107 protein-coding genes (1 of these 107 only partly in view) are annotated in these 112,641 nt (G+C 60.8%); 56 read left to right on the plus strand and 51 right to left on the minus strand.

Annotated elements, in window-relative coordinates; genetic code table 11:
• Window positions 1-230: 230 nt before the first annotated feature.
• Window positions 231-497 carry a DUF3077 domain-containing protein gene (locus tag L6D81_RS18130; RefSeq protein WP_064592784.1) on the plus strand — a complete coding sequence of 89 codons (267 nt, stop codon included), beginning with the start codon at window positions 231-233 and terminating at the stop codon, window positions 495-497.
• A gap of 58 nt (window positions 498-555) precedes the next feature.
• On the opposite strand, the gene L6D81_RS18135 is transcribed toward L6D81_RS18130, so the two are convergent.
• The 4 genes from L6D81_RS18135 to L6D81_RS18150 form a co-directional block, all read right to left on the minus strand.
• Window positions 556-1,266: an SDR family NAD(P)-dependent oxidoreductase gene (locus tag L6D81_RS18135; RefSeq protein ID WP_236181315.1), complete on the minus strand. Its 711-nt coding sequence runs from the start codon at window positions 1,264-1,266 to the stop codon at window positions 556-558.
• Between the two features lie 33 nt (window positions 1,267-1,299).
• Window positions 1,300-1,944, minus strand: coding sequence for a DsbA family oxidoreductase (locus L6D81_RS18140; protein ID WP_236181316.1), 645 nt, complete (start codon window positions 1,942-1,944; stop codon window positions 1,300-1,302).
• A complete protein-coding gene (locus L6D81_RS18145; RefSeq protein WP_007952610.1) occupies window positions 1,941-2,159 on the minus strand; it encodes a tautomerase family protein in 219 nt (72 codons plus the stop codon). The genes L6D81_RS18140 and L6D81_RS18145 overlap by 4 nt, the downstream gene beginning before the upstream one ends.
• A 348-nt stretch (window positions 2,160-2,507) precedes the next feature.
• Window positions 2,508-3,041, minus strand: coding sequence for a PBECR2 nuclease fold domain-containing protein (locus tag L6D81_RS18150; protein WP_236181317.1), 534 nt, complete (start codon window positions 3,039-3,041; stop codon window positions 2,508-2,510).
• A gap of 447 nt (window positions 3,042-3,488) precedes the next feature.
• Between L6D81_RS18150 and L6D81_RS18155 the strand changes: the two genes are divergently transcribed.
• Window positions 3,489-4,415 carry a LysR family transcriptional regulator gene (locus tag L6D81_RS18155; RefSeq protein WP_236181318.1) on the plus strand — a complete coding sequence of 309 codons (927 nt, stop codon included), beginning with the start codon at window positions 3,489-3,491 and terminating at the stop codon, window positions 4,413-4,415.
• On the opposite strand, the gene L6D81_RS18160 is transcribed toward L6D81_RS18155, so the two are convergent.
• The 9 genes from L6D81_RS18160 to L6D81_RS18200 form a co-directional block, all read right to left on the minus strand.
• Complete coding sequence (locus tag L6D81_RS18160; protein WP_007952614.1) at window positions 4,332-4,649, minus strand: AzlD domain-containing protein; 318 nt, start codon at window positions 4,647-4,649, stop codon at window positions 4,332-4,334. The two genes, L6D81_RS18155 and L6D81_RS18160, sit on opposite strands and share 84 nt — an antisense overlap.
• Window positions 4,628-5,344 (minus strand): AzlC family ABC transporter permease, encoded by a 717-nt coding sequence (locus L6D81_RS18165; RefSeq protein ID WP_085608636.1) that lies wholly within the window; start codon window positions 5,342-5,344, stop codon window positions 4,628-4,630. Before L6D81_RS18165 ends, L6D81_RS18160 begins: the two co-directional genes overlap by 22 nt.
• On the minus strand, window positions 5,341-5,718 hold the full coding sequence (locus tag L6D81_RS18170) for a GNAT family N-acetyltransferase (protein WP_007952618.1): 378 nt from the start codon (window positions 5,716-5,718) through the stop codon (window positions 5,341-5,343). Before L6D81_RS18170 ends, L6D81_RS18165 begins: the two co-directional genes overlap by 4 nt.
• Before the next feature lie 79 nt (window positions 5,719-5,797).
• The gene (locus tag L6D81_RS18175) at window positions 5,798-6,544 is read right to left on the minus strand and encodes a 2OG-Fe dioxygenase family protein (protein WP_011331995.1); all 747 of its coding nucleotides are present in this window, start codon (window positions 6,542-6,544) and stop codon (window positions 5,798-5,800) included.
• Between the two features lie 232 nt (window positions 6,545-6,776).
• Window positions 6,777-8,078 (minus strand): OprD family porin, encoded by a 1,302-nt coding sequence (locus L6D81_RS18180; RefSeq protein WP_236181319.1) that lies wholly within the window; start codon window positions 8,076-8,078, stop codon window positions 6,777-6,779.
• A 299-nt stretch (window positions 8,079-8,377) separates the two neighbouring features.
• Window positions 8,378-9,046 (minus strand): DsbA family protein, encoded by a 669-nt coding sequence (locus tag L6D81_RS18185; RefSeq protein WP_236181320.1) that lies wholly within the window; start codon window positions 9,044-9,046, stop codon window positions 8,378-8,380.
• Window positions 9,047-9,289: 243 nt separating this feature from the next.
• Window positions 9,290-9,502, minus strand: a complete 213-nt coding sequence (locus tag L6D81_RS18190) for a hypothetical protein (RefSeq protein ID WP_236181321.1) — start codon at window positions 9,500-9,502, stop codon at window positions 9,290-9,292.
• 245 nt (window positions 9,503-9,747) lie between these two features.
• Complete coding sequence (gene aguA / locus L6D81_RS18195) at window positions 9,748-10,854, minus strand: agmatine deiminase (RefSeq protein WP_236181322.1); 1,107 nt, start codon at window positions 10,852-10,854, stop codon at window positions 9,748-9,750.
• Between the two features lie 181 nt (window positions 10,855-11,035).
• On the minus strand, window positions 11,036-13,948 hold the full coding sequence (locus L6D81_RS18200; RefSeq protein WP_236181323.1) for an aminotransferase: 2,913 nt from the start codon (window positions 13,946-13,948) through the stop codon (window positions 11,036-11,038).
• Window positions 13,949-14,129: 181 nt separating this feature from the next.
• Between L6D81_RS18200 and rfbC the strand changes: the two genes are divergently transcribed.
• The 4 genes from rfbC to L6D81_RS18220 all read left to right on the plus strand — a co-directional run bounded on the left by rfbC (window position 14,130) and on the right by L6D81_RS18220 (window position 18,472).
• Window positions 14,130-14,675, plus strand: coding sequence for a dTDP-4-dehydrorhamnose 3,5-epimerase (gene rfbC, locus L6D81_RS18205; RefSeq protein ID WP_236181324.1), 546 nt, complete (start codon window positions 14,130-14,132; stop codon window positions 14,673-14,675).
• A gap of 107 nt (window positions 14,676-14,782) precedes the next feature.
• Window positions 14,783-16,591 carry a sensor histidine kinase gene (locus L6D81_RS18210; RefSeq protein WP_236181325.1) on the plus strand — a complete coding sequence of 603 codons (1,809 nt, stop codon included), beginning with the start codon at window positions 14,783-14,785 and terminating at the stop codon, window positions 16,589-16,591.
• The gene (locus L6D81_RS18215) at window positions 16,588-17,976 is read left to right on the plus strand and encodes a sigma-54-dependent transcriptional regulator (RefSeq protein WP_236181326.1); all 1,389 of its coding nucleotides are present in this window, start codon (window positions 16,588-16,590) and stop codon (window positions 17,974-17,976) included. The genes L6D81_RS18210 and L6D81_RS18215 overlap by 4 nt, the downstream gene beginning before the upstream one ends.
• A gap of 40 nt (window positions 17,977-18,016) precedes the next feature.
• Complete coding sequence (locus tag L6D81_RS18220) at window positions 18,017-18,472, plus strand: thioesterase domain-containing protein (RefSeq protein WP_236181327.1); 456 nt, start codon at window positions 18,017-18,019, stop codon at window positions 18,470-18,472.
• Window positions 18,473-18,485: 13 nt separating this feature from the next.
• Here the strand turns inward: L6D81_RS18220 and cysQ are convergent, their stop codons facing one another.
• Complete coding sequence (gene cysQ / locus L6D81_RS18225; protein WP_236181424.1) at window positions 18,486-19,319, minus strand: 3'(2'),5'-bisphosphate nucleotidase CysQ; 834 nt, start codon at window positions 19,317-19,319, stop codon at window positions 18,486-18,488.
• A 1-nt stretch (window position 19,320) separates the two neighbouring features.
• A complete protein-coding gene (nudE, locus tag L6D81_RS18230) occupies window positions 19,321-19,890 on the minus strand; it encodes an ADP compounds hydrolase NudE (RefSeq protein ID WP_236181328.1) in 570 nt (189 codons plus the stop codon).
• Window positions 19,891-19,978: 88 nt separating this feature from the next.
• Here nudE and yrfG point away from each other — a divergent pair, with 88 nt between their 5' ends.
• Window positions 19,979-20,641 carry a GMP/IMP nucleotidase gene (yrfG, locus tag L6D81_RS18235; protein ID WP_236181329.1) on the plus strand — a complete coding sequence of 221 codons (663 nt, stop codon included), beginning with the start codon at window positions 19,979-19,981 and terminating at the stop codon, window positions 20,639-20,641.
• Window positions 20,642-20,697: 56 nt separating this feature from the next.
• Here yrfG and lysM read toward each other — a convergent pair whose 3' ends face one another.
• The gene (gene lysM / locus L6D81_RS18240; RefSeq protein WP_236181330.1) at window positions 20,698-21,138 is read right to left on the minus strand and encodes a peptidoglycan-binding protein LysM; all 441 of its coding nucleotides are present in this window, start codon (window positions 21,136-21,138) and stop codon (window positions 20,698-20,700) included.
• 137 nt (window positions 21,139-21,275) lie between these two features.
• Between lysM and L6D81_RS18245 the strand changes: the two genes are divergently transcribed.
• The 4 genes from L6D81_RS18245 to L6D81_RS18260 all read left to right on the plus strand — a co-directional run bounded on the left by L6D81_RS18245 (window position 21,276) and on the right by L6D81_RS18260 (window position 26,208).
• On the plus strand, window positions 21,276-22,163 hold the full coding sequence (locus L6D81_RS18245; RefSeq protein ID WP_236181331.1) for a LysR family transcriptional regulator: 888 nt from the start codon (window positions 21,276-21,278) through the stop codon (window positions 22,161-22,163).
• Window positions 22,164-22,255: 92 nt separating this feature from the next.
• On the plus strand, window positions 22,256-23,095 hold the full coding sequence (gene fdhD / locus L6D81_RS18250) for a formate dehydrogenase accessory sulfurtransferase FdhD (protein WP_236181332.1): 840 nt from the start codon (window positions 22,256-22,258) through the stop codon (window positions 23,093-23,095).
• On the plus strand, window positions 23,092-25,440 hold the full coding sequence (locus tag L6D81_RS18255; protein WP_236181333.1) for an FdhF/YdeP family oxidoreductase: 2,349 nt from the start codon (window positions 23,092-23,094) through the stop codon (window positions 25,438-25,440). The genes fdhD and L6D81_RS18255 overlap by 4 nt, the downstream gene beginning before the upstream one ends.
• Window positions 25,441-25,728: 288 nt before the next feature.
• Window positions 25,729-26,208 (plus strand): glycine zipper domain-containing protein, encoded by a 480-nt coding sequence (locus tag L6D81_RS18260; protein WP_085698021.1) that lies wholly within the window; start codon window positions 25,729-25,731, stop codon window positions 26,206-26,208.
• A gap of 65 nt (window positions 26,209-26,273) precedes the next feature.
• On the opposite strand, the gene L6D81_RS18265 is transcribed toward L6D81_RS18260, so the two are convergent.
• From L6D81_RS18265 to L6D81_RS18275, 3 genes are all read right to left on the minus strand, one after another.
• Window positions 26,274-26,705, minus strand: coding sequence for an acyl-CoA thioesterase (locus L6D81_RS18265; RefSeq protein WP_236181334.1), 432 nt, complete (start codon window positions 26,703-26,705; stop codon window positions 26,274-26,276).
• Between the two features lie 31 nt (window positions 26,706-26,736).
• On the minus strand, window positions 26,737-27,960 hold the full coding sequence (locus L6D81_RS18270) for a 3-hydroxyacyl-CoA dehydrogenase (RefSeq protein ID WP_236181335.1): 1,224 nt from the start codon (window positions 27,958-27,960) through the stop codon (window positions 26,737-26,739).
• Between the two features lie 109 nt (window positions 27,961-28,069).
• Window positions 28,070-29,998 carry a RecQ family ATP-dependent DNA helicase gene (locus tag L6D81_RS18275; RefSeq protein WP_236181336.1) on the minus strand — a complete coding sequence of 643 codons (1,929 nt, stop codon included), beginning with the start codon at window positions 29,996-29,998 and terminating at the stop codon, window positions 28,070-28,072.
• 234 nt (window positions 29,999-30,232) lie between these two features.
• On the opposite strand from L6D81_RS18275, the gene L6D81_RS29525 reads away from it, so the two are divergent.
• Entirely contained in the window at window positions 30,233-30,367 is a 135-nt protein-coding gene (locus L6D81_RS29525; protein ID WP_276574216.1) for a hypothetical protein, read from the plus strand.
• 17 nt (window positions 30,368-30,384) lie between these two features.
• Here the strand turns inward: L6D81_RS29525 and L6D81_RS18280 are convergent, their stop codons facing one another.
• The gene (locus L6D81_RS18280) at window positions 30,385-30,888 is read right to left on the minus strand and encodes a polysaccharide deacetylase (RefSeq protein ID WP_236181337.1); all 504 of its coding nucleotides are present in this window, start codon (window positions 30,886-30,888) and stop codon (window positions 30,385-30,387) included.
• Between the two features lie 301 nt (window positions 30,889-31,189).
• Here L6D81_RS18280 and L6D81_RS18285 point away from each other — a divergent pair, with 301 nt between their 5' ends.
• The 5 genes from L6D81_RS18285 to L6D81_RS18305 all read left to right on the plus strand — a co-directional run bounded on the left by L6D81_RS18285 (window position 31,190) and on the right by L6D81_RS18305 (window position 34,218).
• Window positions 31,190-31,471, plus strand: a complete 282-nt coding sequence (locus L6D81_RS18285) for a hypothetical protein (protein WP_236181338.1) — start codon at window positions 31,190-31,192, stop codon at window positions 31,469-31,471.
• A 102-nt stretch (window positions 31,472-31,573) separates the two neighbouring features.
• A complete protein-coding gene (locus L6D81_RS18290; protein ID WP_236181425.1) occupies window positions 31,574-32,701 on the plus strand; it encodes a hypothetical protein in 1,128 nt (375 codons plus the stop codon).
• Between the two features lie 343 nt (window positions 32,702-33,044).
• On the plus strand, window positions 33,045-33,344 hold the full coding sequence (locus L6D81_RS18295; protein ID WP_007952679.1) for a hypothetical protein: 300 nt from the start codon (window positions 33,045-33,047) through the stop codon (window positions 33,342-33,344).
• A gap of 158 nt (window positions 33,345-33,502) precedes the next feature.
• A complete protein-coding gene (locus tag L6D81_RS18300) occupies window positions 33,503-33,946 on the plus strand; it encodes a hypothetical protein (RefSeq protein ID WP_236181339.1) in 444 nt (147 codons plus the stop codon).
• Complete coding sequence (locus L6D81_RS18305) at window positions 33,946-34,218, plus strand: type II toxin-antitoxin system RelE/ParE family toxin (protein ID WP_074689455.1); 273 nt, start codon at window positions 33,946-33,948, stop codon at window positions 34,216-34,218. The genes L6D81_RS18300 and L6D81_RS18305 overlap by 1 nt, the downstream gene beginning before the upstream one ends.
• 172 nt (window positions 34,219-34,390) lie before the next feature.
• Here L6D81_RS18305 and L6D81_RS18310 read toward each other — a convergent pair whose 3' ends face one another.
• Together L6D81_RS18310 and hslO are read right to left on the minus strand one after the other, a co-directional pair.
• On the minus strand, window positions 34,391-35,932 hold the full coding sequence (locus tag L6D81_RS18310) for a phosphoenolpyruvate carboxykinase (protein WP_007952682.1): 1,542 nt from the start codon (window positions 35,930-35,932) through the stop codon (window positions 34,391-34,393).
• A gap of 181 nt (window positions 35,933-36,113) precedes the next feature.
• On the minus strand, window positions 36,114-37,016 hold the full coding sequence (gene hslO, locus L6D81_RS18315) for an Hsp33 family molecular chaperone HslO (RefSeq protein WP_011331968.1): 903 nt from the start codon (window positions 37,014-37,016) through the stop codon (window positions 36,114-36,116).
• A 104-nt stretch (window positions 37,017-37,120) separates the two neighbouring features.
• Between hslO and L6D81_RS18320 the strand changes: the two genes are divergently transcribed.
• Window positions 37,121-37,921, plus strand: coding sequence for a phosphatase PAP2 family protein (locus L6D81_RS18320; RefSeq protein WP_236181340.1), 801 nt, complete (start codon window positions 37,121-37,123; stop codon window positions 37,919-37,921).
• 69 nt (window positions 37,922-37,990) lie between these two features.
• On the opposite strand, the gene L6D81_RS18325 is transcribed toward L6D81_RS18320, so the two are convergent.
• A complete protein-coding gene (locus L6D81_RS18325; RefSeq protein ID WP_236181341.1) occupies window positions 37,991-38,398 on the minus strand; it encodes an RNA-binding S4 domain-containing protein in 408 nt (135 codons plus the stop codon).
• Between the two features lie 116 nt (window positions 38,399-38,514).
• On the opposite strand from L6D81_RS18325, the gene rimA reads away from it, so the two are divergent.
• Genes rimA through rimK form a run of 3 tightly spaced genes read left to right on the plus strand, consistent with a single transcriptional unit; the run spans window position 38,515 to window position 40,692 of the window.
• Window positions 38,515-39,294: a S6 modification regulatory phosphodiesterase RimA gene (gene rimA / locus L6D81_RS18330; RefSeq protein ID WP_236181426.1), complete on the plus strand. Its 780-nt coding sequence runs from the start codon at window positions 38,515-38,517 to the stop codon at window positions 39,292-39,294.
• A 16-nt stretch (window positions 39,295-39,310) separates the two neighbouring features.
• Window positions 39,311-39,790 carry a retropepsin-like aspartic endopeptidase RimB gene (gene rimB, locus L6D81_RS18335; protein ID WP_064592732.1) on the plus strand — a complete coding sequence of 160 codons (480 nt, stop codon included), beginning with the start codon at window positions 39,311-39,313 and terminating at the stop codon, window positions 39,788-39,790.
• Complete coding sequence (rimK, locus tag L6D81_RS18340) at window positions 39,787-40,692, plus strand: 30S ribosomal protein S6--L-glutamate ligase (RefSeq protein WP_236181342.1); 906 nt, start codon at window positions 39,787-39,789, stop codon at window positions 40,690-40,692. Before rimB ends, rimK begins: the two co-directional genes overlap by 4 nt.
• 35 nt (window positions 40,693-40,727) lie before the next feature.
• On the opposite strand, the gene L6D81_RS18345 is transcribed toward rimK, so the two are convergent.
• Together L6D81_RS18345 and ompR are read right to left on the minus strand one after the other, a co-directional pair.
• Window positions 40,728-42,041: an ATP-binding protein gene (locus L6D81_RS18345; protein WP_236181343.1), complete on the minus strand. Its 1,314-nt coding sequence runs from the start codon at window positions 42,039-42,041 to the stop codon at window positions 40,728-40,730.
• A 114-nt stretch (window positions 42,042-42,155) separates the two neighbouring features.
• Window positions 42,156-42,896 carry an osmolarity response regulator transcription factor OmpR gene (gene ompR / locus L6D81_RS18350; protein ID WP_007952694.1) on the minus strand — a complete coding sequence of 247 codons (741 nt, stop codon included), beginning with the start codon at window positions 42,894-42,896 and terminating at the stop codon, window positions 42,156-42,158.
• 360 nt (window positions 42,897-43,256) lie between these two features.
• On the opposite strand from ompR, the gene L6D81_RS18355 reads away from it, so the two are divergent.
• The 9 genes from L6D81_RS18355 (at window position 43,257) to L6D81_RS18395 (ending at window position 53,585) form a co-directional block, all read left to right on the plus strand.
• Window positions 43,257-45,581 (plus strand): Tex family protein, encoded by a 2,325-nt coding sequence (locus tag L6D81_RS18355; RefSeq protein ID WP_236181344.1) that lies wholly within the window; start codon window positions 43,257-43,259, stop codon window positions 45,579-45,581.
• On the plus strand, window positions 45,581-45,964 hold the full coding sequence (locus L6D81_RS18360) for a PaaI family thioesterase (RefSeq protein WP_236181345.1): 384 nt from the start codon (window positions 45,581-45,583) through the stop codon (window positions 45,962-45,964). The genes L6D81_RS18355 and L6D81_RS18360 overlap by 1 nt, the downstream gene beginning before the upstream one ends.
• Before the next feature lie 256 nt (window positions 45,965-46,220).
• Window positions 46,221-47,804 (plus strand): glutamate--cysteine ligase, encoded by a 1,584-nt coding sequence (gene gshA / locus L6D81_RS18365; RefSeq protein WP_236181346.1) that lies wholly within the window; start codon window positions 46,221-46,223, stop codon window positions 47,802-47,804.
• A 238-nt stretch (window positions 47,805-48,042) separates the two neighbouring features.
• Window positions 48,043-49,020, plus strand: coding sequence for a taurine ABC transporter substrate-binding protein (gene tauA / locus L6D81_RS18370; RefSeq protein WP_007952702.1), 978 nt, complete (start codon window positions 48,043-48,045; stop codon window positions 49,018-49,020).
• Window positions 49,021-49,036: 16 nt separating this feature from the next.
• A complete protein-coding gene (gene tauB / locus L6D81_RS18375; RefSeq protein WP_236181347.1) occupies window positions 49,037-49,831 on the plus strand; it encodes a taurine ABC transporter ATP-binding subunit in 795 nt (264 codons plus the stop codon).
• On the plus strand, window positions 49,828-50,667 hold the full coding sequence (gene tauC, locus L6D81_RS18380) for a taurine ABC transporter permease TauC (protein WP_236181348.1): 840 nt from the start codon (window positions 49,828-49,830) through the stop codon (window positions 50,665-50,667). Before tauB ends, tauC begins: the two co-directional genes overlap by 4 nt.
• A 57-nt stretch (window positions 50,668-50,724) precedes the next feature.
• Window positions 50,725-51,567, plus strand: a complete 843-nt coding sequence (tauD, locus tag L6D81_RS18385) for a taurine dioxygenase (RefSeq protein ID WP_236181349.1) — start codon at window positions 50,725-50,727, stop codon at window positions 51,565-51,567.
• Window positions 51,568-51,701: 134 nt separating this feature from the next.
• On the plus strand, window positions 51,702-52,379 hold the full coding sequence (locus L6D81_RS18390; protein ID WP_085712703.1) for a hypothetical protein: 678 nt from the start codon (window positions 51,702-51,704) through the stop codon (window positions 52,377-52,379).
• A gap of 3 nt (window positions 52,380-52,382) precedes the next feature.
• On the plus strand, window positions 52,383-53,585 hold the full coding sequence (locus L6D81_RS18395; RefSeq protein ID WP_236181350.1) for a helix-turn-helix domain-containing protein: 1,203 nt from the start codon (window positions 52,383-52,385) through the stop codon (window positions 53,583-53,585).
• Window positions 53,586-53,659: 74 nt separating this feature from the next.
• Here L6D81_RS18395 and mgrA read toward each other — a convergent pair whose 3' ends face one another.
• Genes mgrA through L6D81_RS18410 form a run of 3 tightly spaced genes read right to left on the minus strand, consistent with a single transcriptional unit; the run spans window position 53,660 to window position 58,283 of the window.
• Complete coding sequence (gene mgrA / locus L6D81_RS18400) at window positions 53,660-54,697, minus strand: L-glyceraldehyde 3-phosphate reductase (RefSeq protein WP_236181351.1); 1,038 nt, start codon at window positions 54,695-54,697, stop codon at window positions 53,660-53,662.
• A gap of 39 nt (window positions 54,698-54,736) precedes the next feature.
• Window positions 54,737-56,056 (minus strand): LLM class flavin-dependent oxidoreductase, encoded by a 1,320-nt coding sequence (locus L6D81_RS18405; protein ID WP_236181352.1) that lies wholly within the window; start codon window positions 56,054-56,056, stop codon window positions 54,737-54,739.
• A 1-nt stretch (window position 56,057) separates the two neighbouring features.
• Window positions 56,058-58,283: a TonB-dependent receptor gene (locus L6D81_RS18410; protein WP_236181353.1), complete on the minus strand. Its 2,226-nt coding sequence runs from the start codon at window positions 58,281-58,283 to the stop codon at window positions 56,058-56,060.
• A gap of 205 nt (window positions 58,284-58,488) precedes the next feature.
• Here L6D81_RS18410 and L6D81_RS18415 point away from each other — a divergent pair, with 205 nt between their 5' ends.
• On the plus strand, window positions 58,489-59,526 hold the full coding sequence (locus L6D81_RS18415; protein ID WP_236181354.1) for a LacI family DNA-binding transcriptional regulator: 1,038 nt from the start codon (window positions 58,489-58,491) through the stop codon (window positions 59,524-59,526).
• Window positions 59,527-59,547: 21 nt separating this feature from the next.
• Here the strand turns inward: L6D81_RS18415 and L6D81_RS18420 are convergent, their stop codons facing one another.
• Complete coding sequence (locus L6D81_RS18420) at window positions 59,548-60,012, minus strand: type II toxin-antitoxin system HicB family antitoxin (RefSeq protein ID WP_373874314.1); 465 nt, start codon at window positions 60,010-60,012, stop codon at window positions 59,548-59,550.
• A complete protein-coding gene (locus L6D81_RS18425) occupies window positions 60,009-60,191 on the minus strand; it encodes a type II toxin-antitoxin system HicA family toxin (protein ID WP_236181428.1) in 183 nt (60 codons plus the stop codon). The genes L6D81_RS18420 and L6D81_RS18425 overlap by 4 nt, the downstream gene beginning before the upstream one ends.
• Before the next feature lie 265 nt (window positions 60,192-60,456).
• On the opposite strand from L6D81_RS18425, the gene L6D81_RS18430 reads away from it, so the two are divergent.
• Window positions 60,457-60,717: a hypothetical protein gene (locus tag L6D81_RS18430; RefSeq protein WP_007952727.1), complete on the plus strand. Its 261-nt coding sequence runs from the start codon at window positions 60,457-60,459 to the stop codon at window positions 60,715-60,717.
• Between the two features lie 24 nt (window positions 60,718-60,741).
• Here the strand turns inward: L6D81_RS18430 and betT are convergent, their stop codons facing one another.
• Together betT and epsC are read right to left on the minus strand one after the other, a co-directional pair.
• Window positions 60,742-62,703: a choline transporter BetT gene (gene betT / locus L6D81_RS18435; protein WP_200889778.1), complete on the minus strand. Its 1,962-nt coding sequence runs from the start codon at window positions 62,701-62,703 to the stop codon at window positions 60,742-60,744.
• A gap of 303 nt (window positions 62,704-63,006) precedes the next feature.
• Entirely contained in the window at window positions 63,007-63,933 is a 927-nt protein-coding gene (gene epsC, locus L6D81_RS18440) for a serine O-acetyltransferase EpsC (protein WP_236181355.1), read from the minus strand.
• Window positions 63,934-64,123: 190 nt separating this feature from the next.
• Between epsC and L6D81_RS18445 the strand changes: the two genes are divergently transcribed.
• From L6D81_RS18445 to L6D81_RS18500, 12 genes are all read left to right on the plus strand, one after another.
• A complete protein-coding gene (locus tag L6D81_RS18445) occupies window positions 64,124-65,128 on the plus strand; it encodes a D-cysteine desulfhydrase (RefSeq protein WP_236181356.1) in 1,005 nt (334 codons plus the stop codon).
• A 244-nt stretch (window positions 65,129-65,372) separates the two neighbouring features.
• Complete coding sequence (gene tcyJ, locus L6D81_RS18450; protein WP_236181357.1) at window positions 65,373-66,173, plus strand: cystine ABC transporter substrate-binding protein; 801 nt, start codon at window positions 65,373-65,375, stop codon at window positions 66,171-66,173.
• Entirely contained in the window at window positions 66,173-66,838 is a 666-nt protein-coding gene (gene tcyL, locus L6D81_RS18455; protein ID WP_236181358.1) for a cystine ABC transporter permease, read from the plus strand. Before tcyJ ends, tcyL begins: the two co-directional genes overlap by 1 nt.
• Window positions 66,839-66,841: 3 nt before the next feature.
• On the plus strand, window positions 66,842-67,591 hold the full coding sequence (tcyN, locus tag L6D81_RS18460) for an L-cystine ABC transporter ATP-binding protein TcyN (protein WP_236181359.1): 750 nt from the start codon (window positions 66,842-66,844) through the stop codon (window positions 67,589-67,591).
• Window positions 67,592-68,045: 454 nt separating this feature from the next.
• Window positions 68,046-68,810 (plus strand): hypothetical protein, encoded by a 765-nt coding sequence (locus L6D81_RS18465; RefSeq protein ID WP_236181360.1) that lies wholly within the window; start codon window positions 68,046-68,048, stop codon window positions 68,808-68,810.
• Window positions 68,811-69,076: 266 nt separating this feature from the next.
• A complete protein-coding gene (locus L6D81_RS18470) occupies window positions 69,077-70,318 on the plus strand; it encodes an SfnB family sulfur acquisition oxidoreductase (RefSeq protein WP_236181361.1) in 1,242 nt (413 codons plus the stop codon).
• A 38-nt stretch (window positions 70,319-70,356) separates the two neighbouring features.
• Window positions 70,357-71,550, plus strand: a complete 1,194-nt coding sequence (locus L6D81_RS18475) for an SfnB family sulfur acquisition oxidoreductase (RefSeq protein ID WP_236181362.1) — start codon at window positions 70,357-70,359, stop codon at window positions 71,548-71,550.
• Window positions 71,550-72,914, plus strand: coding sequence for an LLM class flavin-dependent oxidoreductase (locus L6D81_RS18480; protein WP_236181363.1), 1,365 nt, complete (start codon window positions 71,550-71,552; stop codon window positions 72,912-72,914). The genes L6D81_RS18475 and L6D81_RS18480 overlap by 1 nt, the downstream gene beginning before the upstream one ends.
• A gap of 13 nt (window positions 72,915-72,927) precedes the next feature.
• Entirely contained in the window at window positions 72,928-73,737 is an 810-nt protein-coding gene (locus L6D81_RS18485; protein ID WP_236181364.1) for a MetQ/NlpA family ABC transporter substrate-binding protein, read from the plus strand.
• A 2-nt stretch (window positions 73,738-73,739) separates the two neighbouring features.
• Window positions 73,740-74,864, plus strand: coding sequence for a methionine ABC transporter ATP-binding protein (locus L6D81_RS18490; RefSeq protein WP_236181365.1), 1,125 nt, complete (start codon window positions 73,740-73,742; stop codon window positions 74,862-74,864).
• Window positions 74,854-75,498, plus strand: coding sequence for a methionine ABC transporter permease (locus tag L6D81_RS18495; RefSeq protein WP_065261159.1), 645 nt, complete (start codon window positions 74,854-74,856; stop codon window positions 75,496-75,498). Before L6D81_RS18490 ends, L6D81_RS18495 begins: the two co-directional genes overlap by 11 nt.
• Window positions 75,499-75,546: 48 nt before the next feature.
• Window positions 75,547-76,173 (plus strand): class I SAM-dependent methyltransferase, encoded by a 627-nt coding sequence (locus L6D81_RS18500; protein WP_236181366.1) that lies wholly within the window; start codon window positions 75,547-75,549, stop codon window positions 76,171-76,173.
• Window positions 76,174-76,176: 3 nt separating this feature from the next.
• Here the strand turns inward: L6D81_RS18500 and L6D81_RS18505 are convergent, their stop codons facing one another.
• The 4 genes from L6D81_RS18505 to L6D81_RS18520 all read right to left on the minus strand — a co-directional run bounded on the left by L6D81_RS18505 (window position 76,177) and on the right by L6D81_RS18520 (window position 83,746).
• The gene (locus L6D81_RS18505) at window positions 76,177-78,429 is read right to left on the minus strand and encodes a glycoside hydrolase (protein ID WP_236181367.1); all 2,253 of its coding nucleotides are present in this window, start codon (window positions 78,427-78,429) and stop codon (window positions 76,177-76,179) included.
• 90 nt (window positions 78,430-78,519) lie between these two features.
• Complete coding sequence (locus L6D81_RS18510; protein WP_236181368.1) at window positions 78,520-81,585, minus strand: efflux RND transporter permease subunit; 3,066 nt, start codon at window positions 81,583-81,585, stop codon at window positions 78,520-78,522.
• Window positions 81,582-82,646, minus strand: a complete 1,065-nt coding sequence (locus tag L6D81_RS18515) for an efflux RND transporter periplasmic adaptor subunit (RefSeq protein WP_236181369.1) — start codon at window positions 82,644-82,646, stop codon at window positions 81,582-81,584. The genes L6D81_RS18510 and L6D81_RS18515 overlap by 4 nt, the downstream gene beginning before the upstream one ends.
• The gene (locus tag L6D81_RS18520) at window positions 82,643-83,746 is read right to left on the minus strand and encodes an efflux RND transporter periplasmic adaptor subunit (RefSeq protein ID WP_236181370.1); all 1,104 of its coding nucleotides are present in this window, start codon (window positions 83,744-83,746) and stop codon (window positions 82,643-82,645) included. The genes L6D81_RS18515 and L6D81_RS18520 overlap by 4 nt, the downstream gene beginning before the upstream one ends.
• Before the next feature lie 214 nt (window positions 83,747-83,960).
• Between L6D81_RS18520 and L6D81_RS18525 the strand changes: the two genes are divergently transcribed.
• Entirely contained in the window at window positions 83,961-85,121 is a 1,161-nt protein-coding gene (locus L6D81_RS18525; protein ID WP_236181371.1) for an AAA family ATPase, read from the plus strand.
• A 394-nt stretch (window positions 85,122-85,515) separates the two neighbouring features.
• Here the strand turns inward: L6D81_RS18525 and L6D81_RS18530 are convergent, their stop codons facing one another.
• From L6D81_RS18530 to L6D81_RS18555, 6 genes are all read right to left on the minus strand, one after another.
• On the minus strand, window positions 85,516-86,313 hold the full coding sequence (locus L6D81_RS18530; RefSeq protein ID WP_236181372.1) for a MetQ/NlpA family ABC transporter substrate-binding protein: 798 nt from the start codon (window positions 86,311-86,313) through the stop codon (window positions 85,516-85,518).
• Window positions 86,314-86,479: 166 nt separating this feature from the next.
• Entirely contained in the window at window positions 86,480-87,412 is a 933-nt protein-coding gene (locus L6D81_RS18535) for a sigma 54-interacting transcriptional regulator (RefSeq protein ID WP_236181373.1), read from the minus strand.
• A gap of 57 nt (window positions 87,413-87,469) precedes the next feature.
• A complete protein-coding gene (locus tag L6D81_RS18540; RefSeq protein WP_236181374.1) occupies window positions 87,470-88,051 on the minus strand; it encodes an alpha/beta hydrolase in 582 nt (193 codons plus the stop codon).
• 167 nt (window positions 88,052-88,218) lie between these two features.
• A complete protein-coding gene (locus tag L6D81_RS18545) occupies window positions 88,219-88,620 on the minus strand; it encodes an ExbD/TolR family protein (RefSeq protein WP_003220570.1) in 402 nt (133 codons plus the stop codon).
• A gap of 1 nt (window position 88,621) precedes the next feature.
• Window positions 88,622-89,347, minus strand: coding sequence for a MotA/TolQ/ExbB proton channel family protein (locus L6D81_RS18550; RefSeq protein ID WP_236181375.1), 726 nt, complete (start codon window positions 89,345-89,347; stop codon window positions 88,622-88,624).
• 45 nt (window positions 89,348-89,392) lie between these two features.
• Window positions 89,393-90,205, minus strand: coding sequence for an energy transducer TonB (locus tag L6D81_RS18555; RefSeq protein ID WP_236181376.1), 813 nt, complete (start codon window positions 90,203-90,205; stop codon window positions 89,393-89,395).
• A gap of 833 nt (window positions 90,206-91,038) precedes the next feature.
• Between L6D81_RS18555 and L6D81_RS18560 the strand changes: the two genes are divergently transcribed.
• Window positions 91,039-91,404, plus strand: a complete 366-nt coding sequence (locus L6D81_RS18560) for a hypothetical protein (protein WP_236181377.1) — start codon at window positions 91,039-91,041, stop codon at window positions 91,402-91,404.
• Between the two features lie 16 nt (window positions 91,405-91,420).
• Here the strand turns inward: L6D81_RS18560 and L6D81_RS18565 are convergent, their stop codons facing one another.
• Window positions 91,421-93,781 carry a TonB-dependent receptor gene (locus tag L6D81_RS18565; protein ID WP_236181378.1) on the minus strand — a complete coding sequence of 787 codons (2,361 nt, stop codon included), beginning with the start codon at window positions 93,779-93,781 and terminating at the stop codon, window positions 91,421-91,423.
• A 165-nt stretch (window positions 93,782-93,946) separates the two neighbouring features.
• On the opposite strand from L6D81_RS18565, the gene L6D81_RS18570 reads away from it, so the two are divergent.
• Window positions 93,947-94,891 (plus strand): LysR family transcriptional regulator, encoded by a 945-nt coding sequence (locus L6D81_RS18570; RefSeq protein WP_236181379.1) that lies wholly within the window; start codon window positions 93,947-93,949, stop codon window positions 94,889-94,891.
• A gap of 190 nt (window positions 94,892-95,081) precedes the next feature.
• Window positions 95,082-96,692, plus strand: a complete 1,611-nt coding sequence (locus L6D81_RS18575; protein WP_236181380.1) for an alkaline phosphatase family protein — start codon at window positions 95,082-95,084, stop codon at window positions 96,690-96,692.
• Window positions 96,693-96,761: 69 nt separating this feature from the next.
• Here the strand turns inward: L6D81_RS18575 and L6D81_RS18580 are convergent, their stop codons facing one another.
• The gene (locus L6D81_RS18580) at window positions 96,762-97,682 is read right to left on the minus strand and encodes a TauD/TfdA dioxygenase family protein (RefSeq protein ID WP_236181381.1); all 921 of its coding nucleotides are present in this window, start codon (window positions 97,680-97,682) and stop codon (window positions 96,762-96,764) included.
• A 180-nt stretch (window positions 97,683-97,862) separates the two neighbouring features.
• Here L6D81_RS18580 and L6D81_RS18585 point away from each other — a divergent pair, with 180 nt between their 5' ends.
• Complete coding sequence (locus L6D81_RS18585; protein WP_236181382.1) at window positions 97,863-98,783, plus strand: LysR family transcriptional regulator; 921 nt, start codon at window positions 97,863-97,865, stop codon at window positions 98,781-98,783.
• A 39-nt stretch (window positions 98,784-98,822) separates the two neighbouring features.
• Here the strand turns inward: L6D81_RS18585 and L6D81_RS18590 are convergent, their stop codons facing one another.
• Window positions 98,823-99,836, minus strand: coding sequence for an ABC transporter substrate-binding protein (locus tag L6D81_RS18590; protein WP_236181383.1), 1,014 nt, complete (start codon window positions 99,834-99,836; stop codon window positions 98,823-98,825).
• A gap of 310 nt (window positions 99,837-100,146) precedes the next feature.
• Here L6D81_RS18590 and L6D81_RS18595 point away from each other — a divergent pair, with 310 nt between their 5' ends.
• The 3 genes from L6D81_RS18595 to L6D81_RS18605 are packed head-to-tail and all read left to right on the plus strand — an operon-like array spanning window position 100,147 to window position 104,182.
• Window positions 100,147-101,745, plus strand: coding sequence for an ABC transporter permease (locus L6D81_RS18595; RefSeq protein WP_236181384.1), 1,599 nt, complete (start codon window positions 100,147-100,149; stop codon window positions 101,743-101,745).
• A complete protein-coding gene (locus L6D81_RS18600; RefSeq protein WP_236181385.1) occupies window positions 101,742-102,557 on the plus strand; it encodes an ABC transporter ATP-binding protein in 816 nt (271 codons plus the stop codon). Before L6D81_RS18595 ends, L6D81_RS18600 begins: the two co-directional genes overlap by 4 nt.
• 14 nt (window positions 102,558-102,571) lie before the next feature.
• Complete coding sequence (locus L6D81_RS18605; protein ID WP_236181386.1) at window positions 102,572-104,182, plus strand: arylsulfatase; 1,611 nt, start codon at window positions 102,572-102,574, stop codon at window positions 104,180-104,182.
• Window positions 104,183-104,235: 53 nt separating this feature from the next.
• Here L6D81_RS18605 and L6D81_RS18610 read toward each other — a convergent pair whose 3' ends face one another.
• The gene (locus L6D81_RS18610) at window positions 104,236-105,309 is read right to left on the minus strand and encodes a fatty acid desaturase (protein ID WP_236181387.1); all 1,074 of its coding nucleotides are present in this window, start codon (window positions 105,307-105,309) and stop codon (window positions 104,236-104,238) included.
• A 100-nt stretch (window positions 105,310-105,409) separates the two neighbouring features.
• Between L6D81_RS18610 and L6D81_RS18615 the strand changes: the two genes are divergently transcribed.
• Window positions 105,410-106,414 carry an AraC family transcriptional regulator gene (locus L6D81_RS18615; RefSeq protein WP_236181388.1) on the plus strand — a complete coding sequence of 335 codons (1,005 nt, stop codon included), beginning with the start codon at window positions 105,410-105,412 and terminating at the stop codon, window positions 106,412-106,414.
• A gap of 131 nt (window positions 106,415-106,545) precedes the next feature.
• On the opposite strand, the gene L6D81_RS18620 is transcribed toward L6D81_RS18615, so the two are convergent.
• Window positions 106,546-107,931, minus strand: a complete 1,386-nt coding sequence (locus L6D81_RS18620; protein WP_236181389.1) for a heavy metal sensor histidine kinase — start codon at window positions 107,929-107,931, stop codon at window positions 106,546-106,548.
• Window positions 107,921-108,601 (minus strand): heavy metal response regulator transcription factor, encoded by a 681-nt coding sequence (locus L6D81_RS18625; protein ID WP_236181390.1) that lies wholly within the window; start codon window positions 108,599-108,601, stop codon window positions 107,921-107,923. Before L6D81_RS18625 ends, L6D81_RS18620 begins: the two co-directional genes overlap by 11 nt.
• A gap of 136 nt (window positions 108,602-108,737) precedes the next feature.
• On the opposite strand from L6D81_RS18625, the gene L6D81_RS18630 reads away from it, so the two are divergent.
• Both L6D81_RS18630 and uraH read left to right on the plus strand, forming a co-directional pair.
• Window positions 108,738-109,220 (plus strand): GlcG/HbpS family heme-binding protein, encoded by a 483-nt coding sequence (locus L6D81_RS18630; protein WP_236181391.1) that lies wholly within the window; start codon window positions 108,738-108,740, stop codon window positions 109,218-109,220.
• A gap of 16 nt (window positions 109,221-109,236) precedes the next feature.
• Window positions 109,237-109,647, plus strand: a complete 411-nt coding sequence (uraH, locus tag L6D81_RS18635; RefSeq protein ID WP_236181392.1) for a hydroxyisourate hydrolase — start codon at window positions 109,237-109,239, stop codon at window positions 109,645-109,647.
• Window positions 109,648-109,708: 61 nt separating this feature from the next.
• Here the strand turns inward: uraH and L6D81_RS18640 are convergent, their stop codons facing one another.
• A complete protein-coding gene (locus tag L6D81_RS18640; RefSeq protein WP_108559033.1) occupies window positions 109,709-110,392 on the minus strand; it encodes a Crp/Fnr family transcriptional regulator in 684 nt (227 codons plus the stop codon).
• Between the two features lie 85 nt (window positions 110,393-110,477).
• On the opposite strand from L6D81_RS18640, the gene L6D81_RS18645 reads away from it, so the two are divergent.
• Window positions 110,478-111,002: an Mpo1 family 2-hydroxy fatty acid dioxygenase gene (locus L6D81_RS18645; protein WP_236181393.1), complete on the plus strand. Its 525-nt coding sequence runs from the start codon at window positions 110,478-110,480 to the stop codon at window positions 111,000-111,002.
• Window positions 111,003-111,098: 96 nt separating this feature from the next.
• Here L6D81_RS18645 and L6D81_RS18650 read toward each other — a convergent pair whose 3' ends face one another.
• Window positions 111,099-112,088 (minus strand): sulfate/molybdate ABC transporter ATP-binding protein, encoded by a 990-nt coding sequence (locus L6D81_RS18650; RefSeq protein WP_074689378.1) that lies wholly within the window; start codon window positions 112,086-112,088, stop codon window positions 111,099-111,101.
• Between the two features lie 3 nt (window positions 112,089-112,091).
• On the minus strand, window positions 112,092-112,641 hold the 3' portion of the coding sequence (gene cysW, locus L6D81_RS18655) for a sulfate ABC transporter permease subunit CysW (protein WP_236181394.1). 323 nt of this gene lie beyond the right edge of the window; the window shows 550 of its 873 coding nt (coding positions 324-873); the start codon falls outside the window, past its right edge; the stop codon is at window positions 112,092-112,094.

Raw genomic sequence — 112,641 nt, forward strand, 5'->3', positions numbered from 1 at the left:
TCTGTGAATTGCTCAAGCAGCTCTTTCGGGATTTTTGGCAGCTCTCGCAACGCGGGTTTCTTTTTGGTTGGCATACATGCACCTCTTACTCATGTTATGCCCGAACACAAAATTTCTGACACCCCCACGAAGTGGCAGCGCTCCTTTGATACAGGGAGTTTCACAAATGATTAGCATCGATCCGTCCAAAGTCTGCCCTTTCCACCAACCAGCCAACGGTAGGTGAAGCCATGACCAACCCTCACGATCTGAAAACCCTCGGCCTCACCCATTTCTCTTTTCAATCCAACCACGCACTCTTCCGCACCACCCCCGGCGTCCCGGTCGCCACCGCCCTCTCCCACGCCTCCCATCTGCTGCACATTTCCAAACTGCTCACGTCAGATACTTCTGCCGCCAACGATCCGGAACTCCACGCCTGCGCCTCGCAATATTTGCAGGAGTTGAGCAAGGCGCTGGTCGACGACGCGGTCAAAGTGCTGAGTCCAGATCCGTAAACCGTCGCCCACAAAAAAGCCCTCGCATCGCTGCAAGGGCTTTGTGTTTCCGCATCAATCAGTGCCCAGCGCTCTGCCCACCGTCCACATGCAGAATCTCGCCAGTCACAAACTTCGCGTTATCGAGATACACCACCGCCTGCGCAATGTCATCGATCTCGCCCATGTGCCCAACCGGATGCAGCGCGCCCAGTGCCGCGTGGGTTTCCTCGCCGTGCATCGGCGTCTTGATGATGCCCGGCGAGACCGCGTTCACCCGGATGCCGCGCTTGGCGTATTCGATGGCCAGGGATTTGGTGGCGGCGTTGAGGCCGCCCTTGGTCAGCGAAGCGAGGACCGAGGGCACGCCGTCGATGGCGTGGTCGACCAGGCTGGTGGTGATGTTGACCACGTGGCCCTTGCCTTGTTTTTCCATCTCGGCGATGGCCAGTTGGGTGATGTAGAAGAAGCCGTTGAGGTTGACCGACAGCACCGCCGCGTAATCTTCCGGGGTGTAGGCAGTGAACGGTTTGGCGACGAAGATGCCGGCGTTGTTGACCAGGGTGTCGATGCGGCCGAAGCGTGCAACGCCTTCGCTGATCACGCGTTGAGCGGTGGCAGGGTCGCCGATGTCGCCAGCGATGGTCAGGATCTGCGGGTCGTTCGACGGTTTGATCGAGCGCGAGGTGGCGACGATGTTGTAGCCCAATTCACGGAAGGCCTTGACCATGCCTTCGCCCAGACCTTGGGAGGCGCCAGTGATGACGACGGTTTTTTTCGAATTGCTCATGATGAAATCCTCAATCAATAAGTGGGTGTTGAATCAGGCGCTAGCCAGTTGTCTCAGCATTTGTTCGTAGTACTCGACCGATTGCGAACCGGAGACCAGGTGCTTGCCGTTCAGGATCAGCGCGGGCACCGAGTTGATCCCGTGCTGCCGGTAAAACGCCTGCAGTTGCCGCACTTCGCTGGCAAATTCGTCGTTGGCCAGCACCTTGCGGGCCCTCGCCGCATCCAGCCCCGCTTCGGTCGCCAGACGGATCAGCGTCGGGTGATCGTTGGGGTTGTCACCGTCGCGGAAGTAAGCGCGCAGCAGGATCTTTTTCAGCGCGACCTGGCGCCCTTCCTGCGCTGCCCACATCAGCAAGCGATGGGCATCGAAGGTGTTGTGAAAGTGCGTGCGTTTCTCCAGGTCGAACTCGAAACCGATGCCCTTGCCGCGTTCGATCTGCATCTTCTTGCCGGCGGCGACGTCTTCGGCGGTGCGGCCGTATTTGCGCATCAGGTGCTGCACGGCCGGTTCGCCTTCGGCGGGCATGTCCGGGTTGAGTTCGAAGGGCTTGTAGGTCAGCTCCACCGAAACCTCGCCGGCCAGATTGCCGATCGCCTGCTCCAGCGCCGTCGCCCCGAGTGCGCACCAGGGGCACACCACGTCGGAGACGAAATCGATGGTCACGGTCGGGGTCATGACTGGCCCCGTTCCGCCAGCTGTCGGCGGTATTCGGTAGTGGTGATGCCGGCGTAGCCCCAGTTATCGGTGTCGACTTCTTCGATCACGATGTGGGTCAGGTCCGGGCGTTTATTGAGGACGCGTTCCAGGGTTTCAGTGATTTCGGCGATCACCTGAGCTTTCTGCTCACGGGTAACGCCGTCGCGGGTGATGCGTACGCTGACAAATGGCATGACGACTACTCCAGTGACCTGCCCTCGGGATGATGGTCAGGTGTTGGAGCTCAATTTAGGCGTGTGCCGGGAGGGGAAAAAGTAGGGGTGGGGTACTTCATTTATAATGCGGTGTAATGAATTGATACGTCTATGTCGCTACCGCTTACCCATTGAAGTCGTAGGTTGACACATCAGATTCAGTGGCCGAGAATCGGCCCCAAGAGCGCGAAACCGACTGCCATCAGGTGGCGATAGTCGGCGTTAGGAACCCCGTTGATGACCTGAAAATCAGCGTTCGGGTGAGACCTCTTCTCCCCTGCTTGAGGGAGCACAATATCAAGCAACTTTTTCGTGAAGGGCAGCCTGTTAAGGCTGCCCTTTTTGTTTGGGCCATCGGTATCGTTGGAACAGCAGCTCTCCATGCCGATGCTTGTTCAGTCCCTTTTTGTCACAGTTCATGAAGTTCCAGAGTACGTTGCCGTGATCGATATGGATCACGACCAGCATCTGGTATTTCGTGTTGTAGACACCGATGTATGTCAGTCGGAAAGAGTCGTCATCGTAGGAAATCTTCCAGATCTCTAACGGCTTTTTAAGGGTATCTTGCGCGAAGTCCGTGAAGCGCTCTCGAGCATTCGGGCGTTTTTCCACAATGTGCAACAAGTGCTCGCGCCTCACCAGAACTGGGCAAATGGGTGTCTCAATCACTGTTGAATTGAGGCCGTCATGAAGTCCGAAGCCTTTGGCAACTTGCTCCCATGCAGCCTCCAGACTCTCGGCACCCGGACGTTCTCTGATCGCAGAAGTCAGCAACTCGGGATCAATGTCCCGAATGTCCGGTAAACCAAGATCCTTCCAGTTCTTTTGTTCAGGTAACGCCCTGCTCCCAGGCACACTCATTGACATCCTCTCGCTAGCTTCGCGGATGCCGGCATTGCCTGGATATCCAATCGCCTCGGACTGAAAATGTCCCGAAATTAACTGCCTGATATTTCAGCCACTTGTGCTGCGGTAATAAATCAGCCCGTTCTTGTCTTTCAATAGGAGGCTTCCGGCATCAACGCTGAACAGCGCGAGAGGGCTGTACGAAAATGTCCCAGCCGCTGTAGCCCCACCGCACAAAAAAAGTGCCCGACTCCTTCGAGTCGGGCACTTTTTTTGACCCCAATCACCCCCACGTCACCAAAAACCCCGATCCTGTGTCAGCCTCCAGCCATCGGCGGGGGAATCAATTCGCTACTAATTGCGCGACAACTATGCTCAGGTACAGGAATATAGCCGGCAAATGGCGCCGTTCAGGCCGTCACATACACAAAAATACCCAGCCCACTTCAGAGGGCATTACCCATGGATAGCAGAACCTTACGCAACCTCATGCGCATCGTGCAGACCGGCTCGTTGTCGGCCGCAGCCGAGCACTCGTGTCTGACTGTGCAGGCCCTGGCCGCACAGTTGAACAAGGTCGAAGAGCAGTTCGGTTTCCGCTTGTTTAGACGATCCAACAAGGGACTGACGCTGACGCCGCAAGGCACGGAGCTGACGCCCTATATGGACAGAGTGCTGATTGCCACGCGGCAGATGGAAGAGAAAGTCGAAGCCTTGAAGGTGCCGGGACAGCGCACGTTGAAAGTGGCGTTGAACACCACGCTGGCGCCGGACTTCAACCGGCGAATGATCGGACGCCTGATCGAGGTGTTTCCCGATTACCAGATGGAATTCAGCTACGCCGAGTCGATGGAAAACCTCAGCAAACTGAAGAACGAGGACTTCGATCTGGCGGTGCTGATCGGCCCGCAGCGTCCGGGCTTGCCCAGCATTGTCCTGCCGGAAGTGCAGGTGCAGGTGGTCGGCGCGCATTGCGGTCAGGAGAATGATCCGCTGACGTTGCTCGGCAACAAGTTTCAGGTGCGTCCGGCAGAAGATTGCCCGTATTCCCACAGCTTTTTGCGTTTTCTCGACGCAGGGCTGGGCAATCACGAGAACAGTCAGCGCACGATCTACTCCTGCAGCGAAACGCTGACCCTGTCGCTCATCACCCAGATGGACGCGGTCGGCATGGTCTCCCGCGAGGCCGCGCAGAAGAACGGCCTGACGATTTTCCCGGGATTCGAGGATTTCCTCGAAGTGCGCCTGGCGGTGAACAACCCGGATCTGTCCGGCCAGGCGTTGAACGACGTGGTCGATCTGCCGCTACATGAACGAACCGAGCGCAATGTACGCAGCCGTCCCAACCGCCACACTGAGAAAGAGGTTTTTGCTGAAATACGCACATAACAGCGTCGGAATCGCTGCATAGAATTCCGGGCGATCGAGCTGTATGTGCTGATCCTTGATCAACAAGGGTGTCAGGCTGATCGCAGCGACGATCGCCACCGGCAGGTATTCCAGCGCGCGGGCGACGAAGGGCGGCCAGTGCTCGGTATTGACCTGCAGCGGCAGGGCCCGTGGCAGGAAGGTCACGGCCATCATCAGCGCGACCACCAGGATCAGGAACGTTTGGTCAGGCATACACCCACTCCGCAGCCCACAAACGTGGCGATGAAAACGTTGAATGGCGAGCTGCCCACCAGGCTCAGTGCGCCCATGCAAACCACCGCGGCCAGGGCAGCAATGAGTTTGTTGCGGGTGTTACACAACGAGACCAGCACGTAGAGCATCATCGCGGTCAGCGCGTAATCGAGCTGGTATTTGATCAGGTGCGAGGCGTACTGCGCACACAAGGCTCCGAGCAATCCGCCGATCACCCAGGAGGTGTGGCAAAACAGGTTGAAGCCGATCAGATATCGGATGTTCACCGGTGCCCCGGTGCCCAGTTTGACGCTGTGGAAGGCGAACGATTCATCGGTCAGGCCGCCGGCGTAGCACCAGCGCTCCATGCGGCTCAGGCCCAGCGCCCGCAGGGCCTTCGCCATGTAGACCGACATCAGCATGTGCCGCGCATTGATCAGAAACGTGGTCAGCACGATGGTGGTCAGTGACGCACCGCTGCTGATCAGCGCCAGCGCCGCAAACTGCGAAGCGCCGGCATACACGAACAGACACATCGCCACCGGCAGCCACAGCGGCAACCCGGCATTGACCGCCATCAGCCCGAACACGAACGACACGGTGAAGTAACCAGCCACCACCGGGCTGGCTTCGGCAAAGGTGCGCGATGGCTGACGGTCGACCATCAGCGGCGCACTGCCGGATGTTTCATTCATAGATCCCTCTCAAATGTCCGCTCGCCGTGAGGTTCGCAAAAACCCTGGGCCGTCCAGAAACGCTTGCCCGCGAGGTTAGCATCGTCGACGAACAGAAACATCCGCAGCACACCGACCCGTTTCATGTCGGCCGACGCTGCTTCCACCAGCCGCTGGCCCACACCCTGACTGCGATAGCGCAGGCTGACCGCCAGATGGTTGATCGTGCCGCGACTGCCGAGCATGCCACCCAGCACCGCACCGACGATTTCGCCTTCCACATCGAAGGCGAGATAGGCCGTGGTGGTCTTCTGGATCAGCACGCCGCGCAGGCATTTGGCGTCCTGCCATTCACAGAACGACACTTCGTCGAACTGGCGGAAGAAGCGCTCCATGCGCTGCGCGTCCTTGGCCGTCGCGCGCCGCAGCACCACCGGCGTCGAGCATTCGAGGCCGTCGATTGGGGTGATCTGATTAGCGAACAATGTCGAAAGCGGTCCCGGGCCGCGAGAAGGAAATCGCCAGGATCTGCCGGTACGCCATGGCGTGGGAGTGAGTGTTGCGTGCCGGTGTCACGTAGTGACGCATGTCGCGGTCGAGGAAGTAGGTGGTGTCGAGGATTTCCTGGTAGGTGGTCGACGCCAGTTGCTGCTCGTGAATGTCGTACAGGCGGCTTTCGGCGCCCTCGACATTGTTGCGCCCCCAGAAGTGCACGCCGCTGAACGGGTAACCGTCGCAGTGAATCCCTTCCGGCGTAATTTCCAGTTGTTTGCCGGGCTTGATCTCGATGCGGATCTGATGGATCTGGCACTGCCAGATTTCATCGTGCAGCTCTTCCGGCAACACGCTTTTGTACACTTCGAAATCGGTGTCGATCAGGCTGCGCATCACCGGCGAGCTGATGACTTCGTCCGAGAAGTCCTGGAAGTGCCGCACCACGCCGCCCACATAGCTGTTGTTGGCTTTGGACTGTACGTACGCGCGATGTTCCAGTTGCTTGAGTTCGCGAGTCTTGGGGTTGTATTCAAAGTCGCTGTAACGACGGTAACGCATGCCGGCTTCGGCCTGACCGTAGTAACTGTCAGGCTCCATGTTTTCCCAACTTTTGGTCAGTCTGACGAAGTCGGCGAAATGACCGTAGAGATTGAAGTCAGCACCCTGCACATTGGCGTACTTGTCGCGCCGTAGCGATTCGCCCACTTCTCTGGTTAAAACGATCATTACCAAATTCTCCGCTGCATTGAGCGGCCTAATCTATTAGGTGGAGAATTTGCGTCCATGAGAAAGAATTTCAGGCATTTAAAGCCCTGTTTGAAACGCGATTTGAAACGGCTTGAAAGTGCATTTCAAATGACAAAAACACGGGTTTTTATGCTGTTTTCGCGAAAAACGTCAAAAAAAAACCCCGAACCAGTCGGGGTTTTTCTGACGCGTTTCGCGGGTCAATCGATCATCAGAAGATGTTGATCGGATAATCCACGAACACACGCAATTCGTTGCCGCTGACGTTGTACTCGCTGGATTTCTGCGACACACGCAGGATCGAGCTGCGCAGCTTGATGCTCAGGTCTTTGGCCGGGCCACTTTGCACGACGTACTTGAACTGGTTGAAGATCTCACGCTCAGTGCCGCCTTCGCTGGTGGACGTGGTGATGTTGTCGCCACGCACGTACGCGAAGTTGTAGCTCAGACCCGGTACGCCGAACGCCGTGAAGTCCAGACCGTAACCCAGCTGCCAGCTGCGCTCGTCTTCAGCGTTGAAGTCGGACCAGTAGGAGTTCGCCAGGTAGATGGTGTTGCCACCGTCACCCACGCGACCTTGTTCTTTCTGGTAGCCGCCATAGGCATAGCCCAGGTTGCTGTCGCCGGTGGAACGCTGGTGCGCCACGGTGAACGAGTGCGGGCCAGTGGCGAAGGTCGCTGCCAGGCTCCAGATCTTGTTGTCATCGCCGGTCACACCGTTTTCGCGGACATAGGAGTTGTCCAGCTTGGTGCGGTAACCGTTGAAGTCCAGGGTCAGGGACTGATCCTTGTCGATCGGGAACACGTAGTTGGCGTTCACGTATTGTTTCTTCAGCACGTCTTCGACGTCGGAAGCGTACAGCGCTGCCTTGAACTGTTCGGTGAACTGGTAGCTGCCGCCCAACACGTTGATCGACTTCAGACCACCGCTGTCACGACCTTCGGCGCTCTTGCGCGATTCGGCGGTGAAGCGACCGGCATTCAGCTCCAGACCTTTGATCTCTTTGGAAGTGATCAAGGTACCGGTATAGCTTTCCGGCAGCAGACGCACGTTGTCGTAGTTCAGCACCGGCAGGGCCGGCATCTGGTCGCCGTAAGTCAGGACGGTGTTGGAGATACGAAATTTGACGGCTGCACCGCCCTTCGACAGGTCATGAGCGGCTTTATCGCTCGAGCCCGGCGGATGATCGCCCTGCTTGAAAAAGTCGATACCCTGCGCGCCGGTACGACCTTCGCCACCGTCCAGACGCAGCGCGTACAGACCGAAAGCGTCCACACCGACCCCCACGGTGCCTTGGGTGAAACCGGACGAGAACGTACCGATGGCCGCCTGGCCCCACTCGGCTTTATCTGGACGACCGTCTTTGTAGTCACGATTGATGTAGGCATTGCGCAGCAGCACTTTGAGGCTGCTGTCTTCAACAAAACCCTTGGACTCGGCCTGGTCGTTAGCCATGGCCGAAGTGGCACTCAACATCCCCAGTGCGATCAAACTGATTCGCTTGTTCAACATTTTGTTTTCCTTATTACGGGTTGAAACGCGCTGTGTCGAACGGCTGAAACGGCGCTTGGTGCACTCTTTTATTCACCCCGAAACAAAAAGACCCGCTCAAGACACTGTCATGGCGGGCCTGCTCCTGATTTTGTGTCATGGCGGTTAGCCACAGGCGTTGGGCCGAATCGTAGCCGCGCCCTCAACAACGTGTCAATTTCAAGAATCGTCTTTAAATAGGCGAAAAACGTCTAAAAAAAGTAAATTTTGCGATGGCTTCGTGCACGGATTTGCCAGCAGTCAGGGATTTTGATGCGGGATTACGCGCAACCATCGAGGCCACAAACCGGCAGGGTTTCAGTGCCACGCGCAGGTGTAAACGACTCGTTCAACCATTGGGCGAAGGCTTCTGGTTTGCCGAGCCACGGCCCGATATCAACCAATGTGAATTGACCCTCCTGTTCCAGTGCGAAAGTTGGAAAACCCTGCCCACCCAGTTTTGCCAACAGGGCGCGGCTGTTCTTTATGTGTTGTTCGGTGTCGACGGACTGCAAGGCGTTCAAGAACATATCGGCGTTGTAGCCCTGCTTCACCGCGTATTCCACAAGCACACTTTCGTCGGCAATTCGGCGTCCCTCGACATAGTGCGCAGTCTGCAAACGCCCCAGCAGTTCCAGGCCACGGCCATCGATTGTTTCGGCTGCCAGCACGGCGGCAATCGGCGGTGCCGAATCAAACACCGCCGTGTGATCGCGTAACAGGCCTTCGAAATAGGCGTCACCAAAAGGCTGACCCGTGTATTCGGCAATGCGCCGGTCATGAGGCATCACGTAATTGCGCAGTTGCGGTGAAACATTCTGGCGGTTGGCACCGGTCATCATGCCGCCGGCGTGGGCGATCACCGGCAGCACTTGCTGTGCGGCGTGCACCAGCGGTTTGGCGCCATAGCACCAGCCGCACAACGGGTCGTAAATGTAGTGAAGGGTCATGGGAATGCTCCGGCTGGAAGGTGGGAAAAATGATGTCGGCACATTAGGCCCTCGGTCGTTACGGAAAAACGCCGGAATGGCTTTCAGTCTGTTTCGGCAATCGGTCAAATCGAGACCGGCTGCCGCCACTTCCAGATCAGGCAGTCAACCTGGTGGGCATTGGCACCTACCGTTTCCGATCTGCGCCCATAAAAAAAGCGCTGCCATCCCGGCAGCGCTTTTTACAATCCCTGTTTGTTCTTCTTATCCTTCCATCACATCCCAGAGTGCTTCCAGTTCGGCCTCGCTGAACAGGCCAGCGGGGTAACGCTCGATCATCATCCGGCGCGGATCAGGTTCCCTGATCTGACGCGTTCCATTGGACTTCAACCAGTGCGCGACAATCTGGAGCGACTCACTGTTGACAGGCATGGGATGCAACGTCCGCTCGCTGATTACGTTCACTTCGGCGTTCATTTCAGCGCTCTCTCCCCGTTCATGAGCGGCTACGTTATCCAAGGTTTATGACAGAACTGTTGAAGTTCTCCCCCCTCCCTAGTGCGCCATGATCGATACAAGAGCTATGCCAATGTCTGGAAACGGCCGACAGGCGGATATAAAGAAACCCGCAGTCCTGACGGGCTGCGGGTTTCTCTTCAAGCGTGGGCAATCAATGACTGCCCGGTCGATTTTTCAATCAACTCAAGCTGTTACATCCGCACTCACTCTTTGTGCGGCGCGGGTTGCTGTTGGGTAAGGCAGTGAATATTGCCGCCCCCCAGTAACAGTTCGCGCCCCGGCACCATCACCACTTCGTGTTGCGGGAACAGGTTCTGCAGGATCTCCCGGGCCGGAGCGTCCATCGGGTCGTCGAAGCTCGGCGCGATGATCCCGCCGTTGACGATCAAGAAGTTCACGTAGGAACCGGCCAGACGCACGCTCGGGTTGCGTTCCTGAGTACCGTCCACCGGGTCCACGCCCGCGCATTCTTCTTCGGTGGCAAACAGCGGCCCCGGAATCGGCATCTTGTGCACCGTGAACGGGCGGCCCTTGGCGTCGGTGCTGCTTTCCAGCACTTTCATGGCGGCCTGGCAGCGCGGGTAGTTCGGATCCTGCGGATCGTCGGTCCACGCCAGCAGCACTTCGCCCGGACGCACATAGCAGCAGAAGTTATCCACATGGCCGTCGGTTTCGTCGTTGAACAGGCCATCCGGCAGCCAGATGATCTTGTCCACCGACAGGTTTTCGCTGAGCACCGCTTCGATTTCTGCGCGGCCCAGGTGCGGGTTGCGATTGCGGTTGAGCAGGCATTCTTCGGTGGTGATCAGGGTGCCTTCGCCATCGACATGAATCGAGCCGCCTTCGAGCACAAAGCCTTCGGTGCGGTAGCGCGGACTGCGCTCGATCTCAAGGATCTTGCCGCCGACCTGGGAGTCGCGATTCCACGGCGAATACAGGCCGCCGTCGAAGCCGCCCCAGGCGTTGAAATCCCAGTTCACGCCGCGCACTTCGCCGCTGTTGTTGATCACGAACGTCGGGCCACTGTCGCGAACCCAGGCGTCATCGCTGGACATCTCGACCACGCGGATATTCGGCACGTCGAGGCGAGCGCGAGCGTTTTCGTACTGGCCGGCGGAGACCGCTACGGTTACCGGTTCGAAACGCGCGATGGCCTTCGCCACCGCCGCGTGGGCAGCCTGCGCCGGTTTGCCGCCCAGACGCCAGTTGTCCGGGCGTTCGGGCCAGATCATCCAGGTCTGGGTTTGCGGTGCCCATTCGGCCGGCATGTAGAAGCCATCGGCGCGTGGTGTGCTTTTCAATGTGGTCATGTCGATCAGGACTCCAGGGAACCGTCGAGGGTTGTTCAATGCGCCGTACAGGGTACGCACGACGGACTATGGCGACTTTATAAACGATAAATATCGACTTTAGAAGCCAAAATAAAAAAGCATTCTCAATTTAACTCGATAAATACCGATACAAATCGGCATTTATCGGTTCCATATCGCCTCAAAGCCCTTCTTCAAGCACCTTCGCCAGCATGTCGACGAAGAAATCCACGCTCTGGCGCGAAGTGACCATCGGCGGCTTGATCTTCAGGACGTTCAGGTAATCGCCGGTCGGCTGCATGAAAATCCCCAGCTCCCGCAGGCGATCGCACAACAGCGTGGTTTCCTCGGTTGCCGGTTCCAGGGTTTCCCGATTGCGGATCAGCTCGACCCCCAGATAGAAACCGGAACCGTGCACCGCACCGACCAGCGGATATTGATCGATGAGTGCCTCCAGCCGGGCCTTGAAGTGAGCGCCGACCACTTGGGCGTTTTCCCAGAGTTTTTCTTCTTCCATCACATCGAGCACCGCCATGCCGATCTGGCAGCTCACCGGACTGCCGCCGGCGGACGAGAAGAAATAGCCCTCGGCCTCCAGCGCCTCGGCGATTTCCCGGCGAGTGATCACGGCGCCCAATGGCTGGCCGTTGCCCATGCCTTTGGCCATGGTGATGATGTCCGGCACCACGCCTTGCTCTTCGAACCCCCAGAAGAAATGGCCCATGCGTCCGTAACCGACCTGCACCTCATCGGCGATGCACACGCCGCCACGGGCGCGCACCATTTCATAGACTTTTTTCAGGTAACCCGGCGGCAGCGAAATCCCGCCCGCATTGCCGTAGACCGGCTCACAGATGAACCCCGCCAGCTGGCGTTTCTGCTCATCGAGCTTCGCCAGATGCTGTTCGACGCTGCGCACGTAATCCAGCGCCGAATCCGCGCCGCGAAATTCGCCGCGATAAGTGTTCGGCGCAGTCACCGCGTGCACCCAGTCCGGGCGACTGCTCAGGGCTTGCGGGTTATCGGCAATCGAGGTCGAGACTGCGTCCGCGCCGACTGTCCAGCCGTGATAGGCCTCCAGCACGCTGATCATGTCGCGCCCACCGCTGGCGGCCCACGCCAGGCGAATCGCCAGATCGTTGGCCTCGCTGCCGCTGTTGACCAGGAACACCCGATCCATGCCCTCCGGCGCCAGTTTCAGCAAACGTTCGGAAAACTCGGCAACGGCGGCATAGTTGAATCGCGAGTTGGTGTTGAGCAGCGACCACTGCCGGCTCGCCACCGCCGCCATGCGCGGGTGACCGTGGCCGAGCACCGCGACGTTGTTGAGCATGTCGAGGTAGGAGCGGCCCTGCATGTCGATCAAGTGATTGCGCCAGCCGCGCTCGATGCGCGGCGGGTCGACGTAATAGTGCTTCTGGGTACGGGCGAAACTGGCGTCGCGACGCGCCAGCAGGGTTGCTGCGTCCAGTTCGGGTTCGGCGTCACAGGCCAGGCCTAGCAGCGCTGCCGACGAGGGGGACAACGCCTGCCATGCCGCCGCGCGGGTCGGCGTGCAGAACAGCGGTGCTTCAAGCTGTGCGCCACGAATCAACTGCACGATCAACGGGCCGTCCACCGACCCCAACACCTGGCCTTTGACCAGCGCAGCGCCGCCGTGCAGGGAAGGTTCAACGCCCCACAGGAGCAAGCTCAGTTGCGGACCCTCGAGTCGCAGCGCGCCGTCGGCTGAAAAGTGCAGCACGCCCGCGAACGGTGCCTCCACCGTCGAACCCTGGGGGACATGCAATTCGACGTGCAGCGGGAACGTCTCTGGTTCATCGGCGCTGTCAGGCCGGGTGCGCGACAATCGGTATTGCCCGTATCGGCTGGCCGCCAGACCGTGGATAGCGGCGGCCTCGCTCAACAGGCGCTGATCGATGCCTGGCTGCTCCCAGTTGCCCGCCTCGAAGTGTGCGCTCAACACACCCAGATCGATCAACGCGAATTCGCGCCCGACCAGACCGGGCAACAACGGCGCAAAACCTTCACTGTCGATGGCCGGTAATGTCTGCCCCACCGCCGTGAGAATCGCCGCCTCCATCAATGCCAGCGGCACCGACGTGGCGACCCGGAAGATTTCCCATTCGTGGGTCAGGTTATCGCGGCTGTAGGTATTGCCCGGATCAATGCTGACCTGTTGCTCGCCACTGAGCACCAGCACCGCGGCCCGCGCCACGATCAGCGGCCACAGTGCCAGCAGTTCTTCGTGTTGCAGCGGATTGACCGCGTGATAGGCCTGCACCGCCGGCAGAATCACGAACGGATCGCCTGCGGCGTGATGCAGCAGCGCGGCGCAGGTGACCGACAGGTCGGTAATGCGCCAGGTACGCACCAGATCGCCGAAATCGATAACACCCTGCAACTGCCAGTGCCGCCGGTCGTTGCGCTGCCAGACCACGTTGTCGTCGGTGATGTCCATGTGGATCGCCTGCACCGGCAGCTTCTCCACCAGCGGCTGCAAACGAAGTCTGGCCTGTTCGGCGACCTCGGCGATCAGCGTGCGCTGGCGTTCGTCTTCGATGACCGGCAGCAGGTGCTCGATCAGGGCGCTGGCGTGACGCGCGTCCCATTGCAACGTGCGCTCGAGCCCCGGATGGTCGAACCCGGCCAGGGCCAGATCCATTTCGCCGCAGAGCCGGCCGAACCCGGCGACAACGTCGTGGCCAAGGTGATCGAGCGCCGTCAGCGGCTGGCCTTCGATGTAATCGAGCAGTCGCACGTGCACCGACTCTCCACCGACGTCCAGGGTCAGCAGGTCAGTGCCGTTACTGGCCGCGATCACCCGAGGCACCTTTACCGCGCCGTGCTCGGCCAGGTATTTCAGGCCCGCATGCTGGGCCTGCAGTTCAACCAGCGAATAGTCGCCCCGGCAGATCTTCAACACGAACCGCCCTCGCTCGCTGTCGACCCGGTAATTGAGGTCCTGCTGGCTGCCCAGGGCCTGCAACGTGCCGTTCAGTCCGTAATGCTGCGCCAGCAGATGCCGGGCCTGCTCCACCGAAACCTGAGGGCTGGGCAAACTGGCGCGATGAATCAACGTGGCGAACGACATGGAACGACCCCTGAAATTTTATTAGGCGCCTATATCGCCATTGCTTCGGGCGATAAGCAACCCCCGACCATCCGTCTCCCGGTGCCCTGCGAGGCAGGCGGATTTGCAAGCCCCTCTCGCGCACACCGGCACTTTGCGCAAGAATGTCGGGCCATTCACAACCTGCCACTGGAAAACCTCCATGAATGTAATCACCACCGACCTGCCTGGTGTCCTGATCATCGAACCCAAGGTGTTTGGTGACGAGCGCGGGTTCTTTTACGAAAGTTTCAATGCCAAGGCCTTTCAGGACGCGACCGGTCTCGACACGCAGTTTGTGCAGGACAACCATTCGCGCTCGCAGAAAGGCGTGCTGCGCGGGCTGCATTACCAGCTGGAAAACACCCAGGGCAAACTGGTCCGCGTTACGGCTGGCGAAGTCCTCGATGTCGCCGTGGATATCCGTCGCAGCTCGGCGCATTTCGGTAAATGGGTCGCCGTGCGCCTGTCTGCCGAAAACCATCGCCAATTGTGGGTACCGGAAGGTTTCGCCCACGGTTTTGTGGTACTGAGCGAATTCGCCGAATTCCTCTACAAGACCACTGACTATTACAACCCGTCGTCCGAACGCAGCATTCGCTGGGACGATCCGGATCTGGGCATCGACTGGCAGCTGGACAAAGCGCCAAAACTGTCGGCCAAGGATCAGGCAGCCGCCCTTCTGAAGGACGCCGACGTCTTTTCCTGAAAATCCTGTGTGAATCTTCAGCGCCGCTGCACACCCGGCCACGGGTGCGCAGACTGCGTCGGCAAGCCTAGGCATAATGCGCCTGTACCCACAGGCGCTCGATGCTCATGACTCCACCCCTTCCCCGCCGCCCCCGCTGGCGCAGCCTCGCCCTGCTGGCCCTGTGCCTGGCCCCGTTGCTGTGGCCGCTGGAACACCTGGCCGAGCGCTATTACCGCAGCGAACTGGCCGGACAGAACCGTCAGACCCTCGACCTCTACGTCGCCAACCTGCTGGGCACGCTGCATCGCTATGAAGTGCTGCCGCAAATCCTCGGCGACCTGCCAGCGCTGCGCGCAGTACTCGGGGCGCCGGACGACGGCGTAACCCAGGGCAACGCCAACCGCCTGTTGAAGAACATCGCCGCGCAGACCGGCGCCGAAGTCATGTACCTGATGGACACCAGCGGCCAGACGCTCGCGGCGTCGAACTGGGACAAACACGACAGCTTCGTCGGCCGCAACTTCTCATTCCGGCCGTACTTCAGCGAGGCCATGGCCGGCCGTCTCGGGCGTTTTTTCGGTCTGGGTACTACCTCTGCCAAGCGCGGCTACTTTTTCGCTGCGGCCGTACGCAGCGGCGAAAAAATCATCGGCGTGCTGGTGATCAAGGTTGATCTGGACCACACCGAAAGCCTGTGGGGCAAAACCCCGGAACAACTGCTGGTGACCGACCACAACGGCGTGGTCATCCTTACCTCGCGCCCGGAATGGCGCTTTCGCGCGACTCGCCCCCTGAGTGACGCCGAACGCGCGGCGATTACCGCGATCCAGCCCTACCCGACCCGCGAGCCACGCCCCTTGAACCTGAGCCCGACCGCATGGCTGCCGCAAACCCAGGAGATCGCGGAAACCGGCTGGAGCGTCAGCATTCTCGCCCCGCGCACCTTGATCGACCGACCGGTGCGCACGGTGGTGGCGATCGGCGGCGCCACCTTGCTGGTGGTGATGCTGTTGTTGGGCCTGATGATGCAGCGTCGTCGTCATTACCTGGAACGGATCGCCTTTGAAGCCAAGGCCCGGCGGGAACTCGAAGGCCGAGTTGCCGAGCGCACCAGCGATCTCGAAGGCCTGAACCGGCGCCTGAAGCAGGAGGTGCTCGAGCGCGAGCAGGCCCAGCAGGAGCTGGTGCGGGCCCAGGACGATCTGGTCCAGGCCGGCAAACTGTCAGCGCTGGGGACGATGTCGGCGAGTATCAGCCACGAACTCAACCAGCCGCTGGCGGCGATCCGCAGCTACGCCGAGAACGCCGAGGTGCTGCTCGACCATGAGCGCACTGAAGACGCCCGAGGCAACCTCAAGCTGATCAGCGAACTGACCGGGCGCATGGCGTCGATCATCGCCCACCTGCGCGCCTTTGCCCGCCGCGACCGCCACGCCCCGGAAAGCGTCGCTCTGCAACCGGCGCTGGACGACGCCCTGGCGTTACTGGCCAAACGTCGCCGCAGCATGGATGTCGAACTGATCCGCGACCTGCCGGCCGCCACCCTGTGGGTCGAGGCCGGGGAAACCCGTCTGCGCCAGGTGCTGGGCAACCTGCTGGCCAACGCCCTCGACGCCCTGACGGAAAAAGGCCCGCCGCGCAAATTGTGGCTGAGTGCCGAATCCACCGACGAAGGCGTCAACCTGTACATTCGCGACAATGGCCCGGGTTTCTGCATGGAAGCCCTGGGCCGCGCCAGCGAACCGTTTTACACCACCAAGACCCGCACCCAGGGTCTCGGTCTGGGGTTGGCCATCTGCGAAACCCTGATGCGCGCCTTCGGCGGTGAACTGTCGTTCGCCAACCACAAGCAAGGTGGCGCCCTGATCACCCTGCGGCTGCGCGCCGGCGCGCCCGGGGTCAGCCTGCAACCGTCCGAGGATCGAAGCGCATGACCATCGACAACCGCATTCAGGTGGTGCTGATCGACGACGATCCGCACCTGCGTCAGGCCCTCGGCCAGACCCTGGATCTGGCCGGCCTGAAAATTCTTCCGCTGTCCGAGGCCAAGGGCCTGGCCGCGCAACTGGAACGCGACTGGCCGGGCGTTGTGGTCAGCGACATCCGCATGCCCGGCATGGATGGCCTTGAACTGCTGAGCGAACTGCATGCTCAGGATCCGGAACTGCCGGTGCTGCTGATCACCGGTCACGGCGATGTACCGCTGGCCGTACAAGCCATGCGCGCGGGTGCCTACGACTTTCTGGAAAAACCGTTCGCCAGTGACGCCCTGCTCGACAGCGTGCGCCGCGCCTTGGCCCTGCGGCGCCTGGTGCTGGACAACCGCAGCCTGCGCATGGCCCTGAGTGATCGCAACGAGTTGAGCGCGCGGCTGGTCGGTCAGTCCGCACCGATGGCGCGCCTGCGCGAACAGATCGGCGCACTGGCGGCGACCAAGGCCGATGTCTTGATCCTCGGCGAAACCGGTGCTGGCAAGGAAGTCGTCGCCCGCGCCCTGCATGACCTGTCGAGTCGGCGTAACGGCCCGTTCGTGGCGATCAACGCCGGGGCGCTGGCCGAGTCGGTGGTCGAAAGCGAATTGTTCGGCCATGAGCCCGGCGCCTTCACTGGCGCGCAAAAGCGCCGGATCGGCAAGTTCGAATTTGCCAACGGCGGCACGCTGTTTCTCGATGAAATCGAGAGCATGAGCATGGATGTTCAGGTCAAGCTGCTGCGCATGCTGCAGGAGCGGGTGGTCGAACGCCTGGGCGGCAATCAGTTGATCCCCTTGGACATCCGCGTCATCGCCGCCACCAAGGAAGACCTGCGCCAGGCCGCCGATCAGGGACGCTTCCGGGCGGACCTGTATTACCGACTCAATGTCGCGCCGCTGCGTATTCCGCCACTGCGCGAACGGGGCGAAGACGCGTTGATGCTGTTCCAGCATTACGCCAATGAAGCCAGCGCCCGCCACGGCCTGCCACCGCATGAACTGCAACCGGCGCAACGGGCCTTGCTGCTGCGGCATTCATGGCCGGGCAACGTGCGGGAATTGCAGAACGCGGCAGAGCGTTTTGCCCTCGGCCTGGAACTGGCCCTGGACAACACGCAGCCCGATGGCAGCCCCGGCACCACCGTCGAGATCACGGCAGGAGGGCTCAGCGAGCAAGTGGAAAACTTCGAAAAATCCCTGATCGCCGCCGAACTGGCCCGCTCTCACAGCTCCGTGCGCAGTCTCGCCGAAGCCCTGGGCATTCCGCGCAAAACTTTGCATGACAAACTGCGCAAGCACGGGCTGAATTTCGCTGGCAGCGGCGGCCACTCGGACGAGTCCGAATGAAACACGCTCAATTCACTTTTCTGCCGCAAGAGGTCCGGGCATGAAGCACGACAGTCGTTATCTGGAATCGGTCCTTCACCACGACATTCCGCTGACCCGGGACATGGGCCTCAAGGTGCTCGACTGGCAGGAACAGCAACTGCGCCTGCACCTGCCGCTGGACGCCAACGTCAATCACAAGAGCACCATGTTCGGCGGCAGCCTGTATTGCGGCGCGGTACTGGCCGGTTGGGGCTGGCTGCATCTGCGATTGAAGGAAGAAGGCATCACCGACGGCCACATCGTGATCCAGGAGGGGCAGATCAGTTATCCACTGCCGGTGACCGGTGATGCCATTGCGATTTGCCCGTCACCGAGCGCAGCGCAGTGGAAGAAGTTTCTGACGATGTATCAGCGATACGGACGGGCGCGGCTGACGCTGCATACGCGGGTCGTCAATACCGGGAGTGATGAAGATGCGGCGACGTTCAGCGGGCAGTACGTCCTGCACCGCTGAAGACTGAGCGAGCTTAAGAGCGGGCGAGCTCCAGCAGCTTCGTCCGCCACGCGGCTTTTGCCGGCAATGCCAGGAAGAAGCCGTTCAACAACGACTCCCGGGGCGGATAACAGAACGCTTCGCCACTCAAGTCCAGCACTTCGCCGCCGGCGCCTTCCAGAACACCCTGCGCCGCCGCCGTGTCCCACTGCGAAGTCGGCGCCAGACGCGGGTAACAGTCGGCCGCACCTTCGGCCAGCAGACAGAACTTCAGCGAACTGCCGATATTGGCCAGTTGCAACTCGCCAAGGCTGGCGCTCAAACCGGCCAGCAGACGTTCCTGTTCCGGGCTCGAATGTCGACGGCTGGCGACCACGGTGAACGCGTCTCCAGGCCCCGGCACGTCACGCACCTGAATCGCCACCGGTGTGCCGCCCGTGTCGCCGCGCCAGGCACCGAGCCCCGCGCCGCCGACGTAAAAGCGCCCGTTGGTCGGCATCGACACCACACCGAACACCACCCGGCCGCTCTCGATCAGCGCGATGTTGACGGTGAATTCTTCACTGCCGCTGATGAACTCCTTGGTGCCATCCAAAGGATCGACCAGCCACCAGCGCTGCCAGCCCGCGCGCACGCTTTGCGGAATATTGGCGTCCTCTTCGGACAACACCGGAATGCTCGGATCCAGCGCCTTCAGGCCTGCCACGATCACATGGTGAGCGGCCATGTCCGCCGCCGTCACCGGCGAATCATCGGACTTGGCGGTGACGGCCACACCGGCACGCCAGAACGGCAGGATCGCCTCACCGGCCCGCAGGGCCAACTCAACGACAGGCGCCATCAACGGATGGGGAAAATTCATCGATATCTCACTCATGACTGAAAAATCCGCGCTGGGTCAGCAGATCGCGGGTCAGGTACAGCGCCGCCAGGGCGCGACCCTCACTGAAATTCGGATGCTGCGCCAACGCCGACAGCTCTCGCAGATTGACCTTGTCCACACGCATCGGCTCGGGTTCATCACCTTCGAGGCGTTCTTCGTACAGATCGGTGGCCAGCACCACCTGGATTTTCTGGCTCATATAGCCGGGCGACAAGGACAACTCGGTCAGATGCTCCAATTGTCGCGCGCCGTAACCGGCCTCTTCCTTGAGCTCGCGTTCAGCGGCGGCCAGCACATCTTCGCCGGGTTCGATCAGGCCTTTGGGCAGCGACAGTTCATATTCGTCGGTGCCGCCGCAGTATTCTTCGACCAGTACCGCGTGCTCGGCATCGAGCATCGCCACGATCATCACCGCGCCGTAGCCGGCGCCCTTGCCGACCAGTCGCTCGTAGGTGCGTTCCACGCCGTTGGAGAAACGCAGCTTCAGCGCTTCGACGCAGAACAGCCGGCTGGTGGCGACGATCTCGCGGGCAAGTACGGTGGGTTTCTGGCGCATGCAAAGCTCCTTGACGTGAACGCGCTACTATAACGCGGCTTTTCCGATTGTTTGCGTCGGATATCCTTCTACCGCTCGAGACGTTGCCATGCCTTCATTACCCTGGTCCGACATCGACACCGTTCTGCTCGACATGGACGGCACGCTGCTGGACCTGCATTTCGACAACCACTTCTGGCTGGAACACCTGCCGCAGCGCTACGCCGAACTGCATGGCGTGAGCCGGGCCATGGCAGACATGGAGTTGCAGCCGTTGTTCGAGCGCCATGCCGGTCAGTTGCAGTGGTACTGCCTGGACTTCTGGAGCGCGGAACTGAAGCTGTCGGTGCGTGAGCTGAAACTGGAAACCGCCCACCTGATCGCCTTGCGCCCGGATGCCGACACCTTTCTGGAGGCGATCAAGCGAGCCGGGAAACGGGTGGTGATGATCACCAACGCCCACCGCGATTCACTGTCGCTGAAACTGGAACGCATCGAACTGGCGCCGTACTTCGAGCGGCTGATCAGTTCCCACGATTACGGTTTTCCCAAGGAGAACCCACAATTCTGGGACGCGTTGCAGGCCGACATCGGCTTCGACCCGGCGCGCAGCCTGTTCATCGACGACACCTTGCCGATCCTGCGCAGTGCGCGGACTTTCGGCGTGGCGCATCTGTTGGCCGTGAAGGAGCCGGACAGCCGCAAAGGGCCGAAGGACACCGGGGAGTTTGTGGCGGTCGAGGATTATCGGGATTTGATTGCGGGGCTCTGATTACCGGGCTCTGAAGACTGCAGGAGCCGCCAAAGGCTGCTCCTGCAGGCGTGTTGTTACTCGGGAATACGCAGCGTCTGCCCCGGATAAATCTTGTCCGGGTGTGACAGCATTGGCTTGTTGGCCTCGAAAATCTTGTTGTACTGGTTGGCGTTGCCATACATCGCCAGGGAAATCGCGCTGAGGGTGTCGCCCTTCTTCACGACCACAAAACGCGCCGCCGCCACAACCGGCCCGGTCACGGTGATCTGGTCGTCGACACTGCCGACGCCGGCGATGTTACCCACTGCCAGAAGAATCTTCTCTTTCTCTTCCTGGCTCGCCACTTCACCGGTAACGGTCACCTTGTCCCCGTCCACGGTTGCCTGGACATTCGGGTTACCCAACCCGACCTTGCTGATGTGTTCTTTCAATTGCTCGCTGGCATTGGCGTTGCCGGGGGTCAGCAGGTCGAGCAATTTCTCACCCGCTTCTTTAACAAAGCTCAATAGACTCATGGCGCACACTCCTTGATTTGGGTTCCAGACGCCCAAGCCTAGACCACCTCGGACAAACCCGGTTCCAAGCCGACCAATGACCCTGCCGTCACTCAAGCGGTAGAATCGCCCAACCTTGCCAGCGCCCCGGAGCGAAGATGGACATCAAGCAGCTGAAATTCCTCATCGCCCTCGACGAAACCCGCCATTTCGGCCAGGCCGCCGCCCGCTGCCACATCACCCAGCCGACCCTGTCGATGCGCCTGCGCAGTCTCGAAGAGGAACTCGACCTGCCACTGGTCAACCGTGGCCAGCGCTTCGAAGGGTTTACCGCGCCGGGCGAACGGGTGCTGGCCTGGGCGCGTACGGTGCTGGCGGCTTATGACGGTTTGCAGGCCGAAGCGGCAGCCTGTCGCGGCAACCTGATCGGTACTCTGCGGCTGGGCGTGGTGCCATTGTCGAGTTTCGATGCACTGCCGCTGATGCAACGCCTGCACGCACAACACCCGAACCTGCGCTTCGAACTGTCCTCGCTGAGCTCCGAACAGGTGCTGGAGCAACTGGCGAACAACCGCATCGACATTGGCGTGTCTTACCTGGACCGCCTCGACGGCGAGCGGTTTGAATCCCTGGCGTTCAGCGAAACGCAGATGGGCCTGCTCTACGACCAGCGGTTTTTCAGCTTTGGCCAAGCGCCGCTGAGTTGGGAGTCGCTGATCGAGCTGCCCTTGGGCATGCTTAACAGCGGCATGCATTTTCGCCAGTCCATCGACCATAACTTCCACAGCCGTGGTCTGACGCCGCAGCCGTTACTGCAAACCGACGCCGTCCACCAATTGTTGCAAGCTGTGCACGGCGGCTTGTGCTGCGCGGTGATGCCACTGGATGGCGGTCTGGAAAACCTCACGGACAACCTGCGCCTGCAACCCATCGAAAACGCCCAAACCCTCGCCCGACTGGGCCTGATCATGCGTCGCGGGGCACCCCGATCAGCGCTCGCCGAGGCCTGTTTCGCGCTTTATCAAAAATCACCAACGGACGCTTGATCGACGGCATCTATCGAAGGATCGACACTAGCGATTAGACGCGACATCTTGCCGCGCCTAGTCTTAACGTTGATCAATCCGTCGGTGATGCCATGAACGCCAAGCGCCCGGCCTGCGCGGCGCCTGCTCTCGAAACGCCCGCGCCTGCTGCCAGTCAGACCTACAGTTACAGCGATCTCCCCCTCACGGAATCGGCCAGCACCGCGCTGGCCGAAGAAGTCGCGTTGGCGATTGCCTACAACGGCATCAGTCAGGCCGTGATGCTGGTGACGCCGACCGACCTTGAAGACTTCATCGTCGGCTTCAGCCTCGGCAGCGGCATCATCGAAGACACCTCGGACATCTACGACCTGCAACTGAGCGGTTCAGGCTCGGCGCAATACGCGCAAGTGACCATCGCCAACCGCGCCTTCTGGAACCTCAAGCAGCAGCGGCGACAACTGGCCGGCACCAGTGGTTGCGGGTTGTGCGGCGTGGAGGCGGTTGAACAGGCACTGCCTGATCTCAAGGTTTTGCCCGGCGCCCCCTTGCCGCCCATCGAATGGCTCGACGGTCTGCGCCAGCGCATCGGTGCGTTCCAGCCGCTGGGCCAGCATTGCGGTGCGGTGCACGCAGCGGTGTTCATGAACGCCAGCGGTGAATTGCTGCTGGGCCGCGAAGACATCGGCCGGCACAACGCCCTCGACAAGCTGATCGGTGGCCTGATCCGGCAAAAGATATCCACAGCCGACGGCCTGGCGATAGTCACCAGCCGTTGCAGCCTCGAATTGATCCAGAAAGTCCTGCGGGCCGGGATTCAGACCCTGGTCAGCCTGTCCGCGCCCACCGGTCTCGCCGTGCAATGGGCGCGACGCCACAACCTCAATCTCATCCACCTGCCGCAGAAGAATGCGCCGCGGGTGTATAGCCCAGAAATGGAGAAACACCCGTGAGCCAACATCATCAAGCCGACCAGAAACCCGTTCCGCGCTACAAGCCTTACAAGGGCCCGGCCGGTGGCTGGGGCGCCCTGATCAGCGTGGCCCAGGCCTGGCTGACCAGCGACAACGCGCTGAAAAACCTGCGCATGATGCTCAAGACCAACCAGAACGGCGGCTTCGACTGCCCGGGCTGCGCCTGGGGCGATTCGCCGGAAAGCGGCATGGTCAAGTTCTGCGAGAACGGCGCCAAGGCGGTGAATTGGGAAGCGACCAAGCGGCGAGTGGACGGCAAGTTCTTCGCCAAGCACAGCGTCACCTCGTTGCTGGAACAGAGCGACTACTGGCTCGAGTATCAGGGTCGTCTGACCGAGCCGCTGGTGTATGACGCTGAAACCGATCGCTATAAACCCATCAGTTGGGACGATGCCTACGCGCTGATCGGCAAACACCTGCAAGCGCTGTCGAGCCCGGATCAGGCCGAGTTCTACACCTCGGGCCGCGCCAGCAATGAAGCGGCGTACCTGTATCAACTGTTCGTGCGCGCCTTCGGCACCAACAACTTCCCCGACTGCTCGAACATGTGCCACGAGGCCAGCGGCGTGGCGCTGGCGCAGAGTGTCGGCGTTGGCAAAGGCACCGTGACCTTCGACGACTTCGAACACGCCGATGCGATTTTTGTCTGGGGCCAGAACCCGGGCACCAACCACCCACGCATGCTTGAACCCCTGCGCGAAGCGGTGAAACGCGGCGCCCAGGTGGTGTGCGTCAACCCGCTGAAAGAGCGCGGCCTGGAACGCTTCCAGCATCCACAGCACCCGTTGGAAATGCTCACCAACGGCGACAAACCGACCAACACCGCATACTTCCGCCCCGCGCTGGGCGGCGACATGGCGGTGCTGCGCGGCATGGCCAAGTTCCTGCTGCAATGGGAGCGCGATGCACAGAAGTCTGGCGCACCGGCGGTGTTCGATCACGACTTCCTCAATGAGCACAGCGTCGACGTGCTGGAATACCTCGGTGTCGTCGACGACACACCGTGGGAGCAGATCGTCGCGCAGTCCGGCCTGCCCCTGGTGGAAATCGAACAGGCGGCGCGCATGTACGCCAAAGGCAAGAACGTGATCATGTGCTGGGCGATGGGCATCACCCAGCATCGCCACTCGGTGCCGACCATCCAGGAAATCGCCAACCTGATGCTGCTGCGCGGCAACATCGGCAAGCCTGGCGCCGGTCTGTGCCCGGTGCGCGGCCACAGTAACGTGCAGGGCGATCGCACCATGGGCATCAACGAGCGTCCACCGGTGGCGTTCCTCGATGCCCTGGAGCGTCGCTTCCAGTTCAAGGTACCGCGCCACAACGGGCATAACGTGGTCGAAGCGATTCACGCGATGGCTGAAGGTCGCGCCAAGGTGTTCATCGGCCTGGGCGGCAACTTTGCCCAAGCCACGCCGGACAGCCCGCGCACCTTCCAGGCCCTGAGCAACTGTGACCTGACCGTGCAGATCAGCACCAAGCTCAATCGCAGCCATCTGGCCCACGGCAAGGACGCGCTGATCCTGCCGTGCCTGGGCCGTACCGACATCGACATCCAGACCGAAGGCCCGCAAGCCGTCACCGTGGAAGACTCGTTCAGCATGGTGCACGCCTCCAACGGCCAATTGCAGCCGCTGTCGAACCAGATGCGCTCGGAGCCGTCGATCATCGCCGGCATCGCCGCCGCGACCCTGGGCAGCAAACCGGTGGACTGGAACTGGCTGGTGGCCGACTACCGGCGCATCCGCGAGCTGATCGCCGACACCATTCCGGGCTTCAAGGATTTCAACGAGAAGGTCAAGAACCCGGGTGGTTTCTACCTCGGCAACAGCGCCGGTGCGCGCAAGTGGAACACCACCTCGGGCCGGGCCAACTTCAAGCCGAACATGCTGCCCAAGGACCTGATCCACGAACGCACCCGCGCCACCGGCAAATTGCCGGACCTGATCCTGCAATCGATGCGCTCTCACGATCAGTACAACACCACCATCTACGGCCTCGACGATCGTTATCGCGGAGTGAAGGGACAGCGTGACGTGCTGTTCGCCAACGAGGCGGACATCATTCGTCTGGGCTTCAAGCCGGGGCAGAAGGCTGACATCGTGTCGCTGTGGGACGATGGCCGCGAACGCCGGGTGAAAGGCTTCACGCTGCTGGCGTTCGATATTCCTGCAGGGCAGGCAGCCGCTTACTACCCCGAGGTGAACCCGTTGGTGCCGCTGGAAAGCACCGGGGACGGCAGCCATACGCCGACGTCGAAGTTCATTGCCATTCGCCTGGAAGCGGCGAGTGAAACGGGGCTGATCATGGCCAAACCGGCCTGACCCTGATCGTTCCCACGCTCTGCGTGGGGACGCAGCCTTGGACGCTCTGCGTCCGCAAATCGGACTCGATATATCTCGAACACTCTTTTCAAACGCCCACAAAAAAGGCCGCTTTGCTCACAAAGCGGCCTGTCTGAAGTAGCTAAAGACCGGCGAAAAACCGTAAAGTTCCGCCCAAAAATCAGTAACTTGCAGAAATGCATACAGGTCGTGTTATTCGTCGGATTTCGATTGTCACACCCCATCCAGAGCCTCAGGATCGCGCCGTCATCCCTTTGAGGCTCCTCTATGAAGTTCTCCTCGATTCTCTTGTTGTCCCTTGGCCTGGTCAGTGGCTTCGCTTCTGCCGGAGGCACCACCGAAGCAGGTGTGGGCGGCGCATTGGGCGGGGTTCTTGGCTCGGTCGTCGGTCAATCGTTAGGTGGCAGCACAGGTTCAACCATTGGCGCAGCCCTGGGCGGCGCGGGTGGTAGTGCGGTGGGCGCCGACAAGCGCAGCCGTGGCGAAGCAGCCATCGGCGGTGCGCTGGGCGCAGCCGGCGGCAACGTGGTCGGCCGCAGCATGGGCGGCACCACCGGCAGCCTGATCGGCGCAGCAGCCGGCGGTGGCGCGGGTGGCGCGCTGGGTAACTACATGGGCAACAAGAGCGATGACGATGATCGTCGTTACGATCGTCGCCATGATGATCGTCGCTACTACCGCGACCGTCACCCAGGTCGTGGTCATGCCTATGGCCATCGCAAGCACCACCGCTATTACCGCGACTGAGGCCAGGCCTCATCGACCGGTACACCCAGATCGCAGCTCCCCCGGGCTGCGATTTTTTTTGCCCGTCAAACCACCAGGCGTTCCAGCGCTTCGCGCAATCGGGCCGGGATCGCCACCGGCTGATTGGACGTCCGGTCGACAAACACATGCACGAAGCGCCCGGCGGCACAGGCCTCGTCTTCGTCAGCCTTGAACACCGCCAGTTCGTATTGCACCGAACTGTTACCCAGCTTGCCGACCCGCAGGCCGATCTCGATTCGATCCGGAAAAGCGATCGACGCGAAGTAGTCGCAGGACGAACTCACCACAAACCCCACCACCTCGCCGTCATGGATATCCAGTCCTGCGACCTGGATCAGGTAGGTGTTCACCGCTGTGTCGAAGAAGCTGTAGTAGGTGACGTTGTTGACGTGGCCATAGGCGTCGTTGTCGTGCCAGCGCGTGGTGATCGGCTGGAAGTGCAGGTAATCGCTGCGTTGCGGCATCGGGTTGGACATCAGTGTCGATTCCTGAAGTGATCTGCCCAGTCTAAAGGTAAAAACCCTTGCCTCGCGCCGCCAGCTCGCCGATCAATGGCGCCGGCCGCCAGTGATCGCCCTGCCGGGTCTCCAGCGCCAGCAAGCGCTTGTGAATGTCGGCCAGCCCCTGATCATCCGCCCAGGCCATCGGCCCGCCCCGTTCCGCCGGGAAGCCGTAGCCATTCAGATAGACCTGATCGATGTCATGCGCCGATTCGGCAATCCCTTCCTGCAGGATCTTCGCACCCTCGTTGACCAACGCCAGCAGGCACCGCTCAAGGATCTCCTCGGAGCCGATATCACGGCGATGAAAGCCCAGCCCTTCGCTGACGTTCAACACCAGCGCATCGACTTCTGGATCATGCTCGGCCTGACGACTGCCGGGCTCGTAGTGGTAGTAGCCGTTGCCGGACTTCTGACCGAAGCGGCCCAGTTCGCACAAGCGGTTATCCACCTGAACTTCGGGCGCGTCCTGCCCTTTGCCGGCCAGCTCTCGGGCACGCCACTCAAGATCGATACCGACCACGTCGTACATGCGAAACGGCCCCATGGCAAAACCGAAGCTCTGCAACGCCGCATCGACCTGGTGCGGGTACGCCCCTTCGAGCAACATCTTGCGCGCTTCGAGCACATACGGATGCAGCATGCGGTTGCCGATAAAACCGTGGCAGTTGCCCGACACCACACTGACCTTGCCCATGCGCTTGCCCAGCTCAAGCGCAGCCTCAAGCACAGCCGGAGAAGTTTGTGCGCCACGGACTATTTCAAGCAATTTCATGATGTGCGCCGGGCTGAAGAAATGCAGGCCCAGCACTTGAGCCGGTCGCCGTGTCGCGGCGGCAATGGCGTCGATGTCCAGCGCCGAAGTATTGCTCGCCAGCAGCGCCTCGGGCTTCAGCACGCCATCGAGCTCGCGGAAGATCTTCTGCTTGAGCTCAAGGTTTTCGTACACCGCTTCGATCACCAGATCGACATTACGGATCGCCACGTAGTCCGCCGCCGCACTCACACGGGCGATCCGGGCATCGGCCTCGGCCTGATCAATCCGCCCCTGCCGCACGTTGTGCGCATAGGTCTCGGCCACGGTGGCCAGCGCCTGCTCGAGCATCTGTGGATTGTTATCGACCCACTGCACGGGTACGCCGGCATTGGCCAGGCACATGACAATGCCGCGGCCCATGGTGCCGGCGCCGATCACGGCGGCCTGCTGAATAGCGAAGGATGTCTGGCTCATGTTGTTCTCTTGTTGGCGATCCGAAGACAGCCATCACCATAGTCAGCCACCGGGCATTTTTGAAGTTCATTACCGTGATGATCGACATTCAGCAGATGGATTCGCAATCTCAAAGATGCGTCTGAGCCCAGGCCCGAACCTCGGCGTAGGGATATTCCTCCAGCGCCGCAAATCCGGAAATGGCCCGCGCCTTGAGTTTGGTAAATAGCGGCACGCTGATTCCGCACAGGAACCGGGTCAGCCGCTCGGCCGACGGAGCACTGCCGGTCAGTTGTTGATGCCTGTGGATAAACTCCCCACACAACGCTGCAAAACTTTTATCCACAAGCGCTGGTAACTCCGGAGGTGCCGGGAGCCGGGCGACTTGCCCGTGGCACACAGAACAATGTCCGCACTGCTCGGGCGCATTGTGATCGCCAAAATAGTCGGCTAACCGGTAACCGAGACATCGCTCGGTGGCGAACAGCTCAAGCATGGCGTGAATCCGCGCCACTTCGGTTTGCTCATGACGGGTGAAATAGTCATGCAGTTCAGCGCTCAAGGCCTGGCTGTCGAAGTCGTCGCGCAGGACGTTGTAGACCTCGGTCATCTGCTTGCTTTCAAGCTCGACCCAGCCCTTTTCCTGGAAGTAGTCCAGCGCCTTCACCACCCGATTGCGTTCGGCCGAATACTGCTCGTACATCGCCTCGAAATTCACCGTGGCCCAAGTGCGCGCGCGGCTTGAGGTCTGGATGATCGCAGCGACGAAATCCCTGCGCTCGCCCTCGAAACGCTCAAGCAACGCATCCGGTTCCAACAGGTATTTGAAACGGTATTCAGCGTAGTACGCGTAGCGCGGGGCAATCAGTCCTCGCAACTCCAGCTGCACCAGCAACGTCTTCAAAGGCAACGAGCGAATGTTGCTCTGATCCGCCAGCGGCCCGAGCAGAAATTCCCACTGGCCTTCCGGCGCGGCGGCCTGCAACTCGTCCAGCACATGACGAATGCCGTCCTGTTCCGGCGTGTCGCCATACACGAAGTTCTCCAGCACGTTGAGGCTGTCGCGGTTGGCCAGTACCAGGCAGTCGGACGGTTGCCCGTCACGTCCGGCGCGGCCGATTTCCTGGCTGTAGTTTTCGATGGATTTGGGCAGGTCGAAATGCACCACGTTGCGGATGTCGCTCTTGTCGATGCCCATGCCGAAGGCAATAGTGGCGACGATGCAATTGGACAGCCCACCCATGAAGCGCTTCTGGATGGCGTCCCGTTGCTCATGGGGCAATCCGGCGTGGTAAGCCTCGGCCTGAATGCCATTGCGCTCAAGGTGTTCGGCAATCTGCTCGGCGGTTTTCTGCAGAGTGACGTAGACGATGCTCGGCTGGCCCGCACGCTCGTTCATCCACTCCACCAGCCGTCGGCGCTTGTCCTGCCCACGCACTGGTTCGACCAGCAGATTGAGGTTGGGCCGGTAGAAACCGGTGGTCACCACATCTTCTGCCGCGATGGCGAATTTCGTCTGCATGTCGGCGATGACCTTCGGCGTCGCCGTAGCGGTCAGCAACAGGGTCTGCGGGATATTGAACTGGTGCTGGTAGTCCGGCAGCTTGAGGTAGTCGGGGCGGAAATTGTGGCCCCATTCGGAGATGCAGTGCGCTTCGTCCACCACCAGCAGCGAAATCGGCACCTGCTGCAAAAAGTTGCGAAAGCGCTCGTTCTTCAGGCGCTCCACCGAAATCATCAGAATCTTCAGTTCGCCCGAACGGGCGCGGGCCATCACATCGTTGGCGTCTTCACGGCTCTGGGCCGAATCGATGCTGCCTGCGGATATCCCGTGCCGTCGCAAAAACTCGAGCTGATCCTGCATCAGCGCCAGCAGCGGTGAGACCACCAGCGTCAGATGCGGCAGCAAGAGCGCCGGAACCTGGTAACAAAGGGACTTGCCGGAGCCGGTGGGAAAGATCGCGGCTGCCGAGCGCCCGGCGAGAACAGCGCTGATCGCGGCCTCCTGACCGGGCCGAAACTGTGGATAACCGAAAACCTGTTCCAGGGTGTTGTGCATTCGCTGTCACTCCGTTGACCGCTGTCATGCCAACAGCCTAGCGGGCGATCGCAGCGGGTCGAGAAAAGGTCGGGGGGCAAATCGATACGGGATGATACAGGGTCGTCAACGACGCCAAGGGATCAAACAAATGAAACACTTTGTTCATCGCCGCGTGAATCGACCCGAGGGTAATGTGCGTCACGCCTTGAGCCAGGACGGCTCATGCGCATGGATTTTTACCAAGGAGTGAACATGTCGAACACCTTCAAACTGCCCCTCGCCCTGATCCTGGCCTCCCTGCTGCTGGGAGGCTGTACGCCCTCTCCCGACGATTTTCCGCCGATCCTGGCCAGCGTCGTGACCCTCACCGAAGCGCCCTCGACGTAACCGCCGCAAGCGCTGTGTCAGGGCCGCAATACGGCTACCCGCAGTTGCTCATCCAGTACCCGCTCATGCACATCGAGGCTCTTGCTTGCCCATTGTGCATGAGCCGGGCTGATATCGCCGGTGAAGGCTGCCGACAGTTGACGCAAGTCGGCAACGCTGCGCACCCGGGGGCAAAATGCTTGCCCGTCGCAGTGATTGCTGGCGTTGCGATAGGTGTTGAGCAAGCGATCCCACAGACCGTCGCGCACTTGCCTGATCGTCTTGAGCTGCATTTGCTGCACGCCCAGTCGTTGTGTGAGTTCCGGCTCGTCCAGGGCTTCGCTCGCCAACAGAGCCTTGCCGAAAACCAGCACCTCAGCGCGGGCAGCTGTGTCGATGTCGGCCTGAGTCGCAAGCGCGTCGGGCCAACCGGTGCGCTCCAGGTTGGCGAGCACCAACCCGTTGCCCGTGTCGGAGGCCAACGCCAGACGACAGCCACTCACCCACAGCAAAATGATCGAGGCCATTCGTAGCCACTGCATACCTAATTCCCTTTAAGTCTGTGTCGGACGCCTGGAAACGCCCTACGGATTCTGGCGCGCACCATACAGAGGTTTACTCTGAAACGCCTGATAATCACGTCGGAAAATTCGCCAATAAGGGTTTGGCTTTGAAAAACCGGAAAAACATGTAGGGCAAATGCCCATATCGTGGAAAAACCCTTACGAAATCTGTCCATTGCGGCCGTCTTGTCCCTGCGCTCAGCGCCCTTCTATAGTGGCTGGCGCGACTGAAACACTGTGTCGGCTCACCGAAGCGCTTCGTAAGGGACACACCTTGATCATGAATATGTACAAACCGCTGAATACCCGTTTTCGCCCTCTCAAGACTTGCGACAATGACCAACCGGTATTGGTTATCGACACCGAAGCAAAACCGGGCGACCTGCTCAATGCCGCCGATCAACGCCTGCGTGCCGCCAGCGATTTGCTGGAAACTCTTTACTGCTTGTGTTTCAAACAGGCCGATGTAAAAGACATCCCCAACATCGTCAATGCGCTTTATTTATTGACCCAGGACGGTTGTGATTTGCTGGACGTTGCCAGACAACGAATAAACAACTAACGCCGCCAGCCAAACTTACAAAGTTCGCAACAACCCATCGCTTCCATTACAACAAAAATCGGAACTAGCTTGTCTGCTCTTACATCAACCAAGAGCAATAACATGACGACCCTAACTATTTTCTTCTGCGGTACAGGATCGACCAAGTTTGATAATGCACACGTTAACTATTGGAATGGGGAATTGGTCTCCACACTGGCCTCTCATCACACCGGACGCGAGTTCGCCGACTGGATCGTGGTCGACGGCCCCGGCACCAGCAACCTGCAAGCCGATGAACTGTTCACCCAATCCAAGGATTACGGGCTCAGCGGAACCTTGTTCGGCAAGGGCTGGGAGGAAAACGTCCAGCACGCGGTAAACATCATCAAAGGCCAATGCGACTGGCAGCGCCAGCAACTGACCGAGGCGGAGTACAACCGCCTCAAAGCCGCCGGCATCCCGATTGAAGATGTGAAAGTCGAAGGCTCCTGGCTGTGGCGTAAATATAACTATGGCGATCGCAGCGTCACGCAACAGAAGTTGCAGGAGCAAATTATCAAAACCTTTCGCAAAGACGGCGTTATTCCAACCAAAGTCAATCTGGTGGGCTGGAGTCGTGGCGGTATCAGTTGTCACATGCTGGCCAATGCCATGTTCAACGACCGCGCACTGAAAAATATTCCAGTGAATATCTTTGCCGTTGACCCGGTGCCAGGTATCGGTAACTTTCAGGAACACCGGGTGAAACTCAACACCAACGTAAAGGAGTATGTGGGGTTCTACGCTCGGGATGAACGTTCCAAGGGTTTCAGCTGCGTCATCCCGCAAACCGCGACCGGCACCAAGACCAGCATCTTCCCCATGCCCGGCCGTCACGCCACCCTGGTCGGTAACGCCTCCGCCGACGGCAACAGTGGTCCAAAAGTGCTGGCCGAACCCGGCCTCATCGTCCGCCACTTTGCCGAGGTCTGCCTGAAACGCTGGGGCACCGTCCTCGACAAGAACCTCAACCTCACCGACGCCGACCTTCGCAACCACACCGCCGCCATCGTCAACGCGGCAGCGAAATACAAGGCCATGGAGAAGTGCTCCTACACCTGGTTCACCGAGCTGGATCAAGGCGAACGCTACGTATCGCTGGGCAGCAAAGGCGTGCCGTTCTCGACGGTGAGGGGCGGGATCTACACCCCGGCGACCGGGTTGACGACGAGTGTGCTGGATGTTGAGGGGTATCGGGCGATTCGTTGAAAATCGTGATTGATCTGTAGGAACGGCCTGCCCGAATCTGCATCCCGTTCCTACACGCGGCGGCGCCTTGTCTTCTATCGGCGCCTGTTAGCCCAAATCTATAGTTGTGAGTGTCGCTGCCCAATCAGCGATTCAGGTTTGGTCACCTGAAAAACAGAGATAACTGATACATGCCCTTGTATGCTGCCAAGCTCTTTCTGTCGGCACGCTTTATGGCGGGCTGTGTTTGGGACGCTTCGGCGTACCGGGTTATCTCTGCCGGTTTGACCAACTTGAACACAGTCCGCCTCCACCGCTTGGTCACGGTAGCAGCGGTTCATCGATGCCTACAGAGATAGAAAAAATGAAATCATGGAACGAACTCCACTCCGATCGCTACCGCCCACTCGACTCCAACCTCACCGACACCAAGCCCCTGGTCATCGACACCGAAGCCAACCCGCAAGACATCCTCGAATGCGCCGTCCAGCGCCTGCGCGCCTCCAGCGACCTGCTGCAAACCCTCTACTGCCTCTGCTTCAAACACGCCGATGTCGAAGACATCCCGCACATCACCCACGCGCTCTACCTTCTCACCAAAGACGGCTATGACCTGCTCCAGGTCGCCCAGCAGCGAATGCTCAACTGGAAAGCGCCGGCCTGACGAACTCCTCGGGCAGGCGTGTTCATGGCTAGAACTGCCTGCCTCTATCTCGAACACTGACGCTGACATTTCCGGCGCAACACTTAAGGATCAGAATTTTGCAAACTATTATTGATTGCGTACGATGGGAGCCATTGTTCAACCAAGGGCTTGCCTTCATGACCACTGAAACCATTGATCACAGCACTCTCACGCGACTGTTTGAGAACGGTTCGATCAGTAGCGCACATATCGTCGCCAAACCCGGTGGCTGGTCAATTCAGATTCAGCAAGGAAGCAAAGAATATTCACTGACCGCACAGCGCAGCGGTCAGGTGCGGCTGTTCAAGCGGTTCGAAACACTGGTGACCTACCTGCAAGGAGTGGGCATCAATCACTTCGATGTGGACGCCTCCAGTTATGACCCTCTTCAGATAAAAACCTATGCCCGCCCTGATCGCGCCGAAGCGATGAAACAAGCTCATGAAGCAGCTGCGTATGAGGAATGGGTCAAGCAACAGGTACAAATCAGCATTGATGACCCAAGACCCGGCGTCAGCGATGAAGACGCTCGCAGGATATTTGCCGCCAAGCGGGATGCCCTGCGTCAGCGAGTACGTTGATGAGGTTGGTCTGGCGCCAAGAGGCGCTGGATGACCGAGACAACATCATGGAGCGTATCGGCCAGGAAAATCCCGCTGCAGCGATTGAACTTGATGAGGCCTTCGAACTGAAAGGAGAAAGCGCTCGGCAGCACCCAGCCCTGTATCGAAAAGGTATCGCGGGAGGTACCCGCGAAATCGTCGTCACTCCAAACTACGTCATCATCTACACAGTCAAAGTTGATGTTGTGGAAGTGCTACGAGTGCTGCATACCAGACGGCAATGGCCATGATGGCTGGAGAGAAAATGCTCAGGAGTTCGCGGCTCCTTAAGTAGCATTATTCTGGCTGTTTAACGCGGATTCTGCGGGAATAATGGCAGTTGATCTGACAATGAAGTCCAACCCATCACCCACAAAAAAGCCGCCCTCAACAGGCGGCTTTTTCATTCACCAAAAACCAGTCTTACAACTTAGGCCCGGCAGCCTTGATCGCGTCGCTCACTTCGAACTTCTTGAAGTTCTCGATGAACAGACCGGCCAGTGCTTTGGCAGCTTCGTCGTACGCAGCCTTGTCAGCCCAGGTGTTGCGTGGGTTGAGCAGGTTGGTTTCGACGCCCGGTACGGCCAGTGGCACGTCCAGGTTGATGGTGTCCAGGTGCTCGGTGGCTGCACCGATCAGCGCGCCGCTCTGGATCGCTGCGATCACCGCACGGGTGGTCGGGATGTTGAAGCGTTTGCCGACGCCGTAGCCGCCGCCGGTCCAGCCAGTGTTGACTAGGTAGACCTTGGAGCCGAAGCCGCGGATGCGCTTGATCAGCAGTTCAGCGTATTCGCCGGCCGGACGCGGGAAGAACGGTGCGCCGAAGCAGGTGGAGAAGGTCGACTTGATGCCGCTGCCCGAACCCATTTCAGTCGAGCCCACCAGAGCGGTGTAGCCGGACAGGAAGTGATACGCCGCTTGCTCTTCGTTGAGGATCGACACTGGCGGCAGGACGCCGGTCAGGTCGCAGGTCAGGAAGATCACAGCGTTCGGCTCGCCGCCCAGGTTCTTCTCGGAACGCTTGGCAACGTGCTCCAGCGGGTAAGCTGCGCGGCTGTTCTGGGTCAGGCTGACATCGGCGTAGTCGGCGTGCTTGGCGTCGTCGATCACGACGTTTTCCAGCACCGCGCCGTGCTTGATGGCTTTCCAGATGACCGGCTCGTTCTTCTCGGACAGGTCAATGCACTTGGCGTAGCAGCCGCCTTCGATGTTGAAGACAACGCCTTCGCCCCAGCCGTGTTCGTCGTCACCGATCAGGTAACGGCTTTCGTCGGCGGACAGGGTGGTCTTGCCGGTGCCCGACAGACCGAAGAACAGGGTCACGTCGCCTTCTTCACCGATGTTGGCAGCGCAGTGCATTGGCAGCACGTCAGCGGCCGGCAGCAGGAAGTTCTGCACGGAGAACATGGCTTTCTTCATTTCACCGGCGTAACGCATGCCGGCGATCAGCACTTTCTTCTGGGCGAAGTTGATGATCACGCAACCGTCGGAGTTGGTGCCGTCACGCTCAGGCACGCACTCGAAGTTGGCAACGTTCAGCACTTGCCACTCTTCGCGACCGGCCGGGTTGTACTGGGCCGGGTTGATGAACAGGCAACGACCGAACAGGTTCTGCCAGGCAGTCTGGGTGGTCATCTTCACGGCCAGGTAGTGATCTTCGGCCGCGCCTACATGCACGTGGGAAACGAAATGCTCTTGCGCGTTGTTGAATGCTTCAACACGAGCCCACAGCGCGTCGAACTTGTCGGCCGGGAACTTGCGGTTGATCGGGCCCCAGGCGATGGCAGCCTGGGTGGAAGGCTCTTCAACGATGAAACGGTCGACTGGCGAACGGCCGGTGCGGTGACCGGTGCGAACAACCAGAGCGCCGGTATCGGCAAGCTCGCCTTCACCGCGGTTCAGGGCTTCTTTTACCAGATCATCAACACTCAGATCGGTGTACACGGCGTTATTGGCTTGCGTCATGAGGTTCCCCGTCGGCCAGTGGCCGAGTGTGCTCCAAACGTTTTGTAGTAGAAAGTCGTGCACTACTACCGCGAAAAAAGTGGGCCGGATTATGCCAGAAAAGCCCAAAAAGAGTAGGGCCCTCCCGTCGTAACGGCGTAATTCCGTCGTTGAGCAGTGAATTTACCTGCGCTGAACCGTTTTAGTGCCGGGTATCTGACGGCGTCTCGACGCCCGCGCCAGCGAACAATTGAGCGATATCCGCCGCGTCGAACAGGTAGCGCTGGTTGCAGAACTGGCAATCGATCTCGACTTGACCACCTTGCTCGGCCACCAGTGCCTGCGCATCTTCCAGCCCCAGGCTGACCAGTGCATTGCCCGAACGCTCGCGGGAGCAGCTGCAGTGGAAGCGCAGCTTCTGCACATCGAACAGACGGACCTGCTCTTCATGGTAGAGGCGGTGCAGAACCGTTTCGTTGTCCAGGCTCAACAGTTCATCCGCGGTCAGGGTGTTGCCCAGCGCGGTGATGTGCTGCCAGCTGGCGGCGCGTTCTTCTTCGTCTTTCAGGCGATCAGCCGGCAACTGTTGCAGCAGCAGACCACGGGCACGGCGGCCGTCGGCGCACAGCTTGAAGCGGGTGCCGACCTGCTGGGACATGACGAAATAGTTGGTGAAGCAATCGGACAGGGTTTCGCCGTCGAGGTCGACGATGCCTTGGTAACGCTGACCGGCGATCGGGTCGACGGTCAAGGCCAGGACACCGTTCGGCATCAGGTCGCCAAGGGTTGCGTCAGCCGGAATCTGCTCGGCGTGATAGCGCGCCAGGCCACGGATCTCGCGCTCGCTGGAGCATTCAATCATCAGCAGCGGGATCGGGCCTTCGGAGCGGGCCTGAAGAATCAGCAAGCCATCGAATTTCAGGGTCCCTACCAGCAACGAGGCGGCGGCCATCAGTTCGCCCAGCAATTGCGCAACCGGTTCCGGGTACGGGTGCTTGGCGAGCACTTCGGCATAGCTGCGCTCCAGCGACACCAGTTCGCCGCGCGTGTCGCTGTCATCGAAGATGAAGCGTTGGGTGTAATCGGTATCGAGGAAATCGGTCATAGGTCTGGGTATCTGAATGTGATGACAAAATGGTTACAAAGAATGAAAATCCCGCGCTTCTGGCATCCTTTTTGATGCCGATGTTCAGCCACGGGAGGCATTTTATGAACAATCCGGGTTTGTTCCAATCAAGGTGGAACCTCGGCCGGCTGGTTCTGTGCAACGTTGTGCCATTGGCACTACTGGCTTTCTGGTTATGGCCTACGGGTCAGATGCTGTGTGTGATTTTCGACGAGTGGCTGTTCCGCTCACTCAACGCACCGCTGGCCAGCAACCCCATATGGCTCCACATCTGGGCAATTGCAAGTCTGCGACCGTTCGACATCGTCGTCGGTCTGATTCTGCTGACGCTGCTGATCAAGGGCGACTGGGTGTTCAGGGCGATTGACGTGCGCCGCGCCTTTTTTGGTTTTTTCTCGATCCTGCTGCTGATGGTGGTGATCCGCGCGCTGTTTTCCAAGTTCTCCGATTACATGGGCTGGCAGCACAGCAGCCCGTCGATGGTGCTCGAAGGCGCCGTGCATATCAGCGATTACTTCCCGCATCTGGAGAAGACCTGGGAGCTGAAGGATCGCTCGAGCCAGAGCTTCCCCGGTGACCACGCTTCGGTACTGTTGATCTGGGCGCTGTTCATGGGCGTGTTCAGCCGTACGGTCGGTCAGTTTCTGGTGATCTGGGGCCTGGCACTGCTGTTCATGTTGCCGCGTCTGGTCGCCGGTGCTCATTGGGGCCAGGACGATTACATCGGCGGCATGCTGCTCGCGGTGTGGGCACTGGGCTGGGGTTACTACACGCCGTTTGCTTACCACGCGGCAAACTTCTGGCTGAAGGTCACGGCGCCGGTTTTCCGGCTGCTGGGCAACCTGCCGGTGGTTTCGCGGATGAGTGTGGTGTCCGCGCAATAATCGAACATTGCTGAACAAAAAACGCAGCCACCGGCGGGTCTTGTACCCAGGCCGGCAGGCTGCGTTTTTTTATTCACCGCTACTGTTCCCACGAAATTTAAACAGATCCCGACGCTGCTTCTTGCTCGGTTTGCCGTCGGTGGTCACCCCCAGCGCGCCTGCCTTGCGCATCGCCGCAGACGCTTCGCGCTTGGCGATGCTGGCCTCGGTCTCGGCATACAGCGTCTGTGCTTCAGGTGCGCCGCGACGCACGATCGACAGGGCCTGAACCACGACGGTCTTTTCATCGAAACCGGTACGAATCTCGAACTCATCGCCAATCCGTGGTTCTTTGCCAGGCTTGCAGCGCTCTCCCCGACAATGCACCTTGCCACTCTCGATGGCGGCTTTGGCCAAAGCGCGAGTCTTGAAAAAACGCGCGGCCCACAGCCACTTGTCGAGACGAACCTTGTCGTCCTCTTCGCTTTTTTGTGCCATATGAATTCCTCGTTCAGCCAGTAGTCGGAACTGTACTACCGATTCTGTCGGGCGCAAGAACTCGGCCCTCCAGATAAACTGTGATCTTCGCCGGTTCAACGGCATGGAGTGATCGAGTGACCAAATTTCCGTCTTCATTGACCTCGCCCACATCCGGGTGCCTGGGCTGCCAGCAAAGCGAACCGCTGGGCTTCGACTTTTCCTTCGCTTATCAGCCCATCGTGGATCTGCGTGACAAGTCGGTGTATGCCTACGAGGCACTGGTCCGTGGTGCGGCCGGTGAAGGCGCATTAACGGTGCTGGATCAGGTTACAGAAGATAACCGCTACCGTTTCGACCAGCTCTGCCGGACTCGCGCCATCGAAGGCGCAGCCGAGCTCAATATGCAGACACACTTGTCGATCAACTTCATGCCCAACGCCGTCTATCGTCCAGAGTTGTGCATTCGCAGCACCCTGGCGGCCGCGAGGAAACACAACTTTCCGATCGACCGGCTGATTTTCGAAACACTGGAAAGCGAGCACGTAGATAACTATCGCCATTTGACCAATATTCTGCGTGAATACCGCGAATTCGGCTTCAAGACGGCCATCGACGATTTCGGTGCCGGCTATTCGGGGCTCAATCTGCTGGCCGATTTCCAACCGGACCTGATCAAACTCGATATGGCGCTGATTCGCGATATCGACCATGACCGTGTTCGTCAGGCTATCGTTCGGGGGATTGTCACAATCTGTGCGGAGTTGAACGTTACAGTCATCGCCGAGGGCATCGAGAGCGCCGGTGAACGGGATTTCCTGGCGGACTGCGGAATATTTCTGATGCAGGGCTACTGGTTCGCCAAACCCGCATTCAAAGCGTTGGCCCAGGTGCCCCCTGAGGCGTGGACGCGTTAATCGTTGGTTTTTTCCATTGAAGACATTTGACCATTTGACCGTTATCGGTCTGCGCGAGTGGGTGGCGCTTCCGGATCTGGGAGTCGCCGGCCTTCGGGCAAAAATCGACACCGGCGCCAGCACCTCAAGCCTGCACGCCACCGACATCGAGCCGTTCGAACGCGACGGCGAGAAGTGGGTGCGCTTCACCGCGCACCTGGGCACCGTCGTGCAGCTGCGCCATCGACGTTGTGAAGCGCCGCTGGTCGCCCGCAAGACCATCAAGAGTTCGAATGGCCAGGCCCAGGTGCGCTACGTGATCAGCACCACCCTGGCCCTGGGTGACCGGGTCTGGCCGATCGAGTTCACCCTCGCCTGCCGCAAGTCCATGCGCTACCGCCTGTTGCTCGGTTCCAAAGCCCTGATCGACGGCCATCTGGTGGTCAATCCGGGCATCAAATATGTACAAGACAAGCCGGTGTTCCCGGTATCTACCTCCTCCACAGGTGTTGCATGAAGATCGCTGTGCTGTCGCGGAACCCGCGTCTGTATTCCACCCGCCGTCTGGTCGAAGCCGGTACCGAACGCGGGCATGAAATGGTGGTGATCGACACCTTGCGCGCCTACATGAACATTGCCAGCCACAAGCCGCAGATCCACTACCGCGGCAAACCGCTGGAGGGTTTCGACGCAGTGATCCCGCGGATCGGCGCGTCGGTGACGTTTTATGGCTGCGCGGTGTTGCGTCAGTTCGAAATGATGGGGGTGTTTCCGCTCAACGAATCGGTGGCGATCGCCCGCTCGCGGGACAAGCTGCGTTCATTGCAATTGCTGTCGCGCCGTGGCATCGGTTTGCCGGTGACCGGCTTCGCCCACTCGCCGGACGACATTCCCGATCTGATCGACATGGTCAACGGCGCGCCACTGGTGATCAAGGTGCTGGAAGGCACTCAAGGCATCGGCGTGGTGTTGTGTGAGACCGCTACCGCGGCGGAGTCAGTGATCGAGGCGTTCATGGGCCTGAAGCAGAACATCATGGTGCAGGAATACATCAAGGAAGCAGGCGGCGCCGACATCCGCTGCTTCGTGGTCGGCGACAAGGTGATCGCGGCGATGAAGCGGCAGGCCAAGCCCGGCGAGTTCCGCTCCAACCTGCACCGAGGCGGCAGCGCCAGCCTGATCAAGATCACCCCGGAAGAGCGCATGACTGCGTTGCGCGCGGCCAGGGTGATGGGGCTGACGGTAGCGGGTGTGGATATTCTGCGCTCCAACCACGGGCCGCTGGTGATGGAGGTGAACTCGTCACCGGGTCTGGAAGGGATCGAAACCACCACGGGCAAGAACGTGGCGGGGATCATCATCGAACACCTTGAGAAGAATGGCGGGCCGAACATGACCCGGACCAAAGGCAAGGGTTGAACCTTGCACCAGGCGGCCGCGAGGCCGCCTGAAATTCAAACCGCGTCTCTCGGCAGCATCAGTCCCAACGGCAACCGAACCCGCGCCTCCAGTCCGCCACCGGAGCGATTGCGCAGTTCAACATTGCCGCCGTGCATCGAAGCAATCCGCTTCACGATCGCCAGCCCCAGACCGGTGCCTTTTCCGCCCCGCGCCCGATCTCCTCGGGTGAACGGGTTGAAAATCGCCTCAAGCTCCGATGGGGCGATTCCCGCACCACGGTCCATCACGCTCAGCACCACGTAAGGCGCACTCGTGTCACCGGACACATAGGCCGCGACATCCACGCTCCCCCCGGCATGATTCAGCGCGTTGCCAATCAGGTTGTTCAGCAAACGCTTCATCGACACCCGACGCAACGGGAACGGCTGGATCGGCTCCAGGCGCAGGCGCACTTTCTCCTCGCCCTGGTTGTACGGTGCCGCGACTTCACGCACCAGATCGCTGAGATCCACTTCCTCCACCGACTCATCCCGACCATCGCGAATGAACGCGAGGAACTGGTCGAGGATTGCGTCCATGTCTTCGATGTCGCGCACCATATCGTTGGTCAGATCCGTGCGATCCCCCATCAACTCCAGCGACAGCCGCAAACGGGTCAGCGGCGTTCGCAAGTCATGCGAGACCCCCGCCAGCATCAGCTCCCGCTCGCGGCCGGCCTGCTCGACGTCTTCAGCCATCTGGTTGAAGGCACGATAAACCTCGGCCATTTCGCTGGGGGTGTCACTGATCGGCAGGCGCACGCTGCGGCCCTGGCCAAGTTGCCGGGCGGCGTAGACCAGACGTTTCAACGGCTGATTGAGCTGGCTGACGAAAATCCACGCAGACGCCGTAGACAGCAACCCGATGGCCAGGAACCAGCCGAGCACGTTCCAGATTTTCTGGCCACGCAACGGGTGTGGATACAGTGGCACTTTCAGCCAGCCGTCACCGAGGCTCGGCGCACGAACCCACAAGGCCGGCGGCGAGTGCATACGCAAACGCACTTCGGTGTCGGCACCCAACTCCGCCTGCATCTGCCGCTGGTAGATTTCACTGTAGGGCCAGTGCTGTTCACCTTCGGGCACGCCGGCACCGACTACACGGATCAAGGTCGCGGCATCGGCGATTTTCGCGCGGTTCTCTTCGTCGGCGGCCCAGTAGGCACGCAGCGTCAGGGCGACGCCATGGCTGTATTGGCGGTCGACCAGCACGTCCTCGTTCATCAACAGATAAACCAGGGTCAATGCCTTGGAAAACAATACGACGATGAGCACCAGCCACAGGGTGCGGGAGAAGAAACTTTGGGGGAACCAGACGGGGGTTTTCATGGATAACCGCTACACACTTGCAGGAGCGAGCAATGCTCGCATATTGCGGATTGCGAGTCTGCGCAGGCGGCACTTTCGACCGTTCCCCGCAGACCCGCTCCTACAAATCACCCATCACTTGGTGGAGTTGCCATCCGGCACGAACACGTAGCCGACACCCCAGACGGTCTGGATATAGCGCGGCTTGGACGGGTCAGGTTCGATCATCCGGCGCAGACGGGAAATCTGCACGTCGATGGAACGCTCCAGGGCATCCCACTCCCGGCCACGGGCCAGGTTCATCAACTTGTCGCGGGTCAGCGGCTGACGGGCATTCATCACCAGGGCCTTGAGCACCGCAAACTCACCGGTGGTGAGCATGTGCACTTCGTCGCCGCGCTTGAGTTCGCGGGTGGCCAGGGACAGCACGTAATCGCCGAACGTGACGTTTTCTTCTTCACTGCCCGGCGCGCCCGGCACTGGTGCGGCCTGACGGCGCAGTACGGCCTTGACGCGGGCCATCAGCTCGTCCGGGTTGAACGGCTTGGCCAGGTAGTCGTCGGCGCCCAGTTCCAGGCCCTTGATACGGCTCAGCTCGTCACCCTTGGCGGTGAGCATGATGATCGGAATCTGATTGTTCGCGCCACGCAGGCGGCGGCAAGCGGTCAGGCCGTCTTCGCCCGGCAGCATCAGGTCGAGGACGACCAGGTTGAACACTTCACGCGACAGCAGACGATCCATCTGCTCGGTATTCGGTACGGCGCGGGCACGGTAGCCCTTGCTGACGAAGAAGCGTTCCAGCAGGCTGCTCAGCCCCGGATCGTCGTCAACGATGAGAATTTTTTCGCCTTCAGCAGTTTGTGCAGTGCTGCTCATTGGATGCTCCTTTTAGCTCGGCGCGCATTATGGCGTAGCTGCCGTTATACGCACCGTGTGCATTGTTAGCAGATTTTTCCTTCACTGCCAGAAAACCGGGGCTTGGGCCTACAGACTGTGTCGCCCCCGAATGACAGAACGCTGGTTATAATGCGCGGCCTTTTGTGCCAGGCAACGTCTGAATCGTTACCGCAGGTGGCCGTCCTTTATTTTCCGGGTCGCCGCAGTAATTGTTCGATTTCACGGGTCAATGGGATGCCTTTTGACCCAGGCAGCGGCAAGCGTCAGGCCGCCCCACCAGACTCCGGGCCCTTGTTTACGTGCCTGCGAGCCTGCTTTTACAATTTGTCAGGTGGTTTTATGGACAGCATCAACAGCCGCATCGCCGAGGAACTCGGCGTACGCCCACAACAGGTCGAAGCGGCCGTCGCGCTACTCGATGAAGGCTCTACCGTTCCCTTCATCGCCCGTTACCGGAAAGAAGTGACCGGCAGCCTCGATGACACCCAACTGCGTCATCTGGAAGAGCGTCTGCGCTACCTGCGAGAACTCGACGAACGGCGCATCAGCATTCTTTCCAGCATTCAGGAGCAGGGCAAACTCACCCCTGAACTGGAACGCGAAATCAAACTCGCCGACACCAAGACCCGCCTCGAAGACTTGTACCTGCCGTACAAGCAGAAGCGCCGCACCAAGGGCCAGATCGCCCTGGAAGCCGGCCTCGGCGAACTGGCCGACGGCCTGTTCAACGACCCGTCGCTGACCCCGGAAACCGAAGCCGCGCGCTTCGTCAACGCCGAAAAAGGCGTGGCCGACGCCAAGGCTGCACTGGAAGGCGCCAAGTACATCCTCATGGAGCGCTTCGCCGAAGACGCCAACCTGCTGGAAAAACTGCGCACCTACCTGAAGCAGGAAGCCACTCTCAGTGCCCGCGTGATCGCCGGCAAGGAAGAGGAAGGCGCGAAATTCCGCGATTACTTCGAACACGACGAACCACTGAAAAGCATGCCGTCGCACCGCGCACTGGCGATTTTCCGCGGCCGCAACGAAGGCATTCTCAGCTCCGCGCTGAAAGTCGGCGAAGAGCTGCCGGGCACCCTGCACCCATGCGAAGGCATGATCGGCCAGCATGTCGGCATCCAGAACCAGAACCGTCCGGCCGACAAATGGCTCGGTGAAGTGGTGCGCTGGACCTGGAAGGTCAAGCTCTACACCCACCTGGAAACCGACCTGCTCGGCGAGCTGCGCGACGGCGCCGAAACCGAAGCGATCAACGTGTTTGCCCACAACCTGCACGACTTGCTGCTGGCCGCCCCGGCCGGCCCGCGCGCCACCCTGGGTCTCGACCCGGGCCTGCGTACCGGCTGCAAGGTCGCGGTGGTCGACTCCACCGGCAAACTGCTCGATCACGCGACGGTTTACCCGCACGTGCCGCACAACAAATGGGATCAGACCATCGCCATCCTGGCCGCCCTGTGCGCCAAGCACTCGGTCGATCTGATCGCCATCGGCAACGGCACCGCCAGCCGTGAAACCGACAAGTTGGCGATCGAGCTGATCAAAAAATACCCAGCGATGAAAATGACCAAGGTCATGGTCTCCGAGGCCGGTGCATCGGTGTATTCGGCATCGGAACTGGCGGCCAAGGAATTCCCGGATCTGGACGTGTCGATCCGTGGCGCGGTCTCGATTGCCCGTCGTCTGCAGGATCCACTGGCCGAACTGGTGAAGATCGATCCGAAATCCATCGGTGTCGGCCAGTACCAGCACGACGTGTCGCAGCTGAAACTGGCGCGCGGTCTGGACGCCGTGGTCGAGGACTGCGTGAACGCCGTGGGCGTGGACGTGAACACCGCCTCCGTGGCACTGCTGGCGCGGATCTCCGGCCTCAACGCGACTCTGGCGCAGAACATCGTGGCCCACCGGGACGAGCACGGCGCGTTCAAGACCCGCGCGGCACTCAAGAAAGTCGCGCGTCTGGGCGAGAAAACCTTCGAACAGGCTGCCGGCTTCCTGCGAGTGATGAACGGCGACAACCCGCTGGACTCCTCGGCCGTTCACCCGGAGGCCTATCCGTTGGTGCAGCGCATCGCCGCCGAGACCGACCGCGACATCCGCTCGCTGATCGGTGACGCCGCGTTCCTCAAGCGTCTGGATCCGAAGAAATTCACCGACGAGACCTTCGGTCTGCCAACCGTCACCGACATCCTGCAGGAATTGGAAAAGCCGGGGCGCGACCCGCGTCCGGAATTCAAGACCGCCGAGTTCCAGGAAGGCGTCGAAGACCTGAAGGACCTGCAACTGGGGATGATCCTCGAAGGCGTGGTGACCAACGTGACCGCGTTCGGTGCGTTCGTCGACATCGGCGTGCATCAGGACGGTCTGGTGCACATTTCGGCGCTGTCGGAGAAATTCATCAAGGATCCGCGCGAAGCGGTGAAGGCCGGTGACGTGGTGAAAGTGAAGGTCATGGAAGTCGACATCCCGCGCAAACGCGTCGGCCTGTCGATGCGCATGAGCGACACCCCGGGCGAGAAGATCGACGGTGCCCGTGGTTCGCGTCCGGGCTCGGCGCCACGCCAGTCCCAGGGTTCGGCTCCGCGCAAGGAAACCACCCCGGCGGCTCCGGTCAATAACGCAATGGCCTCGCTGTTCGCCAACGCCAAGCAGTTGAAGAAACGCTGATGGACATGCCGGTCGGGCTCGTCGAGAGCGCGTTTTTCAAGCTGTTGGGCTGCCGTCTGCACAGCCTGGAAACCGGGGTGGCGCAAGTCGCCCTGGCGCTGGAACCCGAACTGCGCAACCGCGGCGGCAAGCTGCACGGCGGTGCGCTGTTCAGTCTGGTGGACATTGCCATGGGGCTGGCCTGTTCCAGCACCCACGGTTTTGACCAGCAGAGCGCGACCATCGAGTGCAAGATCAACTACATCCGCGCCGTCTCTGAAGGCGAGGTGATGTGCACGGCGCGGGTGATCCACCCGGGCCGGCGCACGCTGGTGGTCGAAGCCGACGTGATGCAGGGCGACAAACTGGTCGCAAAAGCGCAAGGCACGTTCGCTGTCCTGTAGATGTTGTTCATCATTTTGAGTTAATTTCGGCGCTGTGATCGCAGCGTCGAGCTTTTCTGTGGGAGCGGGCAAGCCCGCTCCCACAGGGACCGCGTAATCTTCGCGTGCATCGGCCAGATTCAGGGAGTGAAGTTGGCGTTTCAACGGGGGCTTCAGAGCCCGAAAAACCAGGCGAAAACGCCAGTTTCAACTTCACCCTTGTAGACCGTCCTGCCCACCCCCATATTGGGGCGACTGACGCGTGAAGGAATCCAAATTGAGCGAACTTCTCAACCGCCGCCTGGCTCTGCTCGGCGAGCGCGCTAACCTCTCTCTGCTTGAGCAGTGCCTTCACGGTATCGAACGTGAATGCCTGCGCGTGACCGGCGAAGGCCGCCTGGCCCAAACGCCGCACCCGGAAAGCCTGGGAGCCGCGCTGACCAACGAACAGATCACCACCGACTATTCCGAGTCGCTGCTGGAATTCATCACGCCCGCCCTGCCAGACCCTGCCGATACCCTGGCGAGCCTGGACAGGATTCATCGCTTTGCCTACAGCAAGCTCGGCAACGAGTACCTGTGGAGTCCATCGATGCCGTGCCCTTTGCCGGCCGAGGAAGACATTCCGATCGCCTATTACGGCAGCTCCAACATCGGTCAGCTCAAGTACGTCTACCGCAAGGGCCTGGCCCTGCGTTACGGCAAGACCATGCAGTGCATCGCCGGGATTCACTACAACTTCTCCCTGCCGGAAAAGCTCTGGCCGCTGCTGAAAGAAGCCGAAGGCTTCGTCGGCACCGACCGGGATTTCCAGTCGTCGTCCTATATCGCGCTGATTCGTAACTTCCGGCGCTACAGCTGGCTGCTGATGTACCTGTTCGGTGCTTCACCGGCGCTGGATGCCGGTTTCCTGCGTGGTCGCCCGCACCAGCTGGAGCAACTGGATCCGGACACCCTGTACCTGCCCTACGCTACCAGCCTGCGCATGAGCGACCTCGGTTACCAGAGCAACGCCCAGGCCGGCCTGACCCCGTGCTACAACGACCTGACGAGCTACACCGATAGCCTGCGCAAAGCGGTGGCCACGCCGTACGCGCCGTACGTCGAAGTCGGCACGCACCAGGATGGCGAGTGGGTGCAACTGAACACCAACATCCTGCAGATCGAAAACGAGTACTACTCCAACATCCGCCCGAAACGCGTGACCTACACCGGCGAGCGGCCGATCCAGGCCTTGATGGCCCGTGGCATCCAGTACGTCGAAGTGCGCTGCCTGGACATCAACCCGTTCCTGCCGATGGGCATCGACCTCACCGAGTCGCGCTTCCTCGATGCGTTTCTGCTGTACTGCGCGCTGAACGAAAGCCCGCTGCTGACCAACATCAGCTGTGGCAACGCCACGTCGAACTTCCTCAGCGTGGTCAAGGAAGGCCGTCGTCCTGGCCTGCAATTGCAGCGTGACGGCCAACCGGTCGAGCTGAAGGCGTGGGCTGCCGAACTGCTGGAGAAAATCGCTCCGCTGGCGGCGCTGCTGGATCAAAGCCATGGCGGCGATGCCCATAGCAAGGCGCTGGATGCACAGCTGGCCAAGGTCAAGGATTCGTCCCTGACGCCTTCGGCCCAGGTGTTGGCAGCCATGGCCACGCACAAGGAAAGCTTCGCGCAGTTCTCCCTGCGCCAGAGCCAGGCCCACGCCGAGTTCTTCCGCAGCGAGCCGTTGGCGGCTGAAGAGCAAGCGAGGTTCGAAGAACTCGCGCGCTCGTCGCTGGCACAACAGGCTGAGCTGGAGCAGAACGAGGTGGGCGATTTCGACGTGTTTGTCGGGTCGTATCAGGCGAGTATTCTGGCGATCAGTAACTGACACTTCCTTCCCTGATCGTTGATCGTTCCCACGCTCTGCGTGGGAACGATCAAAAAAGCCTCAAGGGACGCGGAGCGTCACGCACTGAATCCCCACGCAGAGCGTAGGAACTATCAGGTTTTGTCAGTTAGATTTTTCCGCTCATAAGCTCATTCTAAATAGTTATTTATTTTTAGATTCTTAGATCATTTAGTCTCCTTTCACGCCGACGCTCGGTCGCCTGATATGGAGCTTTTCAATGAAACTGAATTTCCCGCTTCGCCTGCTGGCCGTGGCCTCTCTGGCTGCTGCGAGCTTCCTGGCTCAGGCCGCCGACCTCACCGTCGCCTACCAGACCACCGTTGACCCGGCGAAAGTCGCTCAGGCCGACGGCGCCTATGAAAAAGCCACCAAGGCCGACATCAACTGGCGCAAATTCGATAACGGTGCCGACATCATTGCCGCCATCGCGTCCGGTGACGTGCAGATCGGTTACCTCGGTTCCAGCCCGCTGACCGCCGCGATCACCCGCAAGGTCCCAGTGGAAACCTTCCTCATCGCCACCCAGATCGGCGCCGCCGAAGCGCTGGTCGCCCGCGACGGCTCCGGCATCAAGACCCCGCAGGATCTGGTCGGCAAGAAAATCGCCGTGCCGTTCGTGTCCACCGGTCACTACAGCCTGCTGGCCGCGCTGAAGCACTGGAACATCGACCCTTCGAAAGTCACCGTCCTCAACCTCGCCCCGCCGGCGATCATTGCCGCGTGGAAACGCGGTGACATTGACGCCACCTACGTCTGGGATCCAGCCCTGGGTGTGGCCAAGGAAAACGGCAAAGTGCTGATCACGTCTGGCGAACTGGCCAAGTTCGGCGCGCCGACCTTCGACGCCTGGATCGTGCGCAAAGACTTCGCCGAGAAGCACCCGGAAATCGTCACCGCCTTCGCCAAGGTCACCCTCGACGCCTATGCCGACTACCGCAAGGACCCGAAAGCCTGGCTGGCCAATCAAAGCAACGTCGACAAGCTGGTGAAACTGTCGGGCGCCAAGGCCAGCGACATCCCATTGCTGCTGCAGGGCAACGTCTACCCGCTGGCGGCGGATCAGGTCAGCGACCTCGGTGCACCGACCACCAAAGCCATCACCGATACCGCCGCGTTCCTCAAGGAACAAGGCAAGGTCGAAGCGGTACTGCCGGACTACGCGCCGTACGTCAGCGCCAAGTACATCACCAACTGATCGGGAGTTGACTGCGATGGCCTTGCTACAGCTGGAGCGCATCAGCGCACAGTATCCCGGCAGCCCGGAACCGGTACTGTCCGACATTTCCCTGACCCTCGGCCCGCAGCAATTGCTGGTGGCCCTCGGCCCGTCCGGCAGTGGCAAGACTTCGCTGTTGAACCTGATTGCCGGCTTCGTCGAACCGAGCGCCGGCCGCATCACCCTCGATAACGTGCCGGTCGAAGGCCCGAGCGCCGAACGCGGCGTGGTGTTCCAGGACGACGCCCTGCTGCCCTGGCAGGACGTGCTGGCCAACGTTGCCTTCGGTCTCGAACTGGCCGGTGTGGCCAAGGACAAACGCGAACAGCCCGCCCGGGAAATGCTCGCGCTGGTCGACCTTTCCGGTTTTGAACATCGTCGGATCTGGCAGCTTTCGGGCGGCCAGAAACAGCGAGTCGGCCTGGCCCGCGCCCTCGCGGCGGACCCGCGTGTGTTGCTGATGGACGAGCCCTTCGGCGCCCTCGACGCCTTTACCCGCGAGCAGATGCAGGAGCTGTTGCTGCAAGTCTGGCAACGCACCGCCAAACCGGTGTTCCTGATTACCCACGACATTGAAGAAGCGGTGTTCCTCGCCACCGACCTGATTCTGCTGGCGCCGAATCCGGGGCAGATCGTCGAGCGTCTGCACCTGGACTTCGGCCAGCGTTATGCCGCCGGTGAGTCGGCACGGGCGATCAAGTCCGACCCGCGTTTTATCGAAACCCGCGAACACGTGCTCGCCAAAGTGTTCTCGCAACGCAGCGCCGTTCAGCGGCAGGAGCGCGCATGAACAGTTACGACGTTTCCGCCACCACGGTAAAACCCGACGCTACATCGGTGGTGATTCCCGTGCGTCGCCGCCTCAGCACCCGCTGGATCAGCCTGCTGACCCTGTTCGCCTTGCTGGTGATCTGGTGGGCCGTCACGGCCACTGGCCTGATCGAGCCGCTGTTCCTGCCGCCGCCCTCCGCCGTGCTGCAAAAAGGCTGGTTGCTGGCGACCACGGGCTATATGGATTCGACGTTGTGGCAGCACTTGGGCGCGAGCCTGAGCCGCATCGGCCTGGGCCTGGGTTTTGCGATTTTGACCGCGGTGCCGGTGGGCATTGCCATCGGCGCCAATCGCATCGCCCGTGGTGTGCTCGATCCGCTGATCGAGTTCTACCGGCCGATTCCGCCACTGGCGTATCTGCCGTTGATTGTGATCTGGTGCGGCATCGGCGAGTTGTCGAAAGTGCTGCTGATCTACCTGGCGATTTTCGCCCCGATCGCGATTGCCACCGCCACCGGCGTGCGCACCGTCGACCCGGCCAAATTGCGCGCCGCACAGTCGCTGGGCGCCACTCGCGCACAACTGATCCGGCATGTGATTTTGCCGAGCGCCCTGCCGGACATTTTGACCGGAGTGCGCATTGGCCTGGGTGTCGGCTGGTCGACGCTGGTCGCCGCCGAATTGATCGCGGCCACCAGCGGCCTGGGCTTCATGGTGCAGTCGGCCGCGCAGTTCCTGGTCACCGATGTGGTGGTGCTGGGGATTCTGGTCATCGCCCTGATCGCCTTCGCCATGGAAATGGGCCTGCGCGCCCTGCAACGCAAACTGGTGCCGTGGCACGGCCAGGCCCACTGATTTTTCAGCACTGACTACCCCGAAAGTTTCGGGGCCCCGGAATTGAAGAGAACCACCATGAGCAGCCTGAACATCACCCCGTTAAGCTCGGCCCTCGGCGCACAGATCAGCGGCGTCGACATCAGCCAGCCGCTGAACCTGGAACAGCGCGACGCCATCGAGCAGGCACTGCTCAAATACCAGGTGCTGTTCTTCCGCAATCAACCGATCGAGCCGTCGCAGCAGGCGCGTTTCGCCGCCTACTTCGGCGACCTGCACATTCACCCGATCTACCCGAACGTGCCGGAACAACCGCAAGTGCTGATCCTCGACACCGCCGTCACCGACGTGCGCGACAACGCGATCTGGCACACCGACGTGACCTTCCTGCCGACCCCGGCCATGGGCGCGGTGCTCAGCGCCAAGCTGTTGCCGGAGTTCGGTGGCGATACGTTGTGGGCCAGCGGAATTGCCGCGTATGAAGCGCTGTCAGCGCCGATGAAAGCACTGCTCGAAGGACTGACCGCGACTCACGATTTCACTCGCTCGTTTCCGCTGGAGCGCTACGGCAATACCCCGGAGGCACTGGCGCAGTGGGAAGAAGCACGACGCAAGAACCCACCGCTGTCGCACCCGGTGATTCGCACGCACCCGGTGAGCGGACGCCGTTCGTTGTTCGTCAACGAAGGGTTCACGTCGAAGATCAATGAGCTCTCGGAGACCGAGAGCGAAGCGGTGTTGAAGTTCTTGTTCGCGCATGCGACACGGCCGGAGTTCACCATTCGCTGGCGCTGGCAGAAGGATGACATTGCGTTCTGGGACAACCGCGTGACGCAGCATTACGCGGTGGATGATTACCGGCCGGCGCGGCGGGTGATGCAGCGGGCTACGGTGTTGGGGGATGTGCCGTTTTTCAGGTGAAAGCCTCAACGAGAAAACTTACCCTCCTGAAATGTTCCGCTTGTCGGAGCACTGTACAAAGAAACAGCCTTCGCTTTCATAACGAATAAAAATGAAGTAAAAATCCGCTTACCGAATAGTGAGTGGTGAATCGCATGGTCACAAAAGAAGAAATCCAGGGTTTCATTCGTGCGCAGGTCGACAGGGAGTTCTTTGATGAACTAGAGGTCCTGATCCCACAAACATTTCAAAAGGCGGCCAAGGAGGTTGAAGACCTCCTGATTCACACGCCGCCGGAAGACTTGCGAGGTCATCTGCGCCATTCACTTGTTCAGGAAGCCTTAGCTGGGATGAAGCGCTGGAATCCCATCGTCAAGAGCACGGATCCCAAAGGTCATAACTACGTTCTGTTGGAATTAGGAAAACTGCGCATCACAGCCGTTGTACTGCCTTGGCAGAAAGAAATCCGAGCTGCCAAACACCGCAACGAACTCAAAACGCTGAATGAGTCACTGGCATCAATTCAAATGGATTGGATTGACGGGCTCGCGCATACGGTTACCGAACAACTGATTCATGCGCTTGTCGTAGTCCATGCACCGCCACCTCGTTCAGCAGATCAATCAGAGCCTGTTGCAATCATGATGGCGGTGCCCTATTTCAACGGGAAAGGCTTCCACATGGATTGCACGTTTGAGGAGCTGCTTCAGAGCTATTCTGATAATCAGGCAACTGATCAGAAACCGATTGAATTGGTGAAATTGCGAGATAAGATGCGCCGCGCCGAAGACGTTGAAGATCAAATTGATGATGAGAAAAATTCCAAGAGGTGAACCATGAGAACTGGAGTCGCGGGCTTTCAGTCCGAGCGTCTCAAGCAGTTACGGCTCACGTTTGGTATCACCCAAACCGCGTTGGCCGAAATGGTGGGGCGCGCCTCTGGAAACATCTCCAAGTGGGAAAACGGGGTGCAGGTTCCTGAGGCCGATGCTTTCCAACGATTATGTGAGGTCTTCGGCGTCAGTGAGAATTGGCTGCTTGAAGAAAAAATCGTAACGAGCGAGCGTACACCGTTCTTTTTTCGTTCTCAGGTAAGCGCCACAGCAAACGCCAGGGAAATAGCGGAAGTACGCTTGGAATGGCTTCAAGACGTTTCCTACAAGCTGCAAGAAAGCCTGGAGTTCGTGGCAGTCAATGTTCCTCATCTGGAAGAAAGTAACTGTTTACTGATTTCGGACGAAGAAATCGAGAGAATGGCCAGCGAATGCCGCCAAGCCTGGGGACTTGGGACTGCTCCCATCCCCAATGTCATTCAGACCCTCGAAAACGCAGGTATCATCTGCGCTCGAACCACACTGGGCCATTTGAAAATGGACGGTGTTTCAAATTGGTACGAGTTGGATCAGCGGCCTTATGTCCTCCTTGTAGCAGACAAGGCAAACGGCATACGAAACAGATTCGATGCTGCACATGAATTGGGGCATATCGTTCTACATCGTCATGTATCGAAGGAGCAGTACGAATCGAATTACGATCTGCTTGAGTCGCAGGCTCATCGATTCGCCAGCGCATTCCTGATGCCAGCAGAGAGCTTCCTGAGAGAAATTCGATGGCCTACCTTGGATACTTTGCTAGCACTGAAACCACGCTGGAAAGTCTCTGTAGCAGCGATGGTTCGCAGATGCCAGGATCTGGAAATAATCAACGAAACCACTACTACGAGACTGTGGAAGGCCAGGTCAGCAAGAGGCTGGGTCAAGGGTGAGCCGATGGACGCTGACTTCGACTTTGAAAGGCCTCAGTTGATTGCACGAGGCGTAAAAATGCTCGTGGAAAATAAAGTCCTTTCTCGATCTCAACTCAGACAGTTGCTCGGACTACCGCTACCTACACTGGAAAGCCTATGCAGTTTGGACAAGGGTTACTTCACCCTGCCAGATCAGTCACAGGTGATCGACATACAACTGAGAAAACGAACCGCAAGAGATTCCTTTTACAGCGAGGCGGCAGAAGTACTCGGGTTCCCGAGCAAAAAGTAAAACTACAAAAAATTACGGAGAAACCTTGTCCAGTGAGGTTTCTCCGTAATGACGCTTCAAGTCTTCGAAACCACCTATTCCGCCGTCGAAGGCTTCTCCCAAAGATTGATCCCGCCCTCCTGAGCAAACCGGTCAATCTCCGCCAGCTCTTCCGCACTGAAGCTCAGGTTCTTCAACGCCCCGACGTTCTCGACAATCTGCTCCGGCCGGCTCGCACCGATCAGCGCCGAAGTCACTCGAGGATCGCGCAGCGTCCACGCCAGCGCCAGTTGCGCCAGGCTTTGCCCGCGACGCGTGGCGATCTCGTTCAGTGCCCGCACATGAGCGATATTGGCCTCGGACAAATGCGAAGCCTGCAACGAACCACCGCCCGGACGATTGACCCGCGCATCCGCCGGCACGCCGTTGAGGTATTTGTCGGTCAGCAGACCTTGCGCCAGCGGGGTGAACGCAATCACGCCGGTGCCGAGTTCGTCGGTGGTGTCGAGCAGGTCCTTTTCCACCCAGCGGTTGAGCAGGTTGTACGCCGGTTGGTGAATCAGCAGCGGCACTTTCCACTCTTTGAGCAACGCGGCGATCTCGCGGGTTTTCACCCCGGAGTACGACGAGATGCCGATGTACAACGCCTTGCCCTGCTGCACCGCCGTGGCGAGGGCGCTGGCGGTTTCTTCCAGCGGGGTGTCCGGGTCGAAGCGGTGCGAATAGAAAATATCCACATAGTCCAGGCCCAGGCGTTGCAGGCTCTGGTCGAGGCTCGCCAGCACGTATTTGCGCGAGCCGCCGCCCTGGCCGTAAGGACCGGGCCACATGTCCCAGCCGGCCTTGCTGGAGATGATCAGTTCATCGCGATACTGCTTGAAGTCCTCACGCAGCAGACGGCCGAAGTTGATCTCGGCGCTGCCGTAGGGCGGGCCATAGTTGTTGGCCAGGTCGAAGTGGTTGATGCCCAGGTCGAACGCCGTGCGCAGCAACGAGCGCTGGGTGTCGATCGGCGTGCTGTCGCCGAAGTTGTGCCACAGGCCCAGAGACAGCGCCGGCAGCACCAGACCGCTGCGTCCGACGCGGCGGTAAGGGATGGAGTCATAGCGGTTTTCGGCAGCGGTGTAAGTCATCGAATCCTCTCTTGTCGGTCTTGAATCGGGTGTCGATTGCTACGCAAATCTGTTGCCGGGCCGGGCGAGGCCAAGGTTCTGGCGCAAAGTCCGGCCTTCATATTCGGTTCTGAACAGCCCGCGCCGTTGCAGTTCCGGGACCACGCCATTGGCGAAGTCTTCGAGCCCGCCGGGCAGGTGTGGCACCAGCACGTTGAAGCCGTCCGCCGCGCCCTGCTCGAACCATTCCTGCAAACGGTCGGCAATCTGCGCCGGAGTGCCGACGACGCTGTAATGTCCGCGACCGCCGGCGATTCTGCGCCCCAGTTCGGCCAGAGTCAGATGCTCGCGGCCGGCCAGTTCGGTCAGCAGTTTCTGTCGGCTTTGCTGGCCGCTGTCGGTCAGCGGTAATTCCGGCAGCGGCCCGTCCAGCGGGTACTTCGACAGATCGAAGTTGCCCAGCATACGCCCAAGCAGGGCGATGCCCACCTCGGGTTCGACCAAATGCTGAAACGTTTCACATTTTTCCTGTGCTTCGGCTTCCGTCTGCCCGACCACGACAAACACGCCGGGCATGATTTTCAGCGAATCGGCACTGCGTCCGTACTTCGGCAAGCGCCCCTTGAGGTCGGCGTAAAACGCCTGGGCGCTGGCCAGTGAAGTCTGCGCGGTGAACACCACTTCGGCGGTCTGTGCCGCCAGTTCACGCCCGGTTTCCGACGATCCGGCCTGCACGATCACCGGCTGACCCTGTGGCGAACGCGCCACATTCAGCGGGCCTTTGACCTTGAAGTGCTCGCCGACGTGATTCAGCACGTGCAGTTTTTCCGGGTCGTAATACGCGCCACTGACCTTGTCGCGAAGAAAGGCATCGTCCTGCCAACTGTCCCAGAGCCCGGTGACGACCTGATGAAACTCCCGGGCGCGGCTGTAGCGTTCGGCATGGCCGATGTGTTCGTCGCGGCCGAAATTCTGCGCTTCGGCGGCGTTGTCGGATGTCACCAGATTCCACCCCGCTCGCCCGCCGGACAGGTGATCGAGGGAAGCGAATTTACGCGCTACGTGGTACGGCTCGTTGTAACTGGTGGTCGCGGTGGCGATCAGGCCGATGTGTTCGGTGACTGCGCTCAATGCCGAGAGCAAGGTCAGCGGTTCGAAGTGATCCGAGCGGGCCATGCGACTGGCGATGTCCTGGGCCGGCGCGGCGACACTGTCAGCGACGAACAGTGTGTCGAACTTCGCCGCCTCGGCAATCTGCGCCAGGCGTTTGTAATGGGCGAAATCCAGTCCGGCGTTGGCCGGCACATCCGGATGGCGCCACGCGGCAACGTGGTGCCCGGTGGCCATGAGGAACGCGCCGAGTTTCAGCTGTCTGCTCATCTCAGAAGTCCTTGCGCAGTTGCACGCCGAAGTAGCGCTCGTCGTCGCGAGGCACAGCGCGGTAGATGTAGCTACCTCCGCTGGCGAGCAGCGGCGAATAGGACTTGTCGGTGAGGTTCTTGCCGAGCAACGCCACGCGCCAGCCGCTGGTGTAATCGGCCAGAGCCACGCTGGCATTCCAGAGGCCGTAGGCGCCCTGCTTGGTGTCGGCGTTCTGGCTGATGTCGTACTGCACTTCGCTCTGCCAGCTGTAGTCGGTGCCGAGTTCGATATCCAGGCCGTTATCCAGCGGGATTGTGTAGTCGGCCCGCACGTAGCTTTTCCAGTCCGGGCTGAACGGCAGCGGTTTGCCGTTGACGTTGCACGACGCCGCCGCGCCCGCCGGGCAGGCGAACTCATCAATACGGGCGCGGGTGTAGGCCAGCGCACCCGAGAATTTCAGTTGCTGGGTCGCCTGCAGGGCGAAATCAAGTTCCACGCCTTCGGTGCTGACGCTGCCGGCGTTGATCAGGCGCGTTACGACTTGCCCGGCGACGGTGTCGAAAAAATTCGCCTGATAGTTGTCGTAGTCGCTGTGGAAAACCGCGAGGTTGGTGGTCAGGCGATTGTTCCAGGACGAGGCTTTGATCCCCGCCTCCCAGGTGTTGGAGGTTTCCGGTTTCAGCGCTTCGGTGTCGCGCGGCTGCATGTTGAAGAACACGTTGTAGGCCGGGCCTTTGTAGCCGCGCGAGTAGGTCAGGTAGGTGGTAACGGTATCGCTCAGGTCGTACTGCAAACCGAGCCGGCCGGACCAGCCGTCCTCGTCCACCGAACCGGAACTGCGGGTGGCCGGTTGAATGCCGCTGACCGTGGTTGCAGAAGTGGAAACGCGACGGTGATCGTATTCGAGATCGTCGTGGGTATAGCGCAGGCCGGCGATGCCACGGAAGTCAGAAGTGAAATTCAGCGTGCTCTCGCCGAACACCGCGTAACTGTCGCTGGTGGTGCTGTAATCGGCGATGCCACGGTTGATGCTGGTTGTTGTAGTCAGCGTGCGCTGATAAGTCTCGTCATCCTTGCCATGCATGTAGAACAGGCCGCCGACGTATTCGAGGAACTCGCCTTTCGGCGACGCCAGACGCAGCTCCTGCGAGTACTGGTCGAAGGCCAGATCGCCCTTGTCCGCCGTGCCGGGGAACGCGGCTGTCACCGTGCCGAGGCGGTCGCCGTCCTGATACTGGGTGTTGTCCCAGCCACGCCACGCGGTGATCGAGGTCAGGGTGTAATCGCCCAGTTGCCAGTCGAGCTGGCCGGACAGGCCCTTGTTGGTGTCCTCGACGTGGGAGCGGGTGTCGGTAGTGATGTCGCGGTTGTGGCTGGTGGCACTGACCGGGCTCAACGCATTGGCGAAAGCCGGGGTCAGAGCCTTGGTCACGACGCCGTTGGGGCCGTCATCGTGGGACTGCATGTAGTCCGCGATCAGGGTGAAAGTGATGTCGTCGTTCGGAGTGAATTCCAGTTTGCCGCGCACGCCGCGATGGTTGTAGCCGTTGACCTCCTGACCGTTGTGCTGGTTGTCGACGTTGCCGTCGTACGTGCCGAACAGGGTGCTGATCGAGCCCTTGAGCGTGTCCGGAATCAGGCTGCCGCCGATGCCGAAACGGGTGCGGCTTTCGTTGCCGCTGTAGTACGACTGATCAATGTAGCCGTGGGTCGCGGCGGTCGGCGCCTTGCTGGTGATGTTCAGCACGCCGGCCGAGGCATTCTTGCCGAACAGCGTACCTTGGGGGCCGCGCAAGACTTCGACGCGCTCCAGGTCCAGCAGATCCAGAGTGGATTGGCCGGGGCGCGCATAAACCACGCCATCAATCACCGTGGCCACGGTCGGCTCGACGCCCGGCGAGGTGGAAATCGTCCCCACGCCACGTACGAACAACGAGGTGTCCTTGTTCGACGCGCCGGTGCGGAAATTCAGCGACGGCACTTGCTGCACGATGCTCGCCACGCTGTTGCGGTTATCGCGCTCCAGTTGCTCGCCGTCGATCACCGACACCGCCACCGGCACCTTTTGCAGCGACTCTTCGCGGCGGGTGGCGGTGACCGTGACGGATTTGAGGGTCGGCTCCTGATCGGTGCTGTCGGCGGCAAACGCGACGGGCAGCGGCAGCGCAGCCAGCCCGGTGAGTAGCCAGCCCGCAGCGCGGATCGATTGCGCCAGTGTGTGTGTCGCCCCAGGAATGTTGTGCATGTTTGCCCGCTCGAAAAGTTGCCCTGAACCGCTGCCGTTCTGCGACGACAGCGCCTGTCTCGGTGTCTTGGCATTCGCTCGAGCGAGTAGCAGACAACGCCCTTTGTTAGCGCTAACATCACCAGTATTGGCAAGCCCGACATAGACCGTCCAATACTGAAAAATTACTTTTATATGCGTTTTGGTTTTTAAGAAGGATCGTGCCTTGAGCGAAGAAAAGCCCCGCAAACGCCGTGGCGCCGGTCGCGTGACCCTCAACGCGGTGGCACACCAGGCCGGTGTTTCGGCGATCACCGTGTCGCGCTATTTCAACCAGCCGGAACAGGTCTCGCCCGAACGCCGCGAACGGATCGCGGCGGTAGTCGCGGAGCTGGGTTATGTGCCGAATCTGGTGGCCGGCGGGCTCGCTTCGGCGCGGGGGAAAATCGTTGGCATGGTGATCCCGAACATTTCCGGGCCGATCTTCGCCAACACCATTCAGGGCTTCAGCGACACCCTCAGCCGTCACGGTTATCAGCTGTTGCTGGCCTCGAGTTACTTCAGCACTGAACAGGAAGAAAACGCCGTGCGGGCGTTCCTCGGCTGGTCGCCGGCGGCGCTGGTGGTCACCAGCCACTTCCATAGCGCGGGCACGGAAAAGATGCTCGCCGAAGCGGATATCCCGGTGATCGAAACCTGGGATTACCAACCGGATCGCGAGCCGATGCAGATCGGTTTTTCGCACTTTGAAGTGGGGGTCAACGCCGCTCGCTATCTGCACGGCAAGGGTTATCGACGCATCGCCTTCGTGCAGAACAGCGTACCCGGCGACTTCAGCGCGCTGGAACGCCGCGACGGCTATGCGGCGACCGTCCGCGAGTTGGGCCTGGAGCCCTGGGTATTCGCACCCGACGCCGATCGCGCGCCGTTCGAGGCCGGCAAACAAGCGATGCAAGCGCTGATGAACGCCTCACCACGGCCCGACGCCATCCTCTTCGCCAACGACAACCTCGCCGCTGGCGGCCTGCTGGCCGGACAACGCGCCGGCCTCAACATCCCCGAAGACTGCGCCGTCCTCGGCTTCGGCGACTATCCGTTCGCCGAGATGCTGCTGCCGAGCCTGAGCACCATCAAGCCGCCGGCGCTGGAGATCGGCGTATTGGCGGCAACGCGGGTGCTGGAAAGCCTGGGCGTATTGCCGAGCGATGAGGTGCAGCGGTTGAATCTGCTGCAGTGCACGGTTATTGAGCGGGAAAGTACCTGACCCAAATCCTGTAAATCAGCCTTAAGCCGACAATTCGCGCAAGGCAGCAGCGGCCAAAAATCCGGAGCGGGAACTGTAGCGCTGGTCACGCCGAACCGTCTGATCGATACGCTCCAGCAACTGTTCCGGCAGCGTAGCGTTGAAGCGCACCGACTTACCGAAATAGGGTGTGATATCAAACTCGACCACACCCCAGATACCGCCGGCGTAATCCGGATTCTCGAGATGGGCATCAATGTCCTGGATCCGAGGTAACGGCGCGCCATCAGCGACCAATCCCTCATAGTGCAAGGCCAGAGCCTCCAGAGTATTGTCAAAAGCTTCGGCTACCGTAGTGCCTGCGGAGAAGCACCCCGGTACATCCGGGATAATCACTCCGTAGTCTGAGTCGGCATCCTTGTGCAAAACGACCGGGAATTTCATGTAAGTGAGTCCTTCCTCTGACATGTCCATGAACGGACTTTCGTTTCCAATCACAGGCTTCATTTCAAACCCGCCTGTTTGAAAATGCTGTTGATCGTACCCTTGGGAAGATCCGAATCCGGATGCTTGATCGTCACCCTCCCTGGCTTGCCCGGATGTTTGTATTGGTGGTGACTGCCTTTGACGGCGACCAGATAACAGCCATCCTCCTCGATCATCCTGATCATTTCCCGACTACGCATTTCCTTCGCCCTGCTCGACAGCAAGAGCTGCGTACTTTGGAAGCTGGAAGTCCTGTCCAATACACACCATACACACTTGGACAAATATTAGCCTACCAGGCAGACAAGTATTTAATAGCCAGATCGGCGGTGAGCGCGCCTGACACGCGGCCCACATAAACAGATAGATACGTGCCGAGATGTGTCGAACGACATGAGGCTGACAGCTGGCCTATGCTCAACATGAGCAAAGCCAGGACGATTCATTCACAGGCAAATCCCGACCATGCACACCGCAATCATCATCTTCTTCGGCCTGATCCTGCTGGCGCTGATGTTCTACATCGGCGAGCGCATCGGCTTCAGTCGGCAGACGCTGGCTTATGGTTTCGCAGCGTTGTGGCTGGCGTTGACGGTGATCAATGGTGCGGTTGGCGTGGTGCACGCCGGGCAGCCGCTGGGGTCGGAGATTGCGATCGGCAGTGCCGTGTATGGCGTGCCGCTGGCGGCGATGGTGTTGTTCATGGTGCTGAGCGCCGAGACCTGAAAGCGTCCCGGCGCCCTGCCCCGATCAACGCACCAGATGCAGGAACTGCATGTGCCGTTCGTACTGGTCGAGGATGTCGTTGATGATCTGCTCTTTGGTGTAGCCGACCAGATCGTAGTCCTGACTGCCCTCGCTCAGGTGCACTTCGGCGCGGTAATAGCGGCGATTGTTGAGCTGTTTGGAGCCCATGCCACCGCGGGCGAACGACGGCGTGAAATAGCCGCGCATCTGCACCTGATAGATGAACGGGTGCTGCTCACCGTGACCGATTTCCAGGCTGACGCTGTCGTGAGCCGGATCCGGTTGCGTCACGACATTCAGGCCCTTCTCGGCGAACACCGCCGTCACTTCTTCGATGGCCGGTTTCACCGTGGTGTCCATGAAGCGGTACACCTCGTCCCGCGACGGGAAGTGCACAGCCTGACTCAGACGCTGGCGCCAGCCGCCCTTACCACGTCGTGAACCGGACACCGGCGCCAGCGAATGCAGTTGCGCGATCTGCTTCTGCGACTCCAGATAGAACGCCTTGTGCAGGCCCCACATCATCAGCAGCAAGATCATCGAGAACGGCAGCGAGGTCAGCACCACCGCCGACTTCAGCGCATCGATGCTGCCGGAGAACAGCAGCGCACTGGTCACCAACGCGGTCATCGCCCCCCAGAACACCCGCAGCCATTTCGGCCCGTCTTCATCCGGATTGCCGCCCTTGGCCGACAGGGTCGAGAGCACCACGGTGCCGGAGTCGGCGGAGGTGACAAAGAACACGAAACTGATGAATACCGTCACGGCGATGACGGTCTTGCTCCACGGGTAGGTTTCCAGCAGCAGGTAGAGCGTCATCGACGGATTGTCGAGGGCCGACATGCCCAACGCCGACATACCGTGATTGAGCACCTGGTCGATGGCGCTGTTGCCGAAGATCGACATCCACGCCAGGGTGAAACCCAGCGGAATCAGCAGCACGCCGAAGACGAATTCGCGGATGGTCCGGCCACGGGAAATCCGTGCGATGAACAGGCCCACGAACGGCGACCATGCAATCCACCAGGCCCAGTAGAAGACGGTCCAGCCGCCGAGCCAATCGCTCGGTTTGTCGTAGGCGTAGAGGTCGAAACTCTTCATCGGCAACGCGCCGAGGTAGTCGCCCAGGTTCTGGATCAGGGTGTTGAGCAAATGCTGGGTGGGGCCGGCGAACAACACGAACAGCAGCAGCGCACAGGCCAGCAGCATGTTGATGTCAGACATCACCCGCACACCTTTATCCACACCCGAGACAGCGACGATGATTGCTGCCCCCATCATCAGCGTGATCAGGCCGACCTGAATCCACTGGGTGTGGGCGATGCCGAACAGGTAGTCCAGACCGGAGTTGAGATGGAGCACGCCGAAGCCCATGTCCGCACCGAGGCCGAACACCGTGGCGATGATGCCGAAGCCGTCCACCGCGTAGCCGATGGGGCCGTTGATGCGCTTGCCGATCAGCGGATACAGCGCCGAACGCAAGGCCAGTGGCAGGTTGTGCCGATAAGCGAAATACGCCAGCGCCATGCCGACGAAAGCGAACACGCCCCAGCCGTGCAGGCCCCAGTGCAGAAACAGAATCTGCATCGCCTGACGCGCCGCGTCCGCCGTGCCAGCCTCACCTTGCGGCGGCTGAAGCATGTGGGTCAGCGGTTCGGACACACAGAAGAAAAACAGCGTGATGCTGATCCCGGCGGCGAACAGCATGCCGGCCCAGGACAGGTAACTGAATTCGGGTTCGTCGTGGTCGGCACCGAGTTTGATCTTGCCGTAGCCCGACAATGCGGTGACCACCACGAAGATCAGATACAGGGTCATCGCGAGCATGTAGTACCAGCCGACCGTGTTGGCCGCCCAGTTCTGCGCTTCGAGAAGCCAGGCACCGGCCTGTTCCGGCATGGCGATGACTGTCAGGCCGAACAGCAGAATCACCGTCGCGGCGAACCAGAACACCGGCGGATTCATGCGCACCAGACCGCTGGCGGGGGTGGACGATGCACTCATGAACGGTGCACCTCAAGGGGTTGGAAAATGGCTGAAATGATCGGACTCAGCAAAGGCAAGCCTCCTGTTGTGAGCGGGCAGCGAACCGCCGGTTTAACTTGAATGAACGTTCAAGTTAAACATGGATAGCGCGCAAGGACTAATCGCAGGGCTCAGCGGTACCTTTCGTACGCTAGCTCAAGGAGAGGTATGACGCTGTGGCGAGGACGATCGTTCCCAAGTGATCGTTCCCACGCTCGGCGTGGGAATGATCAGGTGCAATCGTTACTTCTGCGTCCCGTCATCATGCTGCAGATTGGCCTGGGTCAGGTTGCACCCGGCCGGCACGCTGCGGGTCAGCCACACGTTGCCGCCGATGGTCGAGCCTTTGCCGATGGTGATCCGCCCGAGAATCGTCGCCCCGGCGTAAATCACCACATCGTCCTCGACGATCGGATGGCGTGGATGGCCCTTCTGCAACTGGCCGTCCTCGTCCGCCGGGAAGCGTTTGGCGCCGAGGGTCACCGCCTGATAAATCCTGACGCGCTCGCCGATGATCGCGGTCTCGCCGATCACCACGCCGGTCCCGTGGTCGATGAAGAAACTGCGGCCGATCTGTGCGCCCGGGTGAATATCGATGCCGGTCGCCGAGTGGGCGATTTCCGAACTGATCCGCGCCAGCAGCGGCAGGCCTGCGCGATACAAATGGTGGGCCAGACGATGGTGAATCACCGCCAGAATGCCCGGATAGCACAGCAGCACTTCATCGACGCTGCGCGCCGCCGGATCGCCGTGATACGCCGCCAGCACATCGGTGTCGAGCAGGCTGCGCAGGCCCGGCAGTGCGAGGGCGAAATCCTGGATGATCCTGATCGCCTGCGCCTCGACTTCGGTGTCGGCCTGGGCGTTGTGACGGGCGACGTAACGCAACTCGAGTCGTGCTTGGGCCAGCAACGCATTCAGTGCGACGTCGAGGGTGTGGCCGACGTAGAAATCCTCGCTCTCCTCACGCAGATCCACCGGCCCCAGCCGCATCGGAAACAGTGCGCCGCACAAGGCTTCAAGGATCTGCGCCATCGCATCGCGGGAGGGCAATTCGCGCCCGCCCTGCTCGCCGCTGGCACGGCCATTTTGTGCACGCCACTGATCCCGCGCGGCACGCAGCTGGTTGACGATGGTCTGCAATTGCCAATGGCTGGAACGCTCGCTCACGGTAAAGACTCCTCACGGGCGGCCGGACGGTCTGGCCGCGTCAACGGCGACTACTTTACGGCAACCCCACGGGCGCGAATTAAGAACCGATAGTGCTGGCTTAAGCACGTTTGGCTATAAGCGATTGGCGGTTGCCCCGGTAAATCGGCGTGCCTATAGTCCTGACATCTCCTTGCATCAGTACGGAACCATGTCCACACAACCGATCAAACAACAGCTGGATCGCTTTAACCGCCTCGACCTGCTCGGCCAACCGACCCCACTGGAAAAGCTCGAACGTCTGTCCACCTGGCTCGGCCGCGATGTCTACATCAAGCGTGATGACCTGACGCCGCTGGCCATGGGCGGCAACAAGCTGCGCAAACTCGAATACCTTGCCGCCGATGCCATCGCCCAAGGCGCGGACACCCTGATCACCGCCGGTGCACTGCAATCGAACCACGTTCGCCAGACCGCCGCGCTGGCCGCGAAACTGGGCCTGGGTTGCGTAGCGCTCCTGGAAAACCCACTGGGCACCGACGACAGCAACTACACCGGCAACGGCAATCGCCTGCTGCTGGACCTGTTCGACACCAAGGTCGAGCTGGTCGACAACCTCGACAACGCCGACGAACAACTGGCCGCCCTCGCCGTGCGCCTGCGCAGCAACGGCAAGAAGCCGTATCTGGTACCGATCGGTGGCTCCAACGCCCTCGGCGCGCTGGGTTACGTGCGCGCCGGGCTGGAGCTGGCAGAACAGATCAAGGACACCGGCCTGCAATTCTCAGCCGTGGTCCTGGCCTCAGGCAGTGCCGGTACCCACAGCGGTCTGGCGCTGGCCTTGAGTGAAGCCCTGCCACAACTGCCCGTGATCGGCGTGACGGTATCGCGCAGCGAAGAAGACCAGCGTCCGAAAGTTCAGGGCCTGGCCGAGCGCACCGCCGAGCTGCTGGGTGTGGCGTTGCCAGACAGCTTCAAGGTCGAGTTGTGGGACGAATACTTCGGCCCGCGTTACGGCGAGCCGAATGCCGGGACGCTGTCGGCAGTGAAACTGCTGGCCAGCCAGGACGCCGTGCTGCTCGATCCGGTCTACACCGGCAAGGCCATGGCCGGGCTGCTCGACGGCATCGGCCGCGGGCGTTTCGACGACGGCCCGATCATCTTCCTGCACACCGGCGGCGCCCCGGCGTTGTTTGCGTACAAGGATTTTCTCTGATGCGCTCGCTCCCACGCTCTGCGTGGGAATGCAGCCGGAATACGAAAAACGCATATTCCGCAGATGAATAACAATTGGAAAATTCATTATTTTCCATTCTAAAAGAACCACCCTATAGTCTCGCCGCAGGCGAATTTCGCGAGAGACGCATAAGCTGCTTTAAGGCAGGATAGCGCTGTCGTCCAATTCCCGGATTCGCCAACTTTCCTTAAGCGTCTTCCATAAGAAAACACAGGGGCTTGTCATGATTCTTTCCGCACTACGTCGAAATCTGCTGGTCGGTTCGCTGGGCCTGGCACTGAGCGCCGGTCTGCTGGGGCAGGCGGTTGCCGGTGAGCAACTGCAACAGATCAAGGACAAAGGCGTTATCAACGTCGGCCTGGAAGGCACTTACCCACCGTTCAGCTTCGTCGATGCCGACGGCAAGCTGTCGGGTTTCGAAGTCGAACTGTCCGAAGCCCTGGCCAAGAAGCTGGGCGTGAAGGCCAAGATTCAGCCGACCAAATGGGACGGCATCCTCGCGGCCCTGGAATCCAAGCGTCTGGATGTCGTGGTCAATCAAGTGACCATCTCCGAGGAGCGCAAGAAGAAGTATGACTTCTCCGAGCCGTACACCGTGTCCGGGATTCAGGCGCTGGTGTTGAAGGACAAGGCCGCCGCGCTGAACATCAAGACAGCCGCTGACCTGTCCGGCAAGAAAGTCGGCGTGGGCCTGGGCACCAACTACGAGCAGTGGGTTCGCGCCAACGTGCCGGGTGCCGACGTTCGCACCTACGACGATGATCCGACCAAGTTCGCCGACCTGAACAACGGCCGTACCGACGCGATCCTGATCGACCGTCTGGCGGCACTGGAATACGCCAAGAAAGCGCCGAAAACCGTCGCCGCCGGTGAACCGTTCTCCCGTCAGGAAGCCGGTATTGCCCTGCGCAAAGGCGAGCCTGAACTGCTGGCCGCCGTGAACAAGGCCCTCGACGAACTGCGCGCCGACGGCACCCTTGAGAAGCTGTCCACGAAATACTTCAACGCTGACGTCACCCAATAATGGAAGAGGCTTTCCAACTCGCTCTGGACTCCGCGCCCTTCCTGTTGAAGGGCGCGTACTACACGGTAATCCTCAGCCTCGGCGGCATGTTCTTCGGCCTGCTGCTGGGCTTTGGCCTGGCACTGATGCGCCTGTCGCGTTTCAAGTCGGTCAGTTGGCTGGCCCGCCTCTACGTGTCGTTCTTTCGCGGCACGCCGTTGCTGGTGCAACTGTTCGTGATCTATTACGGCTTGCCGCAATTGGGCATGGAACTCGACCCATTGCCGGCGGCGCTGATCGGCTTCTCGCTGAACATGGCCGCCTACGCCTGTGAAATCCTGCGTGCCGCGATCGGTTCGATCGAACGCGGCCAGTGGGAAGCCGCTGCGAGCATCGGCATGACCCGCGCGCAGACCCTGCGCCGGGCCATCCTGCCGCAGGCCATGCGCACGGCCTTGCCGCCGCTGGGCAACAGCTTCATTTCGCTGGTCAAGGACACCGCACTGGCCGCCACCATTCAGGTGCCGGAGCTGTTCCGTCAGGCGCAGCTGATTACCGCCCGGACTTTCGAAGTCTTCACCATGTATCTTGCCGCCGCGCTGATCTACTGGATTCTGGCCACGGTGCTGTCGCACTTCCAGAACAAGCTGGAAGAGCGGGTCAATCGGCACGACCAGGAGTCCTGACCCATGATTGTCGTGGAAAAACTGACAAAGCAGTTCAAGGGTCAAGTCGTGCTCAACGGCATTGATCTGGTGGTGAAGGAAGGCGAGGTCGTGGCAATCATCGGCCCCAGCGGCTCGGGCAAGACCACGTTCCTGCGCTGCCTGAACTTCCTCGAAGAACCCACCAGCGGCCGGATCAAGGTCGGCGAGATCGAGATCGATACCAGCCGCCCGCTGAACCAGCAGCAGAGCCTGGTGCGCAACCTGCGCCAGCACGTGGGTTTCGTGTTCCAGAACTTCAACCTGTTCCCCCACCGCACCGCCCTGGAAAACGTCATCGAAGGCCCGATCGTGGTCAAGAAGACGCCCCGCGATGCAGCCATTGCCCTGGGCAAGAAACTGCTGGCCAAGGTTGGCCTGGCGGGCAAGGAAGACGCCTACCCGCGGCGCCTGTCCGGCGGTCAGCAACAGCGCGTGGCGATTGCCCGGGCGCTGGCGATGGAGCCGGAAGTGATCCTGTTCGACGAGCCGACCTCGGCCCTCGATCCGGAACTGGTGGGTGAAGTGCTGGCGACCATCCGCGGCCTCGCCGAGGAGAAACGCACCATGGTGATCGTCACCCACGAAATGGCCTTCGCCCGTGACGTGGCCAACCGCGTAGTGTTTTTCGACAAGGGCGTAATCGTCGAACAAGGTGAAGCAAAAGCATTGTTTGCCAATCCAAAAGAAGAACGCACTCGACAGTTCCTGAGCAAGTTCAGAAACAACGGCTGACCTGTAAACTTTCCTGACTACAAACTTCCAAGGATGGAAGTTTTACTTACACCTTTCCCCGCCAAAACTTAATCCGCAATTGCAGACATATATATGTCCTGCAACAGACTCGACCTGATTCAAGTGCATCCACTCGAATCTTCACTGCACGATCCAAGAGCCGTCAGAGCAGGCCAAGCCCGGCAGATCCTGTGGTTAAGTTCGCCGCACCAGATAGGTAGAGTGCCTTATCGATGTAGGAGCATTCTGATAAGTCCGTAATTCATAAATTAACTAACCCCATCCATTGACATGCCTTTCGGCTAACTTTTATCTAGTCACTCATCACAACCCGCTACATCACAAAGACCCTATAACGATTGGCCGAAAGTACTGGTTTTTATTTGCCGGGCAATTCTGGCCTTTTGAACTTTCAGAAACGGATTTCGCTGCAAGGCTTCAAGGAGAGGATTTCATGACCCGCACTTCGCCTATCCCCGAACTGGCCGCGCCGAGCCTGGCGCTATCGCAAACCAACGGCATCAATCTCGCGGCAGCGGCTCATCTGCTGGTCGATGTGCCGCCCTACCCGGACATGGACACGGGTGATCTGATCGAACTGTTCTGGAACAACTGCTACGTCGCCTCCCACGTGCTGACGGAGCAGGACGTCGCCGCCGCGGTCAGCCTGCGAGTGCCGGAGAGCTTCATCGCCAGCGGCTCGTCACGCATCCACTATCGGGTCATGCGCGTGGGTCATGGACCGGCGTTGTCGGCAGCAGCACGGGTCACGGTCAAACTCGACTGCCCCGGCGGGCAGCCCCCGGCGGTGTGCGGTGACGAAAACCAGCAACTGGCCCCGGTGACCCTGCCCGACACCATTCGCCGTCAGGGCGTCAATGCAAACCAGATCAGGCGCGGCGTGCCGCTGACCATCGAGCCGTATCTGAACATGGCCGATGGTGACGCCATCACCTTGCGCTGGGGCGATGTACGGATGGATCTGGCGCGCATCACCCCGGCCGATATCGGCAAGCCGATTCAGGTCTGGGTGCCGCCGGCAATCATCACCGAGGCCGGCGAAGACCTGCGGCTGGATGTGACCTACTGCATCCTCGACCGGGTCGGCAACAACTCGCGTTGGGCGCCGCCGCGAACGCTGAAGATCGGTTGCGTGAATCCCTACCTCAAGGTGCCGCTCAAGGAAACGCTGAAGGCAGCAGAGCCGCAAAAAAAATGAGCATCGACGGCCGGTGAGGGACGACTTCCCTCGCCGCCGCACGCTTAACCAGACGGACCACGCCCCCTTCTATACATATTCCTAAAAGTTAGTTTATTTAAATTTTATACGCGCTTAGGGTATATGAACCGGACCACCGGACATTCTTTCGTTCGCCGCACTTTTGCGGCGTTTTTCATGAGATGTGAGGTAGGTAACATGGTCCGGAACACAATCACCCCAGTGCAGATCGCCAGGGCATTGCGTGCAGCCAGGGAGCGGCACTGATGTCCAGTCTGGCAGACGCAAACGTCCAGAGTGTCCTGGACATCGCCCCGTTGTTGTTGCCCGCGCAAGTGCTGCGCAACGACGCTCAAGCCATCAAGGCCGCCCACGAGCTGGCGCAAGTCGCCCGCGTGCAGGCCGCCAAACGTGACCGTCAGCGCAAGCTGCCGTGGTCGGAAATCGAACAGTTCACCCGCAGCGGCCTCGGCAGCATCGCGATTCCGCGCGAGTACGGTGGCCCGCAGGTTTCCTTCGTGACCCTGGCCGAAGTGTTCGCGATCATTTCCGCAGCCGACCCGGCATTGGGGCAGATCCCGCAGAACCAGTTCGGCATCATCAACCTGATCCTCGGCAGCGCCACCGAGCAGCAGAAAAAGCATTTGCTGCAGAGCGTACTCGAAGGCTGGCGCATCGGTAACGCCGGGCCTGAACGCGGTACCAAGGACACCCTGGAACTGAAAGCGCGCATCACCGCCGACGGCGATGACTACGTGATCAACGGCCAGAAGTTCTACTCCACCGGCGCACTGTTCGCCCACTGGGTGGCGGTCAAGGCCCTCAACGATCACGGCAAGCAAGTCCTGGCCTTCGTCCGTCGCGGCACACCGGGATTGCGCATCGTCGATGACTGGTCCGGTTTCGGCCAGCGCACCACCGCCAGCGGCACAATCCTGTTGAACAACGTGCGGGTCGATGCCGGCCTGGTGGTGGACAACTGGAAGATCAACGAAAAGCCCAACACCCAGGGCGCAGTGTCACAGCTGATTCAAGCGGCGATCGACGCCGGCATCGCCCGTGGCGCCATCGATGATGCCATCGAATTCGTCAAGACCCGCGCCCGGCCGTGGATCGACGCCAACGTCGAACGGGCCAGCGATGACCTCTACGTGATCGCCGACATCGGCAAACTGAAAATCGAACTGCACGCCGCCGAGGCGCTGCTGCGCAAGGCCGGTCAGGTGCTGGATCAGGTGCACGCCGCGCCACTGACCGCCGAGTCCGCCGCCCGCGCCTCGATTGCCGTGGCTGAAGCCAAGGTGCTGACCACCGAGATCTCGCTGCTGGCCAGCGAAAAACTCTTCGAACTGGCCGGCAGCCGCGCGACCCTCGCCGAATTCAACCTCGACCGTCACTGGCGCAACGCCCGGGTGCACACCCTGCACGACCCGGTGCGCTGGAAATACCACGCGGTTGGCGCCTGGCGCCTCAACGGCAAGTTGCCGGCTCGCCATTCCTGGATCTGACGACCCGAACACTTTTGACCAGATCTCTGGAGAAACACATGACTCTTTCCCATCCCGTCGCGGTCATCACCAACGACGAGCAAGCCCTGATCGTCGCCAGCGACCTGGCCGAAGATTTCCAGCGCGACAGCAACCTGCGCGACCGCGAACGCCGCCTGCCGCTGCCGGAGCTCGACGTGTTTTCCCGTTCCGGCCTGTGGGGCATCAGCGTGCCCAGGGAGTACGGCGGCGCCGGCGTGTCCAACGTGACCCTGGCCAAAGTCATCGCCCTGATCGCCCGGGCCGATGGCTCGCTCGGGCAGATTCCGCAGAACCATTTTTATGCCCTCGAAGTGCTTCGGGTGAACGGCAGCCACGAGCAGAAACAACGGCTGTACGCCGAAGTCCTCGCCGGCCAGCGCTTCGGCAATGCCTTGGCAGAGCTGGGCACCAGGACCGCCCACGACCGCGTCACCCGCCTCAAGCGCGACGGCAGCGGTTATCGCATCAACGGCCGCAAGTTCTATGCGACCGGCGCGATTTACGCCCAACGCATTCCAACGTCCGTGGTGGACGAAAACGGCGTGCAGCAACTGGCCTTCGTCCCCCGCGACAGCAAAGGCCTGACCGTGATCGACGACTGGAGCGGTTTCGGCCAGCGCACCACCGGCAGCGGTTCGGTGGTGTTCGAAGACGTGTCTGTCGCCGCCGAAGACGTCATTCCGTTCCAGAGCGCTTTCGAGCGCCCGACCCCGGTCGGCCCGTTGGCGCAGATCCTTCACGCCGCCATCGACACCGGCATCGCCCGCGCCGCCTACGAAGATGCGCTGCACTTCGTGCGCAGCAAGACCCGGCCATGGATCGACTCGGGCAACGACAAGGCCACCGAAGACCCACTGACCCTCAAGAGCTTCGGCCACTTGAGCATCCGCCTGCACGCCACCGAGGCCCTGCTCGAACGCGCCGGCAAATTTCTCGACGCCGCCCAGGCCGAGACCAACGCCGAGACCGTTGCAGCGGCCTCGATTGCCGTCGCCGAAGCACGGGCGATCAGTACCGAAATCTCTCTGGCCGCCGGCAGCACCCTGTTCGAACTGGCCGGCAGCCAGGCGACCCTGAGCGAGCATGGCCTCGACCGTCACTGGCGCAACGCCCGGGTACATACGCTGCACGATCCGGTGCGCTGGAAATATCACGCGGTCGGCAACTACTACCTCAACGATGAAAACCCGCCACTGCGGGGGACCATCTGATGAGCAAGAAAAAGATCCTGCTCAATGCGTTCAACATGAACTGCATCGGCCACATCAACCACGGGTTGTGGACCCATCCACGCGACACCTCGACCCGATACAAGACCCTCGAATACTGGACCGAACTGGCGCAACTGCTGGAGCGCGGGCTGTTCGACGGGCTGTTCATCGCTGACATCGTCGGCGTGTACGACATCTATCAGCACTCGGTGGACGTCACCCTGAAAGAGTCGATCCAGCTGCCGGTCAACGACCCGCTGCTGCTGGTGTCGGCAATGTCCGCGGTGACCAAAAACCTCGGCTTCGGCCTGACCGCCAACCTCACCTACGAGCCGCCGTATCTGTTCGCCCGGCGCCTGTCGACCCTCGACCACCTGAGCCGTGGGCGGGTGGGCTGGAACATCGTCACCGGTTATCTGGACAGCGCCGCCAAGGCCATGGGCCTGAGCGAACAGGTCGAGCACGACCGGCGTTACGACCAGGCCGACGAGTACCTCGAAGTGCTCTACAAACTCTGGGAAGGCAGTTGGGAAAACGGCGCGGTGCTCAACGATCCGCAGCAACGGATCTACGCGCAGCCAGACAAGGTGCACAAGGTCGAGCACAAGGGCGAGTTCTATCAGGTCGAGGGTTATCACCTGTGCGAGCCGTCGCCGCAGCGCACGCCGGTGCTGTTCCAGGCCGGCAGTTCGGAGCGTGGTTTGCTGTTTGCCGGGCGTCATGCCGAGTGCGTGTTCATCAGCGGCCAGAACAAGCCATCGACCAAGGTACAGGTGGACAAGGTCCGTGCCAGCGCCGTCGAGGCCGGGCGCAATCCCGAGGACATCAAGGTGTTCATGGGCCTGAACGTGATCGTCGGCGAGACCGAGGAAGCAGCCTGGGCCAAGCACGCCGAGTACCTGAGCTACGCCAGCGCCGAAGCGGGGGTGGCGCATTTTTCGGCGTCCACAGGGATCGATTTTTCCCGGTACGAAATCGACGAACCGATCCAGTACGTGAAGAGCAACGCGATCCAGTCCGCCACCAAGAACCTGCAGAACAACGACTGGACCCGGCGCAAGTTGCTCGACCAGCACGCCTTGGGCGGGCGCTACATCACGGTGGTTGGTTCACCGCAACAAGTGGCGGATGAATTGGAATCGTGGATCGCCGAAACCGGCCTCGACGGCTTCAACCTGACCCGCATCGTCACCCCGGAAAGCTATGTGGATTTCATCGATCTGGTGATTCCGGAACTGCAACGGCGCGGCTCGTACAAGACCGCGTACGACAGCGGCAGCCTGCGGGAAAAACTGTTTCACAGCGAAGCGCATTTGCCGCCGCAACACACCGGCGCCCACTTCCGACACACCTCCTCGCACTGACTGGAAAACCACCATGACCAACAAACGCCTGTCCCACCCAGTCAAAGCACTGGCCCTGGCCTTCGGCCTGTTCAGCTCGGCGGTTTTCGCCGCCGATGCCCCGTTGAAAATCGGCACTACCGCCGCGTTCGCGATTCCACTGGAAGCCGCCGTCGAAGAAGCCGGCAAGCAAGGCCTGAAAGTCGAACTGGTGGAGTTCACCGACTGGATCGCACCGAACGTCAGCCTCGCCGCCGGTGACATCGACGTGAACTACTTCCAGCACATCCCGTTCCTGGAAAATGCCAAGGCTGCCTCCGGTTTCGACCTGGTGCCGTTCGCGCCGGGGATCATCAACAACGTCGGCCTGTACTCGAAGACATACAAAAGCTTCGACGAGCTGCCGGAAGGCGCCAGCGTCGCCATCGCCAACGACCCGATCAACAGCGGACGCGGCCTGCAACTGCTGGCCAAGGCCGGTTTGATCACCCTGAAACCGGGGGTCGGCTACAAGGCCACCGAAGACGATATCGTCGCCAATCCGAAGAAGATCAAGATCCTCCAGGTCGAAGCCGTGCAACTGGTACGGGCCTACGATGACGCCGATCTGGTCCAGGGCTACCCGGCCTACATTCGTCTGGCGAAGACCTTCGATGCCGGCTCCGCGTTGCTGTTCGACGGCCTCGACCACAAGGAATACGTGATCCAGTTCGTGATCCAGCCGAAGAGCAAAACCGACCCGCGCCTGATCAAGTTCGTCGACATCTACCAGCATTCGCCGGCCGTTCGCGCCGCACTGGACAAGGCCCACGGCAAGCTGTACCAGGCCGGTTGGGAAAGCTGAGGATGACGGCAGCTATCCAACGGCGACTGGATCTTCCAGAGCCACCCGCGCTGGCACAGCGCACCGAACTGCATCCGGAACTGAACCGCGCTCATGTGCGCTTCGTCGGGGTCGGCAAGACCTACGACGGCAAACAAGGCCCGGTCGCCGCCCTGCAAGGCATCGACCTGGCTATCCAGCGCGGTGAAGTGTTCGGCATCATCGGCCGCAGCGGTGCCGGCAAGTCATCGCTGATCCGCACCATCAACCGTCTCGAACAACCGACCTCGGGCCGGGTGCTGATCGATCAGGTGGACATCGGCGAGTACGACGAGGATCGTCTTGTCGCCCTGCGCCGGCGGATCGGCATGATTTTTCAGCACTTCAATCTGATGTCGGCGAAAACAGTGTGGCAGAACGTCGAACTGCCACTGAAAGTCGCCGGTGTCCCGAAAGAACAACGGGAGAAAAAGGTTCGCGAACTGCTGGAACTGGTGGGCCTGCAAGCCAAGCACAAGGCGTATCCATCGCAGCTGTCCGGCGGGCAGAAACAGCGCGTCGGCATCGCCCGCGCGCTGGTGCATGACCCGGACATTCTGCTGTGTGACGAAGCCACTTCGGCGCTGGATCCGGAAACCACCCAGTCGATCCTCGGCCTGCTGCGCGAGATCAACAAACGCCTGGGCCTGACCATCGTGCTGATCACTCACGAGATGGCGGTGATCCGGGAAATCTGCGACCGCGTCGTCGTGCTCGAACATGGCCGCATCGTCGAGCAGGGCCCGGTCTGGGAAGTGTTCGGCAATCCGCAACACGAGGTCAGCCAGACGTTGCTTGCGCCGCTGCAACACGCCTTGCCCGAAGAATTGCAGAGCCGTTTGCAGGCACAGCCTTTGTCGGCGGACGCCGCCGTGGTGCTGCGCTTGCAGTTCACCGGCAGCCAACAGGACGAACCGGATCTGGCCGCGCTGTTCGCCGCGCTCGGTGGCCGGGTGAAATTGCTCCAGGGCGGTGTGGAACGGATTCAGGGCCACGCGCTAGGGCAACTGTTGCTGGCAGTGGCGGGATCAAAGCTGAACGCCGAGGAATTGCGTCAGCGTGCCAGCCAATGGGCGCAACGCACGGAGGTGCTGGGCTATGTGGTTTGATCGCTTGCTGCAAGGTTTCATCGATACGTTTCTGATGGTCGGCGTGTCGTCGCTGATCGCGTTGCTCGCCGGGATTCCGATGGCGGTGATTCTGGTCACCAGCGACAAGGGCGGGATCTATGAAGCGCCAGTTCTGAACCGCGCTCTGGGTGCGTTCGTAAACCTGTTTCGCTCGATTCCGTTCCTGATCCTGATGGTCGCGCTGATCCCGTTCACCCGGCTGATCGTCGGCACCACCTACGGCGTATGGGCCGCCGTTGTGCCGCTGACCATCGCGGCCACGCCGTTTTTTGCGCGGATCGCCGAAGTGAGCCTGCGCGAGGTGGACCACGGTTTGATCGAAGCCGCGCAAGCCATGGGTTGCCGACGCTGGCATATCGTCTGGCACGTGCTGCTGCCCGAAGCGCTGCCAGGGATTGTCGGCGGGTTCACCATTACGCTGGTGACGATGATCAACTCATCGGCGATGGCCGGAGCGATTGGCGCCGGCGGGCTGGGTGACATCGCCTATCGCTATGGTTATCAGCGTTTCGACAGTCAGATCATGCTGACCGTGATCGTGTTGCTGGTGGCGCTGGTGGCGGTGATTCAGCTGGGCGGCGATCGTCTGGCGCGTGGGTTGAACAAGCGCTGAACTGCATGGCGTATAGTCGGCAACATCCATTGCCAGCGCAGCCCGACCATGAAACAGACCCCCACCGATCTGGAACAGATCACCTCCACCACCCTCGGCCACTACAACTCAGTGGCCGAGGACTTTCGTGAAGGCACCCGCGATCACGATGTCAGCCAGAACATCGACGCCCTGCTGCGCCACATCCAGGGTGACGCGCCGTTTTCCATCCTCGATTTCGGCTGTGGGCCGGGGCGGGATTTGCAGACATTCACACGGATGGGTCACATAGCCGTCGGCCTCGACGGTGCGGAAAAATTCGCGCAGATGGCTCGGGAGGACAGTGGCTGTGAGGTGTGGTGCCAGGATTTCCTGAAGCTGGATCTGCCGGCAGAACGCTTCGACGGGATCTTCGCCAACGCGGTGCTGTTTCATGTGCCGTTGCAGGAATTGCCACGAGTCTTGAAGCAGTTGCACGGGACATTGAAACCGGGCGGCGTGCTGTTCAGCTCAAATCCGCGTGGGGACAACCGTGAAGGCTGGAACGGACCACGTTATGGCTCGTACCACGATCTGGAGGCATGGCGCGGATTGCTGACGGCGGCAGGGTTCGTGGAGCTGGAGCATTACTACCGCCCGGCAGGGCTGCCGCGGGAGCAGCAGCCGTGGCTGGCGAGTGTCTGGCGCAAAATCTGAAACTCAGGGCTTCGCCTCAACCTGAAACCGGATCGGCGCACTTGCGGGTGAACGCACCGTGAGACTCCGTCCGGGCAGCGTCTGCCCCTGTACTTCACGCGCCTGCGTATCAAAGTTGGCCAGCAATCGCGTGCCGTCTTCAAAGGATGTCTGCTGAACCAGCCGGTCCGCGCTCAACCATTTGAAACCGGTGAGCGACTGGGTCGCCAGACGTTCATGCAAAGGCCGGAAGAACGCAGCCTGACGGGCAATCTGCGGCAATCGCTGCCCAAGCGTGTCAGCACTGAGGTGATACAGCGGCGCAACGTTGTAGAGCAACTGCGCGAGTTCGTTGTCCGCCCGTACATTGGTCAGTTTGAGACTATCGAACAGCCAATGGTGGGACGTGATGACCGAACCATGGAACACCGACTGATACAACGGCAAACGGTTGGCCGGATCAAAGTGAATACGCCGCAACGACTCTTTGACCGGCACAGGTTTGAAGAAAATCTCTGGCTGCTCCGGCGGATACCACTTGCCTGCAAAGTACCTGGATTCGGGGTTCCTGGTCATTTCGACGTCACCCCAACCGATCACCGGGGTCTGCATGCCATGGGCGAACAACACGCCTTGCGCGGTCGTTGCGTTGCCATCCTCCGAACCGGCGGGCAGTTTCAGCACTTCGTTGATCCAGCGTGACGCTCCGATATTGCCTTCGGCATTCTGGGCCTGGGTCATCGTTGCTCCGGGACGATAGCTGTCGAACAGCATGCCGGTGGCATAGGCATCGAGAAACCAACTGTTGAAACCGGCGGCCTCCCGAATGGCAACGACCCGTTGCTCGAGCAGCGGTCGCACACAACGGGGATCGGTGTAATGCCCCGATTGCTGGAAGCCGCTTTTCAGCGTTCCGTCGCTCTTCACGATTGCGCACTCGAGATTTGCCCTGTCCCCCAGATGTGCGGTGGTCCAGTCAGGATTCTCGCTACGACTCAGTGCCGTCTCATAGGAATCGTAAGGCGCGATCAGATAACCCGCCGCCACGCCTGCCCTGATCGTCTCGGGGTGCCAGAGTCCGCCCTCCCAACCCTCACCCAGTCCCAACCACAAACGGGACAGCCCGGCGCTCTGTAATTGCTTGATCGTATCCAGCGACAAGGTGCTGCCCCAGCGCTCGGGTTCGATCGTCAGCGCCTCACCGAGGTCGGCTGCCACTTGAGCTCTTACATCAGCGTAACCGCTGACCAGCGCCTGCATGTCCGGCACGGCCCGGGCCTGCCAGGTCTGGCGGGCCAAGGTATTCAGGGCGTGGTTGAGACCGCGCAAAAGCACTTTTTTCTGATAGCCGTCTAACTCCCTGCCGGTGGCAAGGATCTGCAACGCCTCACGATCCATTCCCGTTTTCAGCCCACTGGCCAGTGAGCCACCACCGCGCAAGGTGTCGAGCAACGCGGGCCAACTGCGCACATCTTTGGCCCCCAGCAGGTCATTGCCCCATAGGTACAGATGACTGGCGCCCAACAGCCGCTTCGCCTCAGGTGTTTTTTCGAGTTTGCTGTTCAAGGTTTCATGGCGACCGTTATCGATCAGCCACTGCCGGTAGCGTTTGGCGCCAGCCAAGGGGTCGGCCGCCCCGAGAAACAGGGTGAATGTCATTGGCGTCGACGGATCGAGCGGGGTGAAACGATGCCGGGCGGACAATGCCAGGGCCTTGCCCTCGTCACTGAACAGCAGCCGATTGTTGTACGGATTGGTCATCAGCCAATGCAGGCTGAATCCGTCATGTTCGACACCCCAGAGCGGCAAACTCAGATCCTGAGTGGTATTGAATGCCCCCTGACTCAACAGAAAGGCCTGCCACACCGGATCGCCACGCGGCACGTAGTGCCCCTCGGCCAGAGGCCAGATCAGCGCCTTGCCCATCGCGCTGGGGGACTGACGCAGAAATTCCAGCTCTGCGGGCTCACGCGCCGTGATCGAAAAGGACAGATCACGTTGATCGAGTGTGGCGCTGAGGGTCCAGGCTCCGTCATCCCACTGCCAGTCGATGCGGTTGTTGCGTTTGCTCAACTGACTGACTTTGTGCGGGGCAATCCCCGTCGATGCCTGCACCGTCTCACGGCCCGCAGGGGTGATATGGACAGCCAGCGTTGCCGGGTCGAGTTGCACGCGCCACTGTGGGTTTTCCAATAGCGTGTCGGCCCATGACAGGGACGACAGGCATAAACCCGCGATCAGCAGCGACGCACGCAGCCAGCAGATAACAATAGACATCGGACGTCCCCTCTCCCAAAGGAGAAGGGACGTTAACTGAATACGCCGACGCTGTAAGTCAGACCCTTCGCAAATATGTAACAAGCCTGCTTAATGTGCCGATGTCGAAGCGTCCTTCTTCGGCTCGCGAATCTTGTACCAGGCCACATACAGCGCCGGCAGGAAAAGCAGCGTCAGCAGGGTCGCAATCACGATCCCGCCGATCATCGCGTAGGCCATCGGCCCCCAGAACACTTCGCGGGCGATCGGGATCATGCCCATGCTCGCCGCCGCGGCCGTCAGCAGGATCGGACGACGCCGGTGCTCGGTGGCCTCCACCACCGCATCCCACGGCGCATAACCTTTGCGCTCGAACTCGTCGATCTGGGTCACAAGGATCACCGAGTTGCGGATGATGATGCCGATCAACGCCAGAATCCCGAGGATCGCCACGAAGCCCATCGGCGTTCCGGTCGGCACCAGCGCCAGCACCACACCGATCAACCCCAACGGCGCGACACTGGCCACCAGAAACAGCTTCTGCACACTGTGCAGCTGGATCATCAGGAAGGTCGCCATCAGGAACAGCATCAGCGGCAACACCTTGGCAATCGGCCCCTGCGCCTTGCCACTTTCCTCGACCGTACCGCCGGTGGCGACCTTGTAGCCCACGGGCAGTTTTTCGGCGAAGGCATCAATGGACGGCTTGAGGATTTTCACCAGATCGGTCGGTTGAATCTCGTCCCGCACCGACGCCTTGATGGTGATGGTCGGCAGGCGGTCACGACGCCACACCAGCGGCTGCTCCAGCTCATAACGAACCGTGGCGAAGGCCAGCAGTGGAATCGACGTGCCGTTGGGTGTGACGATCTGCAGGTTCTGCAGGGTTTCCGGCGTACCGCGTTCCGAACTCACCGCGCGACCGACCACGTTGATCAGGTAGATGTCGTCGTTGACCTGGGTCAGCGGCGCGCCACTGACGATGCTGTTCATCAGGTTCGCCACGTCTTCGGAGGACAGCCCGAGCTGGCGCGCCTTGTCCTGGGCAATGTCGATACGCAGGACTTTGCCCGGCTCGTTCCAGTCGTAAATGATCTCGCCGATGTGCGGATTCTTGTCCAGTTCAGTCGCCAGGTCGATGGCGTGTTTGCGCACCTGGTCGATGTCCTTGCCGCTGATCCGGTACTGGATCGGGCGCCCCACCGGCGGGCCCATTTCCAGCGCCTGGACGTAACTGCCGATGCCGACGAAGTCCTTGTGCAGACGTTCGCGCAGGCGCTGACTCAGGGCCTCGCGGGCTTCGAAGTCTTTGCTGACGATCACCAGTTGCGCGTAGTACGGGTTCTGCAATTGTTGGTCGAGTGGCAGGTAAAAACGGATCGCACCCTGACCGATATAGGTGCTCCAGCGCACGATGTCCGCATCGCCCTTGAGCGTGGCCTCGAGTTTGTCGACGGCCTTGCGGGTTTCGTCGATCGAGGCGTTTTGCGGCAGGTTGAGGTCAACCAGGATTTCCGGCCGATCCGAGGACGGGAAGAACTGATTCTGTACAAAGCGCATGCAGAACACCGCCAGCACAAACAGCAACACCGTGATGCCGATGGTCCACCAGCGATTGCGCATGCACCACAGCAAACCGCCGTTGAACGCCCGGCCAACGCGCCCCGGTTCGGCCTCATGGGATTTCACGTTGGTGCTCAGAATATGTACGCCAATCACCGGGGCGAAGAACACTGCCACAATCCACGACACGATCATCGCCACGGCAATCACCGCAAACAGCGTGTAGGTGTACTCGCCGGCAGAACTGGCGTTGAGGCCGATGGGGACGAAACCGGCGACCGTCACCAGGGTACCGGTGAGCATCGGGAACGCGGTCGAGGTGTAGGCGAACATCGCAGCCTCCTCCTTGCTCTCGCCCATTTCCAGGCGCGTGACCATCATCTCCACGGTGATCATCGCATCGTCCACCAGCAGGCCGAGGGCAATGATCAGAGCGCCGAGGGAAATCCGCTGCATGGTGATGCCGCTGTATTCCATGAACACGAACACCATCGCCAGCACCAGCGGGATCGAACACGCCACCACCAGCCCGGCGCGCACGCCGAGGCTGATGAAGCTGACCACCAGCACGATCACCACCGCTTCGAACAAGGCACTGGTGAATCCGCCGACAGCCTCCTCCACCACCACCGCCTGATCGGACACCGTGTGCACACCCACGCCAACCGGCAGATCCGCGGTCAGCTCATCGATGCGTTTGTGCAGGGCCTTGCCGAACTCCTGGACGTTGCCGCCCTTCTGCATGGCAATCGCCAGACCGATCGCCGGCTTGCCGTCAAAGCGAAATTCCGGTGTGGCCGGGTCGACGTAACCACGAGTGATGTCGGCCACGTCGGCCAGGCGATAGAAGCGGTCGTTGAGTTTGAGATTGACCTCGGCCAGGTCTTTCTCCGAAGCGAACTGCCCCGAAGTCCGCACGGAAATCCGCTCGGGCCCCGCCTCGATGACACCGGCCGGGGTCACGGCGTTCTGCGATTGCAGGCTCTGCACCACCTGGCGCTGATCGATGCCCAGCGCCGCCAGTTTGCGGGTGGAGAAGTTCAGGTAAATCACTTCGTCCTGCTGGCCGATCATTTCGATCTTGCCCAGTCCCGGCACATTGCGGATCTCGGCCCGCGCCTGTTCCACGTAATCGCGCAACTGGCGCATGGTCAGGCCGTCGGCGGTGAAGGCGTACACCGAGCCGAACACGTCACCGAATTCGTCGTTGAATCCCGGCCCCTGAATGCCTTGGGGAAACTGCCCGCGAATATCGTCGATCTTCTTGCGCACCTGGTACCAGATTTCCGGAATGTCCTTGGCGCTGGTGGTGTCGCGCAGGTACACGTACACCGTCGATTCGCCGGGGCGCGTGTAGCTTTTTACGTAGTCGAGGGAATCGAGTTCTTCGAGTTTTTTCTCGATGCGGTCGGTGACCTGCTTGAGGGTTTCCTCCTGGGTCGCGCCTGGCCATCTGGTCTGGATTACCATGGTCTTGATGGTGAACGACGGGTCCTCCTCGCGCCCCAGATTGAAGTAGGAAAACACCCCCATGAGCAATGCGACGAACATCAGATACCAGACGAAAGACTGATGCTTGAGGGCCCATTCGGAGAGATTGAAAGAGCCTTTCATTGACTGTCCTCGTCAAGTTTCACGGATTGTCCGGGTTTGAGACTGTTGACGCCGGCGCTGACCACGCGCTCGCCGTTCTTCACGCCCCCCGCGAGCACCACGCTGCTGGCGGTGCGGCTGATCACACTGACGTCGCGCGGGTTGACGGTTTTGCTTTGGGGGTCGATGACCCAGATCCGCTGTTTGCCGTCGACCTCCTGCAACGCCGTGGCTGGCAATTCGATACGCGGCTTGATCGCCGAACTCAGGGTGACGCTGATCGCGGTGCCGAGGCGGAAGCCGTCGGGCGTGTTGGCCAGGGTCAGCCGTGCACGCCGGGTGCGCGTCGCACTTTGTGCCTGCGGTTCGATCTCGCGCAGGGTGGCCGTGGTGTTGATGCTCGGGTCGAGCTGCCCGGCCACCAGAAACACCACGTCGGACGGGATCTCATCGACCAGGGTGTCCGGCAGATCGATCACCGCTTCCTTGATGTCCGGTTGCGCCAGGGTCACCACCTGCTGGCCCGCCGTCACCACTTGCCCGGCCTCGGCGTTCCACGCGGTGACCACCGCCTTGTGGTCAGAGCGCAGCTGGGTGTAATCGAGTTGATCCTTGCTCTGGTTGACCGCCGCGCGTGCCTGATCCAGCGAGGCCTGGGTGGTCTTCAGATCCGTCATGGCAATGTCCAGTTGTGCCTGCGCCCCGACGCCGCGATCGAACAGCGCCTGCTGACGGCGGGCATTGGCCTGGGCGTTGATCAGCTGTGCCTGAACCCTGGCCAGGTCGCCCTGGGCCGAACGCAACTGGTTCTGCTGATCGGTCGGATCGAGCGTAGCGAGCAGCGTGCCCTTCTGCACCTCGGTACCGACATCGACGTTGCGGCTGGCAATCCGCCCGCCGACACGAAAACCGGTGTTGCTTTCATAGCGCGCCTGAATGCTGCCGGCGAAACGCCCGAGGTTTTCCTCGCTCAACGCTTCGACCTTGACCGACAACACCGGCCGTACCGGCTCCGCCGGCGGCTCGCTTTTCGAGCAGGCGGCCAGCACCAGGCCAATGGATAACAGCCCCAGAGGCTTCATGGCTGTGCTCCCGGTTGCAAATCCTTGTAGGTGTTTTCGGCAATTTCGACCTTCATGCCCGGATGCAGCAACTGCCCTCCCGCGACAATGACTTTTTCCCCGCCCTTGAGGCCCTCGCTGATGATGACCTTGCCGATCAGGTAGCGGCTGACGGTGACGTTGTGCAACTGCGCTTCCCCTTTTTCGTCGACCATCCACACCGCCGGATCGCTGACGTTCTTGGTCAGCGCCGACCACGGCAATTCAACCGCCGATTTGCCGGTGCCCTTGGCGGTGGCGCTCACCACCGAGCCCAGTTGCATCCCCTGCGGCAGGCTGTCGAGGCTGACCTTGACCTGCACCGTGCCGGACTGCGCGGACACCGCCGGGGTGATTTCGCGCACGGTGCCGGTGGTCTTGATGGCGGGGTTGTCGAGCAGGCTGACGACAATCGAACGCTCCGCCGGCCGCTCGGCCAGCAGGGACTCGTAAACATTGAACACGGCGTCACGGTCGCCGTCCCGGGCCAGGCTGAAAATCGGTGCCGTGGCCTGAACCACCTGGCCGACTTCGGCCTGACGCTCGGTGATGACGCCGGGCGCATCGGCGATCAGCGCGGTATAGCTCAATTGATCCTTGGCGTTGGCCAACTGCGCCTGCGCTGCACTCAAGGCACTCTGGCTGCTGCGCAATGCAGCCTGCGCGGAATCGTATTCGCTCTGGCTGGTGTAGCCCTTGGGCAACAGTTTCTGCTGGCGGACGAACGCGGCGGCGCTCTGTTTGACCCGCGCCTGCTCGGCCACTACCTGAGCCTGGGCGGAATCAACGTTGGTCTGCAAATCCTTCGGATCGAGCTTGGCCAGCACTTGTTTGGCCGAGACGCGGTCACCGACATCGACCATGCGCTGGATGATCTTGCCACCGACCCGGAACGACAGTTCGGTCTGCACGCGGGCCTGCACATCGCCGGTGAGGGTCACGGCGGCGGCGTAATTGGCGGGGTTCACCTCCTGCACGAAGACCCGGGGCAGGTATTCCTCCGGGGCCTCTTTCTCGCCACACGCACTCAATAAAGCGAACAGACTGAGCATGACCACTGTTTTCAATCCGGGACTCGCCATGCAGACTCCTTCCTGTGTACGAACGTGCAAGTGACGATACGACTGTGAGCTTAGAACAGGGTTCCGAGTCTGTGTGCGCGAATCTTATACTCCCGGCGATCGTTCCCACGCGCTGCGTGGTAACGCCGCCACGGACGCTCTGCGTCTGCCTGTGACGCGCAGCGTCACGGGATGCATTCCCACGCAGAACGTGGGAACGATCAATGAGGATTCAATGCTCAAGACCCTCGCGATGGCCAATTACCGCTCGATCAATAAATTGGTAATCCCGCTGCGGCGGCTCAACCTGATCACCGGCCCCAACGGCAGCGGCAAGTCCAACCTGTACCGGGCGCTGCGGCTGCTGGCGGAAACCGCTCAGGGCGGCGTGGTCAATGCGCTGGCCCGAGAGGGCGGGCTCGACTCGACGTTCTGGGCCGGGCCGGAAACCATCAGCCGGCGCATGCGCAACGGCGAGGTGCCGATCCAGTCCACCGTGCGCCAGGGCGTCAAACGCCTGCGCCTGGGCTTTGCCGGGGAAGATTTCAGCTATTCGATCGCCCTGGGATTGCCGGAGCCGAGCCTCTCGTACTTTTCCCTCGACCCGGAAATCAAAAAGGAATGCATCTGGGCCGGGCCGCTCTATCGTCCGGCCAGTCTGCTGGTGGATCGCGACGGGCCGATGATCCGTACCCGCGACGGACGCAGCTGGGACGTGCTGGCCCAGCACACGCCGAACTTCGACAGCCTGTTCGATCAGGTCGGCAGCCTGCGCACCTCGCCGGAGGTGTTCCAGATGCGCGAGTTCATCCGCCGCTGGCGCTTCTACGATCACTTTCGCAGCGACGCCGACGCCCCGGTGCGCCAGCCGCAACTGGGCACGCGCACGCCGGTGCTGCATCACGATGGCCGCGATCTGGCGGCGGCGTTGCAGACCATCCGCGAGATCGGCGACCCCGAGGCGTTGCAGGCGGCGATCAGCGATGCCTTTCCCGGTGCACGACTGAACATCGCGCCGCTGGCGGGCGGACGCTTCGCCATCGAGTTCTTTCAGGAAGGGTTGTTGCGGCCGTTGTCGGCAGCGGAACTGTCGGATGGCACGTTGCGCTATCTGCTGCTGGTCGCCGCGCTGCTGACGCCACGCCCGCCGTCGCTGATGGTGCTGAACGAACCGGAAACCAGCCTGCACCCGGACCTGCTGCCGGCGCTGGCGCGGCTGATCATTCGAGTGTCGGAGCAGTGTCAGGTGTGGGTGGTGTCCCATGCCCGGCGCTTGATTTCGGCGTTGCAGGAAGACCCGGAATGCAATTGCATCGTGCTGGAAAAGACCCTCGGCCAGACCGGGATCGTCGGGCAGAGGGTGCTGGATGAGCCGGCGTGGAATTGGCCTGATTAGGCACCGACTTTGGAGGCATAAGGAAAAGAATTTAAATACCGTTAAAGCATATTGATATCACGCGAAAAACTATCCTGCGGGTTTGCCCCGACAGAATAAGAAGGCTATTTTTTCCTTTCGCTGTAGGAAGGATCTTTTTTTCATAAAAGGCCTCCAAGGACGAACAGCTTTTGGCCAGACTCCCCCGGCCGAACTCATAACAAGGAAGAGAACATGGACGTAAAAGTGCCGCAGCGACCGGACCCGCAGGATTTCGTGAAATGGCTGGTGGCCTTGCGCAGGGCGCTGAAAACCAGCGCTGCCTGAGTTATCCACACGCCAGAAAAAACGCCGATGACCATCGCTGGTCATCGGCGTTTTTTTCAACCTTGAAGGGGGGTGCTGCTGCGTCGGATCAGAACGCCGGCAATACCGCGCCGTTGTACTTCTTCTCGATGAACGCTTTGACTTCAGGGCTGGTCAGGGCAGCGGCCAGTTTCTTGATGGCGTCGCTGTCCTTGTTGTCTTCACGGGCGACCAGGAAGTTCACGTAAGGCGAATCCGCACCTTCGATCACCAGGGCGTCCTTGGTCGGGTTCAACTTGGCTTCCAGCGCGTAGTTGGTGTTGATCATGTCCAGGTCGACTTCTTTCAGAACACGCGGCAGCAGGGCCGACTCCAGTTCCTTGAACTTGAAGTTGTGCGGGTTCTTGGCGATGTCTTTCGGCGTGGCCAGGGCGTTCTTCGGATCTTTCAGTTCGATCAGGCCAGCCTTCTGCAGCAGGATCAGAGCGCGACCGCTGTTGCTGCCTTCGTTCGGAATGGCGATGGTAGCGCCGTCCGGCAGTTCAGCCAGGGTCTTGTACTTGCTCGAGTAGCCACCGAACGGTTCAACGTGCACGCCTTGCACGGTCACCAGGTACTTGGCCTTGTCATCCTTGTATTTGCCGGCGTTGAAGCTGTCCAGATAAGGCTTGGTCTGGAAGTAGTTGGCATCCAGACGCTTCTCGCCCACCTGTACGTTCGGCTGAACGTAGTCGGTGAAAACCTTGATTTCCAGATCCACGCCTTCTTTGGCGAGGGTCGGCTTGATCAGCTCGAGGATCTCGGCGTGTGGCACCGGCGTCGCGGCCACCACCAGTTTCTCGCCGGCCTGGGCCAGGGAAGCCGTCAGAGCAGCCGCCAATGCGGTAAACAACAGAACCTTTTTCATGCAGTGTCCTTATCGAAAATCACGGTCGTCATCGACGACGGCATTAATACGTGTGCCAGCGATGTGCTACTGCTGGCGTGAAGCGGACAATACCGGGATTTTTTATTCCCGGACAATAACGTTTATTCAGCTTCATATTCCATTTTGTTCATGTTGAACAAAAGGGTTACAACGCCTCGCTCAGGCTCAACAGCCATTCTTTCAATGCCTTACGTTCATCGGCAGTGCCGTTGAGGCTGATGCTCGCCACCTGACGTTCGATCTGAACCAGCGGCCCAGACACCTCGGGCAGGTTCAGGTGCTCCGGCAGGATTTCGTCGCCGGTGCTCACCAGCAACGCAAAATGAATGACGTTTTCCAGCTCCCGGGTGTTGCCCGGCCAGCTGTGCTGTTCCAGCATCTGCTGCGCCGCTTCGCTGATCAAAGGCACCGGCAGATCCAGACGCTGGCTGTAGATGCCGAGGAAGTACTCGGCCAACGACAGAATGTCGCCAACCCGCGCGCGCAATGCCGGCAGTTCCAGATGGCCTTCGCTGAGATAGTGATAAAGCCGCTCGTGGAATTTCCCCGCCGCCACCGCTTGCGCCAGATCGATGCTGGTCGCGGCGACCAGACGCACGTCCACGGGGCTTGGTTGATGAGCGCCGACGCGGGTCACTTCGTGGTTTTCCAGCGCGGAAAGCAACTTGATCTGGATCGGCAGCGGCAGGTCGCCGATCTCGTCCAGGTACAAGGTGCCGCCGTTGGCCGAGCCGAACCAGCCGGCGCGACTGCTGGCCGAGCCGCTGTAACTGCCGGCGGCATAACCGAACAATTCCGCGTCGGCGTAAGTCGGGCTGATCGCCCCGCAATTGACCGAGACAAACAAGCCGCTGCGATCACTGGCGCGATGAATGTGACGGGCGAGCAATTCCTTGCCGGTGCCGGTCTCGCCGCGAATCAACACCGAAATCGAGCGCGGTGCGAGTTGGGCCATTTCTTCGCGCAACTGGCGCGAGCGCGGATCAACGAACACCAGCGCCTTGGCGCGGATGCTCAGGGGACTTTTTTCCGCATCGGGAAAGGTCAGCAACGGCTGACCGAAGGTTTCAAGACTCATGGCAGACTCCCGCCCCAAATCGCCGGGAGACGGGGGCGTTGAAAAAAATAAATTGGGTCAGGCACGGCGCCGGGCGTGGTGTTCCATGCGGTTTTGCAGGCGATACAGATAAGCGAATCCCTGCTCCCAGCGTTGATGCCCGGACTTCACGTTGATATGGCCGGCGCCGGCGAGAATCCCCGCCTCGGCGCCCCAGTTGCGCGCCAGTTCCAGCGCACGCGGCGCACTGACGGCGGCGTCGTTGTCGGAGCTGACCACCTGGCTCGGGAACGGCAGCAGATCGCTCGGGATCGGTGCGAAATTGCGCAGTGCCGGCACGCACGCCGGACGCTCGACATCCGCTGGCGCCACCAGCAGCGCCCCGCGCACCTGACGCAAATGATGCAGTGGCGCGGTGGCCGCCCAGTGCGCCACGGTGATGCAGCCCAGGCTGTGCGCGATGAGGATCACCGGCGAGCTGTCGGCGGCAATCGCCTCGGCCAGCGCCGCGACCCAGTCTTCACGACGCGGCGTCAGCCAGTCGGCCTGCTCCACCCGCACGCTGTTGGGCAGGCTGTTCTGCCAGTGGGTTTGCCAATGATCTTCTGGCGATCCTTGCCAGCCCGGCACAATCAGATAGCGGATTGATTCGTTGCGCATGGGGAGCTCTCCTGCGTCGTGTCTGTTCCTGAACGAGTATAGGGACGGTATATATATTCGTTAAGGAATAAGAAGCTATTTATTAAGACCTTAAAAGAATATTAAGCCGCAAACAAAAAAGGGGCCGCACCCTGCCAAGGAGACGGCCCCGGAAAAACCTGAAACCCTTATCGTGCAGTGATCACCGACAGCTTGGTGATGCCTGCCCGCTCAATCGAAGCCATGGCTCGCGCCACTTCGCCGTAATTCACTCCGTCGTCCGCCTGCAATTGCACGCGCACTTCCGGGTCCTTGGCCTTGGCCGATTTGAGGTTGAACTCCAGCAGATCCGGCTGGATTTCGTCCTTGTTGATAAACAGTTTCCCCGCACCGTCGATGCTCACCACCAACGGGTCTTTCTGCTCGACCGGCGCCACCGCTTCGGTCTTCGGCAGGTTGATCGGTATTGCGTTGGTCAGCAGCGGCGCGGTGACGATGAACACCACCAGCAGCACCAGCATCACGTCCACCAGCGGCGTCACGTTGATCTCGCTCAGCACCTCGTCGCTGTCTTGCGTGGAGAAGGCCATATCAGGACGCCTCCTTCACTTTTATTGCGTTGCCCTGGGCCGCTGCCTTGTGCGCGGTCGGGTGAATCAGCACGCGGAACGCGCTCTTTTGCGCCAGGCTGTAGAAGTCGTGGGCAAAGTCCTCCAGGTCCGCCGCCGTCAGTTTCAGACGACGCAAAAAGTAGTTGTAAACCAGCACCGCCGGCACCGCGACCGCGATCCCCACACCGGTGGCGACCAGCGCCGCCCCGATCGGTCCTGCGACCGTTTCCAGGCTCGCCGAGCCCGCCGCGCTGATGCCTTTGAGCGCTTCCATGATTCCCCACACCGTGCCGAACAGGCCAATGAACGGCGAGGTGCTGCCAATACTCGCGACCACCGCCAGACCGGTTTCCAGCGAACGACGCTCGCGGACGATCTGCTGGCGCAAGGCACGTTCGAGGCGATCCTGATGGTTGATCGCCTGGCTCAGGTCATTGGCCTGCGGCGCCTCGCCCACTTGTATCGCCGCATAACCGGCCTGTGCCACCCGCGCGGCCGCGCCGGGCTGGGCTTCGCTCAACTCGGCGGCGGAGTCCAGACTCGACGCCGCCCAGAAGCGCTTGTGAAATTTGCGGTCCTGCGCCTTCAGCCGGCCGAACTGCAGCGCCTTGAGCAATGCCAGCCCCCAGGTGGCGACGGAGAAGACCACCAGCAGCCAGATCACCGCGCTTTCGATGGATTCCAGTGGAGATGCCAGTAACGTCATGATGTGTTCCCTCGTGTAAACATTTCGCGCGAATTTGGTTTCGGTTTAGTGAATCTTGAAATCGATGGGTACGCTGACCCAGCCGTCCCGGGCGACATCACCCTGCTTGGCCGGCACGAAGCTCCAGCGCTTCACGGCGTCCAGCGCCGCGTCGTCGAGCTGTTGCCGGCCACTGCTTTTCTGAATCTGGATCTCGCCCGGTTTGCCGTTGGCCAACACGTGCACCCGGAGCAACACCGTGCCTTCCCAACCGCGACGCTGGGCCAGCGACGGATATTCCGGCGCCGGGTTCTTCAGGTACGCGGCGTTGGCCGAGGCCGGCGTCACCGGCGCAGGCGCCGCCGGTGCAGGTGGCGCGGGCGCAGCGACCGGGGCGGCCGGTTGTGGCGGCGCCGGTGGTTGCTCGACCGCTTTGGGCGCCGGTTTCGGTACGGGTTTGGCCACCGGTTTCGGTTTGGCAATCGGCTTCGGTTTCGGTGGCGGCTTGGTGGCCAGTTCGTCTTCCACCGGCGGCGGTGGCTCGACCACAGGTGCCGGTGGCGGCGGGACAACCACAGGCGGCGCCGGGGGTGCCGGGCGCGAAAACTCAATGGTCATCGGTGGAATTTCCGGCGGCACGATCGGCAGCGCCGGCGTCGGATGCTGGTTGATCCAGTAGATCACCGCGCCGTGCACCACCAGCGCCAGAACGCCGAGCAGAATCGTTTCGCGGCGACTCAGAATGCCCTTGGGCGCACGCTGCAAACGCAGCTGCCCCAACGGCACGCGATGGGGCCGGCCGAGATCGACCAACTCGCCGCTCGGCGCCTGGCGCCACAGCACCTCCTGTGCGCTGGCGGCGGTCTGAACATTGCCCATTGATTGACTCCCTGCGGTCTCTTTGCGTTTTTTCGCTTAGCCGATTCGCCGTTTGTTGAATCCCCCACGGCGTGATCGATGGGGCAATCATTGGGCCCGCGGCTTATCTCCGAAAGTAATCTTTCATGTTATGGATAGACGTTTATGGAATACATGAACCGGTCATTTCCGCCGGAGCCACGGCCTGCAAGGCTTTCAGCGATTCGTCGAAATCGACATGCTTTCCCGGCATAAAAAGTATTCATCCAAGGCATCGGTTGATCGATGACCCGGGATTCAGTGACCACTCATAACGAGGTGATCGTTGACGGACTTTTTAAAAGGCAAATAAAAAGGCCGATGCATGTTTAATGCCCCGGCCGTCGATTGACGCAATTTCTTATTGCTTAAGAAACTCCCCACCCAAGTTTACAACTTCACCATCGAAGTTCACGCGGGAGCCGGTAGCCCGGAGTTTCGCGTAGTTGTGATCGGGCGAAAACAGCGTCCAGATCTGATAACCGCTATTTCCGTTCTGAGCCAGCACCGCGATTGTGATCGGGTTGTCGGTGCTGTTCTGGAAGTGGTAGTTCCCCAGCGGATGTCGTCACTCACGCCACCCTGGCTGAGGGTGCCGCTAAAGCGGCCATTGGAATCATTGCCGTCGGTGATAACCAGCTTGGCGCCAGAGTTGGCATTTACATAAGTGCCGTTAAGGCGCGACAACCCATCATCGGGTAACACATATAAAACAACGCCACACCTGTCAGGTTTGACAGGTGACAGGCCTTCGCTTTTGTCTCATAAACAAAAACGATGTTCCGGGTCTATCGATCTGTTCAAGGAGATTCGCCATGAAAACCAGACGCCTGATTTGCTTTTTACTTCTAATGCTTCCGGCCTGCATGCAGGTCGCACAAGCCGATACCACGGCGCTGACCGACGACCCGCTCAACGCCGTACCTATCGAAGGGCGCGTGACTCGCTCGGGGTCACAGCTTGCCCTTTCGGTATCGGTTCATAACAAAACCGCCGCCCCGATCAATGTCTTCCAGGGCGGCACAAAAAATCTCGTTCAACCCAAAGACTCCTGGACTTCGGATTACTCGAAAGGTGTCGTAACCCTGACGACCACCGGAAAGGATTCGAAAATCTTGTTCGTAATCGCCGAAGGACGAAGCTCCAAGTGCAAAAGCGAACTTTGTCTGACAGTGCAGTGACTTCCTGCGCAAGGCCTCAGAAGTCGTAGCGACCGGTGACGCCGAGGGTGCGCGGCGTACCGAGCAGGCCTTCATAGCCGCCGTTGCCGCCGGTCCACAGAGTCGTGTAGTAGGTTTTGTCGAAGGCGTTTTTCAGCCACAGCGAGACGTCCCACTGACCCTGATTGAAATCGCCGCGCAGGCCGGTGGAGAGATTGACCACTGCGTAGCTCGGGATCTGGCCGTAGTCGGAATCCTCGACCGTGCCCACTGCTTTGGAGCGGAATGCGTAGCTGCCGGTGACATAAGGTTGCAGGCCGTTATCCAGATTCCATTCGTACTTGCCGTTGGCGTTGCCGATCCATTTCGAGGCGCCGACCACCTGATGGCCGCTGAGGTCGCACGAGGCCGGAGCACCCGGTGCCTGGCTGACTTCCGGCGGGCACGGCGCGTCCTTGTAAGAGAGATAGCTGACGTCGTTGTACGAGCCGTTGAAGTTCAGCGTCAGGCCGCGCAGCGGAATCAAGGTGCTTTCGAACTCGACCCCGCGCGAGCGCACCGAGCCGGCGTTGGTCAGGTATTGCACACGGTTGACGTCGTCGTAGGCGTTGGTCTGGTAGGCGTTGACCTGAGTCCAGAACACGTTGGCGTTGAGCTGCAAGCGACGATCCCACAGCGTGCTCTTGAAGCCGAGTTCGGCGTTGTTGGCGCGCTCGGTGCCGATCAGTAGCGAGTCAGCTCCAGCAGTTGGTGCGGAACCCACCACAAGGTTGACCCCGCCCGATTTTTCGCCGTGAGACAGCGTGGCGTAGCCGAGCAGATCATCGGTGAAGCGATAGCTGAGGTTGAGCAATCCGGACGGGCTGGAGCTGTACTGGTTCAAATCGCCGGAATCGTAGGCGCCGGTCCGGCCGCGTCGCGCGGTGGCTGCGGCACCCGTGACAGCGGCGCCACCGACCGGCGCATCACGATTGACCCAGGCGTTCTTCTCTTCGTAGGTGCCACGCACCCCGGCGGTGAAATCCAGACGCGGGGTCAGGTGCCAGGTGCCTTGGGCGAACAACGCGAAACTGTCGGTCTTGATATGGCCACGTCCGACGCTGTTGACGTTGGCCAGCGCACCCCGTGGCGTGCCGTTCCAGATGTCCGCCTGCGGGCCGTAATAGGCGAAGGATTTGTTGTCCAGATCCGAGCCGAAGTAATAAGCGCCGAGGACGTAATCGAAGAACTCGCCCTTGGGCGACGCGAGGCGAAATTCCTGGGAGTACTGCTTGTCTTCCACCGACACCCCGGCGTTGTAGGTCGCCGGCACATTGAGGCCATCGTCGTTGCGCGGGGTGAAATTCCAGAAGCGGTAGGAACTGACCGAGGTCAGGGTGAAGTCGCTCGGCAGGGTCCAGTTGGCCTCCACCGATGTGCCGCCCTGATGCACGGTGACATGCTGGTCGTTGTCCAGATTGACCTTGCGATGCGAGCCGTTGACCAGCGTCGCGCCGGCAGCGGCGGCGCGGGCCGAGTAGAGATTGACGCCATTGATGGTCGGCCCGGTGTTGTACAGCACGCGGGTGCCGGCGCTGGAATCCTCTTCGTTGTAGTCACCGATCCAGCGCAGGTTGAAATTCTCGTTGGGCTTGAACAGCAGTTGCGCCCGGAAGCCGTCGCGGGAACCGCCGTTCAGGTCATGGCCGTTGAATTCGTTCTTGATGTCGCCGTCGCTGCGGGTGCGATAGGCAGAGATGCGTCCGGCCAACTGATCGTTGAGCGGCCCGGAAAGCGTGCCCTTGGTCTGGAAGTAACCGTCCTCGCCGACCGACGTCTCGATGCTGCGCTCCGGGGTGAAACTCGGGGCGCGGGTGCCGATGTTGATCACCCCGGCGGTGGTGTTCTTGCCGAACAACGTCCCCTGCGGCCCGCGCAGGACTTCGAGTTGTTCGATGTCCATCAGGTCGAACACCGCCATCCCCGGACGGCCCAGATACACGTTGTCGATGTACAACCCGACGCTGCCTTCCAGACCGTCACTGGCCGGGTTGTTGCCCAGGCCCCGGATCGACACGCTGGACTGGCGCGCATGCATGTAGGCGACGTTGACGCTGGGCACCAGTTGCTGCAGATCCTGAATCCGGTAGACCCGTTGCGTCTCCAGAGTCTGGCCGCTGACCACACTCATTGGCGTCGGCACGTCCTGAGAACTTTCTTCGCGACGGCGGGTGGTGACGGTCACGGTTTCCAGTTGCGAAGTGGCGTTCGCGGTCTTGCCTGCCGGTGCCGGCGCGGGAGTTTCTGCCTCAGCGGCGTAGCCGTGGGTCCAACTGGCACTCCCCGCCAGCAACAGGGCCAGAGGCAGGCGTTTGAGCCGTCGTGGCGGCGGCGGTGAAGCGAGGTTCAACGGACTCATGGGACTGCTCCTGGTCAAAAAACACGCAGACATCTTCCGTGCCGCATATTCTTTTAAGTTATTTATTTATGTTTTTACAAAGATTTACTGCATAAGAGATTGCCTTTATAAGGAGTCGACCTAATGCATATCCAATGCATTTCCCGGATATTTTTTATGTGAAAAATGCATATCGACTTGCGCCAACTCAGACACTTCATCGCCCTTGCCGAACAACGCAGCTTCGTCGCCGGTGCGCAGGCGGTGAATCTGTCGCAGTCGGCGTTCAGCCGTAGCATTCAGGCGCTGGAGCACAGCGTCGGTTGCCAGTTGGTGGATCGCGGGCGCAAGGAGTTACCACCGACCAAACAGGGCCATGTGCTGCTTGAACACGCGCGGCGACTGGTCAGCGGCGCGCAACAGATGGCCAACGAGATCAGCCAGTTCAACGGGCTGGAGACGGGGGAATTACGCTTTGGTTGCGGCCCTGCGCCGGCGGCGGGATTAATCCCGCGAGCCATTGGCAGCTTCATCGGCCGATACCCGAAAGCGCGGGTGCATTACCAGGTTGATGACTGGCAGAGCCTGAGCAAAAGACTGCTGAGCGAGGAGTTCGAATTCTTCGTCGCCGACACTCGGCACTTCGAGGCGGATCCGGATTATCTGACCCACCGCTTGCGGCCACGCAAATGGCATTTCTGCTGCCGCGCCGGGCATCCGCTGGGCGCTTTCGAGCGAGTCACGGCAGAGCAACTGATGAGTTATCCACTGGCCGTGAGCATTCGCCCGCCAAACCTGCGCAAGGTCATCGTCGACCTCAGTGGCCGGCCGGATTTCGTCCCGAACGTAGAGTGCGAGAACAGCGCCAGCCTGCTCGGCGTGGTGCTGCGCTCCGATGCGATCGGCATCGTCGGCGCCTATTCGGATGCGCTGCACCAGGCCCGGGGTGAACTGGTGCGCTTGAAGGTCGAAGGGTTGGCGGATGATCTCGAGGAGCTCTACACCCGTTACGGCATTGTCAGCCGCGCCGGGTATCGGTTGTCGCCATTGGCCGAGGCGATGATCGAGCAGATCAAGGCGATTGATGCCGTGGAAGAAGAGGTGTGTTCGCTGGCGAACCTCGCCGTCTGACACACCGCCTTCGCGAGCGAGCGCGCTCCCACAGGAGTACGCGTTCCAAATGTGAGAGCGGGCTTGCTCGCGAAGGCGTCGCCACGGCCAACGATGCATTCGCTGCATATAACCCATTCCCCGAATGCACTTGCCGAACACCCTCGCCGAAAGCGAAAAACCTCGCCTGTCTTTCTGACTGGTGAACCCCATGCCCACCCCGCAAAACCCTGTGCGCAACGTGCTGTACATCATGTGCGATCAACTGCGCCGCGATTACCTGTCCTGCTACGGCCACCCGCACCTGCACACCCCGAACATCGATCGCCTGGCCGCCGCCGGCGTGCGCTTCAGCCGCGCCTACACCCAGGGCACGATCTGCGGACCGTCGCGGATGTCGGCCTACACCGGGCGTTATGTCAGCAGCCATCAGGTGGCGTGGAATGCCGTACCGCTGCCGCTGGAAGAACTGACCATCGGCGATTACCTGCGCCCTCACGGCATTCGTACCGCGCTGGTCGGCAAGACCCACGCCACGGCCAACGTGGATGCCTTGCAGCGGTTGGCGATCAACCCTGAAAGCGCCCACGCCGAAGTGCTCAATGAAGTCGGCTTCGAGCCGTACTTGCGTCACGACGGCATCTTCCCCGACGACCCGCTGTTCGATGACAAACGCGAATCCGCGCCCTACACCCACTACCTGCGCGAGCAGGGTTTCGAAGGGCGTAACCCCTGGCACGACTGGGCCAACGCGGCCGAAGGCGACAACGGCGAAATCCTCAGCGGCTGGAAAATGCGCAATGCCCATTTGCCGGCGCGAATTCCCGAGCAACATTCAGAGACTGTCTACACTACAAATCGAGCCATCGACTTCATCGGTGAGCAAGGTGAAAAACCGTGGTTTTTACACCTGTCCTACATCAAACCCCACTGGCCCTACATCGTACCGGCGCCGTACCACACTTTGTACAGTACGAAATCGATTCTCGAACCGGTACGTAATGCCTCTCCAAGCGACCACCCGGTCTATCAGGCCTTTCGCCAGCATGAGGAAAGCCTGAATTTCTCCAAAGATCCGGTACGACTGAACGTGATCCCGACGTACATGGGCCTGGTCAAACAGGTCGATGATCAGTTGGGCCGGCTGTTCGATTTCCTGCAAAGCAACGGACGCTGGGAGGACACGCTGATCGTGTTTACCAGCGATCACGGCGATTTTCTGGGCGATCACTGGCTGGGCGAGAAGGAGTTTTTGCTGGAGCAGGCGGTGGGGGTTCCATTGATCGTGCGCGACCCGCGTGCGGCGGCGGATGTCACACGGGGCACCGTGGATGAACGTCTGGCGGAAACCATCGATGGCGTGCCGACCTTTCTCGAAGCACTGGGCGTGACCGGCGCCGAGCATCGGCTTGAAGGTCGCTCGCTGATTCCGTTGCTGCACGGTGAAACTGCGGACTGGCGCCGCTATGCAATCAGTGAATACGACTACGCCTTCCAGGCCCCGGCACGTGAGCGTCTCGGCCAGCCGATCGACCGTTGCCGGATGACGATGGTGCGCAGCGAGCGCTGGAAATACCTGGCATACGACGGCTTCCGGCCGCAGCTTTTCGATCTGTTGAATGATCCGCAGGAGCTGCAGGATCTGGGCGCAGACCCGGCGTATGCGGCGGTGCGCGAAGAGCATGCGGGGTATCTGTTCGAGTGGCTGCGCGGGTTGAAGCGGCGCACGACCATCAGCCATCAGGAGATTGATGTGCGTGGGCAGCGGTTTCGTTATGGGGAGCCGGAGACCGAGAAAATCGTTCAGATTGGCGTTTGGTGATCGAGGCTGCTGTTGATCGTTCCCACGCTCTGCGAGGGAACGATCAGCGAAGCCAGCGGTGAGGCCCGATCAGACGCCGACGATTTCAGCGCCTTTGATGGTCTGACTACGCTGCCCATTCGCCCCGACCGGCACTTCCCCTCTGAGCGTCACCCGACGCACCACCCGATCCTGAGTGCCGTAGTCATCAATCGCATAATGCTGCGTCGAACGGTTATCCCAGATCGCCACATCACCGGCCTTCCAGCGCCAGCGCACGACGTTCTCCTGGCGAATCACATGGCTCTGCAACAAGCCGAACAGGTGCGCCGAATCAGCCTGGGAATAACCCTTGATGCGCTTGACGAAATGCCCCAGCAGCAAGCTCTTTTCGCCGCTGATCGGGTGTACCCGGACCACCGGGTGCTCGGTCTCGTAGACGGTCGAGGTGAAAATCTTGCGATAGCGCTCAAGCTTCTCCGCCGATACGTCCGGCTTCACGGCGGCGTAGTCGTATTCGTTGCTGTGGACGGCCACCAGTTTGTCCGCCAGTTCGCGCAGCTCGGTCGGCAGTTCGTTGTACGCCGTCGCGGTGTTCGCCCACAGCGTATCGCCACCGAACGCCGGGGCCACCACCGAACGCAGGATCGAGGCCTTCGGGTAGGCATCGACGAAGGTGACGTCGGTGTGCCAGGAGTTGGCGCGCTGCCCTTCGGCGCCGTCCAGTTCCAGCAGATAACGAGTGCCCTCGCGGGACGGCACGGTCGGGTGCGCCACCGGCTCGCCGAGCAGATGCGCAAAGGCTTCCTGACGCTGATCGTCGAGCTGGGTCTGCTCGCGAAAGAACACCACCTTGTACAGGATCAGCGCCTGTTGAATGGCTTCAACCGTCGCGGCATCCAGCTCACCGGACAGCTGCACGCCACGGATTTCGGCGCCGATACGACCGGCCACCGGATGAATGTCCAGCGCGTGGACAGCGGGTTTTACAGCGAGTGCGGCATTGCTCATGGGTAGACCCTCATCGACTGCTTGCGGTTGGACGGCAGCGAAACAACGCTCTATCTATATTCCATTTACATCTAATAGATATCTACATGCTTCGTTGACGGAATAAGAGCTTGCATTTAAAACCTCAAGCAACCTCGTCGCAAATGCCTTCGAGCTATTTTTAGGATGCCGGAAAAGCATATGGATCTTCGCCAGTTGCGCTACTTCATCGCCCTCAACGAACACCGCAGTTTTGTCCGCGCGGCCGACGCCATGGGCATCACTCAACCGGCGTTCAGCCGCAGCATTCAAGGGCTGGAGCAGGAGTTCGGCTGCGTGCTGGTGGATCGCGGCAACAAGGATCTGCGCCCCACTCCCGAGGGCCAGGTGGTGCTGCAACACGCCCTGACGCTGGTGCAGGGCGCGGCATTGCTCAGCGCCGAAGTGACGCAGATGACCAAGCTCGATGCCGGCGAACTGCACTTCGGTTGCGGCCCGGCGCCGGCGGTGAAACTGGTGCCGGACGCGGTGGCGCAATTCATCAATGCGCACCCGAAAGTGCGCACCTGCTTTCAGGTGGATAACTGGGAAAAGCTCAGCCGCGCCCTGAGCCGCGAGGAGATCGAATTCTTTATCGCCGACATTCGCCATTTCGAATCCGACCCGAATTTCCAGACCCAGCCGCTGACGCCCAAACGCGGGGTGTTTTTCTGTCGGCCGGGGCATCCGCTGCTGGCCAAGGAAAGCTTGTCGACCAACGACATGTTCGACTACCCGCTGGCGACCACGCTGATCCCGCCAGGCATTCGCAAACTGCTGGCGAATCTCAGCGGACGGATCGATTTCTCACCGACCATCGAGACCGAGCATTTTCCGGCGCTGGTGAAAGTGGTGCTGCAATCCAACGCAATCGGCGTGGGCACCGAAGAGGCGTTTGTCGAAGATATCGCCCAGGGCTCGCTGGCACCGCTGCACTGGCGCAATCTGCCGCAGAACCTGGAAAGCATGAATGCGCGGTGCGGGATTGTGAGTCGCACGGGATTCCGGCTGTCACCGGCGGCGCGGGCGATGATCGAGACGCTGGTGGCGGTGGATAAACAGCAGATCGGCGTCGCGGTTTGAGGGTCATTCCCACGCTCGGCGCGGGAATGACCGCATGACTCAGAGCTTCGCAGCCGCCAGCTCAGGCGCCACCCACTCGTTCACCTTGAACGGCTTGCGAATCAGCTTCTGCTGCGCCGCCAGATCGACCTTGCCCTGCAGGTTCTGAAGGAACAGCGGATCCAGTGTCGACGGGAATACTTCACTCAGGTTCTGATCCTTCAGATCCTGGGTGAGGATCACCGATGGATAGCTCGCCAGCCCCGACACAAGCTGCACATAGGCGTCCTTGTTGCTGTCCTGCGTCAACCACTCCACCGCCTGCTGCTGCGCCTTGAGCAGTTTCGCCACGGCTTGCGGATGCCCGTCGACAAACTTGCCGGTGCCCACCAGCACCGACTGCACACTGCCGGCGCCGCCTAGGTCTTTGGTGTTAAGCGGCAACTCGGCCAGGCCTTTGGCCTGCAACGCGGTCAGCCCGGAGCTGCCCCATGACGCATCAATCTGCTTCGCCGCCAGCGCAGCAACTGCTGCGTTGAAATCGAGGTTGATGACTTTCACATCCTTCTCGCTCAAGCCCACGCTGGCCAGCGCCGCATCGAACGACAATTGGGTAGCAGTGCCGCGGAAGATCGCCACGCGCTTGCCCTTGAGATCCTGCAACGTCTTGATCCCCGAACCCGGCACCACGCCCAGGTATTGCTTTACACCGCGGGCACTGGCGCTGAGCAGGCGCGTATCCAGTCCGTTGGATTTGCCGATGATGGCCGCCAGATCTCCGAGATAGGCCAGGTCAACCTGGCCGTTGGCGAACGCTTCGTTGATCACAGGTCCAGCGCCCTTGAAGAAACTCCACTGAATCTTGATGCCCTGATCGGCGAAGGCTTTTTCGAAGATCTGTTGATCGCGCAACACGTCCACGATGCCCCCGCCGCTGTGCTGGGTACCGGCGCTCAGATCAGGCACGGCAATCCTGATTTCCTTGAGCTCGTCGGCCTGGGCAGAAAACGCCAGCAGCCCCGCCAGCGCCGGCACGGCAAACAGACTGATGACACGTTTGAAAGGAATGTTCATGGGTACGGCTCCTGATTACGACGGGCATTGAGGAGCCGAAAGTAGGCACATTCCGCATTAGCGTTTAAATACTTAAAAAGCACATTTTTATAGCTTTTAACGCTAAGCCATAGTCCGAAGGACCTGTAGATCGATATGCATGCAGAGCATCAAAAATATTCTCCGAATGCATTGGATGCGCATGGGCTGGAGGCCTTAAATGGTCTGGCTTATCTCCCAATAGCATTGAATTGAAGTTTTATATATCTAATTTGCATACCGCACTTCCATGAAGGCAGGCCTGCCTGCAACCCGACAACGGAGGTCACCCATGGCCCGACAATCCCTGCTCAGCCTGCCGCTGCCCGCACCACCGCTGAAAGCACGGCGCTCATGGCCAAGCCTTGGCCAGCGCCTGCTGCCGTGGCTGTTGCCCCTCACCCTGTTCGCCCTGTGGTGGCTGGCGGCGCGCAATCAATGGATGAGCGAACAGATCCTGCCGGCGCCGTCACTGGTGTGGAACAGCGCGATCGAGTTGTCTCAGGGCGAGTTATGGAGTCACTTGTGGATCAGCCTGCAACGGTTGTTCTGGGGACTGCTGGCAGGCGTTACCGCCGGCGCGGTGCTCGGTGCGGCGCTGGGCTTCAGCCGTCGCCTTGAACGCTTGATCTTCCCGACCTTCGCCGGCCTGGCCCAGGTGCCGACGCTGGCGTGGATTCCGCTGTTCATGGTGTTTTTCGGCATCGGCGAAACGCTGAAACTGGTGGTGCTGATCAAGGCCATCGTGGTGCCGGTGACCCTGCACACGCTGGTCGGCGTGCGCGATGCGCAACCGAAACTGCGTGAAGCCGCCGCCGTGTTGCGCCTGCCGCCACGCCTGTTGATCCGCCGACTGGTACTGCCCGCCGCCCTGCCGGCGTTCATGGCCGGCGTGCGTCTGGCACTCGCCGCTGGCTGGACTTCATTGCTCGCGGTGGAGCTGCTGGCCTCCAGCGAAGGCATCGGTTACCTGATGGTCTGGGCGCGTCAGCTGTTCATGCTCGACATCGTCTTCGTGTGCATCGTCGTAATCGGCCTGATCGGCGTGGCGATGGATCGCGGCATCGGTCTGCTGGACAGGAAACTGGTGCACTGGCCGCACCCGGCCACGGCGGAAATTCGTCGCGGCCCGCGCTACGAAGGCTGGCAGCGCGTACAGCCGTGGCTGCTGCCACTGGCGCTGTTTGCCCTGTGGCAACTGGCGGTCGACCAGCAATGGATCGATGCCAACATTCTGGTCAGCCCGTGGGTGGTGCTTGAGGCGACGAAAAACGGATTGCTCGACGGCACGTTGATTTCGGGCATGGCCCTGAGCCTGGGCCGCACCCTCGGCGGCCTGTTGATTGGCGGCGGCCTCGGCCTCGTGCTGGGTTTGCTGCTGGGTCTGTCGCGCACCAGCGAACGCGTACTCGGCCCGACCCTCGCCGCCCTGCGCCAGATTGCGATTTTCGCCTGGGTGCCGCTGCTCACCGCCTGGTTCGGCCTGGGCGAACTGGCCAAGTGGGTGTTCGTCGCCCTCGCCGCGTTCTTTCCATTGTTTGTCGCGACTCAACGCAGCGTCGCCAACCTCTCACCACAGCTCAACGAAGCCGCGAAGGTCCTGCGGCTGAGCCTCGGCCAGCGCCTGCGTCGATTGGTGTTGCCGGGCGCTGCACCGGGGATTTTCGCCGGCCTGCGTCTGAGCCTGATCTACGCCTGGCTCGGCACCATCGGCGCCGAATATTTCATGCCGTCCAACGGCGGCATCGGCAGCCAGATGATCGGCGCCCAACAACTGCTGCGCATGGACCTGATCATGGCCGGGATGCTGCTGGTCGGCCTCACCGGCGCCCTGCTCAACCTCATTGGCCAACGCCTTGAAATCCGCGCCACCCGCTGGAGACACGCATGAACGCACCGATTGTCAGCTTCAACCATGTAGGCAAATCCTTCGACGTCGACGGCTTCGAACTGGAGGCGATTCGCGAATTCAACCTCGACATCGCCGAGGGCGAGTTTGTCGCCATCGTCGGCTCCAGCGGCTGCGGCAAATCCACCTTGCTGCGTTTGCTGGTAGGCCTCGACACGCAATTTCGCGGGCAGATCAGCGTCGATGGCAAAGCCGTCAGCGGCATCGGCGGCGAGCGTGGCATCGTGTTTCAGGAACATCGTTTGTTCCCGTGGCTGACGGTGGCCGACAACATCGGTCTGGGCCTGGTCAACGAGCCGCTGAGTGCCGCTGAAAAGCAGCAACGCACCAACGACTTCATCGAACTGGTAGGCCTGCGCGACTTCACCCGCGCCTACCCGCATCAACTCTCCGGCGGCATGGCCCAGCGCGTGGCGATTGCTCGCGGACTGGTAGCAAGCCCACGGATCCTGCTGCTCGACGAACCCTTTGGCGCCCTCGATGCCCTGACCCGCCAGCAGATGCAGGACGAACTGCTGGCGATTCGCGAACGGGCGAAAATCACCACGATTCTGGTCACCCACGATGTCGAGGAAGCGATTTTCCTCGCCGACCGCGTGGTGGTGATGGAACCGCGCCCCGGCCGGATCAAACAGGTGGTGGACATCGCCCTGCCCCATCCGCGCCAACGCAGCAGTTTCGACTTCCATCAGTTGCGCGAAGAACTGCTGCACGAACTGACCCATGACGACCATTACCAACCGAGCGCACCGGTGCAGATCCGCGATCTGCCGCTGTCGTTCATTGCCTGCTGAACAGGAGCCTGTCGATGCCGCAACGTCCCAACTTTCTGGTGATTCTGGCCGATGACCTGGGCTTCTCCGACATCGGCGCGTTCGGCGGCGAAATCGCCACGCCGAACCTCGATGCCCTGGCCAACAACGGCCTGCGCCTGACCGATTTTCACACCGCACCGACCTGCTCGCCAACCCGCTCGATGCTGCTCACCGGCACCGATCACCACATCGCCGGCATCGGCACCATGGCCGAAGCGCTGACCCCGGAGCTGATCGGCAAACCGGGTTACGAGGGTTACCTCAACGACCGCGTCGTCGCGTTGCCGGAGTTGCTGCGCGAGGCCGGTTACCAGACCTTGATGAGCGGCAAATGGCACCTGGGCCTGACCGCCGAACTGGCGCCCCACGCCCGTGGTTTCGAGCGTTCGTTCTCGCTGCTGCCTGGCGCGGCGAATCACTACGGGTTCGAACCGACCTACGATGAGCACACGCCCGGTCTGCTGAAATCCACCCCGGCGCTGTACATCGAGGACGACAGGTTCATCGCCGAGTTGCCCAAGGATTTCTATTCCTCCGACGCCTTCGGCGACAAGCTGTTGCAGTACCTCAAGGAGCGCGACCAGAGCCGGCCGTTCTTCGCTTACCTGCCGTTTTCAGCGCCGCACTGGCCGTTGCAGGCGCCCGCCGATATCGTCGAAAAATACCGTGGCCGTTATGACGCAGGGCCGGAAGTGCTGCGCCTCGAGCGTCTGGAAAAGCTTAAGTCGCTGGGGCTGATCGAGCCGGATGTCGAACCGCATCCGCTGATCCAGCTGACCGCGCAATGGGCAGCGCTGAGCGATGAGCAAAAACGCATTTCCGCCCGGGCCATGGAGGTCTACGCCGCGATGGTCGAGCGCATGGACTGGAACATCGGCCGCGTCGTCGATTACCTGCGCCAGCAGGGCCAGCTCGACAACACCTTCATCCTGTTCATGTCCGACAACGGTGCCGAAGGCGCGCTGCTGGAAGCCTTCCCGAAATTCGGTCCGGAGCTGATGACGTATCTGAGCCAGCATTACGACAACAGCCTCGACAACATCGGCCGCGCCAATTCCTATGTCTGGTACGGGCCGAACTGGGCGCAGGTGGCGACTGCGCCTTCACGCCTGTTCAAGGCTTTCACCACCGAAGGCGGGATTCGCGTTCCGGCGCTGCTGCACTATCCGCAACTGCCGCTGAAGGGGCAGATCAGCCATGGTTTCGGCACGGTGATGGACATCACGCCGACCATCCTCGATCTGGCCGGCGTGCGCCATCCGGGCAAGCAGTGGCACGGCAACCCGGTGGCGCCGTTGCGCGGTAAATCGTGGCTGGGTTTCCTGTCCGGCGAGACGGCGCAGGTGCATGACGAGCACACCGTCACCGGCTGGGAATTGTTCGGGCGCCGGGCGATTCGGCAGGGGCAGTGGAAGGCGGTGTGGATCCCGGGCCCGGTGGGGCCGGCGACCTGGCAGCTTTATGATCTGGGCAGTGATCCGGGGGAAATTCATGACCTGGCGTCGAGTCAGCCGCACAAGCTTGAAGCGCTGATCGAGCATTGGCAGCGGTATGTGGAGGAGACCGGGGTGATTCTAAGCGAGTCGCCGTTTCAGCCGGATTGAGGGTAGCTGACGCAACGCTATCGCCGGTTGGCCGGCAATAGCCTCGGATACCTTCAAGCCTGAGCCGTCTGCACTTCTTTCTGCTGGACTTCTTCCTTGCGAACAAACCGGTTCGCCCGCCCGAACGTCCCGAAATCATTGAACCTGACGCCCATCTCCCGCATCACCTTATGCGCCACCGGTACCGTCAACTGGCGAATGTAAAACGGCTCCTTCACCACAAAATGATGAATCCCGTGACTGCTGCCGAAGTTGAAGCAGAACGCCTGCAACGGCCACAGCCACCACGGGTTCAACACCTGGCACTGCTGAAGGACATTACCCGGTTCCACATCCCCGTAGTAATGCATGTTCGAACTGATGAAGTGCAGGCAAAAGGTGCGCAACACGTTCGGGCCAATGATCACCACGGCGGCGATATCGATGACCTGCATCACCGCCAGTGTGGTCGCTGACCATTCAATCGGCGAGCCCATCAGGTAGGCGATCCCGTTGGCGGCATGGAACCCGAGAAACACATACCACGCGCCCCAATGCACTAGCGCCAACGGTGCGTACACCTTCAGCGTGCGTTTGATGATGCTGAACTTGTGCGCCCAGGTCTTGGCCCGCAGCATGCGGATGAACGCCGACATCACGTTGTCCCCGACCATCAGCAACCGCGCAAAACCCCAGGGCTCGCCGTTGGTGATCGCCCGTTCTTCCATGTCGGCTTCGGTGCCGGACACCTTGTGATGATTGAGGTGCAAATGACGGCGAATCCACGGGTTGATCGTGCTCGGCCGCGCCAGCCATACCAGCCCCATCATCAGGTTGTGCGGCACGCGCTGTTTGCGGAAATACATGCTGTGGATCAGGTCGTGTTCGAGTTCGTGGGTCAGCGAAGCGAAAAACGCGTTGAGCAACAGGCACGCCCACCAGGCCATGTGCCCGGTGATATAGAGCGCCGCCGAACCGATCATCCCGGCCAGGGCAAACGCCAAAATCCCCGCGCCGAGGGCGTCCTGATGCTGGAGAATCGGGTAGCGCTCGCGCAGCTCGACGCCTTTGGCCAGCACCACTTCGCGAATATGCGCTGATCGCTGGGCAGCATTGTGTCGCTGGGGACTTGCAGAAGTACGGTCCATGCTTCCATCCTCTGGTTATTGATGTTCGCATCCTGCCCCGCGCAGGATCCGGACGCGGTAGCCGAGAACGCCAACCTGTTGACCGGAAGCGCCAATCAGCATGAAGGAACCGACTTCTCTCGCCAGCTGGACCCGTGCCCTGCGCAAGCAACTCGACGCGCTGGGGCTGGACAGCACTGCCCTGTGCCAGCAGGCCGGGCTCGATCCGCAACTGATGGACGACCCGAATGCCCGCTATCCGTTGTCCGCGACCACCCGCCTGTGGGAAATCGCGGTACAGGTGAGCGGCGATCCGGCGATCGGCTTGCGGGTGTCGCGGTTCGTCAGCCCCACGACCTTTCACGCGCTGGGCTATGCGTTAGTGGCCAGCGGCAGCCTGCGGGAAGTGTTCGAGCGGATCGTGCGTTATCACCAGGTGGTCAGCGACGCGCTGGAACTGGAGCTGACCCGCACTGAGGACCGCTACCGCTTTCGCCTGAAAATCCCCACCGCCAACCCGGCGCCCGCCTTCGAAGCCATCGACGCCTTCGCCGCGATCTACGTGCGCACCTGCCGCAATCGCCTGGGCCGCGACTACGCGCCGCTGGCGGTGTATCTACGTCGCCCGGAACCGACCGATGCGCATCAATGGCACAAGGTGTTCCGTTCGCCGGTGCATTTTTCCGCCGAAGAGGACCGCATCGAATTCGCCCTCACCGACTTCGACAGCCACCTCGACGACGCGAACCCGGAACTGGCCGAGCACAACGAAGCGGTACTCAAGCGCACTCTGGCCCAGCTCAAGCCCCTGACCTGGGAGCGCAAGGTGCGTGACGCCATCGAAGAACAACTGCCCGAAGGCGAACCCAGCGCCGAACGCATCGCCCAGGCCCTGCACCTGAGCCTGCGCAGCCTGCAACGGCATCTGGCGGACGAGGGTTGTCGCTTCGATACGTTATTGAATGAAAGCCGCGAAAACCTCGCACTGCTGCACCTGCGCGATCCGCAATGCTCGCTGAGTGAGGTCAGTTACCTGCTGGGATTTGCCGACACCAGCAGCTTCAGTCGGGCGTTCAAACGCTGGACCGGGATGACGCCGGGGCAGTTTCGGGATCAGTTGCGCTGAAGGGGCTGGAATTTGTACTGAATCGACCAGCCTCTTCGCGGGCAAGCCCGCTCCCACAAGGATTGGGGCGTACAGAAATCCGCGTCACACCTCGACTACTGTGGGAGCGGGCTTGCCCGCGAAGAAGCCATTCAGATCGCTGCAAATCCAAGCTCAAAAACCGTACCCGTTGCACCACTGCTGACCCGCACCCGCCCCCCATGTAATTGCATGATCGACTGCACGATTGCCAGTCCCAATCCGCCGGAGTCTCCCGGTTCCGCGCGGGACGGGTCGACGCGGTAGAAGCGGTCGAACAGTTTGCCCAGGTGCTCATCCGCGATGACCGGGCCGACGTTGTGGACTTGCAGCCAGCACAGGCCTGGTTCATCGCGCCGGCGCAGGCGGATGACCGAACCGGCATCGGCATGGCGCACGGCGTTGGCCAACAGGTTGCCCAAGGCGCGTTGCAGCAGTTGCTGATCCGCCAGCAACTCTCCGCTGAACGTGTTTTCGAGGCGGATTCCCCGGTCATCGGCCAGGGCTTCGAAGTAGTCGCACAACTCATCGCCGATGTCGTGCAACTTCAGCGTGCGCAGATCGAGTGCCCGTTCAGCCTGCTCTGCGCGAGCCAGGAACATCAGGTTCTCGGCCATGCGCTTGAGCCGTTCGAACTCGTCCATGTTCGACGCCAGCACCTCCTGATACTCCGCACTGCTGCGTGGATGATTCAGAGCCTGTCCGTTGCTGGCGAGCAGCGTGTGCAGGGGCGTGCGGATTTCGTGGGCGAGGTCGGCGGAAAACTGTGAGAGGCGCTGGAAGCCGTCGTCCAGCCGCCCGAGCATGCCATTCAGCGCGAGCACCGGCTCCAGCAATTCCGCTGGCGTGCCGGCGGTAGGAACCCGTTGGTCGAGGCTGCGCAGGTCGATGCCGCGCAGCGCTTCACTCAGCTTGCGCAGAGGTCGCAAACCACGGCGCAACAGCACCAGGCCCAACGTGAAGGCGAGCACGGCGCCCAGGCCGACGACCAGATACAAGCGCAGGCGATAGCTGCCGAGCATTTGTTCACGCTCGCTCAGCACTTTGCCGGCGATCACGGTCAGTGATTCACCGTTCGGGCCCTGGGCCTGACCCGACAACAGGGCCAGCTCGACACCGTCCGCCGCCTGCCAGGTCAACACATCGCGGCGTTGCGGCGGTTGATCCCGGGGGATGGCCTGCACGGGTGGCAATGCACGTTGGCGAGGGTTGATCGTGATCACATTCGAGCCGTCCGCGCGCTGCACCAGCAGCAAACTGTCGAGGTTGCCGAGCATGTTCTGGTACAGCCGTGGCCGGGCCTGCAAGGCGCCGAGGCTGTCGCTGTCGGCGAGCAACGCGCGCACCTGTTCCAGGCGACCGAGCAAGGCCATGTCGTCGCGCCAGGCGATTTCCGAGGCCAGCGAGCGATACAGGAACACGCCAATCACGCTGAGCACCAACGCGCAGACGGCGGCGAACGCCAGGGCCAGGCGCCAGGCGATGGATCTAGTGCGCATCGTCGGGCGCTTCGAGTTGATAGCCGACCCCGCGCACGGTGTGGATCAGCTTCGGCATGTACGGATCATCGACTTTCGAACGCAGCCGGCGCACCGCGACTTCGACCATGTTGGTGTCGCTGTCGAAATTCAGGTTCCACACCTGCGAAGCAATCAGCGTGCGCGACAGCACTTCGCCCTGACGACTGGCGAGCAGATGCAGCAGGGCGAACTCCTTGTTGGTCAGGGCGATGCGCTGGCCGCCACGGCTGACCCGACGGCGCAGTACGTCGATTTCCAGATCGGCGATGTTGTACGACTCGGCCTCGCGCAGCGGCCCGCGCCGCAACAACGTGCGCACCCGCGCGAGCAATTCGGCGAAGGCGAACGGCTTGAGCAAATAGTCATCGGCCCCCAGTTCGAGGCCGCGCACGCGGTCTTCGATGGCGTCCTTCGCCGTCAGGAACAGCACCGGCGTGGCGCCGCGCTGGCGGATTAGCTGGAGCAATTGCCAGCCGTTGAGGCCCGGCAGCATCACGTCGAGGATGATCAGGTCATATGCCTGCTGCTCAATAAAGTAGCGCCCGTCGAGACCATTGAGTGCTACATCCACGGCAAAACCGGACTCGCCCAGCCCTTTGGCGATGAAGTTCGCGGTTTTGGCTTCATCTTCTACGACCAGCAAACGCATGGCACACCTCGCTTGATCAGAGACACAGGCTAGGCCCCTTCGGCGCCGTTGCCCATTACAAACTTGTAATCCGACTGACGAGGTTTCGACGGGGACCGGCGGATAAGGTGGTGGCCTTCGCTTATGGAGCCTGTCCATGTTTGCTAAATACTTGATCGCCAGCCTGGCAATCAGCTTCGGCACTGCCGCAATCGCCGCGCCTGAGCTGCCCCGTCACGCCGATCTCGATCTGAAAACCGCACGGCTGCTGGCCGACACGGCGCTGCAACACTGCACTGGCACGGTGTCGGTGCTCGACCGTGGCGGCAACCTGCTGGTGACCTTGCGCGGCGACGGTATCGGCCCGCACAACACCGTCGCCAGCCAACGCAAGGCCTACACCGCGCTATCGACGAAAACCCCGACCCGATTGTTCGCCGAGCGCGCCCGCAGCAACCCGGAAACCGCCAACCTCAACACCCTCGATGAATTGCTGTTGCTCGGCGGCGGCATCCCGTTGTTTGCCGGCAAGGAACTGGTCGGCGCCATGGGCGTGGCCGGTTCCGGCGGCGGCGAGCAGGACGAAAACTGCGCGATCAAGGCTGCCGACATCGTCGGCCTGTCCATCAACCGTACTTGAACCCAGGAGCATCTCCATGACCCCACTGCGCATGACTTTCGCCGCGCTCGGCCTGAGCGCTTTTTCGAGCCTGGCGCTGGCTGCCGGCAACCCGCTGAGCGTTCACGTGCTCAATCTGGAAAACGGCCTGCCGTCACCGGGCATCAACGTGACGCTGGAACGCCACGTGGGCCAGGACTGGCAGTCGCTGGCGCAGGGCACCACCAATGAACAGGGGCGGATTGCCGAACTGTTCCCGGCGAACAAACCGTTCGAGGCGGGTGAATATCGGGTGGTGTTCAAGACCGGTGAGTACTTCGAGAAGGCGAAGCACGAGACATTCTTTCCAGAGATTCCAGTGATTTTTAAAGTGAAGCAGACGGATCAGCACTATCACATTCCGCTGCTGCTCAGCCCGTACGGCTTCTCCACTTATCGCGGTTCGTAGAAACAACATCGATCCAATGTGGGAGCGGGCAAGCCCGCTCCCACAGGGAAACCCGTGTTCTTCAGAGGGTCGCCAGCGCGCGCAGTCGTGCAGCGTCGAGGATTTCGATCTCGCCATAACTCAAGCCGATAATCCCCTGCCCCTGCAACTCCTTGAGGATCTGGTTGGTGGTCTGCCGCGACAGCGACAGCATCGACGCCAGCTGTTCCTGAGGCAGTTGCAGCACTCGGCGCGGCGGGTCCAGTTCGCCGTAGCCTTCGGCGATCATCAGCAGACGATGGGCCAGACGCGCCGGGGCCGGCAGCAGGCTCAGCTGTTCGAGGTTGATAAAGGTCAGGCGCAGTTTGTGGCTCATCAACAGCGCGAGATGCCGCCAGTAGACGGGTTGCTCGTCGAGCAGTTTCAGCAGCGTGGCCTGGGGAATGTTCAGCAGCGTGCAGGGCCCGACCGCGTAGGCATCATGGGTGCGGGGCTGGCCGTCGAACAGGCAGATTTCGCCAAACCAGTGCGGTGCCTCCACCAGACTCAGCAACGCCTCCTTGCCCTGCTCGCTGACTGCGCCGATGCGCACTGCGCCGTCGAGCACCGCGTACAGGCCGCACGGCGCATCGCCGCGCTGGAACAGCCGCTGCCCCGCCGCCAGCCGCCGCTCCTTGGCCGCCGCCAGCAGACTATCCTGAAAGGACGAGGGCAGATGACTGAACCATTGCCCGGTCAGCAGGCGCTCGCGCCAGACCTTATCCATGCGTTCTCCGAAAGATTGTCGCCTGCCTGACAGAGCGAGCCGTGAACCCGGGGCATGATTCGATCACCCTACAGGAGGAACAACAATGAAAAGCCTCGTCGATCATTTGAGTCAATACGCCGCTTACCACCGTGACCCGCGCAACATCGCCAGCCACTTTATCGGGATTCCGCTGATTGTGGTGGCGGTGGCCGTGCTGTTGTCGCGGCCGGAAGGGTCGGTGGGCGGGTTGTGGATTTCCCCGGCGGTGATCGTCGCCCTTGCTTCGGCGGGGTTTTACCTGCGTCTGGAACTGAAGCTCGGGGTTTTGATGACGGTACTGATGGGCTTGTCGGTCTGGGCCGGGCATGTGCTGGCGCAGCAGAGCACCCTGGTCTGGCTGAGCGCAGGTCTGGCGATGTTCGTGATCGGCTGGGTGATCCAGTTTGTCGGCCATCACTATGAAGGGCGCAAACCGGCGTTTGTCGATGACTTGAGCGGGTTGATCGTCGGGCCGCTGTTTGTGGTGGCCGAACTGGCGTTCATGCTCGGGATGCGGCATGAGCTGAAAGAGCAGATCGAGGCGCGGGCAGGTGTGGTGCGGGTCAATCCGAATCGCGCGGCTGTCTGAACCACTGCCCGGCTCGCTCGTTCCCACGCTCTGCGTGGGAATGCATCCCGTGAAGCTCCGCGTCACCGTGGACGCGGAGCGTGAGAACGCGTGAGATCAAACGTTGGCGACTTTCTGCCAGACCTTCGGCTTGAAGAACAACGTCTCACCCTTGGCCAACCCGGTCAGGCTGTCGTGGTCTTTCACCACTTCCGCCTCGATCAGATCAGCCTGCCCCTCAACCTTCAACGTCACCCGCGTGGTCGCGCCCAGCGGCCGGATATCGCGGACTTCGGCAGCGTGGTGATCCTCCAGTTCATGCCGCGACAGCGACACTTCATGCGGACGGAACAGCACGTGATTGTCATCGCCCAGATGCAGACGGTTCGAATCGCCGAGGAAGTGATAGACGAAATCGCTGGCCGGATTTTCGTAGACATCGCCCGGTGAGCCGATCTGCTCGATGACACCCTTGTTCATCACCACGATACGGTCGGCCACTTCCATCGCCTCTTCCTGGTCGTGGGTCACGAACACCGAGGTCAGGTTGATGTCTTCGTGCAGGCGCGCCAGCCAGCGGCGCAGCTCTTTACGCACCTTGGCGTCGAGGGCGCCAAACGGCTCGTCGAGCAGCAGCACTTTCGGCTCTACCGCCAGCGCACGGGCCAGAGCGATACGCTGACGCTGGCCGCCGGACAGTTGCTCCGGATAACGATCCGACAGCCAGTCCAGTTGCACCATGTTCAGCAGCTCGTGAACCTTGGTCGCGATCTGGCTTTCGTTCGGGCGCTGGTTTTTCGGCTTCATGCGCAGGCCGAACGCGACGTTGTCAAACACGGTCATGTGGCGGAACAGGGCGTAGTGCTGGAACACGAAACCGACGTTGCGATCCCGCACGTCGTGGCCGGACACGTCCTCGCCGTGGAACACGATGTTGCCGTTATCCGGGGTTTCCAGACCGGCAATGATGCGCAGCAGGGTGGTCTTGCCGCAGCCGGACGGGCCGAGCAGCGCCACCAGTTCACCGCTGTGGATGTCCAGGCTGATGTTGTCCAGCGCCTTGAACGCATTGAAATTCTTGCTGACGTTACGCACTTCGATCGACATGAATTATTCCTCCGCGGCGCTGGCGCGCAGGCGGTTGATACGGTTTTCGCTCCACTGCTTGAGCAGCAGGATGAAGAGCGCCAGGATCAGCAACAGGCTCGCCACCGCGAACGCGGCCACGTGGTTGTATTCGTTGTAGAGGATCTCGACGTGCAGCGGCAAGGTGTTGGTCACCCCGCGAATGTGCCCGGAAACCACCGACACCGCACCGAACTCACCCATGGCCCGCGCGGTACACAGCACCACGCCATAGATCAGGCCCCATTTGATGTTGGGGACGGTCACGTGCCAGAACATCTGCCAGCCATTGGCGCCGAGCAGACGCGCGGCTTCCTCTTCCTGAGTGCCTTGCTCCTGCATCAGCGGGATCAGCTCACGGGCCACGAACGGCACGGTGACGAAGATCGTCGCCAGCACGATGCCCGGCAGGGCGAAGACAATCTGGATGTCGTGATCCTGCAGCCACGGCCCGAACAGGCCCTGGGCGCCGAACATCAACACGTAGACCAGACCGGCGATCACCGGCGACACCGAAAACGGCAGGTCGATCAGC

It is taken from the genome of Pseudomonas sputi, assembly GCF_021603585.1.
In the GTDB taxonomy this organism is placed as follows: Bacteria; Pseudomonadota; Gammaproteobacteria; order Pseudomonadales; family Pseudomonadaceae; genus Aquipseudomonas; species Aquipseudomonas sputi.

Coding starts and splice junctions, on each gene's coding strand:
- uraH (WP_236181392.1), top strand. CDS start 109,237: ATGACCCCACTGCGCATGACTTTCGCCGCGCTCGGCCTGAGCGCTTTT.
- L6D81_RS18355 (WP_236181344.1), top strand. CDS start 43,257: ATGGACAGCATCAACAGCCGCATCGCCGAGGAACTCGGCGTACGCCCA.
- yrfG (WP_236181329.1), top strand. CDS start 19,979: ATGCCTTCATTACCCTGGTCCGACATCGACACCGTTCTGCTCGACATG.
- L6D81_RS18465 (WP_236181360.1), top strand. CDS start 68,046: ATGACCCGCACTTCGCCTATCCCCGAACTGGCCGCGCCGAGCCTGGCG.
- L6D81_RS18515 (WP_236181369.1), bottom strand. CDS start 82,646: ATGAAGCCTCTGGGGCTGTTATCCATTGGCCTGGTGCTGGCCGCCTGC.
- L6D81_RS18145 (WP_007952610.1), bottom strand. CDS start 2,159: ATGCCATTTGTCAGCGTACGCATCACCCGCGACGGCGTTACCCGTGAG.
- L6D81_RS18490 (WP_236181365.1), top strand. CDS start 73,740: ATGACGGCAGCTATCCAACGGCGACTGGATCTTCCAGAGCCACCCGCG.
- L6D81_RS18270 (WP_236181335.1), bottom strand. CDS start 27,960: ATGAGCCAGACATCCTTCGCTATTCAGCAGGCCGCCGTGATCGGCGCC.
- L6D81_RS18625 (WP_236181390.1), bottom strand. CDS start 108,601: ATGCGTTTGCTGGTCGTAGAAGATGAAGCCAAAACCGCGAACTTCATC.
- hslO (WP_011331968.1), bottom strand. CDS start 37,016: ATGACCGATTTCCTCGATACCGATTACACCCAACGCTTCATCTTCGAT.
- L6D81_RS29525 (WP_276574216.1), top strand. CDS start 30,233: ATGTCGAACACCTTCAAACTGCCCCTCGCCCTGATCCTGGCCTCCCTG.
- nudE (WP_236181328.1), bottom strand. CDS start 19,890: ATGCGCCAGAAACCCACCGTACTTGCCCGCGAGATCGTCGCCACCAGC.
- L6D81_RS18320 (WP_236181340.1), top strand. CDS start 37,121: ATGAACAATCCGGGTTTGTTCCAATCAAGGTGGAACCTCGGCCGGCTG.
- L6D81_RS18425 (WP_236181428.1), bottom strand. CDS start 60,191: ATGCGTAGTCGGGAAATGATCAGGATGATCGAGGAGGATGGCTGTTAT.
- L6D81_RS18410 (WP_236181353.1), bottom strand. CDS start 58,283: ATGCACAACATTCCTGGGGCGACACACACACTGGCGCAATCGATCCGC.
- L6D81_RS18535 (WP_236181373.1), bottom strand. CDS start 87,412: ATGAGTCTTGAAACCTTCGGTCAGCCGTTGCTGACCTTTCCCGATGCG.
- L6D81_RS18640 (WP_108559033.1), bottom strand. CDS start 110,392: ATGGATAAGGTCTGGCGCGAGCGCCTGCTGACCGGGCAATGGTTCAGT.
- L6D81_RS18395 (WP_236181350.1), top strand. CDS start 52,383: ATGAGAACTGGAGTCGCGGGCTTTCAGTCCGAGCGTCTCAAGCAGTTA.
- lysM (WP_236181330.1), bottom strand. CDS start 21,138: ATGAGTCTATTGAGCTTTGTTAAAGAAGCGGGTGAGAAATTGCTCGAC.
- L6D81_RS18290 (WP_236181425.1), top strand. CDS start 31,574: ATGACGACCCTAACTATTTTCTTCTGCGGTACAGGATCGACCAAGTTT.
- L6D81_RS18595 (WP_236181384.1), top strand. CDS start 100,147: ATGGCCCGACAATCCCTGCTCAGCCTGCCGCTGCCCGCACCACCGCTG.
- tauB (WP_236181347.1), top strand. CDS start 49,037: ATGGCCTTGCTACAGCTGGAGCGCATCAGCGCACAGTATCCCGGCAGC.
- L6D81_RS18130 (WP_064592784.1), top strand. CDS start 231: ATGACCAACCCTCACGATCTGAAAACCCTCGGCCTCACCCATTTCTCT.
- L6D81_RS18495 (WP_065261159.1), top strand. CDS start 74,854: ATGTGGTTTGATCGCTTGCTGCAAGGTTTCATCGATACGTTTCTGATG.
- L6D81_RS18345 (WP_236181343.1), bottom strand. CDS start 42,041: ATGAAAACCCCCGTCTGGTTCCCCCAAAGTTTCTTCTCCCGCACCCTG.
- L6D81_RS18620 (WP_236181389.1), bottom strand. CDS start 107,931: ATGCGCACTAGATCCATCGCCTGGCGCCTGGCCCTGGCGTTCGCCGCC.
- L6D81_RS18200 (WP_236181323.1), bottom strand. CDS start 13,948: ATGTCGTTCGCCACGTTGATTCATCGCGCCAGTTTGCCCAGCCCTCAG.
- ompR (WP_007952694.1), bottom strand. CDS start 42,896: ATGAGCAGCACTGCACAAACTGCTGAAGGCGAAAAAATTCTCATCGTT.
- L6D81_RS18550 (WP_236181375.1), bottom strand. CDS start 89,347: ATGACGTTACTGGCATCTCCACTGGAATCCATCGAAAGCGCGGTGATC.
- betT (WP_200889778.1), bottom strand. CDS start 62,703: ATGAATCCGCCGGTGTTCTGGTTCGCCGCGACGGTGATTCTGCTGTTC.
- L6D81_RS18310 (WP_007952682.1), bottom strand. CDS start 35,932: ATGACGCAAGCCAATAACGCCGTGTACACCGATCTGAGTGTTGATGAT.
- tcyJ (WP_236181357.1), top strand. CDS start 65,373: ATGATTCTTTCCGCACTACGTCGAAATCTGCTGGTCGGTTCGCTGGGC.
- L6D81_RS18210 (WP_236181325.1), top strand. CDS start 14,783: ATGACTCCACCCCTTCCCCGCCGCCCCCGCTGGCGCAGCCTCGCCCTG.
- L6D81_RS18260 (WP_085698021.1), top strand. CDS start 25,729: ATGAAGTTCTCCTCGATTCTCTTGTTGTCCCTTGGCCTGGTCAGTGGC.
- L6D81_RS18175 (WP_011331995.1), bottom strand. CDS start 6,544: ATGATCGTTTTAACCAGAGAAGTGGGCGAATCGCTACGGCGCGACAAG.
- L6D81_RS18265 (WP_236181334.1), bottom strand. CDS start 26,705: ATGTCCAACCCGATGCCGCAACGCAGCGATTACCTGCACTTCCAGCCG.
- L6D81_RS18505 (WP_236181367.1), bottom strand. CDS start 78,429: ATGTCTATTGTTATCTGCTGGCTGCGTGCGTCGCTGCTGATCGCGGGT.
- L6D81_RS18325 (WP_236181341.1), bottom strand. CDS start 38,398: ATGGCACAAAAAAGCGAAGAGGACGACAAGGTTCGTCTCGACAAGTGG.
- L6D81_RS18180 (WP_236181319.1), bottom strand. CDS start 8,078: ATGTTGAACAAGCGAATCAGTTTGATCGCACTGGGGATGTTGAGTGCC.
- L6D81_RS18215 (WP_236181326.1), top strand. CDS start 16,588: ATGACCATCGACAACCGCATTCAGGTGGTGCTGATCGACGACGATCCG.
- L6D81_RS18280 (WP_236181337.1), bottom strand. CDS start 30,888: ATGCAGTGGCTACGAATGGCCTCGATCATTTTGCTGTGGGTGAGTGGC.
- L6D81_RS18570 (WP_236181379.1), top strand. CDS start 93,947: ATGCATATCGACTTGCGCCAACTCAGACACTTCATCGCCCTTGCCGAA.
- L6D81_RS18580 (WP_236181381.1), bottom strand. CDS start 97,682: ATGAGCAATGCCGCACTCGCTGTAAAACCCGCTGTCCACGCGCTGGAC.
- tcyN (WP_236181359.1), top strand. CDS start 66,842: ATGATTGTCGTGGAAAAACTGACAAAGCAGTTCAAGGGTCAAGTCGTG.
- L6D81_RS18485 (WP_236181364.1), top strand. CDS start 72,928: ATGACCAACAAACGCCTGTCCCACCCAGTCAAAGCACTGGCCCTGGCC.
- L6D81_RS18445 (WP_236181356.1), top strand. CDS start 64,124: ATGTCCACACAACCGATCAAACAACAGCTGGATCGCTTTAACCGCCTC.
- L6D81_RS18150 (WP_236181317.1), bottom strand. CDS start 3,041: ATGAGTGTGCCTGGGAGCAGGGCGTTACCTGAACAAAAGAACTGGAAG.
- L6D81_RS18360 (WP_236181345.1), top strand. CDS start 45,581: ATGGACATGCCGGTCGGGCTCGTCGAGAGCGCGTTTTTCAAGCTGTTG.
- L6D81_RS18190 (WP_236181321.1), bottom strand. CDS start 9,502: ATGAACGCCGAAGTGAACGTAATCAGCGAGCGGACGTTGCATCCCATG.
- L6D81_RS18480 (WP_236181363.1), top strand. CDS start 71,550: ATGAGCAAGAAAAAGATCCTGCTCAATGCGTTCAACATGAACTGCATC.
- L6D81_RS18560 (WP_236181377.1), top strand. CDS start 91,039: ATGAAAACCAGACGCCTGATTTGCTTTTTACTTCTAATGCTTCCGGCC.
- aguA (WP_236181322.1), bottom strand. CDS start 10,854: ATGACCACATTGAAAAGCACACCACGCGCCGATGGCTTCTACATGCCG.
- mgrA (WP_236181351.1), bottom strand. CDS start 54,697: ATGACTTACACCGCTGCCGAAAACCGCTATGACTCCATCCCTTACCGC.
- L6D81_RS18610 (WP_236181387.1), bottom strand. CDS start 105,309: ATGGACCGTACTTCTGCAAGTCCCCAGCGACACAATGCTGCCCAGCGA.
- L6D81_RS18565 (WP_236181378.1), bottom strand. CDS start 93,781: ATGAGTCCGTTGAACCTCGCTTCACCGCCGCCGCCACGACGGCTCAAA.
- L6D81_RS18295 (WP_007952679.1), top strand. CDS start 33,045: ATGAAATCATGGAACGAACTCCACTCCGATCGCTACCGCCCACTCGAC.
- L6D81_RS18590 (WP_236181383.1), bottom strand. CDS start 99,836: ATGAACATTCCTTTCAAACGTGTCATCAGTCTGTTTGCCGTGCCGGCG.
- L6D81_RS18555 (WP_236181376.1), bottom strand. CDS start 90,205: ATGGGCAATGTTCAGACCGCCGCCAGCGCACAGGAGGTGCTGTGGCGC.
- L6D81_RS18285 (WP_236181338.1), top strand. CDS start 31,190: ATGAATATGTACAAACCGCTGAATACCCGTTTTCGCCCTCTCAAGACT.
- L6D81_RS18155 (WP_236181318.1), top strand. CDS start 3,489: ATGGATAGCAGAACCTTACGCAACCTCATGCGCATCGTGCAGACCGGC.
- L6D81_RS18615 (WP_236181388.1), top strand. CDS start 105,410: ATGAAGGAACCGACTTCTCTCGCCAGCTGGACCCGTGCCCTGCGCAAG.
- L6D81_RS18530 (WP_236181372.1), bottom strand. CDS start 86,313: ATGAAAAAGGTTCTGTTGTTTACCGCATTGGCGGCTGCTCTGACGGCT.
- L6D81_RS18300 (WP_236181339.1), top strand. CDS start 33,503: ATGACCACTGAAACCATTGATCACAGCACTCTCACGCGACTGTTTGAG.
- L6D81_RS18650 (WP_074689378.1), bottom strand. CDS start 112,088: ATGTCGATCGAAGTGCGTAACGTCAGCAAGAATTTCAATGCGTTCAAG.
- rfbC (WP_236181324.1), top strand. CDS start 14,130: ATGAATGTAATCACCACCGACCTGCCTGGTGTCCTGATCATCGAACCC.
- L6D81_RS18165 (WP_085608636.1), bottom strand. CDS start 5,344: ATGAATGAAACATCCGGCAGTGCGCCGCTGATGGTCGACCGTCAGCCA.
- L6D81_RS18540 (WP_236181374.1), bottom strand. CDS start 88,051: ATGCGCAACGAATCAATCCGCTATCTGATTGTGCCGGGCTGGCAAGGA.
- L6D81_RS18645 (WP_236181393.1), top strand. CDS start 110,478: ATGAAAAGCCTCGTCGATCATTTGAGTCAATACGCCGCTTACCACCGT.
- L6D81_RS18605 (WP_236181386.1), top strand. CDS start 102,572: ATGCCGCAACGTCCCAACTTTCTGGTGATTCTGGCCGATGACCTGGGC.
- L6D81_RS18305 (WP_074689455.1), top strand. CDS start 33,946: ATGAGGTTGGTCTGGCGCCAAGAGGCGCTGGATGACCGAGACAACATC.
- tauC (WP_236181348.1), top strand. CDS start 49,828: ATGAACAGTTACGACGTTTCCGCCACCACGGTAAAACCCGACGCTACA.
- L6D81_RS18510 (WP_236181368.1), bottom strand. CDS start 81,585: ATGAAAGGCTCTTTCAATCTCTCCGAATGGGCCCTCAAGCATCAGTCT.
- L6D81_RS18160 (WP_007952614.1), bottom strand. CDS start 4,649: ATGCCTGACCAAACGTTCCTGATCCTGGTGGTCGCGCTGATGATGGCC.
- L6D81_RS18545 (WP_003220570.1), bottom strand. CDS start 88,620: ATGGCCTTCTCCACGCAAGACAGCGACGAGGTGCTGAGCGAGATCAAC.
- L6D81_RS18470 (WP_236181361.1), top strand. CDS start 69,077: ATGTCCAGTCTGGCAGACGCAAACGTCCAGAGTGTCCTGGACATCGCC.
- L6D81_RS18475 (WP_236181362.1), top strand. CDS start 70,357: ATGACTCTTTCCCATCCCGTCGCGGTCATCACCAACGACGAGCAAGCC.
- L6D81_RS18500 (WP_236181366.1), top strand. CDS start 75,547: ATGAAACAGACCCCCACCGATCTGGAACAGATCACCTCCACCACCCTC.
- L6D81_RS18185 (WP_236181320.1), bottom strand. CDS start 9,046: ATGACCCTTCACTACATTTACGACCCGTTGTGCGGCTGGTGCTATGGC.
- L6D81_RS18420 (WP_373874314.1), bottom strand. CDS start 60,012: ATGAAGCCTGTGATTGGAAACGAAAGTCCGTTCATGGACATGTCAGAG.
- L6D81_RS18140 (WP_236181316.1), bottom strand. CDS start 1,944: ATGACCCCGACCGTGACCATCGATTTCGTCTCCGACGTGGTGTGCCCC.
- L6D81_RS18170 (WP_007952618.1), bottom strand. CDS start 5,718: ATGGAGCGCTTCTTCCGCCAGTTCGACGAAGTGTCGTTCTGTGAATGG.
- tauA (WP_007952702.1), top strand. CDS start 48,043: ATGAAACTGAATTTCCCGCTTCGCCTGCTGGCCGTGGCCTCTCTGGCT.
- L6D81_RS18430 (WP_007952727.1), top strand. CDS start 60,457: ATGCACACCGCAATCATCATCTTCTTCGGCCTGATCCTGCTGGCGCTG.
- tcyL (WP_236181358.1), top strand. CDS start 66,173: ATGGAAGAGGCTTTCCAACTCGCTCTGGACTCCGCGCCCTTCCTGTTG.
- L6D81_RS18630 (WP_236181391.1), top strand. CDS start 108,738: ATGTTTGCTAAATACTTGATCGCCAGCCTGGCAATCAGCTTCGGCACT.
- L6D81_RS18600 (WP_236181385.1), top strand. CDS start 101,742: ATGAACGCACCGATTGTCAGCTTCAACCATGTAGGCAAATCCTTCGAC.
- L6D81_RS18585 (WP_236181382.1), top strand. CDS start 97,863: ATGGATCTTCGCCAGTTGCGCTACTTCATCGCCCTCAACGAACACCGC.
- L6D81_RS18405 (WP_236181352.1), bottom strand. CDS start 56,056: ATGAGCAGACAGCTGAAACTCGGCGCGTTCCTCATGGCCACCGGGCAC.
- L6D81_RS18575 (WP_236181380.1), top strand. CDS start 95,082: ATGCCCACCCCGCAAAACCCTGTGCGCAACGTGCTGTACATCATGTGC.
- L6D81_RS18390 (WP_085712703.1), top strand. CDS start 51,702: ATGGTCACAAAAGAAGAAATCCAGGGTTTCATTCGTGCGCAGGTCGAC.
- L6D81_RS18135 (WP_236181315.1), bottom strand. CDS start 1,266: ATGAGCAATTCGAAAAAAACCGTCGTCATCACTGGCGCCTCCCAAGGT.
- fdhD (WP_236181332.1), top strand. CDS start 22,256: ATGAACGCCAAGCGCCCGGCCTGCGCGGCGCCTGCTCTCGAAACGCCC.
- L6D81_RS18220 (WP_236181327.1), top strand. CDS start 18,017: ATGAAGCACGACAGTCGTTATCTGGAATCGGTCCTTCACCACGACATT.
- L6D81_RS18245 (WP_236181331.1), top strand. CDS start 21,276: ATGGACATCAAGCAGCTGAAATTCCTCATCGCCCTCGACGAAACCCGC.
- tauD (WP_236181349.1), top strand. CDS start 50,725: ATGAGCAGCCTGAACATCACCCCGTTAAGCTCGGCCCTCGGCGCACAG.
- L6D81_RS18525 (WP_236181371.1), top strand. CDS start 83,961: ATGCTCAAGACCCTCGCGATGGCCAATTACCGCTCGATCAATAAATTG.
- rimK (WP_236181342.1), top strand. CDS start 39,787: ATGAAGATCGCTGTGCTGTCGCGGAACCCGCGTCTGTATTCCACCCGC.
- L6D81_RS18520 (WP_236181370.1), bottom strand. CDS start 83,746: ATGGCGAGTCCCGGATTGAAAACAGTGGTCATGCTCAGTCTGTTCGCT.
- L6D81_RS18275 (WP_236181336.1), bottom strand. CDS start 29,998: ATGCACAACACCCTGGAACAGGTTTTCGGTTATCCACAGTTTCGGCCC.